Source organism: Actinomadura graeca (genome assembly GCF_019175365.1).
Classification (GTDB): Bacteria; Actinomycetota; Actinomycetes; order Streptosporangiales; family Streptosporangiaceae; genus Spirillospora; species Spirillospora graeca.
Genome location: NZ_CP059572.1, coordinates 5,749,131 through 5,864,473, shown reverse-complemented (window position 1 = coordinate 5,864,473; position 115,343 = coordinate 5,749,131). Strand labels below are relative to the sequence as shown.

The following is a 115,343-nucleotide window of genomic DNA, read 5'->3' as shown; positions in this document are numbered from 1 at the left end:
ACAGCCGCTTCGTCGCGCCCGCGCCCATGATCGCCGAGGTGATCGTGTGGGTGGTGGAGATTGGAGCGTGCCAGAAATAGGCGGTGACGTACAGGACGACGGACGCCGTCGCCTCCGCGGCGAAGCCCTTCGGCGGATCGACCTCGATCACCTTGCGGCCGAGCGTCCGCATGATCCGCCAGCCGCCCGCGTACGTACCAAGGGACAGTGCGCCCGCACATGCCACGATCACCCAGGTCGGCACCGAGTCGCCGTTCGAGTGGCCGGTGGTGACCAGCGCGAGGACGATGATCCCCATCGTCTTCTGGGCGTCCTGCAGACCGTGACCGAGGGCGAGGGAGGCGGCCGAGAGCGTCTGCGCGATGCGGAAGCGGCGGCCGATCCGGCCCGGGTGGGACCGCCGGAAGATCCACAGGATCGCGATCATCACCGAGTAGGCGAGGAGGAACCCGACGACCGGGGAGACCACCATCGGCACCGCGACCTTGTCGACGACGCTCGACCAGTTCACCGTCGAGGAGGACGCGATGCCCGCGCCGACCACGCCGCCGATCAGCGCGTGCGAGGAGGAGGACGGCAGCCCGAAGTACCAGGTGATGAGGTTCCAGGTGATCGCACCGAGGACGCCCGCGGCGATCACGGTGAGGCCGTGCAGTCCGGACGGCGGGGTGATGACGTCGCTGATGGTCTTGGCGACCTCGACGCCGAGCAGCGCGCCCAGCATGTTCATCACCGCGGCCATCAGCAGCGCGACGCGCGGCGTCAGCGCCCGCGTCGACACCGCCGTGGCGATGGCGTTGGCCGCGTCGTGGAACCCGTTGGTGTAGTCGAAGACGAGGGAGATCACGACGACCAGGACGAGCACCGCCGCCTGCGCGTCGGAGCGGAGGCCGACCGCGCCCAGCGCCATGACCAGCAGGACGCCGGCGAGCAGCAGCAGCCACGCCCGCCCGGTGACCCGCCGGGTGGCCTGCTCCCCCAGGCTCTCCCCGGCGTCGGCCGGCGGTTCCCGCAGCAGGGTCGCGCCCGGGTCCCCCGGCGTGCTCATGATTCCTTGACCGCGATGGTCTCGACCGTGTTGGCGACGTGCTCGAACGCGTCGGCCGCCTCCTCCAGCCGGTCGACGACCTGCTTGATCTTCATCACGGTCAGCGGGTCGTACTCGCCGCTGAACAGGTGCGCGAGCAGCTTGCGGTAGACCTGGTCGCCCTGGTTCTCCAGCCGGTTGATCTCGATCCAGTACTCGTTGAGCTCCTTCATCGAGCGCAGCCTCGGCATCGCCTCGGCGGTGAGCTCGGCGGCCCGCTCCAGCACCTCCACCATGTGGACGATGCCCTTGGGGAATTCGTCGATCTTGTAGAGGACGACGAGGTCGGCCGCCTCCTCCATCTCGTCCATCACGTCGTCGATCGTCGAGGCCAGCCGGTAGATGTCCTCGCGGTCGAAGGGCGTGATGAACGTCTCGTTCAGCCTGCGCATGATCGCATGGGTGCATTCGTCGCCCGCGTGCTCGCACGCGCGCATCTTCTCGGCGATGGCGGGCCGGTCGGCGCCGTCGCTGATGAGCTCCACGAGCAGCCTGGCGCCGGTGACCAGGTTGTTCGCCGAGTCGGCGAACATGTCGTAGAAGCTGTCCTCACGCGGCGTGAGACGCAAGCGCACGTCGTTCTCCTGATGTGCCGGAACAGTCCGCAGAGGATCGTAGGCGCAACCAGTCGTAAAAAGAACCTTTGCCCTAGCTTCCGCTGGTGTCCGCCATCCTCTCACCTACAAGATTGCCCGGGATCACTCGGTGCCTACCCTGGCCAGAGCCCCCTATCTGCGGCGATTGACCGTGCTGGCGGCGTGGGGAGACGTGCCTACGGAGAGTAATCTCGATCACGAGTGAGATTCGTTACAGCATCGCCCCGGACGGCCGCGGACGGCACGCGAGCACCCTCGCGCAGGAGGTCGGGCATGCCGCGAGACCGGGCGGGCGCCGGCGGAAGACGACGTAGAGAGCGGTCACCGTCCGTGGTGTTGGCCCGGACGGCGCGCCACCGAGGACCGGGGCCGGGGAGACCGCTGACGATGCGGAGAGCCCGGACCGTCCATCCGCGCGCCATGGAACGGACCATCCGATCGTTCCGGAACCTGCACGGGGGCCGGAGTCGGCCTGTCCCCGATGCATCTACGGCGGGCCTCTAACGCGAACCGGGGACGCCCGTAAGTCGGCGTCCCCGGTGCCTGCTGCGGGCCTCGGCTAGTCCTGTGGCGTCAGCTCGCGACGACCGGCGTCGTCGGATCGCACTCCGAGCACCGAATCGATCTCCGCGACGGTCAGCGGCCGCTCGGCCGCCGCCACCGCGCTGAGCATCTCGGCATAGAGTTCGATCTCGTCCAGCGCAACGCGGTCGTGGACGCGCAGGTCGAGATACTGGCGCACCGCGTCCACCTCCGTTCGTTCCCCACACCCAAGTCGAGGCTAACCTTCCTTCCCCGGCCGGCACATGACCCAAGAGGGCCATTCATGGGCCACTCTCCTCCCTGGTCTTCCCGGGTCAGGAGGACATGATGCGGCCGCCGGGCCTGCGTGAACGATCTCCATGGAGAGCCGGGGCGCCGCGCCGCGCACGGCTCAGGCGCCCGCCCGGAAGTCGCCCAGCATCTGCTCCAGCGGGGTCTCCGGCAGGTCACGGGGCGTGAGGCGCGCCACCGTCGCCGCGTTGACGTCGGCGCCCGCGAGCCGCGCCGCCTGCCGCGCGACGGTCTGCTCGAACAGCGCGCGGACGGTGCGGGCGTAGGCGAACGCGGGGTCCTCGCGCATCCGCGCGAAGCGGCCGAGCAGCTCGACGCGCAGTTCCTCGTCCAGCATGTAGAGGTCGCGTTCGGCGTAGCTCTGGAACAGCCCCACCATGTCGCGGTCGCCCATCCCGGTGAACTCCAGGACCCGGCCGAACTCGCCGCGGAAGCCGGGGTTGCCCGCGAGGAAGCCCTCCATCTCGGCCGCCGGGCTGGAACAGACCACCACGAACCGCGTGCCGCGGTCGTGCATCGCCCGCCGCAGCTCGCTCACCACCGCCGGGCTCCGGTCGAGCCGGTACGCCTCCTGGATCAGCAGCACCCCGCCGAGCGCCTGCTCGATCATGCTCGCCACCCGGTTCTCGGTGTCGACCGCGTCGCGGCCCGCCAGGTGCACCGGGCGGCACGCCACGACGTGCCCCGACTCCAGCAGCCCGAGCGCCGCGTAGATGCCGCCGACGAGCCCGGCCACGGTGGTCTTGCCCGTCCCCGGCGGCCCGGTGAAGATCAGATGCCGGCCGTCGTCCGCGGACATCCCGTACCGCGCGCGGTCGGCGGCGAGACCCGCCTCCTCGGCCAGCCCGCGGACGGCCGCCTTCACCTCCTCCAGCCCCGAGAGCTGGTCGAGGCGCCGCAGGTAGCCGCCGATGTCGCCGGGCGGGCGCAGCGCGGGCTCGATGCCCTCGGCGACGCCCGCGAGGTCGTCGGGGGTCAGCACGAGCCGGTCGCGGGACGCCCCGGCGCGCTCCAGGTGCCGCTGGCACGCCTGGTCGAGGTAGGTCTCGACCAGCCGGGCGTTGACGAGGTCGCCGGGGCCGCGCAGCCGCTCCAGGTCCTCGCGGGCGACCTCCAGCGCGGACGCGCCGATCGTGACGCGCCGCTCCTCGGCCAGCAGGTGCAGCAGCGTCATCCGGTTGTCGAGGTCGCTCAGGTCGGGCATCCGGTGGACACGGAACACCTGCACGAGCTTCGGGTGGTCCTGGAGCAGCCGCTTGTAGGCGCGCGGCCCGCACGTCGCGATCACGGGGGTCGCGTTGACGGGGTCGCGGCGGGCCCGGCGGACCGCGCCCGCGGCGGCGACCGGGTCGAGCGCCGAGGCGATCGCGACGTCCAGCCGCTCGAACAGGATCGCCGGACCCTCCTGCGCGAACACCTGCGCCAGCCGCTCGGCGGGCGCGTCGCGCACGTCCTCGGCGTCATGCGCGCGGATCGCACCGTCGCCGACGCCCGCGTCGGCCAGCATCAGCGCGATCATGCGGGCCAGCCGCCGCTGCCCCGAGTGAGGATCGCCGACCAGCAGCACGCCGGGCACCCCGGCGCGGATCGAGCTGGGCGCCCCGTCCACGCGCGTCTGCTCGGCGGCCCCGCCCGCCGGGGCGTTCCACGCCTCGACCTGCGCGCGCAGGTCGTCCAGCAGCGCGGCCGCGTCGTGCTCGCCGCAGACGTAGCCGATGCCGTACCGCTCCAGCGTGCGGCGCCGGTTGAGGTCCTCCGGCGGCGGGATCTCGGAGACGGGCCGCTCAGGCGACGGCGTGTCGTCAAGGAAGTCGAAGTCGCCGACCATCGTCTCGGACATGACGCGCGTGCCGGGGCCGGGCGTCGCGCCCCGGCCGCCGCCGGCGCCGCCGCCCGCGCCGCCGCCCGAACCGGCACCCGGGTCATCGCTTGCGATGTCGTCCGGGCTCAGGACGCGCGTGCCCGGCGGGCCCGGCTGCGGCGGTTGCTGCATGGGCGCACCGCCCTGCGGCGAACGCACCGGGTCCTCCACGCGGGTGGCGTATGCGTCGAACGCCTGAGGCTGGGGTTGGGGCACCTCGGGTTGAGGCGGCTGCTGGAGTGGCTGGTTCTGTGGTGACGGACCACTCTGCATGGACGCCGCGACGGGATTCGGCGGGACGTTCGCCCCGGGAGGAAGCCCCTGGACGGGTGGCCCCGCCCCCGGGCGCTGGTAACCCAGCTGGGTGTAGGGCGGCACAAAGGGCTCGTTCTGCTGGTTCTCCTCCTCCGCAGGGGAGAAGCCACCGTGCTGGGGTTCGGGCGCCGAATACGCAGGCTGCGGCGGTTGCGGAGGGTGTGGTGGCTCGTAGGCGGGTTGCGGGGCTTCGTAGACGGGCTTGGGTGGTTCCGGCGCCGCGTACTGGGGCTGCGGTGGTTCGGGGGCGCCGTAAGGCGGCTGACCAGGGTTCGGCGCCCCGTGCGGGGGTTGCCCTTGGACGCCGGGCATGCCGAATGCGGCCTGCTGCTGGGCGTGCTGCGGCAGACCGGAAGAACCGGGGCGCTGGAAGCCCAGTTCCGTGTACGGCGGCGCCGCGCTTCCCTCGTCCTTCTCCTCCGCCTGCGCGGATGGGGCCATCAGCGGGTCCGGGGAAGCGAAGGCGGCCTGCTGCCCTGCGTGAGGGATCTGGCCCGCCGGACCTGGCGCGTTCTCCCATCCCGGCTGCGCAGGTGGCTGGACGAAGGGCCGGTCCGGCTGGGCGGGCATGCCGGGGGTCTGCGGGGACGCTCCGGGCGCGAGACCGGGCTGGCTCTGCATACCGAAAGGGGATGGCTGGGACGGCACCGGATTCGGCGGCGGGGCCTGTGTCGGCACGGCGGCGGTGGCGCGCGCGCGGTTCCGTCCGATGATCCCCGCGATGATGGCGGTCGGAACGGGGAAGCCGCGGGGGCGCGCGGGCATTCCGCCAAGGCGGCACCAGGCCAGATCCACCTCGTACATGGCGGCCAGCAGCGTCTCGGCTCCGGGCCCGGATCCCGCCGCGGAGCGTAGGGGCTCGGGTAGGCGCATGTCGTCGGGCCAGAGCCGCCGCAGCGGATGGCCCTTCTGTTCCGACACGGCCTGCACCGTGTAGCGGATCTCAGGGTCCAGCCACGGGACGATGGAACCGGCCACGTCCTTGCGGACGACGCCCAGGTCGGCGGCGAGCAGGGCGGCCGCCACCAGGCGCGGTTCCACGTACGCGGGGTCGGCCGGGTCGCCGGACAGGTCGGCGATGGCCTCGCTGAGCGTGTAGAAGGCGTGCCGGAAGTTGTCGCCGGGCGAGCTCTCGTTCCGCAGCGCGGGCACCAGGTTGGGCGGGCAGCGGGTGAGCCACTGCTGGACGAGCGCCTGGTCACCGTACGGGAGCGCCCCATAGTCGACGGTCGGGTTGCTGAGGGTGGTGCCGAGGATCGCGAGCAGCGCGTCGGCCCGGATCTGGAACCGGGGGTCCTCGCGGAGCGCGCTGGCCACCGCCCACATCGTCCGCAGGACGACCACGGCGGCGTCGACGCGGCTGGCGCGCAGGCGCTCGGAGTAGAGCCCGACGAGCGTCTCCAGAGCGGGCGGGGTGAGCCAGCGCGGGCCGTCCACGTCCGGCAGCGGCTTGGCGCGGTAGGGCTTCCAGAGGTCGAGCATCTGCGGGTCCAGCCGCGCGTCGAACGCGGGCGCGGACGCGCACCACAGCATCACGCCCCAGGCGACCGCCACCGTGGAGGGCGTCTCCTGCGTGAACTGCGACCACCAGTGCGGGTACTCCGGAGCGGGCAGCGCCGCGGCGGACTCCACCGTCGCGCGGACCCGCGAGGTCAGCTCGGTCGCGAAACCGTGCCCGACGAACGGGAGCCCGGCGGGCGGGTCGAAGGAGAAGTCGGGCCCGGCGGGCACCACGTGCGGCGGCAGCGTGGGCACCTGCGCCGCGCCCTGCGCGGGACGGGCGGCCATCCGGACGGCGGGCGTGCGGGGCGGCGGGCAGAGGTACCACTGGCCGTCGGACGGATGCAGCCGGTACCAGCGCGCCCACGCTCCGAACAGCCACCACGTGCCGTCGGGAAGGACGAGCATCCGTCCCCCGATGGCGTGCTGGCGCTGCTGCGGAGGCGCCGACGGCCACCACGCGGCGGCCACCATCGCCCTCGTGTCCCGCTCCGCCTCCGCGAACGGATCCTGGCCCATCCGGGGGCTGGGCGGCTGAGCACTGCCATAGCCCGGTCCCCACACCACGCAGGTCATGGTAGTCAGCCGAGCGGCCCCCGGGCTCCCCCCGGCACCACCGAAGACCCGTCTCCGCTGGTCAGAGGGCCATCATTCGCTGTCCCCCGGACGCTCCCAGGACGCCTCGCGGTGCCGCCGGGCCTTCTCCGCGTAGATGGGCGGGGTGTTGTCCAGGACGAGACGGTCGTCGTCGGTCAGCTCCCGGACGATCTTCCCCGGTGTCCCGGCGACCAGCACCCCGGACGGGATCTTCTTCCCCGGCGGCACCAGCGCACCGGCCGCGATCAGGGTCCCGGCGCCGATGCGGGCGCCGTTCAGCACGATCGCGCCGATCCCGATGAGCGAGCCCGTCTCCACGTGGGCGCCGTGCACCATCGCCTTGTGGCCGAGGCTGACGCGGTCCTCCAGGACGGCGGGCAGGCCCGGGTCGCAGTGCAGGCAGCACAGGTCCTGGATGTTGCACTCGTCGCCGACGACGACGTCCTCGTCCTCGCCGCGCAGCACCGAGCCGTACCAGACGCTCGATCCGCGGCCCAGCGTCACCCGTCCGACGACGACGGCGCCGGGCGCGACCCACGCGTCCGGATGGATTGTCGGTCGATCCTCACCCAGCGAACCCACGTAGTTCATGGGCCCGATGCTAGGCGCGCGCGACACCCAGGTCGCGGCCGGGGCGTGACCGGGGCGTGACCGGGGCGCGGGAGGCTGCGCCGGAGGACGCCGGGGCCGCGGGGCCGCGGGCGTGACCGGTCCGGCTCCGGGCCGCATCCGGTCTCCGCGACACGGGTCCGAGTTAGCGCGAATTCTCCTGAAATTAGATAGTTTGTCAGCCCTCCCCAGATGAAGAAACGGCAGCGAGAAGAGTGTTCCGGTTGCGCGAAAGGGGTGGACCGGACAAGAGTCGATCCTGACGTTTCTAATGTGGGCCCGCTCACAGGCGGGTGAGAGTCGCAGCCGACCCTGACGGGGTGATGACCCCCGCCAACGACCCCCCAAGGCACCATGAGCAACGAAGCCGAAATCCTGCCGAACCTCCTCCAAGAAGAGTCCTTCGAGATCGTCATGCGCGGCTACAACCGCCGCCAGGTCGACGATTTCATCGCGCGCGCCCAGCAGAAGCACCGCGAGCTCGAGTCGCGGCTCGCCCGCGCCCAGGACGACGCCGAGCGCATCCGCCGCGAGATGGCCGAGCTCCGGGAGGCCCGCAAGCCGACCGGGGACGACCTGAGCGACCGGCTCCGTCAGATCATCAACCTCGCCGAGGACGAGGCCAGCGACAAGGTCGCCGAGGCCGAGTCCAAGGGCGCCGAGATCCGCGCCGACGCCGAGCAGGAGTCCAAGCGCATCATCGACGACGCCCGCGCGCACGCCGAGAAGAACCTGGCGCAGGCGCAGGACAAGGCCGAGCACGTGCTCGCGTCCGCGAAGAAGGAGTCCGAGAGCGTCCTGTCGGCCGCCAAGCAGGAGGCCGAGCAGACGGTGACCAGCGCGCGGCTGGAGGCCGAGCGCACCCTCACCGCGTCCGAGCGCCGCGCGAGCGTGATCAACGAGGGCGCGACGCAGCGGCTGACCTCGCTCACCAAGAACCACACGCAGGCCCTGCAGCGCCTCACCGAGATCAGCGAGACCCTGCACCGCCTGCTGACCGCCGAGAACGAGGCGGGCCCGCTGGAGAAGATGGTCGAGGACGCCGTCCGGTCGACCGCGCCGCGCAAGCAGGCGCCGCCCGCGCAGCCCGCCCCGGCCACCGCCACCCAGGCCAAGCCCGCCCCGGCCAAGCCCGCCCCGGCCACCGCGGTGGGCGGCGCCACCCCGGCCAAGCCCGCCCCGGCGGTCAAGCCGTCCACGGCGACCCCGCTGCCGGCGGGCAGCACCCCGTCCATCAAGAAGCCCGAGCCGGAGCCGGCCGCGGCCGAGTCCCCGTCCACGCACGTCCCGCAGCAGGCCCGGGTGCCGCGCCCGCTGGAGGACACCGACGGCCCCGTCCCGCCGCAGCCGCCCCGCGGCCCGGCGGACGCCGGCTGACCGACCGCGCGCGGCGGCGCGTCCCGGCCTTCCCGCCGGGACGCGCCGCCGTCGTTTACTACGATCTTGGAGTGAGCAAGAAGACCACCGCGCGCCCCGGCCGCAGAGGACGGCGCCGCGGCACCGCCCGGCCGATCAGGCTCCTCGGCGACCCCGTCCTGCGCACCCCGTGCGATCCCGTCCGGACGTTCGGCACGTCGCTGGAACGCCTGATCGACGACATGTTCATCACGATGTACGACGAGGACGGCGCCGGCGTGGCCGCCAACCAGGTCGGCGTCCCGCTGCGCGCGTTCGTCTACGACTGCGACGACGCGCGCGGCCGCCGGCACGTCGGCCATGTGGTCAACCCCGTGCTGGTGGCCGCCGACGGCGAGCCGCTCGTGGAGCCGGAGGGCTGCCTGTCCCTGCCGGGCCTGCGCTTCGCCACCCCCCGTTTCCCCCGCGCGGTCGTCGAGGGCGTGGACGCCGGGGGCGCGCCCGTCCGCGTGGAGGGCACCGGGTACCTCGCCCGCTGCCTCCAGCACGAGTGCGGCCACCTGGACGGCGGGGTCTACATCGACACCCTGTCCGGCGACACGCGCCGCGAGGCCATGCGCGCCATCCGGGCCCTCGGCCGCTGACCGTTTTCCGGGGGACCATCGGCGGGCGTTCAGGGGACGTTCAGGTTCGGGTGAGACGCTCGGCGATGATTGTGGAGGGGGACCACGTGTCATTGGGTGAACGGACGGCGGGCGGCGGGCGGGCCGCCGAGGCGATGCTGCTCGTGGTCGAGGACGAGCCGAACATCCTGGAGCTGCTCTCCGGCAGCCTGCGCTTCACCGGCTTCGAGGTGGTCACCGCGACGAACGGCGCCGACGCCGTCCAGGCCGCGCGGCGGCACCGGCCGGACCTGATCGTCCTGGACGTGATGCTGCCCGACATCGACGGGTTCGACGTCGCGCGGCGGCTGCGCTCGGGCGGCGACCACACGCCCGTGCTGTTCCTCACCGCCCGCGACTCCGTGCAGGACCGGATCAAGGGCCTGACGATCGGCGGCGACGACTACGTCACCAAGCCGTTCAGCCTGGAGGAGGTCATCGCCCGCATCCGCGCCGTCCTGCGCCGGTTCCGCGGCGGCGCCGCCGAGCCTCCGGCGCGGATGGTGTTCGCCGACATCGAGCTGGACGAGGACAGCCACGAGGTGTGGCGGCACGGTAAGGCCGTCCAGCTGTCTCCCACCGAGTTCAAGCTGCTGCGCTACTTCATGGCCAACGCGGGACGCGTCCTGTCGAAGGCCCAGATCCTCGACCACGTGTGGAACTACGACTTCCGGGGCGACGCGGGGATCGTCGAGTCGTACGTGTCCGCGCTGCGCCGCAAGGTCGACAACGTCGAGCCGCGGCTCATCCACACCCTGCGGGGCGTGGGATACGTGCTGCGCGAGCCCCCCGCCCCGGGCTGATGGCCTCGCCGTCCCCGGCGCCCTCCGCGCCGGCGTGGCGCCTCGGATCGTTCTGGGGCCGGACGCCGCTGCGCGTGAAGCTGATCGCCGGGATGCTCGTCCTGGTCATGCTCGGGCTGACGGTGATGAGCGCCGCGAGCACCTCCGTCCTGCGCGACTACCTGGTGGACCGGGCGGACACGCAGCTGGAGGGCTGGGTCAAGCGCGCGGTGACGCAGGTCGTGCCGCAGCTCCAGACCGGGCAGCCGCAGATCGACGTGCGCATCCCGAGCGAGATGAACGTGCAGATCCGCGACGCCGCCGGGCGCCCCGTCGACCAGGACTCGCCGTGGGGCGAGGAGGGCTACCCGAAGCTCCCCGGGAATCTGAAGGACCACCTGTACAAGCCGTTCACCGTGACGGGCAGCGGGGCGGGCTCGCCGTGGCGCGTCCTCGCCCAGCCGATACCGGGCGGCGGCGTGCTGATCCTCGGGCTCAGCATGGACGAGATCGAACGCACCGTCGGGCGGCTCGTCGCGATCGACGTGATCGTGGGTCTGCTGGTGCTCGCCGTCCTGGCCGTCCTCGGGGTCTGGGTGGTGCGGGCCTCGCTGCGCCCGCTCGCCGCCGTCGAGGAGACCGCCGGCGCCATCGCCGCCGGTGACCTGGCCAGACGCGTGCCGGAGGCGGATCCGTCGACGGAGATGGGACGGCTCGGCCGCTCGCTGAACGCGATGCTCGCCCAGATCGAGGCGGCGTTCGGCGCCCGCGCCCAGTCCGAGGCGGCGGCGCGCCGCTCGGAGGAGACCGCGCGCCGCTCCGAGGAGCGCATGCGCCGGTTCGTCGCGGACGCGGGCCACGAGCTGCGCACGCCGCTCACCGCGATCCGCGGGTTCGCCGAGCTGTACCGCCAGGGCGCCGCCCGCGACCCGGCCGAGATCGCGCGGCTCATCGGCCGGATCGAGGAGACCGCCGCCCGGATGGGCCTGCTCGTCGAGGACCTCCTGCTGCTCGCCCGGCTCGACCGCGAGCGCCCCATCGAGCGGCGCCCGGTGGACCTGCTCGCGGTCGCCGCCGACTCCGTCCAGGAGGCCAGAGTCCTCTCACCTGAGCGAGCGATCGACCTGACTGTCGAGGGCGGCACGGCCTACCAGGTGCGTGGGGACGAGCCGCGCCTGCGGCAGGTGCTCGGCAACCTGCTGTCCAATGCCAGGGCGCACACCCCGGAGGGCACACCGGTGCAGGTCACACTGTCCCCGGGCACCCTCCACGGCAGCCCCGCGGCGGTCGTCGAGGTCGCGGACGAGGGACCCGGCCTCTCCCCGGAGCAGGCCGAGCGCGTCTTCGAGCGGTTCTACCGCGCCGACCCGTCCCGCTCCCGCGAGGACGGCGGCACCGGCCTCGGCCTCGCCATCGTCGCCGCGCTGGTCGCGGCCCACAGCGGCCTCGTGGAGGCCGGCTCCGCGCCGGGCGGCGGCGCCGCCTTCCGCGTCGTCCTGCCCCTCGACCCCGACTGACCGGGACCCCAGAGCGATCATTCAGGCTCCGTTCAGGAAAGTGCGCTTGGGTGGACGCACAGGGCGCGGCCCGGCCCCGACGGGGGCCGGGGATACGCGCCCTGGCCAACTTCCGCGGCCGCCGTGGCCGAGGGGGCGCGACGCCGCACGCCCCCTCGACCACGGCTTTTCTCTTGCCGGCACGGCGTTCAGCACACTTTCAGGTTCGCTCCAGGCGGGGTCCAGCCCCGGGACGCAGGCTCATGGGTGACATCACAAGGGGGTAGGACATGACCGCCCAGCAACCGTGGGAGCCACACCGTCCGGACTTCGCGCCGCACGGGCACACCTGGCCCGCTCCGCCCGCACCGCCCGGACCACCCGCGGCCCCGTTCGCCGCTCCCGCCGGCCCGCGCGGGCCGCTGTGGACGACGCGCCGCAAGCTCGCCGCCGCGGGAGCCGCCCTGGCACTCGCGGTGGGCGCCGGAAGCACGGGCGCGGCCGTCGCGGTGGCCCTCGCGGGCGACCGCACCGTCTACTCCGGCCCCACCGCCGTCTCCGGCGCCTCCGCCAAGGCGGGCACGGTCGCGCAGGTCGCGGCGGCCGTCCAGCCGAGCGTCGTGTCGATCCAGGCGCAGACCCGGCAGGGCACCTCCGGCGGCTCCGGCGTCGTCCTGCGCCCGGACGGTGTGATCATGACGAACGCGCACGTCGTCTCCGGCTCCCAGCAGGTGACGGTGAAGTTCAGCGACGGCAAGACCGCACCCGCCCGCGTGCTCGGCGCCGACACCCGCGACGACATCGCCGTGATCAAGGCCGAGGGCGTTTCCGGCCTCCGGGCCGCGACGCTCGGCAACAGCTCCGCCCTCGCCGTCGGGGACCAGGTCCTCGCCGTCGGCAGCCCCCTCGGGCTGGACGGCTCGGTGACCTCGGGCATCGTCAGCGCGCTCGGCCGGCAGATCAAGGAGGGCGACTCCGGCGGCGGCGAGGAGAACCTCCCGCCCGGCCTGCGCGGGCAGCTCTCCCAGCAGCAGCAGACGGTGATCGAGAACGCGATCCAGACCGACGCCGCCATCAACCCCGGCAACTCCGGCGGGGCGCTGGTCAACGCCGCCGGCCAGGTGATCGGCGTGAACACCGCCATCGCCACCTCCGGCGGCGGCTCGGGCAACATCGGCGTCGGCTTCGCGATCCCGGTCAACAGCGCCAAGAAGGTCGCCGACCAGATCATCGCCGGGGCCCAGACCTGACCGTGGCGCCGTCCGCCCGGGCTCTGGGGGGAGCGGGCGGGCGGACGGCGCCCCGGTCCGAGGGGCCTTCCCGGGCCGGGGAAGGCCCCGCGAGCGGCCGCGTGACCCCGCGGGGGCCACGCGGCCGCTCCACGTCCCGCCACGCGCGATAATCCAGGCGACACGTCTCCGGCCGACCGGAGATAATCACTGACATGTCCGACCAGCTCCCGATCCGCGGCTCGGTCTCCATCCCGGAGTCCGAGCTGAGCTGGCGTTTCTCGCGCTCCTCGGGTCCGGGCGGGCAGCACGTCAACACCAGCGCGACCGCCGCCGAACTCTCCTTCGACGTCGCCGCGTCGTCCCTCCCGGAGCCCTACAAGACACGCGCCCTGGACCGCCTGGCCGGACGCCTCGTCCGCGGCGTCCTCACCATCCGCGCAGAAGAGTTCCGCTCCCAACTCCGCAACAGGGACGCCGCCCGCGCGCGCTTGGCAGCGCTTCTCGCCGAAGCCATCGCCCCTCCCCCGAAGAAGCGCGTCCCGAAGAAGATCCCACGCGGCATCAACGAGCGCCGCCTGGAGAACAAGAAGCGCCGCTCCGACGTCAAACGCTCCCGCTCCCGCCGCTGGGACTGACCGTCATCCCCGTTCCGGCGTCGGACGAGCATCGGTCTCACCCTGAGCACCGTGGGGATCGGGGTTTGGGGGGCCGTGGACGATCGCGTGGAACGGCTGGCGCAGGAGCGCGGTGATCTGCTCCGGTGATGCGTCGCGCAGGCCGTCGAGGTCCAGCATGTAGCGCCCGATGACGGTGCCCAGCGTGAGCGCGCCGATCAACGCCGTACGCAGGGCCGCGTCTTCTCCTGGGGTCGCCGCTTCGGCTTGGCGCTGCTCGGCGAGCATCGCCTCGCGCACCTCTCTGGCGGCCTCAGGGTGGGTGAACATTGAGCGGAGGGCCGCCAGCGCGCCGACCGGCTCCGCCGCGAGCTTCGCGTCCAGCGCCGCGAGCAGCGTCTCGGCGACCTGCTCGGGGCTTCCGCCGAGGGGTTCGGGCCGGTCCACCACGGCGACCCTGGCGAAGAGCCTCTCCTTGGACCCGAAGTACCTCATGACCAAGCCGGGATCGGTGTCCGCCTCCGCGGCGATCGCGCGGATCGTCGTCCGGTCATAGCCGTGCTCGGCGAACAGCGTCCGCGCCGCCACCAGGATCCGCTCTTCGGTGCGGCGACGCTGCTCAGCCCGGGACACAGGACCCACGTGTTGAGTCTACATCCGTTGACTGAGGGTCGGGGCGGGGCTAGATTTCAGTCAACACCCGTAGACTGAGATGGGGAACCATGTTCCAGACGATCGCGCTCTCCTTTCTGGCGGGCCTGATGGGGACCAACGCGCTGCCACACCTGCTCAAGGGCATGGCCGGCGAGGAGTTCCCCACGGTCTTAGGGAACTCACCGCTGCGCAACGCGCTCGCCGGCGTTACCGGAGTCGTGTTGACCGGCCTTCTCGCCTTCTGGGCCGATATGTCCAGCGCTCCCTGGGCCGCCGCCGTCTCCATCGCCATCGGCGCCTATGTCATGGCCGCCTTCCATGGCCTTCGCGGCGCCTTCTGGCTGAACACCGCCACCGGCCGCTCGAATCCGCCCTCGTCGGCGAGCCAGGGCGTCCGCCACACTTCCTGAGCTTGCGATATCGGCAAAATGGCCATGCGTTCCGCGGCGGCGCGCGCAAGGGTGGTGTCCGACCGAACCAACCGCCCGTTTCTGGGACGAGCATGGGGAGAGACGATGACGAGCGCGAACCGCAAGCGCGACACAGGACCGCCGCGGACCGGAACCGCCGAGAAGGACGTCCTCACCGGCTTCCTCGACTACCTGCGCGACGCCGTCGCCGCCAAAGCCGAGGGCCTCCCCGAAGTCCAAGCCCGCGCCCAGGGTGTGCCGTCCGGGACGAACCTGCTCGGACTGGTCAAACACCTTACCTATGTGGAGCGGCAATGGCTGCTCGGCCACACCGTCACGGACTGGCAGGCCACGTTCCACCTCACGCAGGACGAGACGGCCGAGACGATCCTCGCCGCCTACCGGGCCACCAGCGCCGAGGCGAACGCGCGGATCGCCACCTGGGACGATCTCACCGAGACCGGTCCCGCCCCGGCCAAGCCCGGCAGGCCGGTGCCGTCCCGGCGCTGGACGCTGACCCACCTGATCGAGGAGACCGCACGCCACGCCGGACACGCCGACATCCTGCGGGAACTCATCGACGGCGCGACCGGGCGCTGACCTGCGGGGCGTCGGCGCCCGCTCACCAGGGGACGACGTCGTCCAGCGAGTCCGGGCCGCGGAACACGCCGGTGGGGCCGTCGGCGGGGATCGTCGCGAGCAGGGACGGGACGACGGCGCCGTCGGCCGCGGTGCGGTCACCGCGCGGGAAGGGCGCGGCGGCGTTCTGGTCGGTCGGCACGAGGCCCGGGCCCGCGGCGTTGACCTTGATCCCGTCGGCGCGGAGGGCATCGGCGTAGATCAGCGTCAGGGCGTTGAGCGCGGCCTTGGACGAGCTGTACGCGAGCGACGCGCGTGCCGTAAGAGGGTGGTCCGGGTCGCTCAGGAAGGTGAGCGACCCGGGCCCGCCGGACACGTTGACGATCCGCGGATTGCCCGACCGCCGGAGCAGCGGCACACAGGCCGATGTCACCGTGACGACGCCGAAGACGTTGACCTCGTACACCTCGCGGAGATGCGCGGCCGTGACGTCGGCCGCCCCGACGTCCCACCCGGCCGCGATCCCCGCGTTGTTGACGAGGACGTCCAGCCGTCCCGTGTCGGCCTCGATCGCCTTAACGGCCGTTTCGACGGTTCTCGGATCGGTCACATCGAGGTGCGCGAACCGAACGTCCAGGCCCGGTTCCCTCCTCAGTTCTTCGACGGCCGAACGGCCGCGCTCGGGACTCCGCGCGCCGAGATAGACGACGAGGCCCCGCCGGGCGAGGGCGTGGACGATCGCCCGGCCGATGCCCTTGTTGCCGCCGGTGACCAGGGCCGTCTCATTCGCGTTCATGCCTTTGATCCCAGCAGCCGCGGCTCCGGGAGGGAAAGACCGAAAGGGTTCCTCCCCATACCCTGGCGGTATGCCGGAGCCGGAAATCCGCGAGCTGCGCTATTTTCGCGCCGTCGCCGAGGAACTGAACATCACCCGCGCGGCCGAGCGGCTCGGCATCGCCCAGCCCCCGCTTTCCCGGGCCATGCGCCAGCTGGAACGCAGACTGGGCGTCGCCCTGTTCGACCGCTCCGGGAAACGGCTGGCGCTGACCCCGGCGGGCGAGACCCTGGCCGGTGAGGCGGCCGTCGTCCTGAAGGCCGTGGACGCCGCCGTCCGCCGGACGCGGCGCGCGGGCCTGCCCGGACGCGGCATCGTGGTCACCGCGAAACCGGGGGTGGCCACGGAGTTGCTGAGCCGGGTCCGCGAACGGGCCCGCGCCGAGCCGGACGCACCGGACCTGCGGGTCGTGGTGAGCGGATTCGGCGAGCAGGCCGACATGGTGCGCGACGGCCGCGCGGACGTGGCGATCGCGGCGTGCTTCCACGGCCACGGCCTCGACACCCGGCTGCTGGCGACCGAACCGCGCGTCGCGGCGCTCGCCTCCGGACACGAGCTGGCCGCGCGCGACGTCCTCGGCGCCGCCGACCTGAAGACCGAACCGGCACCCCGATGGGACGACACCACCGTCGACCGCGGCTACTGGCTGGGCCACCCGGATCGTCCGTCCGACGGGCCGGTCGTGCGGGACACCGCGCAGTTGCTGGAAGTGGTCGCCCTGGGCCAGGCGGTCGCGCTGATACCCGCTTCACTGGCCACGAGGAACGTCCGTCCCGACGTGACCTACCGCCCGGTGCACGACGCCGAGCCGTACCGGACCATGGCACTTTGGCCGACGGGGACCCGGTCGCCCTGGATCGCCTGGTTCGTCGAGACGGCCCTGGAGTGCGCCTGCTGACAGGCGTGCGTACTTGTCCACACGTCCGCGTTCCGGGGAAGCCGCCGTCACCACCCGACTACTCTGAGAGACGACCGTTCGCAGAGGGTCTGCGGACGTCCAGGGAGGGTGATCCTCTTGGGGAAGCACAGCAAACCGCCATCGGAGAACCCAAAACCGCCGCCGCCTCCGAATCCCGACAAGGACACTCCGCCCGGGGGCGGGCCGCGGGGCAAGTGAGTGCGCGAACACCCGGATGGGCGGTGCCCCTCCTGCAGGAAGGGCTGCTGCCGGACGGCTGGGAGCAGGTGCTGGGGATACTGCCCCGGCACCTGTTCCTGCCCGACCTGATCCGGCCCCTGGACGCGGGGACCGGCCGCTACCTGCGCGGTCACGGCATCGACGGGCGTCGTGTCGCCGCGAGCGGCTCGACCGCCGGTTGAGGATTTCGCCGGGCAGGTCGCCGTCCTCGCGAGGCTCCTCGGGCTCGACCCGCCCGGCGCCTCCTGGCGGGACCGGTTCCCGGCACGGTGGCGTGGGGCGGGGAAGGTGGCGGTCCCGTCCTCGGCAGGGCCGGGGAGAGCCTCGGAGCTCCGGACGGGACGCGCCGGTTCGGCGTCGCGCTCGTCCACCGCCGCCCACCCCGATCCTGGCCGCCTCCCCGAGGAGGCGGCAGGCTTTGGGCGGCGGTGGACGAGGCGTCTCAGGGCCGCGGGGCCCGGTGGGGGTGCCGCGGCGCCGGGCGGTGGATCAGGCGGCTTCCCAGAGGGCCGGGACGTTCGGCGGCGTCCAGCCCGGCTGGGACGTGTGGGGCTGGAGGCAGCGGTAGGTCACGCCGTCGTAGACCACGGTGTCACCGATGTTGTAGGACTTGCCCTCGGCCCAGGAGGTGTTGCCCGGGTCGCCGGGACCGGGGTCACCGGGGCCGGGGTCGCCCGGGTCCTGGGCGCGGCTGCCGACCTTGACGCCCGCCCAGGCGTTCGCCACCGCGGTGTACTCGGGGCTGGTCTGGCCGTAGAGGGCGGCGGCGGCCTTCAAGGTGCCGTCCCTGGCGCCCTTGTAGTCGGTGTTCGCCCTGAACTCGGAGGTGAGGGCCTTGTACCAGATGGCCGCGGCCTTGTCCCGGCCGATGCCCGTGACCGCCTTGCCGTCGGCCGTCGGCGAGTTGTAGGTGGTGCCGTTGATGACCTTCGAGCCGCTGCCCTCGGACAGCAGGTAGAAGAAGTGGTTGGCGATGCCCGAGGAGTAGTGGACGTCCACGCCGCCGGCGTTCGGCGACCAGTTGTCCAGCGAGTTGCCGTCCTTGCTGGGCTTGTCCATGTACCGCAGCGGCTGGCCGTTGCCGAAGATGTCGATCTTCTCGCCGATGAAGTAGTCGCCCACGTCGGAGGGGTTGTTGGACCAGAACTCCATCGCGGTGCCGAAGATGTCGGAGGTGGCCTCGTTCAGGCCGCCGGACTCGCCCTCGTAGATCAGGCCCGCCGTGTTGGACGTGACGCCGTGGGTCATCTCGTGACCGGCCACGTCCAGCTCGGTCAGCGGCTTGCTGTTGCCGGAGCCGTCGCCGTAGGTCATGCAGAAGCAGCTGTCTTCCCAGAACGCGTTCACGTAGCTGTTGCCGTAGTGGACGCGCGAGTAGGCACCGACACCGTCGCCGCGGATGCCCGAGCGGCCGTGGACGGTCTTGTAGTAGTCCCAGGTCTCGGCGGCGCCGTAGGCGGCGTCGACGCCGGCGGTCTGGGTGTTGCTCGCCGTGCCGTCGCCCCAGGTGTCGTCGGCGTCGGTGAACAGGGTGCCCCGGCCCGACTGGGCGCGGTTCAGGTTCGTGGTGTCGTGGCCGCCGCGCCCGGCGTCGCGAAGGGAGTAGCTGCCGCCGGAGTTGGTGGTGCCCAGCTGGACGGTGCCGGAGTACATGCTCTTGCCCGTGCCGGTGTGGACACCCTGCCACTGGGTGATCTTCTTGCCGGTGACGGCGTCGGTGACGACGTGCAGCCGGTTCGGCGTGCCGTCCTTCTGCATCCCGCCGACGACCGTCTCCCAGGCCAGGACCGACGAGCCGTCGCGTCCCATCCAGACGATCTTGCGGGGGGCCACGCTGCCCTCGCCCTTCGGCGTCGCGGGCTTGGTGGACGCCAGCGTCTTCGGCGCGGTGTCGACCGTGAGCGGGCGGACCTCCGCCCGGGACACCCGCTGGAGCTCGCCGGACTTGGCGCGGTGGACGATGATGTCGCCGCCGACGACGGGCAGCCCGTCATAGGACTGCAGGTAGCGGGTGTGGGTGGTCCCGTCCCTGTCCTTGACGACGCTCTTGACCTTCAGCTCGACCTTGTCTCCGAGTCGCAGCTCGGAAGCGGTCTTGTCCTCCTGCGCCTTGGCCTGGCCGACGAGCGCCTTGTACTCCTTGGCGCTCAGCTGCGCGGGCAGCTGCCCGGGATTCCCCTTGGGCGCCTGGGCGGGGGCGGCGGAGGACGGTGCCGCCTGCATGCCGATCGCCGCCATGGCGGCGACGGCGACCAGCGCGGTGCTCATGGTGACGCGCCGGTTGACGCGTCCGGGGGTGGTGGATCTCACGCGGACTCCTTGTCTGACGGCCGCCTCGGGGGGACGGCCGATGGGGAGCGCTCCAACGGCGCGGTGGCGCCCCGGAACTCTGGAGTGTCGGAGGGGTCGTTGACTGAGAAACGATCGCACGTGGTTCGCACGCATGTCACCGGTTGGCCCGCGGCCGGACGCATCCGTAGGGACACCGGTTCCGCCGCAAGGGGAATCCCTACACCGCATAGGGGTGGACGAGGGTGCCCCAGGGTGATCGGGACCCCGGGCGCGGATGTCCGGCGGGAGCGACTCTGGGACACCGGCGGGAGCGGTCCTTCCGGCCCTTGCGGCACAGCGGCCGGGCGTGGTCGCGGCGGTCAGGAGGGCAGGGAGGCCCCCGGTCCGTCCAGGCCGCCGTGCAGCAGCGAGCCGAGCTGCACGCGAGAGCGGATGCCCAGCTTGCGGTAGATGCGGGTGAGGGACGCCTCGACGGTCTTCACGCTGAGGAACAACCGGTTCGCCACCTGCTGGTTCGTGGCGCCCTGCCCGACGAGGACGGCGATCCGCTGCTCGCCCTCCGTCAGCGTCGCGTGGGCGGCGGCGCCGAGCGGCGCGGGACCGTCCTGCAGGCCCATGTCCAGGCGTGCGAGCCGGTGCCGCGCGTGCTCGACCCAAGGGCGGGCGCCGCAGCGCAGGAAGATCTCCAGGGCCTCCGCCGCCGCCTTCCGGGCGGGCCCGCCGCGCCGGCGCCGCCGCTCGATCCGGGCCTGTTCGAGGAGGCAGTGCCCGACCTCGAGGGGCTGGCCGAGCCGTCCGAACAGCATCGCCGCCTGCCGCAGGAGCGCCACCGCCGCGTCGTGCTCGCCGCGCGCCGCGAGGACGGCGGCCTCCGCACGGTCCAGCCGCCCGGTGACGCCGACGCCGCGGACGCGGTCGCCGACCGCGGCGCGGGTCCCGCGGATCACCTCCTCGGCGAGACCGGTGTCGCCGAGCATCGCCAGGCCGTGGGCGAGGTCGCCGCGCCACCGCAGGACCATCGGGGAGCGCAGCCCATGCCCCTCCCCCACGCCCTCGATGCGCCACAGCGTGTCGACGCCCGCGCGGACGTCGCCGCCGCGCATCCGCGCGATGCCCAGCACGTGCAGCAGGCGGCTCTGGAAGATGAGGTCGTTCTCCTGCTCGGACGCCCGCAGCCCCCGCTCGGCGAGCGCGATGGCGCGGCGGACGCTCCCGCCGGACAGCTCCGCCAGCGCGCCGTGGTACCAGGCGGGCCCGGGGCTGAGCGCGGCCTCCTCGGTGATGCGCATGGCACGGTCCGCGAAGTCGAGCGCCTCGCGGCACCGGCCCGTCCGGGCGGACACCTCCGACAGGTTCCGCAGGACGTGCACGACCTCCTCACCGGACCCGCGCTCCACCAGCGCCAGCAGCCGCAACAGCTCCTCGCGGGCCTCGGTCAGCCGGTCCTCGAAGATGGCGCAGTAGGCGGCGAGGTACCGGGGCGTGGTGTGGATCTGGCCGTCCAGCGGAGGTTCCGGCAGGCGCCGGGCACGCCGGAGGTCGGTGCCGTAGTCGTCGCGTCCCTCGATCAGCGCGATGTTCGCGCGGACGGTCAGGGCCTTGGCCTCCACCGCCGTGTCGCCGGCCTCCCGCGCGTGCGCGAGCGCGCCGTTCGCCTCGTGCTCCGCGCGCTCGGGCGCGCCGTTCAGCAGCGCGCCGAGCGCCATCCGCAGCCGCAGCGGGCCGAGCAGCGCCGGGTCGCCGTCCGCGTCCACCAGGGCCGCGGCGAACACCTCGCCCATCTCGGCGAGGCCCTGGCCCGACAGGTCCAGGACGGCGAGCCTGACCCGCACCCGCTGCGCGCGGGTGGCGTCCGAGGCGAGGACGGCCTCGGCGGCGCGGTGCACCAGGTCGGGCTGCCCGCCGTTCGCGCCCGTCTCGGCCGCGGCGACCAGCCACTCCAGCCGCTCGGCGGCGGGCTCGGCGGGGGAACGGTCCGCGGCGAGCAGGTACAGCTCGGCGGCCATCCGGTGCGAGCCCTGCCGGACGGCCTGCTCCGCCGCGGTGACCAGCGAGTGCGCCAGCTCGGCGTTCGGGCCCGAGTCGGCGAGCGCGCGGTGCCTGGCCCGTCCCGCCGCGTCCGGCACCACGGTGGCCAGCGCCCGGTGGGCGCGCGCCAGATGCTCGGCTCCGGCGGCCTCGGCGAGCACGGTGCCGACGGCGGGCGGTGTGAACCGCACACCGCCGCCCTCGGTGATCAGCAGCCCCAGGTCGGCGGCCTGCCCGATCTCCCGCGCGGCCTCGGTGCGTCCCGCGCGGCGCAGCAGGTCGGCCGTCGGGCGGATCGCCAGCGCCGCCATCAGCAGCGTCTCGCGCGCCTGCTCCGGCAGCCGCGCCAGCCGCTCCACGATCACGGCGTGCACCCGCTGCGGCACCGGCGCGGGCCGGCAGTGCCTCGGGATGCGGTCGGTGAACGCCCCGGCCAGCGCGAGCGCGAGGTAGGGGTTGCCGCCGGAGTCGGAGTGCAGGGTGTTCACCACGCGGACGGGCAGCCCGTAGCTGTCGAACATCTCCGCCAGCTCGTCCGGCCCCAGGGGCGGGACGGGAAGGTGGAGGGCGTCGGGGACGGGCGTCCAGGGCGCGCCGTTCCCGTCGCCCGCGGCGAGGCCGTCCGGCCACCCCCCGGCGACGACGGCGCGCACGCCCCGGGCGGCGAGCCGCCGGAGCGCGTAGCGGATGGCGTGGACCGACTCGGTGTCCAGCCAGTGCGCGTCGTCGATGAGCAGCAGCACCGGGCGTTCCTCGGCGCACCGGGCGAGCAGCCCGCGGAACGCCAGGCGGCACGCGGCGTGGTCCAGGGGCGACCGGTCGGGCGGCCGCTCGCCGGAAGGCGCCGGATGCGGCGCGGGCAGGCCGGACAGCTCCTCCCGCGGCAACTGCGCGGTGAGTGTTCCGGGAAGCTGGTCGAGCAGCTCGGCGAGGCCCGAGCAGGGCACCCACCGTTCGGTCTCCGTCCCGGCGACCCGCAGCACGAGCTCACCGCGCGCGGCGGCCGCGGTCCCGACGGCTTCGAGCAGCGCGGTCTTACCGATGCCACTCGGACCCGTCAGGATGGCACTGCCGTTCGCGGCGATACAGGTCTCCACGGACGCGACCGGCGCGGAGCGCCCCACCAACGAGGGCGGCGTCCCCTTCAGGGCTACCGACGGCGCCGCACCGACGTCCATAACTCGCTCCCTTCCGGAGGAATCGGACGCCGCTTCGACAATAACCACCGGCAGGACCGTTCACAATGCCCGGAGGTCATCATCCGAAATACGCGATGAAGGAGACCGTCTTGGGGGACAAACCCCTGACCTGCGTCGACGCGTCATCGTGTGACCATTCCCGAATCATGTGCGCCGACTTCGTCACAAACTGCGGGTACTCGCACCGTCACGAAACCGGAGGCCCGCCCCGCCGGCGCCCGCCCGCCGATGTCCCGGTGGCGGCGGGCGGGGCCGTCGGCCGACTCGGCCGCGGGCGCCTCAGACGGCGCCGTGCCGCCAGGGGCCGGCCTTCACCGGGCGGGCCTCCCCCTTCCGCGAGCCGGAGTTGCCGTTGGGCTGCTTGAGCTGCTGCTGCGGGTCGTAGCCGACGAAAGGACGGCCGAAGACCCAGTTGTAGATCATCTCCCGGGCGATCCGCGGCTGGTACGCCGGGACCACGTGCCCGGCGTCGGGCAGGGCCACCTGCGTCAGGTTCTTGTGCCTGCGGACGAACCCCTTCGGGTCTCCCTGCGCCTGCGTCCAGACGAGCCTCGGGGCGTTGAGCCACGCCTCATTCTCGTGCGGGTCGCTCCATTTCTCGAGATCCGCCAGCATTTCCTCCGTGGCCAGATACCCGCAGGCGGTGTCGAAGTTCCCCGTGTAGAGCAGGGTCTTGTAACCCTCCTCAAGGAGTTCGGCGTACTGCTCGGAGCAGTCCGCCATGATGTCCTCGGCCAGGTTCTCGGCCACCGGGCCCTCGTTGTCGGCGAACTGCCAGGTGACGTCGGCGGGGACGTGCAGCGCCTTCTTGACGTCCTTGTTGTTGAGGTAGGCGCGCATGGCCCCGAACGGCAGACCGTCCCAGCGCCGCACGTCGTAGACGTCGAAGTTCCCCCCGAGCTTCAAGATCTTGGCGACCAGCTCGTCACCGAGTTTGCTCGCCTCCTTCATCTTGCCCGCCTTGATCGCCTCCTCGATCTTGGTGAGGCAGTCGTTGAGGGGCTTCGTCTGGTTGATCCCGAGGAAGCCGGTCGCGTAGCAGAAGTCGATCATGACGCGCAGCGACAGCTCGGGCTTGATCCAGCCGTTGCCGACCGCGATCCCCTTGAGCTCGATGCGCCGTCCCGCCTTCTCCCCGTTCTTCTGATGGATCTTGAGCGCGATCGCCGGCACGTACTTCCCGGCATAGCTCTGACCGCTGATGTACAGCGGGCACTTCGCGTATTCCGGGTGCGCCCCGTAGAACTGCTGCAGGGCCTCCCAGAACATCTCGCTGAGGGCTTCCTCGTCCTTGACGTATTCCCCGGCGTCGGAATAGCTGTATCCGCTGCCGATGGGCTGGTCCCAGTAGACGACGTGCGCCTCCTCGTTCCAGCTGTTCGGGGACACCGAGATCGTCCCGGCGCCGTCGGCGGCGATGCTCAGCGGCCCGTGCTCCAGGAAGAGACCCGCCAGCGAGGACGCGCCGGGTCCGCCGTTCAGCCAGATCAGCAGGGGTGTCTTGCTGATCTCGTCCTGCTGGTCGTGGACCGCGACGTTCGGGCTGCACGTCTGGCTTTCGAAGAGCCAGTAGAACAGGTGGTTCTTCTTGCCCTTCGAGGTCTTGCTGTCGACGTGCGCGTAGCCCGCGTAGGAGCGGGCCTTCTTGGTGTCCTTGGTGTAGAGGTCGATGCGGAGCGTGTTGAAGATGTTCGCCGGGATCGAGTCCACGATGGCGGCGGGCGCGTTCTGCGCCTTTCCGGTGGCCGCCATGATCAGGGAGCCACGGGGCGAAGGTGCTGGGACGAGGTGTGGTAGGGCCCCGTGAACAGCCCGGCCGTGCGCGCCGGCTGCTCCAGGATCCCGATGCGCTGCCCTTGGAGAAGCTGAAGGGCGGGGAACCGGTCCTTCTCGAAGAGAAGGATGTTCAGCGACCCGCCGTACTGGATGTTCCCGATCTTCTCCCCCTTCTCGATCGGGACCGACGGGGTGAGCATCTTGAACTTGGGAAGGAACGTGACGGAGGCGATCGAGTTGAGGCCCACGGGCACCAGGCCCACATAGCCGTCCTCGGTCGGCTTCCCGTTCCTGTCCAGGTACTTCGTCTTGATGATGACGTAGCCCCGGCGGAAGTTGCCGAACATCTGGTAGTCGTACCCGTAGCCGACGTTCCCCTTGTTGAGCAGTTCGGGGAAGTTGCGCATCCCGTAGTAGACGCCGCCGATGTCGTCGCGGGCCTCCACCACCTCGCCCCCTACCGGGGCGTGGTACCAGTGGTAGGTGTCCGGCATCAGGATGCAGGAGACCGCGGTGCCGCCGACGAACCTCTTGTGGTGCCTGGAGCCGTCGAGGAGCTGCTTGACGTTCATCGTCACCGTCTTGACCGGGATCGGCGTCGTCTCGGTCAGATCGTCGACGATCATGTTGATGACGCAGTCGGTCGGCGCGACCACCACGCTATCGTCGTCCTTCGCGTCGATCGGCCGCTTGCCCGGCTTGAGCTCCTTGATGAAGAAGTGGTTGAAGTTCTTCCAACCCCCCGCGGGGCGCTCGTAGTCGCTCATCCGCTTCGGCCCGAGCTGCTTGACCCACTTCTCGACGAGCTTCTTCGAATCCGGCGCGTCCATCTGCAGGCCCTGGAGGTTCGTGAAGTCCGCGGTCATCTTGAGCCCCGGGCCGCAGGTCACGAAGACCATGCCGTAGTCGTTCTCGTAGTTGATCCAGCTGAACTTCTCGATGTAGTCCAGCCCGCTGTTGACGTCGGGCTGCCACTTGTACCACGCCTTGAAGAAGTCGCACAGGTCCTTGATCTTGCGATTCTCCCAGTTGTAGTAGACGTTCGCCGGAGTTCCCTTGGGAGGCGGGACGACGTGTTTGATCGCCGCGTCGAACAGCGTCCGGAAGCCTTCGTGATCGTCCTTGTACCAGGTCTGGATCTTCTTGATGAACTCATCGATGGTCTTGGAGTACTCGACGTCCGGAAGGCCCTTGTCCGCCTGGGCCCGCTTGGCGGTCCCGGCCTGCCCGCTCCCCCTGGCCTGCCGTGTGGCCTTGGCCTGCCGCGTTCCTTTGGACTGCCGGGCCGGCTTCGCCCGGCCGGTGGATTTGGTCTGCCTTTCTTCGACCAGCGTCACTTTCCGTTCCCCCGTTCTCGCCTGACATGGAAAGGACCACCGCTGGCCGGACGAGCCGGCACCGCGGCGGTCACTAGGCGGCCCATCCCCGCGCCCCCGCGGCCCAAGCACGCGTCCTGCCCATATCTCCCCCATGTCCGGACCACCCTCGCGGCAACAGCCGCAAGAACCCGTCAAGCGGGAACACGCCTGCCCGGACGTGGCGGACGGCGGGCTCCGTTCCGGCGGACACGGCCCGCAGACGCGAGGACGCCCGGGACCCGCGTGGGTCCCGGGCGTCCTGGTGCAGGGGCCGGCTATTCGCCCGTCCAGTTCGGCTTGCGCTTCTCGGCGAAGGCGGCCGAGCCCTCCTGGGCGTCCTTGGAGGTGAAGACGGGCAGGGTGATCTCGCCCTGCCTCCGCCACGCCTCCTCGGGCGTCCAGTCGGCGGACTCGACGATGATCTTCTTGGTGGCGGCGAGCGCCAGCGGGGCGTTCTCGGCGACCCGGAGGGCCAGCTCCTTCGCGGCGGCGAGGGCACCGCCCGCGTCGGTCAGCCGGTTGACGAACCCGAGCTCGGCCATCCGCTCCGCCGGATATCTGTCACCGGTGAGGGCGATCTCCATCGCGATGTGGAACGGGATGCGCCGCGGCAGCCGGAGCAGGCCGCCGCCCGCGGCGACGAGGCCGCGCGTCGGCTCGGGCAGCCCGAACTGCGCGTCCCGCGAGGCGACGACCATGTCGCAGGACAGCGCGACCTCGCAGCCGCCCGCCAGGGCGTAGCCCTCCACCGCGGCGATCAGCGGCTTCTCGGACGGTCGCTCCACGATCCCCGCGAACCCGCGGCCGTCGACGACGGGGTTGTCGCCGGTCAGGAAGCCCTTGAGGTCCATGCCCGCGCAGAACGTGCCGCCCGCGCCGGTGAGGACGCCGATCGAGAGGTCCCTGCGGGCGTCCAGCTCGTCCAGCGCGGCCGCGATCCCCTGGGCGACCGCGCCGTTGATGGCGTTGCGGGACTTCGGGCGGTTGATCGTGATGACGAGGACGGCGCCGTCCTCCTCGGTGAGAACATCGTCGCTCATTCGTGCCTCACTTCGGCTGGAAGCGGATACCGCCGTCAAAGCGGATGGTCTCGCCGTTCATGTAGTCGTTCTCGATGAGGGCCGTGACGAGGTGCGCGAACTCCGACGCCTTGCCCATCCGCTTCGGGAACGGGACGGGTGCGGCGAGCTTGGCCTTGAACGCCTCGGCGGCCTCGCCCTCACCGTAGATGGGGGTGTCGATGATTCCGGGGCAGATGGTGTTGACCCGGACGCCGATCGCGGCGAGGTCGCGGGCGGCGGGCAGCGTCATGCCGATGATGCCGCCCTTGGAGGCGGAGTAGGCGATCTGCCCGGTCTGTCCCTCGATGCCGGCGATGGACGCGGTGTTGATCACCACGCCGCGCGCGCCGTCCTCGTCGACGGGCTCGGTCTTGGCGATCTCCGCCGCGCCGATGCGCATCAGGTTGAAGGTGCCGATCAGGTTGACCCGGATGACGGTCTCGTAGGAGGCCAGGTCGTGCGGGGTGCCGTCGCGGTTGACGGTGCGGGTCGCCCAGCCGATGCCGGCGCTGTTGACGATGACGCGCAGCGGGGCGCCGGAGGCGGCGGCGGTCCGGACGGCCTCGCCCACCTGCGCCTCGTCCGACACGTCGGTCTTGACGAAGATGCCGCCGACCTCGTCGGCGAGGGCCTTGCCCCTGTCCTCGTTCAGGTCGGCGACGACCACCGTGGCGCCGTGGGCGGCCAGCGCTCGGACGGTGGCCTCTCCGAGACCGCTCGCGCCGCCGGATACGACGGCGGAAACTCCGTTCAGGTCCATAAGCAGCACCTTACGTGAGGGACCGAATGTGGTTCGGGATGATGGTACTCAGTCTCCATCGCGCGCTCCGCGCACACCCCGGCGATCACGGAGGCACGATGTTACCCGCCGGTCACGATACGGGGATGTTTGTCCCGCGAGCAGCCGGGCACCCGCCGGACATGGTGGAACCTCCAGCACAAAGCCAGTCCTACCCGGGACGCACCTCGGACATGGCACCCGAGCCGCACGACGAGATGCGCGGCTACACCGGCAGCGGCCTGCTGGACGGCAGGCGGGCGCTGATCACCGGCGGTGACTCCGGGATCGGCCGCGCGACCGCGGTCGCGTTCGCCAAGGAGGGCGCCGACGTCGCGATCACCTATCTGGAGGAGGACGACGACGCCCGGCACACCGCAGGACTCGTCGAGGCCGAGGGCCGCCGGTGCGTCACCTTCGGCGGCGACCTGGCCGAGGAGCGCCACAGCCGCGAGATCGTCCGGCACGCCGTCCGCGACCTCGGCGGCCTGGACGTGCTCGTCCTGCACCACGGCACGCAGAAGCCGGTGCAGGACGTCCGCGAGATCGACGGTCCCCAGCTCCGCCGGACGTTCGAGGTCAACGTGTACTCGCTGTTCTGGACGGTCCAGGAGGCCCTCGGCCATCTGGGATCCGGCGCGTCCGTGATCATCACCGGCTCCATCAACGGGCTGCGCGGCAACAAGACCCTGATCGACTACTCCGCGAGCAAGGCCGCGGCGATGGCCCTCACCACCTCGCTCGCCCAGAACCTCATGGAACGCGGCATCCGCGTCAACTGCGTCGCGCCCGGCCCGGTCTGGACGCCGCTGATCCCCGCCACCTTCGACGCGGAGCGGGTCGAGGACTTCGGCAAGCAGGCGCCGATGGGACGCGCCGCCGAACCCGACGAGATCGCGCCGTCCTATGTCTTCTTCGCCGCGAACCGGCTCTCGTCCTACTACACCGGCCAGACGCTGGTGCCCGCCGGAGGCGAGATCCACCCGGGATGACCCTGCGGCGCAGTGACCCTGCCGAGCCCGGCCTCGGCCGCCGCCGCCACGGCCGCGGCTTCGTCTACCTGGGGCTGGACGGCCGTCCCCTGGACGACCCGGCCGAGAAGGAGCGGATCAGGGCCCTCGTCATCCCGCCCGCGTGGCGGGACGTGTGGATCTGCCCGGACGCCGACGGGCACATCCAGGCGATGGGGACCGACGCGGCGGGACGCCGCCAGTACCTGTACCACGACGCCTGGCGCGAGCAGCGCGACCGGGAGAAGCACGAGCACGTGCTGGAGCTCGCCGAGCGGCTGCCGGCCGTCCGCGCGACCCTCTCCCGTTATCTGGAGGGCCGCGGGTACGGACGCGAGCGCGTGCTGGCCGCCGCCGTCCGGCTGATCGACCTCGGCTTCTTCCGCATCGGCGGCGAGGCGTACGCGGCGGACAACGGCACGTACGGGCTGGCCACCGTCCTGCGCGAGCACGTCACGTGCCGGCGCGGCGAGGTGGCGTTCGAGTACCCGGCGAAAGGGTCGAAGGAGCGCTATCAGGCGGTCGCCGAGGAGGGCGTCTGCAAGGTCGTCTCCGGCCTCAAGCGCCGCCGCGACGAGGGTCCCGAGCTGCTCGCCTACCGGACGCGGTCCGGCTGGCACGACGTCACCACGTCCGACATCAACGAGTTCATCCGTGAGGTCACGGACGGCGACTTCAGCGCCAAGGACTTCCGGACCTGGCACGCCACCGTCCTCGCAGCCGTGGGCCTGGCGGTGTCCGTGCGCGCGGGGAAGGCGGAGACCGCGCGGAAGCGGGCCATCGTCCGGGTCGTCAAGGAGGTCGCCGCGTACCTGGGCAACACCCCGGCCGTGGCCCGCGCGTCCTACATCGACCCGCGGATCATCGAGCTGTACGAGGAGGGCCGCACGATCGCCCCCGCGCTCACGGCCCTCGGCAAGGAGACCGGGGAGGGCGAGCTGGCCACCCAGGGCCCGGCCGAGCAGGCCGTCCTCGACCTCCTCCGCGACGCCGACGGCCGGTGAGCACGCCGGCGCCCGGGATCAGGCGGCCGCTGCGGATCAGCGGGCCGGGGCGGGGTGCGGGTCGAGCGTGTAGAGGGCGTAGGCGTGCTGGATCACCGGGAGCGCCACGTTCCGGACGCGGACGCCGCCCTGCGTGAGGCCCTTCTCCGTGCCCTTGTGCGCGTGCCCGTGGATCGCCAGCTCCACGCCCGCCGCGTCGATCGCCTCGCCCAGCAGGTAGCTGCCGAGGAACGGATAGATCTCCGGCGGCTCGCCCTCCAGGGTGTCGTCCACGGGCGCATAGTGGGTCAGGCTGACGCGGACGTCGGCGTCCAGCCCCAGCAGCGCGCCGCCGAACCGCGCCGCGACGTCCTTGGCGTGCCGGACGAACGCCTTCATCTCCGGCTCGCCGAAGTCGCTGGCGCACTTCCCCTGGAACCCGCCGCCGAAGCCCTTGCCGCCCGCGACGCCGAGCCGCGTCCCGCCGCAGTCCAGGACCGTCCCCTCGTTCTCCAGGACGGTGACGCCCGCGTCGCGCAGCACGTCCGCGATCTCCTCCTCGGCGTCGGAGTGGTAGTCGTGGTTGCCGAGCACCGTGATCACCGGCACGCCCAAGTCGCGCAGCTCACCCGCCGCGACCCGGCCCTCCTCGACCGTCCCGTGCCTGGTCAGATCGCCTGCGACGAGGAACACGTCCGCCTGGTCGGCCAGCCCGTGCAGCCGCGCCCGGTAGGCGCCGGCCACCTCCGGGCCCACGTGCAGGTCGCCCGCCGCCGCGACGCGGATCATGAGAGCCGCTCCTCGCCGTCCGGCTCGCCCACCGGCACCACCGACACCTCGTTGCAGATCCGGTGGCCCTCGGCGGCGGCGCGGGCGGCCTCCTCGACCTCCCGCCGCCGCTCCTCGCTCACCACCTCGCCGCGCAGGTGCACCACGTCCCCGCGGACGTCGACGCGGATGCCGAGTTCGTGCGCCTGCGCCGCCAGCCTCTCCTGGATGTGGGCGGACAGGTATTCGGGCATGTCGGTCACAGGACGCCCCCTTCGATGACGCCGAGCCTGGTCAGCAGGGTCAGGAACGCGTAGGCGTACGGGGACTCCGCGGTCTCGGACGCGACGCGCGGCCAGTCCACCTGCTCCCGCAGAGCGCGGCTCACGTGCAGGAACCCGCTGAAGTCGCAGGCGGTCTCGGTGAACGCCAGCAGCCGCATGACCACCAGGTCGGTGGCGGGCAGGACGGGCATGAACACCGCCCCGACGGTCATCTCCTCCGCGCGCCCGAGCAGGTCGTCGTCCACCGGCCGCCCGGACGGCGTGTGGATGAGGTCGATCAGGTGGTCCCCGTCGTAGGCCTTCGCGAGCCAGTTCTCGGGGCACTCCGCGTGCCGCATGCCCACCGCGCCGAGCGCGTCCAGCGCCGCGGGGACATCACGCTCCCGCAGCGCGAAGTCCACGTCGTGCGTGGACACGGCCGCGCCGCGCGCGTAGGCGGCGAACCCGCCCACGAGCGCGAACTCGATGCCCGCGTCCTGCAACGCCGCCGCGGCCCGTTTCAGGCTCGCCAGCAGCCCGTCCGGACCCGTGCGCACGCCGTTTCCAGCCTGCGGTCCCGTTTGCACATCCCCCACGCGATCTCCCGGTTCTAGCCGCACGCCGTGGCGGTACCCGGGGATCCCGGGCTCATTCCGCGTTCGCGGCGTCTCGGCCATGGCCCCGCCTCCGCCCGGTGCCGCCGGACGTCCGGCACCGGGCGGAGGCGGGGGTCGGGATGACCCCCGTCAGGGACGGGTCGGGTCCGTGACGGGGTTCGGCACGGGGACGGTTCAGGTCGGGGACGGTTCAGGTCGGGGACGGGTTGGAGATGGGTCCAGGTCGGGGATGGGACCGGGGACGGGTCAGCAGTCGACCAGTTCCGGGGACTGGTTCAGGAGCTGGGCGCGGGGCGAGATGAAGCGCTCGTGCCGCTCGGCGTTGCCCTCGACGGCGAAGTCGAAGGCCGCGACGCGGTGACAGTTCTGGAACGCCAGGCGCACACCGAAGTGGCGCTCCAGTGCCCCGCGCATCGAGTCGCTCGCGAGGACGCGGAGCAACTGCCCGCGGGCCTGCTCGTCGGGCGGCGGGGTCTGGTTGTCGGCGAAGCCGGTGTCACCGTCGCGCATCCGGGCGATGACACCGCTGATGACCTCCCACGCGTACGGCAGCGAGTCACGGACGCACGCCACGAAGGACGCGTCGTCCACCTCGCCCTGGCGGGCCTTCTCGAGCAGGCGATCGTCGACAGTCAGGGACATGATCGTTCTCCCCTCTCACCGGGTCTGGGACAGGGAACAGCGTCGCATGAAAACGATATTCGTTCCAGGGGTCAAAGGTGGGAGAGTTCTGCCATTTCGGACATCGAGCACGTTCTCCCATGTCGCGAGCCGCTTCCGGGCGTTCGCGGGCGGCGGGTCCGCCGCCGGCGTGCGCCTGTCGCGGGCTCGGGCGCCGGGCCTTCGCGGTTCGCCCGGAGCGCGCCCGGCCGGCGCCCTGCGGGTGGTTCCGGTGGTCGGGTGTGTTCATCGGGCCGCGCCCCTTGCGGCCCGAAAACGGCGGACAGGTCGTCCCTCAAGAGCGGACAGGTCGTCCCTCAAGAAGTGTGCGACGGACGGGCCGCGATGGCCCGCCTATGACCGGATCCGGCAATCCGGCGGCCTCCCGACCACGAGGAATCCACCGCGGGCGAGAAGCGGAGACACGGTCGTGATAGGCGCCTCACCGACATGGAGCCAAGCCCTGTCCGGGCGGTTATGGCGTCGGGCGGCTTCTGTGTCGCATATCACGCCCACATAACGTCGCGAGGTCCGGGCAGCAGTCCAAGATCCATTTTCCTGGTATGCCTCGCGTCTCCTCCAGGACACCTCCAGAGCACTTCCAGGGACCTTCAAAACCGGGTCCGAACCGCGTTCGATCCAGCCCGCCGAGCCCGTGATCTGGGCACGCAGTTCCAAGAATGGCCATCACGGGACGCACAGAATCACTCACCGTGCGTCCGGAGAGACGGCACCGATTTCACCTCTCCAAGGAACTGTGACCCACTTCACAATTACTCGAATTCGGTCATCATCGGCGCAGGCAGCACCGTGATCGTCACTGCGCGTCAGGAACTCATGGCACCTGAGAATCGGCTTCACATTTGCCAGCCGAGCCGGACCCTGGCTACGTTCCTGCCCGGTTCGTGCGGCACACCACGCCGCCCCAGATAACAGAACACGCAATCCGACGCGCGGTTGCGGTGCGTCTCGGACTTCGCCCCTCTCAGGTCCGGGATCGTCCCTTCCGGACGGCACGGGTCCCCGGTGCGGGCCCGGCACGCCGTCCCCCGGACGGCGCCACCGCCGAAGAACCGCCGTCGATCGCCGAATCCGTGCAGCCATGAGGCACGGAGCCGAGACGCGGCCGTGTCCGCGGCGTCCCCCCGCGACGCCCCGGAGAACGGCGGCCGCTGCATCCCGAAACGCCAGAGCGGTAGTCCCGCCTGCGGTGAGGGCTGCCCGGCAGGCACCATCCGCGAAATCTGGAGTCATCCTGCATACCCCCAGAAACCCCCTGAAGACCCGTATCGCCCGCACGTCGCTCGCCGGCGGCACCGTCCTCACCACCGCGACCGCGCTCGGCGTGTCGCTGCTGGTGGCGGCGCCCGCCCAGGCGACCCCGGCGCGGGCCACGGCCCCGGCCCAGGCGGTGACGGCCACGAACCTGGCCGCCACCAAGATCTCCGCGTCCAGGAAGGCGCGTCAGAAGAAGCGCGCCGCCATCGCCGTCAAGTTCGCCTACAAGCAGATCGGCGACCCGTACCGCTACGGCGGCAACGGGCCCGGCTCGTGGGACTGCTCGGGACTGGCCGGCACGGCGTGGCGCAAGGCCGGGGTGAAACTTCCCCGCACGACACAGCAGATCTACCGTGCGGTCAAGTACAAGGTCTCGTGGAAGGGCGCGGTCAAGGGCGACCTGCTCTTCTTCTATGGCGGCAAGACCCACATGGGCATCTACGTCGGGAAGGGCTACATGATCCACGCGCCCAGCTCGGGCAAGCGGGTCAAGAAGGTCAAGCTGGCGGGTTACTACAAGCGCCACTTCAGCGGCGCTGTCCGCCCCGGCTACTGAGCCGGGCATAGATCACGCGAGGGCCCCGTGCCGGACGTCCGGTACGGGGCCTCGCCTTGCTCAGGCGGTGAGCGCCGGATAGTCGGTGTAGCCGCGGTGGTCGCCGCCGTAGAAGCTCGCCGGGTCGGCCTCGTTGTACGGGCCTCCGGCCCGGATCCGCTCCGGGAGATCGGGGTTGGCGAGCCACAGGCGCGCGAACGAGACCGCGTCGGCCAGGCCCTCGCGCAGCGCCTCGGCGCCGTGTTCGGGAGTGGCCTGGTCGGTGTCCGGCGTCGGGTGCGGGTTGAGGATCAGCGTTCCCGGCCAGGCGGCACGGAGCGTGCGGGTCAGGTCCCGGAGACCCGTCTCCATGACGTGGAGGTAAGCAATTCCTAGCGGCGCCAAGGCCGCGACCAGCGCCGTGTACAACGCGGGTGTGTCGCTCTCGGTGACGCCGTTGGCGTTGTTACCCGGGGACACTCGGAGGCCCACGTGCTCTGGTCCGATCGCTTCGGCGACGGCCTGCGTGACCTCCACGGCGAACCTGATGCGGTTCTGGACGGTCCCGCCATAGCCGTCCGTCCGCGTGTTGCTCCCGTCCCCGAGGAACTGGTGGATCAGGTAGCCGTTCGCGCCGTGCAGTTCCACTCCGTCGAACCCGGCGTCCATGGCGTTGCGGGCGGCGTCCGCGAACTCCCGGACGGCCTGGGCGATGTCGTCCGTGGTCATCTCGCGGGGCTCGGGGTGGTCGAGCATCCCCTCCGGCGTGAACAGCTGCTCGCCGCTGGCGATAGCGGACGGGCCCAGCGGCGGCGCGCCGTCCGGGTACAGCACCGGGTGGCCCACGCGGCCCGTGTGCATCAGCTGGGCGAAGATCCGCCCGCCCGCGGCGTGCACGGCGCCGGTGACCGCCCGCCACGCCTCCACCTGCCCGCCGGAGTGCAGGCCGGGCGTCCAGACGTAGCCCTGTCCCCGGACGCTCGGCTGCGTGCCCTCCGAGATGATCAACCCGGCCGTGGCGCGCTGCGCGTAGTACTCGGCGGTCAGCCCGGTCACCTCGCCGTCCTCGAACGCCCGGCTGCGGGTCATCGGCGCCATCACCAGGCGGTTGGGCAACTCCAGCTTCCCGACCGGCAGCGGCTCGAACAGTTCCTTCATGACGTCCTCCTCATGGCGTGCGCATCGGCCATGAAGGTACGGAGAGCCGGCCCCGCAGCGAATCCGTAAAGTTTCGGTAGTCGGCCCCGTAGTTTGGAGACGTGCTCTACGGGCGTGAAACCGAACAGGCGCGGATCTCCTCGCTGCTCGCGGAGGCGCGCGACGGCGGGCGCAGCGGCGCCCTCGTGCTGCGCGGCGAGGCCGGCATCGGCAAGTCCGCGCTGCTGGAGAGTGCCGCGGACGGCGTGCCGCGCGTCCTGCGCGCGGTCGGGATCGAGGCGGAGTCGGGCATCGCGTTCGCCGGGCTCAACCAGCTCCTGTGGCCCGTCCGCGACCGCCTCGGCGCCCTCCCGGACGCGCAGGCCGCGGCGCTGCGGTCGGTGCTCGCCGATCCCGGCGCCACCGGCGCGGGACCGCGGGACCGCTTCACCACCGGGCTCGCCGTGCTGACGCTGCTCGCCGACCTCGCCGACGACGACCGTCCCGGTCTCGTGTGGGAGGGCGACCCCCCGCACCCCCCGGGACGGCCCGTGCTGTGCCTCGCCGACGACGCCCAGTGGCTGGACACCGCGACCGCCGAGGCGCTGCTGTTCGCGGCGCGGCGGCTGGCGGCCGAGGGCGTGGTGATGCTGTTCGCCGCGCGGGACGAGGCGTTCACCGGCACGGGCCTGCCCGAACTGCGCCTCGACCGGCTGGACCGCGATGCCGCCGCAAGCCTGGCCGCCGCGCGGCGCGTGCCGCCCGCCGTCCGCGACCGGGTCGTCCGGGAGTCGAAGGGCAACCCGCTCGCCCTGCTGGAGTTCGGCGCGGCCGGGCTCTCGATGCCGGACGGCTCGCGTCCGCTCCCGGTCACCGACCAGGTCGTCGCGTCGTTCCGGAACCAGATCGGCGGCCTCCCGGACGAGGCCCGGCTGATGCTCCTGATAGCCGCGGCCGAGGGACGCGGTTACATGCCGAGCCTGCTGGGCGCGGCGCGCGCGCTGGGCGTGGGCCTGTCCGACCTAGAGGCGGCGGAGCGAGCACGCCTGGTGGAAGTGACGGGCCGGAGGATCGCCTTCCGGCATCCGTTGATCCGGGCCGCCTCCTACCAGGGGGCTGTCACGGCGCAGCGCGTCGCCGTCCACCAGGCCCTGGCCGATTCGTCGGACGATCTGAACTGCCGCGCGCGGCACCGCGCGTCAGCCGCCATGGCACCGGACGAGGACGTCGCCGCCGACCTAGAGGCCGCGGCAGAGCGCGCGCGGGACCTCACCGGCTACGCGACCGCCGCAGCGCTCTTCCGCCAGGCGGCGGAACTGACCCCAGCCGCAGGCGCGCGCGCAGCCCGCCTCGGTGCGGCGGCAGAGACGATCCTCCAGGCCGGGCAGCCCGCAGAAGCGGAGGAGCTGGCCGCCAGCGCCGCGAAGCTCACCGGCGACCCGGTGGAGCACGCGCGCCTGGGCCGCGTCCGCGCCGCGGTCGAGTACGAACGCGGCGACCCGCGGGCCGCCGCGCGCCTCATGGTCGAGCACGCCGCCCACGCCGCGCCGGACGACCGGGCCGCCATGCTGCGGGCCGGCGCCACCTACGCCTGGACGTCCGGCGAGTCCTCCGCCGTCCTGCGCGCGGCCGGGCTGCTCCCCGGCGACCGGACGGTCCAGGGCCTCGCCCACCTGGCCGGCGGCGACTACGAACGCGGCCTGCCGCTCCTGTCCGCGCTGGTCGGCGAGGCACGCGCCGGCCTGGGCACATCGGAGACCACCGGGGGCCATGACGAGGACGACTGCGTCGCGGGAGAGATCGCGTCCCGCCGCGACGCGCCGGACCCCGCCGGGCACGTCCGGGCCGCCTGGCTCGCGCTGATCATCGGCGACGACGAGGCCGCGTCGGCGCTCGCCGCCGCCGACGCGGCGCACTGCCGGCGGCACGGCCTGATCGGCGCGCTGCCGACCGTCCTGCAGACGCAGGCGCAGACGCGGATCGCCGCGGGCCTGCACGCCGACGCCGAGTCCATCGTGGCCGAGGCCATCGCGCTCGCCCGCGACACCGGCCTGTCCCGCCGCGAGGGACGGCTCGGCGCCGTGCTGGCGCGGATCCCCGCGATCGAGGGGGACGAGACGCGCCTCCACGAGCTGATCGAGAAGGCGCCGCCCCCGCACTGCGGACTCGCCGCCAACGCGCTCGCCCTGCTCGACCTGGGCCTCGGCCGTTACGACGACGCGCTGCGCCGCCTGGACGACATCGCGCAGGGTCCGCGCCGGTACAGCGCCGAGGTGATGCTGTCCGCCGCAGACCGGATCGAGGCGGCGGTCCGTTCCGGACGTCCCGCCCAGGCGCGTCCTGTTCTCGACCAGTTCCGCGCATGGGCCGAGGCGGGAAAGCAGCCGTGGGCGCTCGCCGTGGCCTCACGCTGCGAAGCTCTTCTGGACGACACCGAGGAGCCCTACACGCGCGCGGTCCACCTGCATGAGCGGTCAACGCGACCGTTCGAACGGGCCCGCACCGAGCTCCTCTACGGCGAATGGCTGCGCCGCAACCGCCGCCGCTCGGACGCCCGCATCCCGCTCCGTTCCGCAGCGGACATCTTCGAGCAGCTCCGGGCCGTCCCCTGGCTCGACCGCGCGCGCGCCGAACTCCGAGCGACCGGCGAGCCGGGCACCGGCACCCCGACGGTGTCCGTCCCCACCGCGCCGGACCTCCTCGACCGTCTCACCCCGCAGGAACTCCAGGTCGTCCGGCTCGCCGCCGCCGGAACCAGCAGCCGCGAGATCGCCGCGCAGCTCTTCCTCAGCCCGCGGACGGTCGAATACCACCTCTACAAGGCGTACCCGAAGCTCGGCGTCTCGTCCCGTAGGCAACTGTCCCGGCTCGCCTTGGAGTCCGCTACATGACGAGGGTCATGTGCCAGGAGGAAGGGTCCGGGCCAGGAAGTCCTCCGTGAGCCTCCAAGCCCGGTCCGCCGGTCCGGGCTGGTAGAACATCGGGGCCTTGCGGTTGTGGAACGCATGTCCGCCGTCCTCCTGGACGTGGATTTCGACGTTCTCCCTCCCTTCGACCGCCTGCTCCACCGCCGCGACATCCTCACGCGAGATGTAAGGGTCGGACCCACCAAAGTGGAGCTGCAACGGTGCCCGGACACTTTCGAGCATCCCGAGCGCACCCGGAACCCCCGAACCGTAGAACGACACTGCGGCGTCCACCTCGGCCCGCGCCGCCAGCTGGTACGCGAGCGTCCCGCCGAAGCAGAACCCGAGCACCCCGGCGCGTCCGTCCACCTCCGGGAGGCCGCGTAGGGAGGCAAGCGCCGCCTCAAGGTCCTCCGGGCCCTTCTCCCAGTCGAACTGCGACACCATCGACATCGCCTTGGGCAGGGCCTGCTCATCGTGCGCGACGGCCCATCCCGGCTCGATCCGCCAGAACATGTCGGGCGCCGCCACGACGTATCCCAGCGCGACGAGATCCTCCGCCACCGCCTCCATGTAGTCGCCGACCCCGAAGATCTCCTGCACCAGCAGGATCCCCGGGCCCCGCTTCCGCGGCGCCCACACATGGAGGGCGAACTCCCCGTCCGCCACACGCACTCTCTCGATACGCATCACCCCATGATCGCGTAGACGGCGCTCGCGCGGGCCACCACCGCCGGATCCCCGTCCACGGTCAGCGTCACGTCCGCGAACGCCAGTGTCCGTCCCAGCTTGCCGATTGTCACCGCCACGAGGACGTCCCTTCCCACCACGGGCCGCTGGAAGGACGTGCTGAGCTGCACCGTGGTCATCGGCACGAACCCGCCGCGCGCCCCGGCGACCGCCACCACGACCGCGGTGTCGGCCGCCGCCATCATCGCCTGGCCGGACAGACCGCCACCCTCCCGGGCAAGACGGTCGGACCACGGCAACCGGAGCACCGCCGACCCGTCCCCCACCTCCTCCACCACGAGCCCCAATTCGAGCACCCAGGGCGCGAAGTTCTCGCGCAGGATCTTCTGGCCGTCCGCCGCCTTCAACGTCACACGGCCATGATGCACGCTGGTCACATGCACGAGGAGATCTTCCTGCCCGCCACCTACGCCACCGGGGTCCCCTACGACGCGTTCCGGAGACTGCGCGCCGAATCACCCGTCGCATGGGTTCCCGAACCCGCCGTCGGCCCCTGGCCCCCAGGCACGGGCTACTGGGCGGTCTTCTCCCACGCCGACGTCAAGCACGTCCTGCGCTCCCCCGGCCTGTTCTCCTCCCACCTCGGCGCCACCCAGATCCGCGACCCCGACACCCCCGAGGACCTCGCCTTCGTCCGCGCGATGATGCTCAACCAGGACCCGCCGTCCCACTCGCGGCTCCGCCGCATCGTCGCCTCCGCCTTCACCCCCCGCGCCGTCCGCGCCCTGGAAGAGGCCATCGAGAGCCGGGCCCGCACCCTGATCGCGGCCGCCCTCGGCGAGCCGGCCGACTTCGTCGAACTCGCCGCCGACCTCCCCGTCTGGACGCTCGCCCACATCATGGGCGTCCCCGACGGCGACCGCCGCCTGCTGTACGACTGGGCGTCCCGCGTCATCGGCTACCAGGACGACGAGTACGCGGACCTCTCCACGGCCACGCCCCTGAGCCCGATGGCCCGCGAGGCGATGACGCACAAACCGACATCGGCCGTCCACCCCGACGGCCGTCCGGTCAACCCCCGCTCCCGCGCCGCGCTGGCGGACATGTTCGCCTACGCCCACGCCCTCGCCGCCACCAAGAAGAAGACCCCCTCCGGCGACATCATGTCCCGCATGCTCGAAGGCGGCCTCACCGGCGACGAGTTCGAGAACATGTTCTTCCTCTTCGCCGTGGCCGGGAACGAGACCCTCCGCAACGGCATCCCCGGCGGCCTGCACACCCTCCTCGACCACCCGTCCGAACTGGCCCGGCTCCGTGCCGAACCGTCCCTCCTCCCGTCCGCGGTCGAGGAGATGCTCCGCTTCTGGCCCCCGGTAATGGATTTCCGCCGGACCGCCACCACCGACCTCGAACTCTCCGGACGGACGATCCGCGCGGGCCAGAAGGTCGTCGTGTACCACGCGTCCGCCAACCGCGACGAAACGGTCTTCCCCGACCCCGACCGCTTCGACATCACCCGCACCCCCAACGACCACGTCAGCTTCGGGTTCGGCCCCCACTTCTGCCTGGGCGCCCACCTGGCCCGCACCCAGATGCGCGCCGTCTTCCGCGAACTCCTCCCCCACGACATAGAACGCACCGGCCCGCCCGTCCGCCTGGCGTCGAACTTCCAGAACGGCCTCAAACACCTTCCCGTCCGCCTCACATGAAACGCCCCGCCCTCCAGAGGAGGACGGGGCGCCATGCCGGACGGGCTTCACCACCCGCCGACGATCAAAGACTACCCGCGCGCGCGGTTCCCGAGCGCGCTGGCGACCTGCTCGGCGAACTCGTCCGGGATCGCCGCCGCGATCGAGTCCGGCTTGAGTCCCGCCAGGACGAGCCGCGCGAGCTCCGTCTCGTCCACGCCGGGCGACCGCACCGCGATCTGGGCGACGGCGGCCTTGATCTCCTGCACGCTCGAATAGGTATCGCGCAGCACGTTGATGTGCCGCCACGTCGGATTGCCCTCCGCGGACCCGGCCGGGGCCGGCGCGGTGTCGGTGTTCCAGACGATGTCGCGGATCTTCTTCAGGTCGTCGCTGGACAGGGGCATGTCGTCCTCCTCGCTGTAGGCGGGCCGTCCATAGCCCGCGATCACATTCGCCGCGCGCACCCTGCGCCGGCACGCGTCCCCGGTGTTCGCCTCGATCGTCTGGAGCCGCCCCCCGCCGAGCGCCTTCTCGACCACGCCCACGTGGTCGATGGCGTCGACCGAGTTGCTCGCACCCCAGTCGAAGAACACGATGTCGCCGGGCCTGGCACGGTCGACCTCGGCCGCGCTGCCCTTGCGCCAGCGCCCGGCCCTCTGGAAGTCCTCCGCGTGCCACACGGTGTAGGCGCGGTCACCGCTCAGCAGGACCGCACCCGCGTTGCCGCTGTGCCGTGCCCAGTAGGTGACGGCCATGTCACACCACGAGGCGCGCAGGAACTCGTCCCCATGCCGGGACGCGTACTCCCGCGTGATCTTGTTCGGCCGTCCCGACATCCCGAGGGACTTGCGGGCCTCGGCCAGCATTCCCGTCACCGTCCCCATCAGCGCCCCTCCCCTCGGAAGACGCCGTCGGAATCGGGGTCGCCGTACAGCTCCCTCAGGATCTGCTCTTCGTCGGCCTCGGTGGCCCTATGGACATCGGGGTGGGCATCGACCCGATCCATATAGGCCGCCTCATTCTCATCTTTTCTTGACTGGGGGGTCACTGCTCCTCCGGAGTGTCGGCCGGAATGGACATGTGCAGTTGAGCCAACAGAACCTCCTTACTTGACCACCACGACGACGGGTGCCCCACGCACCCGCAACGACCGCGATCGACCAGGTCAACTCGTGACCGATACCTACAGGCCCGTACGGCCCTCAGGACCCCTGCCGGCCCCGTCCGCCGTTCCGCCCGCCCGCCGCGCCGCGGGCAGTGCCATTTTCACAGAAGAGCCCGCCTCGTCGCCGGACTTCGTCGTTATCAGACCCCATCCACACAGTGAGAACCTGCAATCCCGGCACACGCCGGTGACGACCGCGGTAACAGCCGACCTATTTCCGAAGAACTCCATCGCGATCCGGCCGCTTGTACCCCGTACACCGCACCCCACACCTCCCACCGCCCCCGCACACCCCGCCCGCCCGGCAACCGGGATGCGATGGACCAGGACAGCCCTCTACACTCGTGACATCCCTGACGGGCCGTCTCCCCCGCCTGAGGCACCCATGTACGATCGATCACGTCGGGACCGACTGGAGAACCGCAGGCATCGAGGGTCGCTAGCTCAATTGGCAGAGCTCCGGACTTTTAATCCGTAGGTTGTGGGTTCGAGTCCCACGCGACCCACCACCCCTGACCAGCCCAAACGATGAAGATGTCCGCTTCGCCCGCCGCCAACTTCGCCCCACTACGTTCCCCTGTCGGCTCGCGGACACCACCCGGGCCACCACCACAGCGGTCAGCCATCAGGCCACCGAAACATACGTGTCCCAGGCCGCGCCGCACCCACCGGCACCTGCCTCTTCACCATGGCCTCGCCCAACACCCGGGAAGGAACGTCAGGCCGACGGAGACGCCCCGGTCGTCCGCCTCCGCAAAGATCCGGCTCAATCAGGTCTGCGGGACCACCGCCCGTGCCCCCGGCCGACCACCTCAGCGGCGAACGGTCCCGCCTCCCACCCCAAGCCAAGGTCACCCCCGGTGGCGCCTCCGTCCGGTAGCTGACGCCAGAGCACGCATGCGGCAGAAGAGAAATGACAGTGGATGCCGTCGAACCGGTCAAGCATCCGCGCAGCCCTGGGACAGGACATGCCCGACCTCAAGAAGGCGTCCACCACTCTGACGTCCTCACCACCCGAGAAACCATGCCGACGACGCCGCACGCTCCCAGGTACGCCGAACTCCGCGCAGACATGGTGCGCAGAAGGGCATTCAGACGCACGAAGGCATCGGTCGGGAGCGTACGCGTGCTTTCACAGATCGTGATGACGTCCACGTCGCCGTGACGCGAGCGCGCTACAGCGTGGCCTTCGTCGTAAACCGGCCACCACCGCCCTCTAGGCCGTCCCACAGGTGCAGCAGTGGCATCGCCGCTCTGAGTGACCAGCGGGCTGCGTGGCGTTTGGGAGCCGATCGGGTGGAACGGCGAGCGCAGTGTGCTCCGCTGGCGGCGGCTGAGGCGCCACGGGGAGACCTCAGATCTCCGTTACAGATTGCACGGCACTCTGTGGAATCCAGCGCTTATCGAATGCAGCTAAACACCGGCCGCTGCTCACCCGGGCATTGAAGCAGATACACACCACCGACCCCGCCGACGGCCAAGCTGGTGGGCTCATCGGCGACTCGGCCGCGAGAGCTGCCGTGCCGGTGTGGCGTCGTGCCGTCGTTCCGGTCAGGACAGCACACCGCCACCCCTGTACCCCCGCCCACCACGCAGGTCAGCGGCGCCTGCCCGGGGGCCTACCGGTGTAGAGGGTGCCCGCCTGCCGGGCCCGGTCCGCAGCGGGCCCCGGCCCCACGCCGAGCCGGCGAACCGCCTCGACCATCCGCGCGGCCGCACTCCAGGCCCTCGCCCAGCACCACCACCCCGACCTCACCGAGGACTGACTCCCTCGCCAGCGCCGTCGTCCCGCGTCCTCTTACCTGACCCCATCGGGTGCGATGGCGGCTCTGACCACCCACACCTCTGGCGCTCTCTCATCCGACCGGACCCGCATCGACTCGGCCATGTTGAACGGCCATAGCGTCCCGGAATTCCATCGGACTCCCTCCAGGGTCGCATCGGTTTCCAGCGTCGCGCTGGTCAGGTTCGTGTCGGTCAGATCCGCGCCGGTCAGATCCGCCTCGGTCAAGTTCGTGTCACTCAGGTCCGCGAGGATCAGGCTGGCACGAACCAAGATCGCGCCGTAGAGGTTTGCGCAGGTCAGGATCGCGCCGTTCAGATTCGTGTCGGTCAAGTTCGCGCGGCTCAGGTTCGCGCGGTTCGAGCTTCGGCTCCGATACGTGTTGGACAGCTCGGCTGAGCGCAAGGACCCATCGTCCAGGTCGGTCAAGTGCACGCCGGTCAGGTCTGCGGCGGTCAGATCGGCATCGCGCAGTTGCGCGCCTTTCAGGTTCGCGCCGACCAGGCGCGTGTCTCTCAGATTCGCGCCAGCCAGATTCGCGCGGCTCAGGTCCGTGCGCGTGAGGTCTACTCCACGCAGGTTCGCATAGCTGAGGTCCGCCTGGGTCAGGTTAACGCCATGCAGGTTCACGTCGGTCAGGTCCGCAGTCTTCAGGTTCACGCGGGCCAGGTCCGCGAAGGGGTGGAGGTGGTCCCGGGTGAGGCCGGGCGCGATCTCATCCACCGGCCACCGCCCGCCGCCCCGCTGATGCCTGCACGCATCCGACCATAGAACCGCGCCGTCACCAGGCGCACGGTAAAAGCTGCGCACGGTGGGGCCGGTCTCGGCCGCGCGGGCGACTAGACCGGACACTACGTGTATCTGCAGCCACGCGGACCCCCAATTGCACCCACTCCTCCAACGCGGCCTTCCGCGTCCGGAAACCGCCCCAGTGGACATGGCGCCGACGACCCTCCGCACCGGCACTCAACTCCAAGCGCAGGTACCCATCACCGTCGGTCGTTTTGCCCGGTCGACTCGAGCGGTACTACGGCCGCCTCCGAGGCACACCCGGCACCCATCGGCTTCCCGGGTTCACCGGTCTTGGAGCGAGCCGCCCCGGACGCACCTATCCGCAGGTCACCGGGCGAAAAGGGCCTGCCTTCGTCCATGGCCTTCGCCTCGAATTCGAGAAGCTCGGCACTCCCTCGTCCCACCCACCGGGCAGGTTGAGCAACGACCCCGCAAGCTCCGCTTCATGTCCCAGACCGCGTCATCACTCCCGCTTGCAGGCTTTCGACACTGGGCTTCGAGCCCGCCCGTTTCCAGACGAACTCGCCAGCCTGCTACCGGGCTTGCAGGGATCGTGAACGGACGGGGCCGGGGCTTCCGGAGTGACCGGACGAAGCGTTCTTTCAACGAGAAGGGCGGGAGTATCCCCAGCAGACCTCGCACACGCGCCACGATGCCACGTCATCGTGAGGGCTGTGGCGCGCCCACACGGGCCCGAAGCCTGGATATCGGGGTGTGCCATCCCAGCTCTCTCGGATCATCGCGTCCGGTTGATAATTCCCACCAGGGGTGGAGGAACCCGTCGACCCAATATGTCACGTAGCGTCCGATCAAGTGCTTGAGCAGAGCGTGATCGACGGCCGCGCAGTCCAGCAGGGCGCCGCACTCCTCGAAGAAGTGCAGAACTCGGCTGATGGCGATCCAGTCCTCGGTTCGCCCCTCAGCGCGGCAGGCCGTGGCCAGCTCAAGGAAGCTCTGCGGATGCTGGCTTCGAAGGTTCTCGGTCAGCAGGTAGTACGCCCGCACACGCGCCTCGATGTGCTCGATGGACTGCCAGGTCCGGTAGAGCTCCTGCGCTAGGTCGAACCTCCAGCGACGACGTGACTCCAGCCGCTGCACCACGAATGTACAGGCGGCACCCAGGAGAGCCCCGAGCAGTCCAGCGGTGATCTCAACCATCTTCGCTCCCCGCCCACTAGCGTCTCCGCTGCCTATGAGATGGGACGGCGGTAGAGGTCGTTTAAGGTCCATCCATTCGGCATAGATGATTGCCGCATATGGCCTGCCGGTCTGCGGCGTATGCCATAGCCGAAGCTGCGGTTACGAGGCCGTGGTCGGTGTGCGGGTGCGTCGGCTGGTGTGCCCGATCCGCGGCTGCGTCCAGACCCTCCGTGAACAACTGCCCGGTGTCCTGGAGCGTTACCAGCGCCGTACACCCCGGCTGGCCTCGCACTTCGGCGTGGTCGTACGAGAGCCAGCCGCGCCGGCACACTTCTGTTATCCAGGCTGGGTGTGCTGGTGTCCCGGCACACCGCGCTGCACGTATTGCTGCGGCTGCCGCTGCCGGAGCGGCCGGTGCTGAACAAGGGCGCTGGAATGCTCCCGCCGCCGGGGACCGGCGCTCAACACCGTCAAACGCTACGCGCGTGTCCCCGAGCCCGAGCGGCTGGTGCGCGCTCCCGCAGTACCGGCCCACGCTGGCCGATCTCCCTACCGCGACCATCTGCGCCGACGCCGCGAGCAAGATCCGGCGGTCCGGTGCTGCAACTGCTGGAATAGATCAGACAGCTCGGCTACATCGGCAGCCAGAACCTGCTCTACATCATCCAGGGACGCGTCGAGGCCGACCTCCCGCCGTTTCACCACGCCGCCTTATTCGCGGCCTGCTCACCGCCCCCGACCATCTCAAGGACCACCAGACCGAGCGGCTCGACGCGTGCGTCGCCGACGGCAACGCCGAACACCTGACCGAGTGGATCAGCAGGCCAGAGCGGAAGACCTGCCTCACTTGCACGCTTTCACCCGCGGGCTCGACCTGGTCCGCGACGCCGTGAACGCTGCCCTGACCCTGCCGTTTCACAACGTCGGTACCGAAGGCGTCAACACCAAGACACAAATGATCAAGCGTCAGATGTACGGACGCGCGCCTTCCCGCTCGTTCGACACCGGATCCTGCTCGGCTGACACCACTGTCCGTCACCACTGAATATACGGCAGAGCCGTTAACTGGATAGACCCACCGCAGATGAAGCGCCGCGGGCGGCGACCTGAGCGCCTGGATCTGTTTCTAGGACAAGACCGGTCAAGAGCTCAGGCCGTCCCGCGGACGGTCCTGGAGCCATTGGGGACATCGGCCGTAGGTGAGGGTGACGGCGGTTGGGTGTCGGTGGCTGACTTAACTGTGCGGACGAGGGCTTCGGCGACCATACGGTCCTGCGGCCAATCGTCGAAATTTTGATCGTGTCGTTGCTTGGTGGTCCGCCTTTAAGGCGTTCGGTCCTGCGGCCTGTTTGAGGCCGCAGGACCGTCGTGTGGGTCACGCGGACTATGGGTGGAAGGTGTCGAAGTAGTTGGCCGGGAGTTTGTTGAGCCAGGCGTGGGTGACTCCGGTCCAGCCGATGCGCACGAAGTCGGCCTTGCCGTCTCCGTCGAGGTCGGCGAACTGGATGTCCTTGGGCGGCAGGTCGCCGTCATCGGCGATCTTGCCGATGTCGCGGTAGGTGCCGCCCGAGCCTCTGGGCCCTTCGTTGATCCAGGCCCTGGCGCCGCCCTTGAGGGTGATGAGGATCCGGTCGGCGCGCTTGTCACCGTTGATGTCGGCGTACCTGATCTCTCTGGGGTTTTGCAGAGCGCCGCTGATCTGCTGGGGAGGGGTCCAGTCCAGGAAGTTCAGTTGCCGCTCGGTGGCGAAACCCCGGTTGTACCAGGCGGTCGTCGAGCCGTCCGGCTTGATCAGCAGATAGTCGTCGCGGCCTCCGCCGGTGACGTCGGCGAACCGGATCTTGGTGTTCGGGTCGATGTTCAGCCGCTCTCCCGCGGAACCGTTGGAGTAGACGTGGGTGTTGTCGCGGGGTTCCATGCACATGCGTGAGCCGGACGGGTTGTCGGCCTTCCACGTGTGCAGGTCCACGGTGCCTTTGAGGTCGACGACCATGCAGTCGGGAAAGCCGTCGCCGTCGAGGTCACCGAACCGCAACTGATTGCCGACCGCCCCGGTCCGGGGCTTGTAGGAGTTCTGGCCTTCGACAAAGGGGACCCAGGCCTTACCGGACGGGCCGCCGTTCCACCAGAACCGGAAGTTCTGGTTCTTGTCGACCGCGACGAACTCGGCCTTGCGGTCCTGGTTGATGTCGACCAGCCAGAACTTGTCGCTGGAGGGGAACTGTTTGGCCTGGATGACCCCGCGGTCCTCCCAGTGCGGGCCCAGTTTGGAGCTCTTGTCATCGGTGCCTGTGCCATCGTCGGTTATGCCGCAGGCGTCGGACACCTCTTCGGATTTCTGGTAAACAGGATCGACGAGCCGTCCCTGCCCATTCGCCTCGTTGGCCGCCTTGACGAACGCCGCGCCGATCTTGTCGTAGCCCTGGTCGGTGGGATGGTTGCCGTCCGGGCCGATGTCGGACAGCTGCAGTCCGGTGTCGACCCACATGACGTTCACACCCTCGTCCCCGAGCTTTTCCACCAGGCCGGGGATCTTGGCGTTGAAGGACTTGCCCCGCGCGTCCCAGGCCGGGTCGGGGTAGGGCTGTACTCCGGCCACCAGCACGAGGGTGTTATCGGCGTCTTTGCTGATCTGCCTGATCAGCGATTCCAGCCGTCCGATCGCGCCGTCCATTTGATAGTTCTGGTTGACGTCGTTCCCGCCCGCGATGAGTGTGATGATGTTGGGTTTGTAGAGCTTGACGGAGCAGCTGGCCTTGTCGGCGATCTCATGGATCTTGCGTCCCCGCCAGCCTTCGTTGTCCCTGTCCGCCATCCGGCCGGCCCGGACCGAGCCCACCATGTCCACCTGGGGGGTGTCGTCGGTGTCGTTCATGAGCTTGGCCTTGGTGCCCCCCTCGCCGGTCTCCCCGCCGTTGCGTTCGGCCAGGTCTTGCAAACCCTGGTCGAGGACGTCTCGGTAGCCGTTTCCGTCCGAGCTTTTCTCGCCATAGGTGGTCGATGACCCCAGCGGCATGGCGCGGTAGGCGTACCGCTGCTCGTTACGGGGGCCGACGATCCAGTTCTGGGCCGATGCCATTTCGATGGCGGAGTCGAACGCCTCGGCCATCTTGGTGTACCCGCGGTCATTGAGGTTCAGGCCGTCGCCGGTCAGATCGTCGGTCGTGATCTCGCGCATGTCGACCAGGCCGACGTGCTTGCCGGCTCTCGCCCGCTGCGCGACCACGCTTGGGATCTGCTTGTTGAAGGAAGTGATCCTTTCTTGGACGGCCTCGACCCGTGCGGGCGCCAGCGTGGACACCAGCACCGTGGCCTTGGGGGCGTCCTCAAGAATCTGGTCGATCAACGACCCCAGCTCGGCGGCGGTGCCGGCGATCCCGCCGCGTTCCATGTCGGTGGTCCCGGCGTTGAGAAGGACGACATTGGGCTTGTACTGCGGGACCGCGGTATCGGCCCTGCGCGCGATCTCGCTGATCGTCGCGCCGGGATGGCCCTCGTGGTCGGGGTCGGGCGTCTGCCCGGACCGCTGCGAGCCGACGAAGTCGAAGCTGTGGACCTCGTTGATCGTCCTGCGGCGCAGTTCGTCGCGGAAGCCGGATCCATGCGAGCTGCCGAGGCCCTGGATGCGGACGTCGCCCAGGGGCATGACCCCCAGATCATCTATCCGTTCGGTGGTGTCCGCCGGCCGCACCCCCGTCTGCTGGTAGATCCATCCCTGAATGGCCTGCAGCGCTACCGCGAACTGCTGCGGGCCATGGAGGCCGACGTAAACCCCTTGGAGCCTGCCGTTACGGATCACACCGGCGCCGGAGTCACCTTGGAGGGGGGTGCCACGGACCCCTTGCATCTGCAGCAGCGCCCCGTCGGGGCCCCAATCGCGCATGGGCGGCACAGCGCGGTTCAGCTCCACTTCGAGCCTGGCGGTTCTGAGCTCCAACGCCGGCACACCGCCGGGCTCGGTCGGTCCGAAGCCGTGGATCTCGACCTGCTGATAGATCGGCGGCCTGCGGGTGTCGTCGTAGGCAATGCCCGCGTTCCAACCCACCGCAGTGTCGAGCTGAAGCAGGGTGACATCGGTGTTGGGATGCGGCACATTGCGTCTCACGTCCATGTGCGCTCCGAGGCCACGGACTCTGCCGCCGACCCGAACCGAAATGGTCCCTGTGGCGGGCACGCAGTGCGCTGCTGTGAGGACCCAGTTCGGCGCGATGAGCGTTCCGGTGCATCTGTAGTTTCCATCCAGCAGCACCTCGACCTGCCCCCAGGAGGCCAAGGCCGCTTCACCGTTGATGACGGCGCGTGCGGGCGGCGCGGCCGGGGCGCCCAGGACGGCCAGCACCGCGATCAGCGCTATGGCCAGGCCGCGCGACCACGGTCTCTCGCGGCCGACCCGTCTCATCATGATGTACCCATTCGTGGTTCATTCCGTTCGGAGGTGACGTGAACTCGACAAACACTTTCGTGCCTGCGGAACGGCATACGAGTTCCTCACCGTCCTTTTCGTGGAACGCGCCCACGTGCGGCGAACCGTTCGCGGCGGGCGGTTGCTCAACAGGCATGCCGATACAAGTGAATTTGCCTGTACAGGCCCCGGCACTCAATCCCGCCTACGGGAACCACCCGGTACAGCCAGCGCTACCACCGTCCGCCGGAATGACGTCAGGCCCGCGTGACCGTTGTCGCCACGCCGTGGGACTTCGCGGCACGGCGGGCTTGAGCCGGAGAACTCGGCGTCTACTGCCCACCGCTGGTGCAGATGTTGGACGCGACCGACCGGCAGCCAGGCTTCCTGTCCCCCTGCGCACGCAGCGCCGCAGCGCCGCAGCGGTAGCAGCGGACGGGCGATCTCCTACAGGCCATCGAGGACGATCCATCCCGCTCGTTTCCCTCCCTGCCCCGATCGCGCCCGACTCACCAAGTAGGACTTGGTCTCAATCGGTACGGGATTCGACCGACTGGACCCGGGAGCGATGACTTCCGCACCCCTCGGTGGTCAACACAGTTGCAGGAGATCCATCCGAGAGTGGGAGAAACCGTGACCGAGCAGACCACCAACGCCCTACCCCCGGTCGTCGACCGGCAGACCTGGCAGGCCGCGCTCGACGACCTGCGTCTGCGGGAGAAGGCCGCCACCCGTGAACTCGACGCCATCGCTGCGCAGCGCCGCAGGCTGCCGATGGTCGAGCTCCCGGACTACACACTCATCGGTCCGGACGGCCCGATCCGGCTGGTCGACGTCTTCGACGGGCGCTCCCAGCTCATCGTCTACAACCACATGTGGTCCGACGGCGCGGAGTGGCAGTGCGGCGGCTGTACGGGACTGACGTCGCAGTACGTCCGGCTGGGCTTCCTCGACAACTACGATGCCCGGTTCGTCATCGTCACCAACGGGCCCCTCGAAGAAGCACTGGCCTACAAAGCCAAGGTCGGCAACACGATGGACTGGTACTCGTCGTCGGAAAGCCCGTTCGGTGCTGACGTGGGCGCGCCCCCCGGCGCGGGCTTCGCGGTGAACGTGTTCCTGCGCAACGGCGACAAGGTCTACCGGACCTGGCACACCGACGGCCGCGGTACCGAACAGCTCAGCTACACCTTCGCGTTGATCGACGTCCTGCCGTGGGGCCGCCAAGAGGAATGGCAGGACTCACCTGACGGTTGGCCGAAGTCGCCTACTTATTCCAAGTGGCTCGACTCTCCCGATGTCGCCCGGCTCTACGGCCCGGACGGAGACGCAACGTAGTTGTCCTTGATCAGGAGTGGGAGACCGTAGGGCGACAGTTTCGTGCTGCACGTTGCCCTGCGCGGCCGTGCACGCGGACTCGATCGAGCGCGTATATCGCGAGGATCGAGGGGGCGGGGGTGTCGGTGGAAGTGTTGGTGCGGGCGGCCGTGGCCGATCAGTCCCGTTCGGTGTCCTGGCTGATGCGCTGTTGGAGCTGGGTGTTGATGCGCTGGGCTTCGGCGAGCTGGTCTTCCAGGATGATGATCCGGCAGGCCGCCTCCAGAGCGGTGCCCTGGTCGACAAGGTCGCGGGCGCGTTGGGCCAAGCGCAGCTGGTACCGGGAGTAGCGGCGGTGACCGCCGGGCGAGCGTTGCGGGACGAACAGCTTGGCGACGTCCAGGCCGCGCAGGAACCCCGGGGTGACGCCGAGGATTTCGGCGGCACGGCCCATGCTGTAGGCGGGGTAGTCCTCATCGTCCAGCTTGTCGTCCAGCCTGCTGTCGAGCCCGGTGTCGGGGCCCTCCTGTGCTGGGTGGGTGCCGAACCCAGACGGTTGAGGTGCTCTCACAAAACCTTCCGTAGTGTCATAGGTGTACGTGCCGGATGCGTTCCGGGGAAACGACGGGCCCCGGCGCCAAAGCGGCGCCGGGGCCATGAGGTACAACACCATCTATCCGGCGCTGCGGCCGGTTAGCTTCCACGCCAGCCGCCGGAGGCGGGGGCGCGGGGATCGCGGATGCGTGACCGTAGACCACCGTCCAATCTGTGGGGCTGCGGTACCCGCGCGGCGTGATTCGAGCCTGCGACGGGCGATCCCGATGGTGCCGACGACCTCCTTCCGTATCTTCCCTACCTGCGTTACCACTTGCCTTCACATCGCCGGCGACCTGTCGGCCGCCAGCCGCGCGGCCAGCTGCCGGGGTCCCTTTCACTGCGTTGACCTCGGCACGTCTGGCCCGCGTCATCCATCCGTGCGGGCAGTTCGTCATCTGCCACGTCTCATGGACTTGTTCCTCTTCGATGTCAGGAAGACTACCCCACTCCGCCGCGAATATCTACCTCGGTGGGCACAGATTTTCGGGGAGCGGCTGATGCGGTTATCTGCCGCCGGTGCGGAGACATGTACCGAGCTCGGGTCTGCGCGGCCGTGTGGTGGGTGGTTTCAGCAGGTGAGGCGGGTGACAGCGCGGCCCGGGGTGGCGGTGGTGGCGATGTACTGGTCTGGCGGATGCGGCGCAGAAGACGGCGGCACGTTCCCGGTGGCCGGGCAATGATCAGATGGCGACGATCTCCGAGCTGACCGGGGGTCGGCCGCCCCGCCGCCACGGCGGCAACGCGCCGGAGGTCATCAGCGGCCGGGTCGCCGACCAGCAGACTGCTGGCGGCACGCGGCACGCGGCAGGCGGCCGAGAGGAACGCCACCATTCCGTCTGACGCCACCGTGGACGAGGGCGGCCCCCTGCTGGCGGGACCTGAACAAGGTCGACAGTGATGAGGCCCGCTCCGATGAGTACCCGCGTGCGCTGCATGGGGACGGAGTCGGCGGCATCCGTCTCGATCTGCAACTTCCCCAGGATCATCCGCCGCGCCCCAGAGGACCTGTCTTCGGTATCCCGCCGCATGCGATCGCCCGCCGGGGCCTTGGGTGGTCTCTCACTCCTGATCCACGGTGATGATCAGCACGAACCGGTCTTCAACAGCCTGAGCAGCGCGTCCTGCTGAGTCATGGACGTAGCCGGGTGCCGGGGAACCCGGGAACACAGCCTGGGTGCCCTGCGGTTGTGCTGACCATGAGCGCGTGCTCGCAGGCAGCACGGCGTCGCGTCCGGGAAGAAGCGTGGGGGGCATGGTGACTGATATGGCGACCGCAAAGGAACGCCTGATCGCTGACCGTGCCAGCACGCTGGAGCTTCTGGCGTCCTTGAGCGGGGACTGGGACGGTGTCGTTGAGGCTTCGGCTCAGGCCAATGCGGACGACGAGCACGACCCGGAAGGCGCCACCATCGCATTTGAACGCGCCCAGGTCGAGACATCGTTGGTCCGGGCCCGCGCACGCCTGGCCGACATAGAGGCCGCGCTACTCCGGCTCAGTGAGGGCACCTACGGAACCTGCGAACAGTGCGGCGGCCAGGTCGGGGCGGAACGCCTGGCCGCCCGGCCGTCCACCCGTACCTGCTTCGCCTGCGCGAACACCTGACCCACTCGCAAGAGCGTCGGCCAGCCCCAACCGCAACGACCTCCAACCCTGAAGCCCGGCATCGCCAGCACGACGGCCCGAATCCTCATGCAACGTCAAAGCCGACTCGGCCACCCGACGTCGCAACCCACCGGCTTCGTTCCAAGCGCAGGATTACTGACTCGATCGGTCGAGTACACGAACTCATCGCGGCCAAAAGGATGCACCGTGCGCGAGTCGGCTAGTACGAGTGGAACTGGAGGCCCGCCGACCGCGCTGGCTGGCTGGCAGCCCGCATTTGCCGGAGAAACTCCAGCCGGGGCCAGGAAGCTGACTGAGGACAGCATTGATCCGACCAGACCTGTAGACCAGGTGGGCCTGCCACGATCACCAGCCGCTGCACGGCGGCTTTCCGGAGGGCTTGCAGGTCCCGATCGGGAGCTGGCGGGGTCTGGGCGTTTAGGGTGGCCTGCCACACTGTGATCGGCTTCTTGGAGCGGTATGAGGATCGTCATCGCGGGCGGCCATGGCAAGGTCGCACTCCGGCTGACCCGGCTTCTGGCCGGACGCGGCGACGCCGTTGTGGGCATCGTGCGCAATCCCGGCCATGTCGGCGATGTCAGGCAGGCGGGCGGTGAGGCCGTGGTGCTCGACCTTGAGCGTGCCACCGTCGAGGAGGTGGCCGCCGCCCTCGCCGGTGCCGAAGCCGCCGTCTTCGCGGCTGGGTCGGGCGACGGCGCTGACGCGGCACGTAAGGACGCCGTGAACCGGGCCGCCCCCGTGTTGCTCATGGACGCGGCGGAACAGGCTGGTGTGCGACGGTTCCTGCACGTCAGCTCCATCAATGTGGGCTGTGCCGACAATCCCGACATCGGCGAGGGGTACGCCACCTATCTGCGGGCCAAGCGCGCCGCCGAACGGGAGATCATGACCCGTGACGGGCTCGACTGGACGTTGCTGAGACCCGGCGTGCTCACCGACGACCCCGGGACCGGCACCGTCCTGCTCACCGTCGGGCAAACGGTCGGCAGTGCGGTCCCCAGGTTCGACCCGGTTCCGAGGGACGACGTGGCCGCCGTGCTCGCCGCGCTCCTCGACCGGCCCTACACCGCCGGACGCGCCTACGTTCTGGTCGGCGGACGGACCCCGATCGACCAGGCCCTGACCGCCTAAGCCTGTTTCGGGGTGAGGTAAGCGGTGGGCCGGTGTCGGCGTTCCATGCTTGTGCCGGGTCCTCGGTGTGGGACTCGGCGCCGTTGCATGGGAGTCGTCGGGGCCGGCTGGAGGTGTCGTGCGCCACGGTCGTGGTGAATGGCGTCATGCCGGGTGGTCCGCTCCTAGCCGATGCGGGGATCCGTCGGCTGATCAGGCCGACAGCGCGGACACCGTCCTCGACACGGCTTTGCGCGAGCCCGCACGTGATGCCGGTGGGCGGCGGGCGCCGGCCAGGCGCGCGTTTGAAGGGTTGCGCAAAGTAAAAGGCGGCGGCTTCGGGGGATGCACGTTTTGTCGGCGCCAAGCTGGTGGCGCATATCTGTTGGGTCTGTCTACGAGAGTTTTCTGCGGGTGGGCGCTTGGGGGGACAGACCCGTGACTCTCCGGCACGGTCTCCGCTTCCTGATCGGTCCCGGTGGCGCGGGGTCCTGGGCCGCGGGTGCCCAGCCGGACAACATGACTCTCTCGGATTCCTTCGACGGTTCCCTTCCAGGACGGTGTCGGGCTGATCTTGCGGCGGCCCGGGCGAGTGCCACGCGTCGCAGACCGGGTCCGGGACATGTCCGAAATCCCGTTACGTGATCGACCGAGAACGGGTGGGCGCGACGAGGGAGGTACGGGGACGCCCGCGATGACGTCATCCTTCCGGGGGCTTCGAGTTGACCGGTAACGGCCATCCGCAGGCGTACGGACGACGCGCGCGTGCCGGGATGCGGACGGCGAAAGCCGGGCTTCTGACGAATAACCAGTTCACACGTGCCACTTCCCTGATAAGGCGCGACATAAGACAAAGACCGAGGACGTCACAATGTGCTACTTCCCGGTCACCCGATGCATCGGCGGGCCGGTTCCCTTCCGGGGGCGGCGGACGGCTTGCGCGTAGGATTAACGGTAACGAGCGCCGCTCCGTCACTCTCCCCCGGAAGAAGCCGCCAGAGACGTTGGGACAAGCGTTGTGACGTTCCATCGGCATTGCCGAGAATTGTTGTGCGTGTGCTGCGAAGAAAGAGGGCCCACTCCGACCGCCGGGCGACCCAGGACCGATTTTCCGTGTAAGCGTTGCGGACAAGACCGCGATCATTAACTCCTGCCAGAACCGTGCCGCGGCTCGCACATGGGAGGTCTTTTCATTGATGGGCCGTACACAATCCATAGCGCGATCACGATCGGAAGTCGTCCGGCACGGCGAGACGCGGCGGCTGCACGGCGCGCTCGACGCGCTCGACCAGGGGCAGGGCCAGATCATCGAGCTGGTGGGAGAGCCGGGGATCGGCAAGACCCGGCTGCTCGCCGAGATGATGGGCGAGGCGCATCGCCGCGGTTTCGGGGTGTTCCACACCCGCTGCACCGAGTTCGAGCAGGGCATCCCGTACCAGGTGTTCGCCCATCTGCTGGCGGCGAGGCCGATCACCGAGCGGCTCCTGCGCCTGCCCGCCGACGACCGCAACCTGATCGGCAAGGTCGTGACGCGCCCGCAGACCGGGTGCGCCGAGTCCGAGCGGCCGGCGGCCTGGCACCGCTACCGGCTGTCGTTCTCGATACGCACCCTGCTCGGGGGGCTGTCGGAGAAGGTCGTCCTGGTCATCGAGGACTTCCACTGGGCCGACGCCGAGTCGGTCGAGCTGATCGACTACCTCGTCCGGCGGCCGGTGGACGGCCCGCTGCTGATCATGATCGTGCACCGGCCGCGGCAGGCGTCCCCGCGGCTGCGCGGCACCCTCGCGCACGGTATCGAGCTGGGCTCGGTGACGCGGATCGAACTGGGGCCGCTGTCGCTGGAGCAGTCGGCGCGGCTGCTCGGCATGCCCTGCGGGGAGCCGAGGCTCGCGGAACTGCACATGGCCAGCGGGGGTGTCCCGCTGTACCTGTCGGCGCTGGCCGCCGACGGCCACGCGCTCAACGGCGGCCTGCCGTCCGGCGACCCCCCGGCGCACCTGTCGGGCCTGCTGCTGGGGGAGATCGCCGCGCTGGACACGCGGGAGTCGTTCGTCGCGGCGGCCGCGGCGGTGCTGGGAGAGCACTGCGTGATGGACACCCTGATCGAGGTCGCGGAGATCGGCCCGGGCGAGGTCGAGAAGGCGGTCGACGCGCTCATCGCCCGGGACGTGCTGCGTCCCGCCAACGGCGGCGCGGGCTTCACGTTCCGGCATCCGATCATGCGGTGGGTCGTCTACGCGAACGCCGACCTGACCTGGCGGCTGTGCGCCCACCGCAAGGCGCTCACGGCGCTGGCCAAGCGCGGGGCGTCCACGGCGGAGCAGGCCGTGCACGTCGAGCGCTCGATCGCCCGCGCCGAGACGCCGGACCTGGACATCCTGACGAGGGCCGCCGAAGAAGCCCTGCTCACCGACCCCGAGCGGGCGTCGCACTGGCTGGAGGTCGCGCTCCAGGCGTTCCCCGAGGGACGGATGGAGCCGCGCAAGCGGATCGAGCTGCTGCTGTTGCGCAGCCGGACGCTGGGCCTGGCCGGACGCCTGTCGGAGAGCCGCGACCTGCTCCACCAGGTGCTGCGGGCGGTCGGTGACGATCACCGCGACCTGCGTGCCTCGACGGTGGCGTTCTGCGCGGTGATCGAATGCCTGCTCGGGCATTTCGCGGAGGCGCGGGCGCTGCTCGCGGGCGAGCTGGACACCATCCTCACCTGCGAGAACCCGCCCGCCGAGGCGGCGACCCTGCTGATCGAGCACGGGATCATCGGCGCGTTCGACGGGCAGATGCCGAGCTGCGAGCAGGTGAAGTCCGCCGTGCGGCTGGCGCGGCGGCACGGGGACCGGGTGGCCGAGGCGGGCGCCCTGGTCCTCAACGGGCTCTGCGACGCGTTCAACAGTGTTCCTACGGCCCGCGCCTCGCTCGCCGCGGGGTCGGAGTACATCGACCGGCTGTCGGACGCGGAGCTGGCGACCCGCCCCGAGTACCTGGGGCTGCTCGGGTGGGCCGAGACCCTGGCGGGGCTCTTCCAGGACTCCCAGCGGCACTTCGCCCGCGGCATGGACATCGCGCGCAAGTTCGGACGCAGCTTCATGCTCCCGGCCATGCTCCTCGGCCTGGGCAACGTCCACCGGCACACCGGGCACCTGGCGGACGCGCGGCGGACGGCCGTGGAGGCGCGGGAGCTGGCCGAGCGCTTCAACGCCGAGCACCTGTCCGGCCTGGCGCTGGCGCTGGAGTCGCTCGCCATGGCCGAGGGCACCGGCGAGGGGGTCAGCGAGACGGCGGTGCGCCTGGCGGAGCAGGCGTTCTTCATCCTGCGCTCGCGGGACTTCTTCTGGAGCATGGCGGGGGCGATCGCGGTGGCGGCCGCGGCCTGGTACGACGGCGGCCCGCGGCGGTCCATGATCCTGCTGCTCGACGCCGGGGGCGGCAGCGACCTGCCGCGCATCCCGCCGTTCCAGCGGGTGCAGGCCCTGACGCTGATCCTCGCGGCGTCGCTGGCCGTCGGCGAGCCGCTCCCGAAGTGCGCGGACCTCGCCGAGGAGGAGGCGGCGGGGCTCGACCTGCCGTCGCCGCGCGCCTACGCGCGGGTGGCGCGGGCCATGATGCTGAAGCACGAGGGGCGCTCCGCGGAGGCCGCCGCGGCCTATCAGGAGGCCGCCGACCTCTTCTCCGAGGCCGGGATGATCCACGCGCAGTCGAGGGCGCTCCTGCTGGCCGCGCACGACCTCTCCCGGGACGTCCCACGCCACGAGCCGCGCTCCAACCTCGTCCTGGCCCGGGAGCTGGCACGCCGCTGCGGCGCCGACCGGGCGGCGGAGGCGGCGGAGCGGCTGCTGCGGGATCTCGACACCTGCACCGCCGAGGCGGCGCCACACGCGGACCTGTCCGTCCTCACCGAGCGGGAGCGTGAGATCGCCGGCATCGCGGGGACCGGGCTGCGGACCCGCGAGATCGCCGCCGCGCTCTCCCTGAGCCCGCGGACGGTCGACGTCCATCTGACGCGCATCTACCGCAAGCTCAGCATCAGCTCGCGGGCGGCGCTCGCGCGGCTGATGGCCGAGTCCGGCTGATGGCCGAGTCCGGCTGACGGACGTCCGGCGGAGCCCGGCCGATGGCGGGGTCCGGCTGATCGCCGGGCCCGGCCGGGCGTCCGTCCCGGGGGGCTCTTAGGTCACGTTTAGGCGTGCCGGACAGGATGTGCGGCGATGCGCAAGCCTGTTCGACCCCAGGGGAGGAACCGGGGATGGACGCGTCGGACATCCGTATCCTGTCGGCCGGGACGGCGTTGCCCGGCCCGCCGGTGACCAACGCAGAGCTCGCCGGGCGTTTCGGCATGGACGCGCTGTGGGAGCAGTGGGTCGAGGTCTTCATCGGCACCCGGACCCGGCATCTGTCGGTCGATCTCGGCACCGGCGAGATCCGGTCCACGCTCGCCGATCTGGGCGAGCGGGCGGCGCGGCGGGCGCTGGACGCCGCCGGGCTCCGGGCCGCCGACGTCGACGTGGTGGTGATGGGGACGGCGACGCCCGACACCCTCATGCCGACGACGGTCAACGTCATCGCCGACCGGCTGGGGATCGACGGGATCCCGACCTACCAGTTGCAGAGCGGCTGCTCGGGTGCCGTCCAGGCGCTGGAGGTGGCCCGGCACGCGCTGCTCGCGGGCGGGCACCGCACGGCCCTGGTCATCGCGGGCGACAGCTGCGCCAAGCATTTCGACCTCGGTGCCGACCTGCGCGCCATGGCGCCCGCGGAGCTGGTGAACGTGGTGCTGTTCGGCGACGGCGCCGGGGCGGCGGTGCTCACCGCGGACGCGCCGCCCGGCTCGGTGGCGGTCCGCCGGGTGCTGACCAGGTTCACCGGGCGGGGCCGCGCCGCGGGCCAGACGGTCGAGTGGTTCGGCCTGGCCGAGCGGGAGTCGCGGCGCGCGGCGGTCGCGGAGGACTACAAGGCGATCGAGGAGTCGGTCCCGCGGATGTCGGCGGAGATCCTTGAGGAGCTGCTGGCGGATCTGCGCTGGAAGGCGTCCGACGTCGACTACGTGCTGCCGCCGCAGCTCTCCGGCCGGATGAGCGAACGCATCGGCGCACGGCTGGACCTGCCGCTGGCGGAGGAGATCGCCTGCGTGGAGGAGACCGGGAACTGCGGCAACGGGCTGCTGTTCTTCCAGCTGGAGCCCGCGCTGCGCCTGCTCGACCAGGGCGACCGGGTGGTCGGCATCGCGGTCGAGTCGAGTAAGTGGATCAAGGCGGGTTTCGCGTTGGAGCGGGTTTGATGGGCGCCGTGCCCACGGGCATCGGGCAGATCTCCGCGTGGCTGCGGTCGGGACGGCTGGCGGAACGGTACCCGGAGGTGCCGGGGCTGCTCACCGGCCTCGACGCCGGGGAGCTGGCGCACGCCGGGCGGCTGCTGTCCCGGCTGGACCCCGACGAGGTCGCCCGGTCCCATCCGGGGGTCCCGTCCGTCACGGTGGCGATCACCGGGCACGGGACGCTCGCCCCGCTGGTCCCGGCCCTCACCGCCGAGCTGGCCCGGCACGGGCTGCTGCTGCGGCCGGCCGCGGGCGACTTCGACGGCTACGTCTTCGAGCTGTCCGACCCCGGCAGCGCACTGTACGCGGCGGACCCCGACCTCGCCCTCTGCGTGCTGGACCCGGCGGTGGTGTTCGACGAGGTCGCGGCGCCCTGGCGTCCCGAGGACGTCGAACGCGTGCTGGCGGGCAAGCTCCGCCTGATCGAGGGGCTCGCCGGGCGCTTCACCGGCACCGCGCGCGGCACCCTCGTCCTCAACACGCTCCCGCTGCCGTCGCAGTTCACCGCGCAGCTCACCGACCACCGCTCCCGCGCGCGGCTCGGCGCGGCCTGGCGGGAGGCCGGCGCGGCCCTGCTGCGCCTGTCCGAGGCGCACGAGTCGCTGGTGACGATCGACCTGGACGCGCTGGTCGCCGAGGGCATCCCCGTCACCGACCCGCGGATGGACCTGTACGCCCGGATGCACCTGTCGGCCGAGCTGCTCGGCCGGTACGCGCGCGAGATCGGGCATCTGGCCCGCCACCTCACCGGCCGTACCAAGAAGTGCCTGGTCGTGGACCTGGACGGGACCCTGTGGGGCGGGGTGCTGGGCGACGACGGACCGGAGGGCATCGAGGTCGGGGACGGCCGCAGGGGCGAGGCGTTCAGCGCCTTCCAGCGGACCGTGAAGCAGATCGGGTCCCAAGGGGTGCTGCTGGCCGCGGTGAGCAAGAACGACCCCGAGCCCGTCCGGCAGGTGCTGCGCGAGCATCCCGGGATGGTGCTGCGTGAGGACGACTTCGTGCGGGTCGTCGCGAACTGGCGGCCCAAGCACGACAACCTCGCCGAGCTTGCCCGCGGCCTCAACATCGGCGTGGACTCGCTCGTCTTCGCCGACGACAGCGACTTCGAGCGGGGCCTGGTCCGGCGGGAGCTGCCGGGCGTCGCGGTGATCGACCTGGACGGGGAGCCCGCGCTGCACGCCGGGCGGCTGCTGGCCGACGGCTGGTTCGACTCCCGCGACCTGACCGCCGAGGACCGCGCGCGCCCGGCGCGTTACCGCGAGGACCTCGCCCGCCGCGACTTCCTCGACACCTTCGACTCGCTGGAGGGCTATCTCGCCGAGCTGGACGTGCGGGTCAGGCTGGAGCCGGTGACCGAGGCGCAGGTCCCGCGGGTGTCACAGCTCACGCTGCGGACCAACCAGTTCAACCTGACGACGCGGCGGCTCCAGCCGGCGGACGTGCGCGCCCTCGCCGCCGATCCGGACGCGTCCGTGCTGGCCGTCCACTCCGCCGACCGGTTCGGCGACAACGGCCTGGTCGGCGCGGTGTTCCTGCGCCGGGACGGATCCGTCCTGCGCATCGACAACTTCCTGCTGAGCTGCCGGGTCTTCTCCCGGGGGATCGAGCAGGCGTGCCTGGCAGCCGTCCTGCGGCACGCGGCGGCGACCGACGCGACGGCGGTGCTGGCCGGTTACCGGCCGACCGCCAAGAACGGCAAGGTCCGCGACTTCTACCCGCGGCAGGGCTTCCGCCGCGTGGGCGGTGACGGCGTGGACGACCACGACGAAACCGGGGACGGCGGGAACGGGGACGGTGGAGCGGCGGAGTTCCGGCACGACCTGCGGTCCATCGCCGCGGCGCCCGCGCACCTGCGGCTGATCGACGGCCTGGGAGGAGAGACACGGTGACCACGATCGACGACTTCCTCACCCTCGTCCGGGACGAGCTGGGACTGGAGGTGACATCCGCCGACGCGGAACGGAGCCTGGACGAGGTCGCGGGCTGGGACTCGGTGCACCTGCTGGCCCTCGCCGGGGCGCTGGAGCGGGCGACGGGCCGCGGGCTGGTGCTGCCCGACCTGCTGGAGGCGGGGAGCCTCGCGGCCATCTACCAGGTGGCGGTGGCGGCATGACCGGCCCGTCCGTGACGCCGCTCCCCCGGGAGCGCCGGCACACCCTGTACTTCCTGGACGAGGTGCGCGCGTTCGCGCCGGTCTTCCTCGACACCGAGGTGGAGATGACCGAGCTGGCCGCGCACCGGGCGTCCGCGGACCGGCACTATTCGACGGTGACGTACGCCGTCCACACGGCGGCGCGGGTCCTGGCCCGCCATCCCGACGCCAACGCCGCCGTCCGGGGGCGGCTCAACCCCCGGCTCGCCCGCTATCCCGGCGTCCACGCGAAGATCACGCTGGACAAGACGCTGAACGGGCGGCGGGTGGTGCTCTCGGCCGTCCTGCGGGACGCCGACAAGGCGGGGCTGGACGAGCTGCAACGCCAGGTGGAGCGGTACCGGGACGGCGACCCGGCCGGGATGGAGGAGTTCGCCGGGCTCCGGGCGCTGCACCGGCTGCCGGTGCCGGTGGGCCGTGTGGCCTTCCGGCGGGTGGTCCGGCCGCTGCGGGGCCGGGCGGACCGGCTCGGCACCTTCGCGGTGACGTCGCTGGGGCACCGTCCGGTCGACGGGTTCCATTCGGTGGGCGGCACCACGGTCACGCTGGGCCTGGGCAGGGTCGCCGACCGTCCGGTGGCGCGGGACGGGCGGGTGGTGGTCGCGCCGACGATGCGGCTCGGCCTCGCCTTCGACCACCGTGTCATCGACGGCGCGGAGGCCGCGGACGTGCTGGCGGAGATCAAGGACGGGCTGGAGTCGTTCAAGGCGCCCGCAGAGGACGGCCCCCGGTGAACGACATCGCGGAACTGAAGCGGTTCGTGCTCGTGCACGCCCGCGCGCAGGGCATCCCGGGACGCGAGCACCAGTCGATCCTGCGGCACGTCGAGTCCGACGACGGGGACGAGCCCGGCTCGTGGGTGCGGGCGTGGGTCGGCGCGGGGACGGCGCTGGAGCGGCGCGGCCGGTACCTGGACGCCTGCCGGCGCTACAACATGGCCCGCTTCCCCTACGTCGACGGGCCCGCCCGGCAGGACGCCCTCGAACGGTGCGTCGCCGCGTTCGACCGGTGGCGGGACGGCACGGGGATCGAGCGCCTGGACGTCGACCTCGACGACGGCCCCGGCGGCGCGCGGGTCCGCTGCTGGACGACCGGCCTCGACGCACGTGACCGCCGCCCGTTGCTGCTGGTCATGGGCGGGATCGTCAGCGTCAAGGAGCAGTGGGCGCCCGTGCTGGCGCAGGCGCGCAAGCTCGGCCTGGCCGGTGTCGTCGCGGAGATGCCGGGGGTGGGCGAGAACATGGCCCGGTACGGCCCGGGGAGCCGGGAGCTGCTGCCGCGCATCCTGGACGCCGTGGCGGACCGCGCCGACACCGCCCGGACCTACGCCGTCGCGCTGAGCTTCAGCGGCCACCTCGCGCTCGGGTGCGCCGCCGGCGATCCCCGGATCCGGGGCGTCATCACGGTGGGCGCGCCGGTCGGCGGGTTCTTCACCGACGCCGCCTGGCAGCGGCAGGTGCCCCGCATCACCATCGACACGCTCGCCCACATCAGCGACGTCTCGTCCGGAGACGTCCACGGACATCTGCGCGGCATGGCACTGGACGGCGACCGGCTCGCCGCCCTGGACGTGCCCGTCCACTACATGGCCAGCCGCCGGGACGAGATCATCCCGGCCTCGGAGACGGAGCTGCTGCGCCGTCACGTCCGCGACCTGCGCCTCATCGAGAACGACGACGTCCACGGGTCGCCCCGGCATTTCGTCGAGACCCGGCTGTGGATCGTCCGCTCGCTCCTGGAGCTGGGCGGCACGCACCGTCCGCAGCGCGCCGCGCTCGGCGCGCTGCTCCGTGCGCAGCGGGCGCGCAACCGGCTCACCCCGGCCCGTCCCGCCCTCTGATCCCTGAAGTACCGCTCCCGAAGCATCGTCCCTGAATCACCGCTCCCGAAGCACCGCTCCCGAAGCACGGGCCCCCGAGGGCGTTTTCCGGCCCCGGGGGCGCTGGCGCATGGGCCGGCGCGCCGGCCGCCGTGGTCCCGGATGCCACCGCCTTTTAGGTCTTCTCAAGGGTGATCTTTAGCTCGTCCCAGCAACCTGAGGGCCATGGCAGGACCGCCGTTCACCGCGAGAGGTTCGCACCGATGACGAGTGAGGCCGTTTCCGCAGCCGGGGAGAGCGCGATCGCGATCGCGATCACCGGGATCGCCTGCCGGCTTCCGATGGCCCCGGACCCGGCCGCCTTCTGGCGGCTGCTGAGCGAGGGCCGCACCGCCGTGACGGAGGTGCCCGAGGGCCGCTGGGAGACCGCCGGGGCTCCCCGGTACGGCGCGTTCCTCGACCGGATCGACCACTTCGACCCGGCGTTCTTCGGCATCTCGCCGCGTGAGGCCGCCGGGATGGACCCCCAGCAGAGGCTGATGCTGGAGCTCGGCTGGGAGGCGCTGGAGGACTCCGGTACCGTCCCCGCGACCCTCAGGGGCAGCCGGACAGGTGTCTTCGTGGGGTCGATCTGGGACGACTACGCCGCGCTGCTGCACCGGCGCGGCGCGGACGCCATCACCCCCCACACCATCACCGGGGTCAGCCGGAGCGTCCTCGCCAACCGGCTGTCCTACGTGCTCGGGCTGCGCGGTCCCAGCCTCGCGGTGGACTCCGCCCAGTCGTCGGCGCTGGTCGCGGTGCACATGGCCGTCGAAAGCCTGCGCAGTGGCGAGTCGGACCTCGCGCTGGTCGGCGGCGTCAACCTGAACATCCTCCCCGAGAGCGCCGTCGTCACCGCCCGGTTCGGCGGCCTGTCCCCCGACGGCCGGTGCCATACCTTCGACGCCCGGGCCAACGGGTACGTGCGCGGCGAGGGGGGCGGCGCGGTCGTGCTCAAGCCGCTGGAACGCGCCCTGGCCGACGGCGACCCGGTCTACTGCGTGGTGCGCGGCAGCGCGGTCAACAACGACGGCGTCACCGACGGGCTCACCGTCCCGAGCGCCGAGGCGCAGGAGGATCTGCTGCGCCGCGCGTACGCGCGGGCGGGCGTCCGCCCGGCCGACGTGCAATACGTCGAGCTGCACGGCACCGGCACCCGCCGCGGCGATCCCGTCGAGGCGGCGGCGCTCGGCGCGGCGGTGGGCACGGCCCGCCCGCAGGACCGGCCGCTGCTCGTCGGCTCCGCGAAGACCAACGTGGGCCATCTGGAGGGCGCCGCCGGGATCGTCGGGCTGATCAAGGCGGCGCTCAGCATCGGCCACCGGCGCATCCCGGCGAGCCTGAACTTCGAGACGCCGAATCCCGGAATCCCCCTGGACGAGCTGAACCTGCGGGTCCAGACCGGCCTGACCGGATGGCCCCGGCCGGACGAGCCGCTGGTCGCCGGGGTCAGCTCGTTCGGCATGGGCGGCACCAACTGCCACGTCGTCCTCTCGGGTCCCCCCACGGCGGACCGCTCCGCGTCCGGGACACGGCCCGACGCCCCGGCGGAGCCGTCCACGACACCGTGGCTGCTGTCCGCCCGCACCGAGACGGGGCTGCGGGACCAGGCCGCGCGGCTGCGGGAGTTCGCCGAGGCGAACCCGGACGCCGACCCGGCCGGCATCGCGTCGTCCCTGGCCAGCGGCCGCACGCACTTCACCCACCGCGCGGCGGTCGTCGGCGCCGACCGCGGGCGGCTGCTGCGCGGCCTCACCGCGCTCGCCGAGGGCTCGCCCGCCGCGGGCGTCCTGCGGGACACCGCGCGCGGGGGGACGGTCGCGTTCCTGTTCTCCGGGCAGGGGTCGCAGCGGCCGGGCATGGGCCGCGGGCTGTACGAGACGGTTCCCGCCTTCGCGGCCGCGCTCGACGAGGTGCTGTCGCATCTCGACCCCGGCTTGAAGGACCTGATGTTCGCCGAGCCCGGCTCGCCCGAGGCGGCCCGGCTCGACCAGACGGCGGTGACGCAGACCTCCCTGTTCGCCGTGGAGGTGGCCCTCTTCAGGCTGCTGGAGGGATGGGGCGTCACGCCCGGCCACCTCATCGGCCACTCGATCGGCGAGCTGGTCGCGGCACATGTGGGCGGCGTGCTCACGCTGCCCGACGCGTGCGCCCTGGTGACGGCGCGCGGCAGGCTGATGCAGGCGGCGCCCGCCGGGGGCGCCATGGTCTCCGTCCAGGCCCCGGAGGAGGAGGTCGCCGCGGAGCTGGGCGCGCACGGCGGCAGGGTGTCGATCGCGGCCGTGAACGGCCCGGCCTCGACGGTCATCGCCGGTGACGAGGACGCGGTGCTCGCCCTGGCGGACGCGTGGCGCGAGCGGGGGGTCAAGACCCGGCGGCTGCGCGTCAGCCACGCGTTCCACTCCGCCCACATGGATCCCGTGCTGGAGGACTTCCGCGCGGTCGCCGAGGGGCTGTCCTACCGTCCGGCCGAGATCCCGATCATCTCCAACCTCACGGGACGGCCCGCGACCGCCGAGCAGCTCGGATCCGCCGAGTACTGGACGAGGCACATCCGCGAGGCCGTCCGTTTCCACGACGGCGTGCAGGCGTTGCGCGACGCCGGCGCCACGACGTTCGTCGAACTCGGGCCGGACGCGGTCCTCACGCCGCTCGCCCACGCGTCCCTCGGCACCGGGCACCCCGTCTTCTCCGTGCTGCGCCGCGACCGGCCCGAGCCGGAATCGCTCGTCACCGCGCTGGCGCGGGCGCACACGGCCGGCGTCCCGGTCGGCTGGGACGCGGTGCTCCCCGGCGACGGCGGCGCCCGCCACGTCCGGCTGCCCACCTACGCCTTCGAGCGGCAGCGGTTCTGGCTGGATGGCGAGGACGCGCCCGCGACCACCGCGACTTCCGCAGATCCGGCGGCTCCGGCCGCTCCGGCGGCTCCGGCGGCTCCGGCGGCTCCGGCGGCTGTGACGACGGCCGCTGCCCCGGCGCCGGACGCGTCGTCACCGGCGGGGCGGCTCGCCGCGGCCCCCGAGAGCGAGCGCGAGCGCATCACCCTGGACCTCGTGCGCGCCCATGTCGCCGTCGTGCTCGGGCACGACTCGCCCGACTCCGTCGACACCGAGCGGACGTTCAAGGAACTGGGTTTCGACTCCGTCCTCGGTGTCGAGCTGAGCGGCCAGCTGGCCGAGGCGTCCGGCGTGAGCCTGCCCGACACGCTGGTGTACGACCATCCCACCCCGGTCGCGCTGGCCCGCCGGCTGCGCGCCGAGCTGCTCGGCGAGACGGACGGCGAAGCGGACGGCGGCGTCGGCGGATCGTCCCGGCGGACGGCACCCGGGTCCGGCGACCCGATCGCGATCGTGGCCATCGGCTGCCGCTACCCCGGCGGCGTCACCTCGCCGCAGGAACTGTGGGAGCTCGTCGCCGCGGGCCGCGACGCCGTCGGCGGCTTTCCGTCCGACCGCGGCTGGGACCTCAAGGGCCTCTACGACCCCGACCCCGACCGTGCGGGCACCTCGTACACCCGCCGGGGCGGGTTCCTGTACGACGCCGCGGCCTTCGACCCGGCGTTCTTCGGGATCAGCCCGCGCGAGGCGGCGGCGATGGACCCGCAGCAGCGGCTCCTGCTGGAGATCGCCTGGGAGGCCGTGGAACGCGCGGGCATCGACCCGGCCTCGCTCGCCGGCACCCGCGCGGGGGTCTTCGCGGGCGTGACCGCCCAGGACTACGGCCCGCGGCTGCACGACCCGGCCGGCGGGTCCGACGGCTATCTGCTGACGGGCTCCACACCCAGCGTGGCCTCCGGGCGTGTCGCCTACACCCTCGGGCTGGAGGGCCCGGCGGTGACGGTGGACACCGCCTGCTCGTCCTCGCTGGTCGCGCTGCACCTGGCCGCGCAGGCGCTCCGCAACGGCGAGTGCGACCTGGCGCTCGCGGGCGGCGCCACCGTCATGGCCACTCCCGGGATGTTCGTGGAGTTCAGCAGGCAGCGCGGACTGTCCCCGGACGGCCGCTGCAAGGCGTTCGCGGCGGGCGCGGACGGCACCGGCTGGGCCGAGGGCGCCGGGATGCTGCTCCTGGAGCGGCTCTCGGACGCCCGGCGCAACGGCCATCCCGTCCTCGCCGTCATCCGCGGCTCCGCCGTCAACCAGGACGGCGCCAGCAACGGGCTCGCCGCCCCCAACGGCCCGTCCCAGCAGCGGGTGATCCGCCAGGCCCTCGCCGGGGCGCGGCTCGGGCCCGGTGACGTGGACGCGGTGGAGGCGCACGGGACCGGCACCACCCTCGGCGACCCCATCGAGGCGCAGGCCCTCCTCGCCACCTACGGACAGGACCGCGACCGTCCGCTCTGGCTCGGGTCGATCAAGTCCAATATCGGGCACGCGCAGGCCGCCGCCGGGGTCGCCGGGGTCATCAAGATGGTCATGGCGATGCGGCACGGCACGCTTCCGAAGACCCTGCACGTGGACTCGCCGACACCCCGCGTCGACTGGGATTCCGGGGCCGTGCGGCTGCTCACCCAGCCCGTCCCGTGGAAGGCGGACGGGCGCCCGCGCCGGGCGGCGGTCTCGTCCTTCGGCATCAGCGGCACCAACGCCCACCTCATCATCGAACACGTCCCGGACGCCGACACGGGCGTCCGGGACGAGTCCGACGCGGCAGGGCCGTCCGTCATCGCCTGGCCCCTTCACGCGAAGAGCGAGGCCGCGCTGCGCGCCCAGGCCGGACGGCTCTACGAGCACGTCGCCGCGAGCGCCGGCGCCGAGACCGGGGACATCGGCCACACGCTGACCGCCCGCAGCCGTTTCGATCACCGTGCGGTGGTGGTCGGGGCGGACCGTGGCGAGTTGTTGTCCGGGTTGGACGCCCTGGCGCACGACCAGGAATCACCCCACGTGGTGCGCGGAACCGCCCGCAGCCACCGCAAAACCGTCTTCGTCTTCCCCGGCCAAGGCTCCCAATGGACCGGCATGGCCCTCGACCTCCGAAACACCTCCCCCGTCTTCCGCGAAAGCCTCGACGCCTGCGCCGACGCCCTGGCCCCCTACCTCGACCAGCCCCTCACCGACGCACTGGCCGACCCCGACGCCCTCCAACGCGTCGACATCGTCCAGCCCGCACTGTTCGCCGTCATGATCTCCCTCGCCCGCCTCTGGCGCCACCACGGCATCCACCCCCACGCCGTCACCGGCCACTCCCAAGGCGAAATCGCCGCCGCCTGCATAGCCGGAGCCCTCACCCTCGACGACGCCGCCAAAGTCGTCGCCCTGCGCAGCAAAGCCATCACCGCACTCGCCGGAACCGGCGGCATGGCCTCCCTCTCACTGCCCGCCGAACAAACCCGCGAACACCTGGGCCCCGGACTGTCGATCGCCGCCATCAACGGACCCGCCACCACCATCATCTCCGGCGACACCCACGCCATCGACCACCTCCTCACCACCTGCGAGGCCCAGGGGATCCACGCCCGCCGCATCCCCGTCGACTACGCCTCCCACTCCCCCCACGTCCAGCAACTCCACCAACAGCTCCTGGAAACCCTGGCCGACATCACCCCACGCCAAGCCGACATCCCCTTCTACTCCACCCTCACCGGCCAGCCCATCGACACCACCACGCTCGACGCCGAGTACTGGTACCAGAACCTGCGCAACACCGTTCAATTCCAACCCGCCATCGACACACTCACCGGCGACGGGCACACCCTGTTCATCGAGACCAGCCCCCACCCCGTCCTCATCTCACCCATCCAGGACACCACCACCGACTCCGGCGCCACCGTCATCGGCACACTGCGACGCGACCACGGCGACCTGCACACCTTCACCACCGCCCTGGCCACCGCCCACACCCACGGCGCACCCGTCCACTGGCACACCAACGGCCGCCACCTCGACCTGCCCACCTACCCCTTCCAACGCCAGCGCCACTGGATCGACGCGCCCGCGGGAACCGCGGACGCGGCGGGCCTCGGGCTGACGGCGGACGAGCACCCCTTCCTGGGGGCCGCCGTGCACATGGCGGAGGGCGACACCGCCGTGTTCACCGGGCGGATCTCCCTGCACACCCATCCCTGGCTCGCCGACCACGCCGTCACCGGCACCACCCTCCTCCCGGGAACCGCGTTCATCGACCTCGTCCTGCACGCCGGTGAGCGGGTGGGGACCGGCCGGATCGGTGAGCTGACCTTGGAGAACCCGCTGCCGCTGCCGCAGGACGGGGGCGTGTGGGTCCAGCTCTCCGTCGGTCCCGCGGACGAGGCCGCCCGCCGTCCGGTCACCGTGCATTCCCGTCGCGAGGACGGGCCCGACGACGCCTGGACGCGGCACGCCACCGGCCATCTCACCCCGGAGGGTCAGGTGCCCGATCCCCTGGCCTGGCCGACGGACGCGGAGCCCGTGGACGTCACCGGCCTGTACGAGCGCCTCGCGCGGCAGGGCTACGACTACGGCCCGGCGTTCCAGGGTGTGCGCGCCGCATGGCGTGACGGCGACGACCTCTACGCCGAGATCGCCCTCCCCGACGACACCGCCACCACCGGCTTCGGCCTGCACCCCGCCCTCCTCGACGCGGCACTGCACCTGGCCGTCGTGGCGGATCGGACCGGCGCCGGAGCCGCACCGGCGCCGCGGCTGCCGTTCTCGTGGAGCGGGGTCGGCCGTCACGGCGCGGCGGGCACCCGGCTCCGGGTGCGGGTGCGGCCGACCTCGGCGGACACGGTGGCGTTGTCGGTGTCCGACGCGGAGGGCGGCCCGGTGGCGTCCGTCGACGGGCTGGTCCTGCGGCCGGTCTCGCCCGACCGGCTGGCGCGGGCCGGACACCAGGACTCGCTGTTCACCGTCGAATGGACGGTGCCGTCCGCGCCGCCGGTGCACGCCGCCGACCGGATCGCGGTCTTGGGCGACGCAGGGTCCGGGCTGCCGGGGACGCGCTACGCCGACCTCGCCGAGCTGCTCGCCTCCGTCGGTGAGGGGGCGGCTCCGCCGGAGCTGGTCCTGCTTCCGCTGCCCGCCCACGAGGGCGGCGTCATCGGCAGGTTCCACGCGGTGGCGCGCCATGTGCTCCGGGCCGTCCAGGATTGGCTCGCCGCGAGCGCGCTCGACACCTCCCGGCTCGTGGTGGTGACGCGGCGGGCGGTGGCGGTGCGTCCGGGGGACGACGTGCCGGGGCTGGTGGAGTCGCCGGTGTGGGGGCTGGTCCGCACGGCGCAGTCGGAGAACCTCGGCAGGCTCGTCCTCCTCGACCTGGACGACGCGGGCTCGTCCCACCGGGCGGTCCCCTCGGCGCTGGCCACGGGCGAGCCGCAGCTCGCGCTGCGCGACGGGACCGCGCACGTCCCCCGGCTCGTCCGCGCCGCGACGAACGCGGTGCGGACCACGCGGTGCCTCGACCCGGACGGGACGGTGCTCATCACGGGCGGGGCGGGGACGCTCGGCGGGCTGGTCGCCCGGCATCTGGTGTCGGAGTACGGCGTCCGCCATCTGCTGCTGGCCGGACGGCGCGGGCCCGCCGCCGAGGGCGCCGTCGAGCTGGAGGCCGAGCTGATCACCCATGGCGCCGAGGTGACGCTGGCGGCCTGTGACGTCGGCGACCGGGACGCGCTCGCCGCGCTCCTGGACTCCGTCCCGGCGGAGCACCCGCTCACCGCCGTCGTGCACGCCGCGGGGGTGCTCGACGACGGCGTCATCGGCTCGCTGACGCCGGAGCGGATGGACACCGTCCTGCGTGCGAAGGCCGACGGCGCCTGGCACCTCCACGAGCTCACCCTGGACGCGGACCTGGCGGCGTTCGTCGTGTTCTCCTCGGCGACGGCCACGCTCGGGAGCCCCGGCCAGGGCAACTACACGGCCGCCAACGCCTTCCTGGACGCGCTGGCACAGCACCGGCACGCGCGGGGGCTGCCCGCCGCCTCGATGGCCTGGGGGCTGTGGGCGCAGGCCAGCGGGATGACGGGGCATCTCGGCCGCCGCGACCTCGGCCGTGTGAACCGCACCGGCCTGGTGCCGCTGTCCACCGACCAGGGCCTCGCGCTCTTCGACACGGCACTGGCGCTGAACAGCCCGCTCACCGTGCCCGCCAGGCTGGACCTCGCCGCCGCGCGGGCGCAGGCCGAGGCGATGCCCGCGGTGTTCCGGAGACTGATCCGGGGTCCGGCGCGGACGCCGGCCACCGGCGCGGGGACGGGCGCGCCGTCCTCCTGGGCCGAGCGGCTCGGGGACCTGCCGTCCGCCGAACGCGACCGCGCGGTGGGCGAGATGGTGCGCGCGCAGGTCGCGACGGTGCTGGGGCTGCCCGCCACGGAGCCGATCGAGGCCGGGCGGGCCTTCAAGGAGCTCGGATTCGACTCGCTCACGGCCGTCGAGCTGCGCAACCGGCTGAACACCGCGACCGGGTTGCGGCTGCCCGCGACGCTCATCTTCGACCACCCGACTCCGGAGGCGCTGGCGGAGTACGTCCGGGGCGAGGTGCGGGGCGACGCGCGAGGCGCCGTGCCCGCCCGGCGGGGGGCGTCGCCGGCGCCGAGCCGCGCGTCCGGCGAGCCGATCGCCGTGGTGGCCATGGCCTGCCGCTATCCGGGCGGCGTGGCCTCCCCGGAGGATCTGTGGGACCTGGTGGACGCCGGAGGGGACGCCATCGGCCCCTTCCCCGACGACCGGGGGTGGGACCTCGACCGCCTCTTCCACCCCGATCCCGACCATTCCGGCACCTCGTACGCCCGCGCGGGCGGTTTCCTGCGCGACGCGGCCGACTTCGACCCGGAGTTCTTCGGGATCAGCCCGCGCGAGGCGGCGGCGATGGACCCGCAGCAGCGGCTGCTGCTGGAGACGGCGTGGGAGGCCGTCGAGCGTGCGGGGATCGACCCGTCCGGCCTGCGCGGAAGCCCGACGGGCGTGTTCACCGGGATCATGTACAACGACTACGGGTCACGGTTCCGGCGGGCGCCCGAGAACATGGAGGGCTATCTCGGCAACGGCAGCCGGGGCAGTGTGGCGTCGGGCCGCGTCTCCTATCTCCTCGGCCTTGAGGGCCCCGCCGTGACGGTGGACACGGCCTGCTCGTCGTCGCTGGTCGCGCTGCACCTGGCCGCGCAGGCGCTCCGCAACGGCGAGTGCGGGCTGGCGCTGGCGGGCGGGGCGGCGGTGATGGCCACCCCGGCGACGTTCGTGGAGTTCAGCCGGCAGCGCGGCCTGTCGCCCGACGGCCGGTGCAAGCCGTTCTCGTCGGCGGCGGACGGCACGGGCTGGAGCGAGGGCGTCGGGCTGGTGCTGCTGGAGCGGCTGTCGGACGCGCAGCGCAACGGCCACCCCGTCCTCGCGATCGTCCGCGGATCGGCGGTCAACCAGGACGGCGCCAGCAACGGGCTCACCGCCCCCAACGGACCCTCCCAGCAACGCGTCATCCAGCAGGCACTGGCCAACGCACGGCTCACACCCCACGACATCGACGCCGTCGAAGCCCACGGCACCGGCACCACCCTCGGCGACCCCATCGAAGCCCAAGCACTCCTCACCACCTACGGACACGACCGACCCGAAGACCGCCCGCTGTGGCTCGGGTCCATCAAATCCAACATCGGCCACACCCAAGCCGCCGCAGGCATCGCCGGAATCATCAAGACCGTCATGGCCCTCCACCACGGCAGACTTCCGAAGACCCTGCACGCCGACGAGCCGACACCGCATGTCGACTGGGACACCGGGAACGTCCGCCTCCTCACCGAACCGGTCCCATGGCAGGCAGACGGCAGGCCACGCCGCGCGGGGGTCTCGGCGTTCGGTGTCAGCGGCACCAACGCCCACGTCATCGTCGAAGAGGCACCGGACGGCCCGGAGCCGGCGACCGCGCCGACCGCGCCGGCCACGCCGGGCGCGGTGACCACGGACGGTACGGACGGCGGAGACGGGCCGCCGGTGATCCCGTGGGTCCTGTCCGGCCGGACGGGTGCGGCACTGCGCGCGCAGGCGGCCCGCGTTCGGGACCGGGTCACGGCCGCCCCCGCCCTGCCCGCGGCGGACGTGGCCTTCTCCCTGGCCACCGGGCGGACCTCCTTCGAGCACCGCGCGGTCGTCCTGGGCGGGGACCGGGACGCGCTGCTGCGCGGCCTCGACCAGGTCGTCCTGGGAGAGCCCGGCCCGGTGTCGGGAGTGGTGGGCGGGGCGGGGAACCCGGTGTTCGTGTTCCCGGGGCAGGGGACGCAGTGGCCCGGCATGGCGCTCGGCCTCGCGGCTCGTTCGCCCGTGTTCTCCGAGTACCTGCGTGAATGCGCGGACGCGCTCGCCCCGCATGTGCCGTGGTCGCTGGAGGACGTCCTGCGGGACGCGTCCGCGTTGGAGGCGATCGACGTCGTCCAGCCCGCGCTGTTCGCGGTGATGGTGTCGCTGGCGCGGCTGTGGCGCTCGCACGGGGTGGAACCGGCCGCGGTGGTCGGGCACTCGCAGGGCGAGATCGCCGCCGCGTGCGTGGCCGGCGCACTGTCCCTGGAGGACGCCGCGCTGGTGGTGGCGCTGCGCAGCCGCGCGCTGGCGCGGCTCGCCGGGACCGGGGGCATGGCCTCGGTCGCGCTGCCCGCCGAGCGGGTGACCGGGCTCCTGGCGCGCTGGGCGGGGAGGCTGGACCTCGCCGCCGTCAACGGCCCCGGCTCGGCGGTGGTCGCCGGGGACCCGGCGGCGCTGGAGGAGTTCGGCGCCCTGTGCGCGGCCGAGGACGTCCGCTTCCGCCGGATCCCGGTGGACTACGCCTCCCACTCGCCCCACGTGGAGGCGATCCGCGAGGAACTGCTGGACCGGCTCGCCCCGATCCGTCCCCGCCCGGCGGAGGTGCCGCTCCACTCCACCGTCACCGGCACCGTCGTGGACGGCACCGGGCTCGACGCCGCCTACTGGTACCGGAACCTGCGGGAGACGGTGCGGTTCGCGGACGCCACCCGCGCCCTCCTCGACACGGGGCACGGCGTCTTCATCGAGGTCGGCCCGCACCCGGTGCTCGCGGTGGGCATCCAGGAGAGCGCCGACGCCGCCGGCGCGGACGTGGTCGTCGTGGGTTCGCTCCGCCGCGACGACGGCGGCCCCGACCGGTTCGCGGCGAACCTCGCCGAGGCGTACGCGGCCGGTCTCGGCGTGGACTGGCGTCGCGCGCTGCCCGGCGCCCGCCGCGTGGACCTGCCGACCTACCCGTTCCAGCGGCGGCGGTACTGGCTGGACGTGCCGTCCGGGGCGGCGGACGCCGAGGCCGCCGGGCTGGAGGCGTCCGGGCATCCGCTGCTGGGCGGCGCGCTCGACCGGGCGGGGCACCGGGAGCGGCTGTTCACCGGGCGGCTCTCCGCGCGCACCCGGCCGTGGCTGGCCGACCATGCCGTCCGGGGGACGGTCCTGCTGCCGGGGACCGCCTTCCTGGAGGCGGTGCTGCACGCCGGCCGCGAGGTCGGCTGCGACCGGGTGGAGGAGCTGACGCTGGAGGCGCCGCTGGTGCTCGGCGAGCGCGACGCCCGGCTGTGGCAGCTGGAGGTCGGCGAGCCGGACGGCGGCGGCAGGCGCGAGGTCACCGTCCACTCGCGGCCCGACGGCGCCGAGGCGGACCTGCCCTGGACGCGGCACGCCACCGGCGTCCTCATCCCGGCCGCGTCCGAGGCCCCCGCCGCCTCACCGGGCGCCACCGCGTGGCCGCCGCCCGGGGCCGTCCCCGTCGAGCTGGACGGCGCGTACGAGCGGCTGGCCGCCTCGGGTTACGAGTACGGTCCCGCCTTCCAGGGGCTGCGGGCGGCGTGGCGCGACGGCGACGAGGTCTACGCGGACGTCGCCCTCACGGCGGAGCCGGACGGCTTCGGGCTGCATCCGGCGCTGCTCGACGCCGCGTTGCACCCGATCGTGCTCGGGCTGCTCGGCGACCGCGCCGACGGACTGCTGCCGTTCTCCTGGACGGGGGTGTCGCTGCACGCCGCGGGCGCCACCGCGTTGCGCGTCCGGCTGGCGCCCGCCGGGCCCGACGCCGTGCGGATCACGGTGGACGATCCGTCCGGGCGGCCGGTCGCGACGGTGGACTCGCTCGCCCTCCGCCCGATCGCCGCGGATGCGCTCGCGGGCACGGACGCAGGTGCCGACGGCGCGCTGTACCGGCTCCAGTGGTCCCCCGCGCAGGCGCTGCCGGAGCCGGACGCGGCGGTCGGCGTCCTGGACACCGGTTCGGGCCTGGACGCGCTGCGGCCGTCGGGCGCCGTCCCGGACGTGGTCGTGGCGCCGCTGGAGCGGGGAGCCGCTCCGCGCGACGCCGTCGGACGGGCGCTGGAGCTCGTCCGGGAGTGGCTCGCGGACGAGCGGTTCGCCGACGCGCGGCTGGTGTTCCAGACGCGCGGGGCCGTGGCCGCCGGGCCCGGCGACGAGGTCACCGACCTCGCCCATGCGGCGGTCTGGGGTCTGCTGCGGGTCGCGCAGACCGAGCATCCGGGGCGGTTCGCGGTGGTGGACGCCGATGTCCCTGCCTCGGCACCGGTCGCGCGGGCCGCCTCCGAGCCGCAGTCGGCGCTGCGCGGCGGGGCCGTCCTCGTGCCCCGGCTCGCCCGGGTCCCGGAGGAGCCGCCGGAACCCGGGGTTCCGTTCGACCCGGACGGCACCGTGCTGATCACCGGTGGGACCGGGACGCTCGGGGGGCTCCTCGCCCGCCACCTGGTGACACGGCACGGCGCACGGCACCTGGTGCTCGCGGGCCGCCGGGGGCCGGACGCGCCCGGCGCGGGCGCGCTCGCCGAAGAACTGCGCGGGCTGGGCGCCGAGATCGAGCTGGCCGCATGCGACGCCGCGGACCGCGACGCGCTGGCGCGGCTGCTGGAGCGGATCCCGGCCGCACGCCCGCTGACGGCGGTCGTCCACGCCGCCGGGGTGCTGGACGACGCCCCCGTCGAAGCGCAGACGGCCGGGCGTGCCGACGCCGTCCTGCGGGCGAAGGCGGACGCCGCGTGGAACCTGCACGAGCTGACCGCCGGGTCCGGGCTCGGCGCGTTCGTGCTGTTCTCCTCGGTCGCCGGGACGGTCGGGACCGCGGGCCAGGCCGGATACGCGGCGGCCAACGCCTTCCTCGACGGGCTGGCCGCCCACCGCCGCGCGCTGGGACTGCCCGCCGTCTCGCTGGCGTGGGGCCTGTGGGAGGGGGGCGGCGGGATGACCGGCCACCTCGGCGCGGCGGACCTGGCCCGGCTGGCGCGCACCGGCATCGCACCGATGCCGGCCGTGCGCGGCCTGGCACTGTTCGACGCCGCGCTGGCCCGCGACGAGGCGGCCCTCGTCCCGTTCCGGCTGGATCCGCGGGCCCCGCGCGAGGCCGGGACGGTACCGGCCGTCCTGCGGGGGCTGATCCGGACGCCGGTCAGGCGCGCGTCCGGCGGCCCCACCCCGGCGGAGGACGCGTCGCCGCTGGCGGGACGGCTCGCCCGGCTGCCCGAGGAGGAGCGCGGCGAGGCGCTGCTGGACGCCGTGCGCGCCGAGGTGCGCGCCGTCCTCGGCCACGCGGACGCGGCGGAGGTCGCCGCCCGGCGGCCGTTCAAGGACCTCGGTCTCGACTCGCTCACCGCGGTCGAGCTGCGGAACCGGCTCGGCGCCGCGACCGGGCTGCGGCTGCCCGCGACCCTCGTCTTCGACCACCCCACGCCGGAGTCCCTCGCCGGGTTCCTGCGCACCGCACTCCTCGGCGGCGATCGCGCCGCCGCCCCAGCCGCGGCGTCCGGCCCGGCCGCGACCGGCGAGCCGATCGCGATCGTCGGGATGGGCTGCCGGTTCCCCGGCGGCGTGCGCTCCCCCGAGGCGCTGTGGAAGCTGCTGGTGGACGGCGCCGACGTGACGGGCGACTTCCCCGCCGACCGCGGCTGGGACGTGGACGCCCTCTACGACCCGGATCCCGGCAGCACCGGGAAGACCTACACGCGCCGGGGCGGGTTCCTGACCGGGGCGGCGGACTTCGACGCCGGGTTCTTCGGGATGAGCCCGCGCGAGGCCCTCGCCGCGGACCCGCAGCAGCGGCTGCTGCTGGAGACGGCGTGGGAGGCCGTCGAGCGCGCCGGGATCGACCCGTCCGCCCTGCGCGGCACCTCGACCGGCGTGTTCGCCGGGCTGATGAACAACGACTACGGCGCCCTTCCCGCCGGTGTGCCCGAGGAGCTGGAGGGCTACCTGGCCACCGGGAACACCGGCAGCGTGGCGTCCGGCCGGGTGGCGTACGCGCTCGGGCTGGAGGGCCCCGCGGTGACGATCGACACCGCCTGCTCGTCCTCGCTGGTCGCGCTGCACCTGGCCGCGCAGGCGCTCCGCAACGGCGAGTGCGACCTGGCGCTGGCGGGCGGGGTCACGGTCATGGCGACGCCGGGCTTCTTCGTGGAGTTCAGCAGGCAGCGGGCCCTGTCCCCGGACGGGCGCTGCAAGGCGTTCGCGGCGGGCGCGGACGGCGCCGGCTGGTCGGAGGGCGCCGGGATGCTGCTGGTGGAGCGGCTCTCGGACGCCCGCCGCAACGGGCACCCGGTGCTGGCCGTCATCCGCGCGTCGGCCGTCAACCAGGACGGCGCCAGCAACGGGCTGACCGCGCCCAACGGGCCGGCGCAGCAGCGCGTCATCCGCCAGGCCCTCGCGGCCGCGCGGCTCGCACCGGGCGACGTCGACGCGGTCGAGGCGCACGGCACCGGGACGACGCTCGGCGACCCGATCGAGGCGCAGGCCCTCATCGCCGCCTACGGCCAGGACCGGGAACGGCCCCTCTGGCTCGGTTCGCTGAAGTCCAACTTGGGGCACACTCAGGCCGCCGCCGGGGCCGCGGGCGTCATCAAGATGGTCATGGCGATGCGGCACGGCCTGCTCCCGAAGACCCTGCACGTGGACGAGCCGACCCCGCACGTCGACTGGGACTCGGGCGCGGTGTCCCTGCTCACCGCACCGGCCGGCTGGCCTGAGACCGGCCGCCCGCGCCGCGCGGCCGTCTCGTCGTTCGGCATCAGCGGCACCAACGCCCACCTCGTCCTTGAGCACGTCCCCGACGCCGAGGAGGAGGTGACGGACCGGCCCGCGACGGCCGGGGGCCCGCTGCCGTTCCCGGTCTCCGGCCATGACGAGGCGGCGCTGCGGGCGCAGGCCCGGCGGCTGCTGGACCACCTGGCCGGGGACCCCGGCCCCGCCATGGACGACCTCGGCCTCTCCCTGGCCACGACCCGGCCCTCGCTGCCGGAGCGGGCGGTGCTGGTCGCCTCCGGCCGGGACGGGCTCCGGGAGGGCCTGGCCGCGCTGGCGGCGGGCGAGCCGTCGCCGTCGGTGGCCCGGGGCGGCGGCACCGGCAAGGCCGCGTTCATGTTCACCGGGCAGGGCAGCCAGCGGCCGGGGATGGGCCGCGGGCTGTACGAGGCGTTCCCGGTGTTCGCGGACGCGTTCGACGAGGTGACCGGCCACCTCGACGCCCATCTCGACCGTCCGCTGCGCGAGGTGGTCTTCGGCGCCGATCCCGCGCCGCTGGACCTGACCGGCCGCACCCAGCCCGCGCTGTTCGCCGTCGAGGTCGCGCTGTTCCGGCTGCTGGAGCACCACGGCGCGGTGCCCGGCCTGCTGATCGGCCACTCCGTCGGCGAGATCGCCGCCGCCCACGTCGCGGGCGTCCTCACGCTGCCCGACGCCGCCGCGCTGGTCGCCGCGCGCGGGCGGCTCATGCAGGCGCTCCCGCCGGGCGGGGCGATGGTCTCGTTCCAAGGACCCGAGGAGGCCGTCCGCGCGCTGCTGCCGGACGGGCGCGCCTGCGTCGCCGCGGTCAACGGCCCGGCGTCGACCGTGGTCTCCGGGGACGAGGACGCCGTCCTGGCGGCCGCCGCCGCGTGGGAGGCCCGGGGCGGGAAGGCCCGCCGCCTGCGGGTCAGCCACGCCTTCCACTCCCCGCGCATGGACGCGATGCTCGACGACTTCCGCCGGGTCGCCGAGGGACTGGACTACGGCCCGCCGCGCATCCCGGTGATCTCGAACGTGACCGGCGCGCCGGCGACCGCCGAGCAGCTCGGCTCCCCGTCCTACTGGGTCCGACACGCGCGGGAGGCCGTGCGCTTCCTGGACGGCGTGCGCGCCCTGGCCGACCTGGGCGCCACCACCCTCGTCGAGGTCGGCCCGGACGCGGTCCTCGCCCCCATGGCCGAGGAGTGCCTCGCGGGCACGACGCCGGACGGGACCGTCTCGGCGGTGGCGGCGCTGCGCCGCGACCGTCCCGAACCGGAGACCTACATGCGCGCGCTCGCGCAGGTCGCCGCCGACGCCGGCGGCGTGGACTGGGACGCCGTCTTCCCCGGCGCCCGCCGCGTCACGCTGCCCACCTACGCCTTCCAGCACCGCCGCTACTGGCTGACGCCGTCCGCCGCCGCGACGGACCCGGCACGGCTGGGGATGCGGGACGCCGGGCATCCGCTGCTGGGCGCCGCGATCGACCTGGCGGGCGGCGCGGGCCTGGTCATGACCGGCCGGGTGTCGGTGCGGGCGCACGAGTGGATCGCCGACCACACCGTCCACGGCGCCGTCCTGTTCCCCGGCACGGGGTTCGTGGAGCTGGCGGCGCGCGCGGGCGACCAGGCCGGGGGGCTCCACCTGGAGGAACTCACCCTTGAGGCGCCGCTCGTCCTGCCTCCGGACGGCTCCGCCCAGCTCCAGGTGACCGTCGCCGAGCCGGACGGGGACGGCCGGCGCCACCTCGCCGTGCACGCCCGGCCCGACGACGACGCCCCCTGGTCGCGGTACGCCTCCGGTGTCCTCACCGGCGTACCGGCGGCCGCACCGGCGCCCGCGCCCGCCGCATGGCCTCCGGCCGGGGCCGAGCCCGTGGACGTCGAGGCCCTGTACGACGGGCTCGGCGACCTCGGTCTCGGGTACGGCCCGGCGTTCCGCGGCCTGGAGGCCGCCTGGCGCGCCGGGGACACGCTGTACGCGCAGGTCGGCCTGCCGGAGGGGCAGGACGCGGCCGGATACGTCCTGCATCCCGCTCTCCTGGACGCGGCACTGCACCCGGCGGCGGGCGAAGGCGGGGGCGGGCCCGTCCGGCTGCCGTTCGCGTGGCGGGGGGTGCGCCTGCACGCGAGCGGGGCGACCTCGCTGCGTGTGCGGCTGACGGTGACCGGCGACGGCACGCTGGAGATCTCCGCCGCTGACGACGGCGGGCGTCCCGTGTTCACCGCGGAGTCGCTGGTGACGCGGCCGGTCACCGGCGAGCAGCTCGCCGCGGTCCGCGGGCCCCGGCGCGACGCCCTCTTCACCGTCGAGTGGACGCCACTGCCCGTCCCGCCGGACGCCGCATCCGCGCCCGTGCGCGGTGAGGAATGGGTGGTGCTCGGTGACGACGACCTGGGCCTTCCCGTCCGGCGCGTCCCCGACCTCGGCGCGCTCGACGGCACCGGGCCGGGCGGCACCGGGTTCGGCGGCACCGGGCGGACCGTGCTGCTGCCGCTCACGTCCCCGCCCGGCGATCCCGCCGCCGGTGCGCACCATGTCACCGGCCGCCTGCTCACCGTCCTCCAGGAGTGGCTCGCCGGCGAACGGGACGGCTCGTCCCGGCTGGTGGTCGTCACCCGGGGCGCCGCCGCCGTGGACGGCGAGGCACCGGACCCGGCGGGCGCGGCGGCCTGGGGCCTGGCCCGTTCCGCGCAGGCCGAGCACCCGGGCGGGATCGTGCTCCTCGACGTCGGCGCCGACGGGTTCCCCGCCGAGGCGGTCGCCGCGGCGCTCGCCTCGGACGAGCCGCAGCTCGCGCTGCGCGGCGGACGCGTCCTTGTCCCCCGGCTCATCCGGGCCGACGCCGACGGCGACGCCACCGGCCCGGAACCGGCCGTGCCCGTCCCAGGCGGCACGGTGCCGGTGGACGGGACGGTGCTGATCACCGGCGGCACCGGCGCGCTCGGCTCGGCCCTCGCCCGCCACCTGGTGACCCGCCACGGCGTCCGGCGGCTGCTGCTCACCGGACGCCGGGGCCCCGCCGCCCCGGGCGCCGCCGAGCTGGCCGCCGAGCTGACCGGTCTCGGCGCGTCGGTCGAGATGGCCGCCTGCGACGCCGCCGACCGCGACGCCCTCGCGGGCCTGCTCGCCGCGATCCCGCCGGACCATCCGCTGACCGCGGTGGTGCACGCCGCCGGTGTCCTGGACGACGGCGTCATCGGGGCGCTGACGCCGAAGCGGCTCGGAACCGTCCTGCGGCCCAAGGCCGACGCGGCCTGGAACCTGCACGAACTCACCCGCGACCTGGACCTGTCGGCGTTCGTGCTCTACTCGTCCCTCGCCGGGACGCTCGGCACCGCCGGGCAGGGCAACTACGCCGCCGCCAACGCCTTCCTCGACGCGCTGGCCGTGCGCCGGCACGCCGCCGGGCTCCCCGCCGCCTCGCTCGGCTGGGGACTGTGGGAACAGGACGGCGGCATGGCGGGACGCCTCGAAGGCGCCGGCCGCGACCGGCTGGCGCGCGCCGGGATCGGCCCGCTGAGCGCCGAGGAGGGCCTGGAACTGTTCGACGCCGCGCTGGCGCTCGGCCGTCCCGCCGTGGTCCCCGCCCGCTTCGACACCGCGGCCCTGCGCGCACTCGCGGCCCGGGACGCCCTGCCGCCGCCGCTGCGCGGGCTGGTCCGGGCGCCGCGCACGGCGGTCACCGGCCCCGGCCCCGACCTGGCCGGACGGCTGGCGGGACTGTCCGGGGACGAGCGGGACCGGGCGCTGCTGGACCTGGTGCGCGCCGAGGCCGCCGCTGCGCTCGGCCACCCGTCCGCGACCGCGGTCGACTCAGAGCGCGGCTTCATGGACCAGGGGTTCGACTCGCTCACCGCCGTGGAGCTGCGCAACCGGATCGGCACCGCCGTGGGGCGCAGCCTCCCCGCCACGGTTCTGTTCGACCATCCGACCCCGAACGCGCTCGCCGCGCACGTGGGCACGCTGATCGACCCTGGCACCGCCTCCGGCTCCGGCTCCGCCGAGCGGCCGCCGGTGCTCGCCGAACTCGACCGGCTGGAGGAGGGCCTGGAAACGCTGCTCCCGGACGCCGGGGCACGCGACCGGCTGGCCGACCGGCTCCGCTCCTTCCTGACCAGGCTCGACTCCGGTGCCCGGGAGCGGGCGGAGGCCGGTGACCCGATCGAGGAGGCGAGCGACGAAGAGATCTTCACCATCATCGACAACGAGCTCGGGACCGTCTGACACCTCCGCCCCCTTGGAAGGAACCGACACCGCATGGCGAACGAGGAGAAGCTCCGGGACTACCTCAAGCGGGTCACGGCCGACCTCAGGACGACCCGCGGACGGCTCCGCGAGGCCGAGTCGGCCCGGCGTGAGCCCATCGCGATCGTCGCCATGGGCTGCCGCTACCCGGGCGGGGTGACCTCCCCGAGGACCTGTGGGACCTCGTCTCGGCCGGCACGGACGCGATCTCGCCGTTCCCGTCCGACCGCGGCTGGGACGTCGACGCGCTCTATGACCCCGACCCGGAACGCCCGGGCACGTCCTACACCCGTCACGGTGGATTCCTGCACGACGCCGCCGGGTTCGACCCGGGCTTCTTCGGGATCAGCCCGCGCGAGGCACTGGCGATCGACCCGCAGCAGCGGCTGCTGCTGGAGACGGCGTGGGAGGCCGTCGAGCGTGCGGGGATCGACCCGTCGGACCTGCGCGGCAGCCGCACCGGCGTGTTCACCGGCATCATGTACAACGACTACGCCGCCCGCCTGCCGCGGTCCCCCGAGGAGTTCGAGGGGTACCTGACCAGCGGCAGCGCGGGCAGCATCGCCTCCGGCCGGGTCGCCTACACCCTCGGGCTGGAGGGTCCGGCGGTGACCGTCGACACCGCCTGCTCGTCGTCGCTGGTCGCGCTGCACCTGGCCGCGCAGGCACTCCGCAACGGCGAGTGCGAACTCGCGCTGGCGGGCGGGGTGACGGTCATGGCGAGCCCGAGGACCTTCATCGAGTTCAGCCGTCAGCGCGGGCTGTCCCCGGACGGCCGCTGCCGGGCGTTCGGCGCCGGCGCCGACGGCACCGGCTGGGCCGAGGGCGCCGGGCTGCTGCTGGTCGAACGCCTGTCGGACGCCCGGCGCAACGGCCACCCCGTCCTCGCGGTCGTCCGCGGGTCGGCGGTCAACCAGGACGGCGCCAGCGCGCGCCTCACCGCCCCCAACGGCTCCGCCCAGCGGAGGGTGATCGAGCAGGCGCTGACCAGTGCGGGCCTCACACCCGGCGACGTGGACGCGGTGGAGGCGCACGGAACCGGCACCACCCTCGGCGACCCCGTCGAAGCGCAGGCGCTCCTCGCCACCTACGGGCAGGACCGCTCCGGGGACCGTCCGCTGTGGCTGGGGTCGATCAAGTCGAACATCGGCCACACGCAGGCTGCGGCCGGGGTCGCGGGCATCATCAAGGTGGTGTTGGCCCTGCGGCACGGCACCCTGCCCCGGACCCTGCACGCCGACGAACCGACGCCGCACGTGGACTGGGACACCGGCAACGTCCGGCTGTTGCGGGAACCCGTCGACTGGCCCGGCGGCGACCGTCCTCGCCGCGCCGCCGTGTCCTCGTTCGGTGTCAGCGGCACCAACGCCCACGTGATCCTCGAAGACGCCCCCGCCGCCGAACCGGATCCGGAACCCGATCCGGAACCGGAGAGGGCCGACTCCGGCCCTGTGGTCTGGCTGCTCTCCGCCCGCGGCGACGAAGCACTGCGCGCCCAGGCGGACCGCCTGCGGGCCTTCGCCGCGACACGTCCGGACGTGAGCCCGCGGGACGTCGCCCACTCTCTGGCGGTCGGCCGCGCGACCTTCGACCACCGGGCGGCCGTCGTCCTTGAGGCCACCGACGATCCCCTGCCCGGCCTTGAGGCTCTGGCCAGGGGAGAGACGACCTCGAACGCCGTACGCGGAAACCCCATCGAAGGTCGGACGGCGTTCGTGTTCTCAGGCCAGGGCAGCCAGCGCCCCGGTATGGGCCGTGACCTCTACGCCGCCTACCCCGTCTTCGCCGATGCCCTGGACGAGGCCGCCCGACACCTCGACCCCCACCTCGACCACCCCATCAAGCAGGTGATGTTCGACGACGACCCCACCCAGCTCAACCAGACCACCTACACCCAGCCCGCCCTCTTCGCCTTCCACCTCGCCCTCACCCGGCTCCTCCAGCACTGGGGCATCCACCCCGACATCCTCATCGGCCACTCCATCGGCGAACTCACCGCCGCCCACATCACCGGCACCCTCACCCTCCCCGACGCCGCCCACCTCATCACCACCCGCGCACGCCTGATGAACACCGCACCCCCAGACGGCGCCATGGCCTCCATCCAAGCCCCCGCAAGCGACGTCGCCGAAACCCTCAACACACACCACGGCGTCGCCATCGCCGCCATCAACAGCCCCGCCACCACCGTCATCTCCGGCGACACCACCACCGTCACCACCATCACCCAGCACTGGAAAGAACGCGGACACCGCACCAAACACCTGCGCGTCAGCCACGCCTTCCACTCACCCCACATGGACCCCGTCCTCGACCACTTCCACCACACCGCCCAACAGATCACCTACCACCCGCCCACCATCCCCCTCATCTCCAACATCACCGGCACCACCGCCCAACCCGAACAACTCACCGACCCCCACTACTGGACCCGCCACATCCGCGAACCCGTCAACTTCCACAAGGGCGTCACGACACTGGAGGCCGAGGGGGTCTCGCGGTACATCGAGATCGGCCCGACCGCCACACTGACGCCGCTCATTCAGCAGACCCTGGACGAGCGAGCCGGTACCGGCGCCGTGGTGATCCCCTTGCAACGCCGCGACCAGCCCGAGCCGCGCGCCCTCATCGCGGGCGTCGCCACGGCGCACGTCCACGGGGCGAGGGTCGAGTGGTCGACGGTCCTGCCCGGCCGACGGACGGACCTGCCCACTTATCCGTTCCAGCGGCGGCGCTACTGGTTGGACGCACCGCCCGGGGGCGACGTGACCACGGCGGGCCTGAACGCGGCGGAGCATCCGCTCCTGGGCGCCACCGTGGAGTTCGCTGAGGGCGGCGGGCTGCTGCTGACCGGCCGTCTCTCCGTCGAGGGGCACCCGTGGCTGACCGACCATGCCGTCCACGGCACGGTTCTGCTGCCCGGCACCGCGCTGGTGGAGCTGGCCCTGCACGCCGGTGAACAAGTCGGGCTGCGGCGTGTCCACGACCTCACCCTCGAAGCCCCGCTCACGTTCGAGCGCACCGGATCCGTCCAGATCCAGCTCGCCATCGCCGCGCTGGACGATTCGGGACGGCGCCGCGTCACCGTGCACTCCCGGTCCGATGATGGACCCTGGGCGCGCCACGCCACCGGTACCCTCGCGCCGTCCGGGGAAACCGGGACCGTGGCCGCGGAGGAGGGTGCCTGGCCACCGGCCGGGGCCGAAGCCGTCGACCTGGAAGCGCTCTACGTCCGGCTCGCCGGACTCGGCCTCGACTACGGACCCGCCTTCCAGGGCCTCCGCGCGGCCTGGCGGACCGAAGACGCCGTGTTCGCCGAGGTGGAGGCACCGGACGGCGTGGACGCCTCCGGATACGGCCTGCACCCGGCGCTGCTGGACGCGGCGCTGCACGCCGCCGCGCATGACACCGTGGCCGCGCGGGTCCCGTTCGCCTGGACCGGCGTGGATCTGATCGCCGCCGGGGCGACCGGCTTGCGCGTCCGACTGTCCCGTACTAGTGACGACACCGTGTCGGTGCAAGTCACCGACACGGATGGCGGCACCGTCGCCACGGTCGAGTCCCTGGCCGTGCGTACGGTCGCGGCGGAGCAGATCCCGTCCCGTGCTTCGGACGACACCCTGTTCGAGGTGCGCTGGGAGCAGATCGCGGCCGACGGCGCGGTGGCGGCGCCGGACGCGTCCCTCGTCACCTTGGCGTCCGGCGGCGACACCGGGCCCGCCGGGGCGCGCGCCGTGACCGGCGAGGCCCTGCGCGTCCTGAACGACTGGTTCGCCGCCGAACACCCGCCGGAGGCCCGGCTGGTGATCGTCACGAGCGGCGCCGTCGCGGCGGAGGCCGGGGAGGACCCGGACCCGAACGCCGCGGCCGCCTGGGGCCTGGTCCGGAGTGCGCAGGCCGAGAACCCCGGCCGTGTGATCCTCGTCGACGTCGACGACTCCGACGCCTCACGGCCGGCGGTGCAGGCGGCGCTCGCCACGGGGGAACCCCAGCTCGCCGTCCGCGAAGGCCGGACGCTCGTCCCCCGCCTCGTCCGCGCGGCGACCGGCGGCGACCCGGCGGCTCCCGCGTTCCGCGCGGAAGGGACCGTCCTGGTCACGGGCGGTACCGGGGCGCTCGGCCGCATCATCGCCCGCCATCTGGTGACCGGGCATGGGGTGCGGCATCTGCTGCTGGCCGGAAGGCGGGGCCCGGACGCCGAGGGCGCCGGAAACCTCGTGGACGAGCTGGCGGCGCTCGGCGCCACGGTGAGGGTCGCCGCGTGCGACACCGCCGACCGGGACGCGCTGACCGCACTTCTGGGATCCGTGCCGGATGAGCATCCCCTGACCGGCGTCGTGCACACCGCCGGGGTCATCGACGACGGCGTCCTCTCCTCGCTGTCCCCCGAGCGCATCGACGCGGTGTTCCGTCCGAAGGTCGATGCGGCGTGGCACCTGCACGAACTCACCGCCGACCTGGACCTGTCGGCCTTCGTCCTCTACTCCTCCCTCGCCGGAACCCTCGGCAACCCAGGACAAGGCAACTACGCCGCCGCCAACGCCTACCTCGACGCACTCGCCCAGCACCGCCACGCACACGGCCACCCCGCCCTCTCCCTCGCCTGGGGACTCTGGGAACAACCCAGCACCATGACCGGCGGACTGGACGGCCTTGATCTCGCCCGGGTGGGCCGTTCGGGTGTCGCGCCCCTGACCGCACGGGAGGGGACCGCATCGTTCGACGCCGCGCTGACGACGGGCGGGGGCTCTCTCGTCCCGGTCCGCTGGAACATGGCGGCCTTGCGGGCCCAGGCGGGGGCGGCGCGGCTGCCCGCGCTGCTGAGCGGTCTCGTCCCGGCCCCGGCACGCCGCCGGCCGGCCACGTCCGGATGGGCCGAGCGGCTGCGCGGCCTGCCGGAGGCCGAACGGCACACCGCCGCGCTCGAACTCGTGCGGGCCGAGATCGCGCAGGTGCTCGGGCATCAGAGCCCGGAGACGGTGGACACCGCCAAGGCGTTCAACGACCTCGGCTTCGACTCGCTGACCGCCGTGGAGCTCCGCAACCGGCTCGGTGCCGCCATCGGACGGCCACTGCCCGCCACGATCGTCTTCGACCACCCGACACCCGAGGCCCTGGCCCGCCACGTCCGCGACGAGATCGTCGGCGGCGCCGACGTCCTCCACGCGACGGCGGCGGACACGGGGAACACGGCGGACACGGCCGAACCGCTCGCGATCGTCGGCATGGCCTGCCGCTACCCCGGCGGCGTCTCCACCCCCGACGACCTCTGGGAACTGGTCGCAGGCGGTACCGACGCCATCGGCCCCTTCCCCGCCGACCGTGGCTGGGACGTCGACGCGCTCTACGACCCCGACCCGGAACGCCCGGGCACGACCTATGCCCGCCACGGGGGGTTCCTGCGCGACGCCGACCGGTTCGACGCCGCCTTCTTCGGGATCTCACCCCGGGAGGCGGCCGCGATCGACCCGCAGCAGCGGCTGCTGCTGGAGATCGCCTGGGAGGCCGTCGAGCGGGCCCGGATCGATCCGTCCAGCCTGCGCGGCAGCCGCACCGGGGTCTTCACCGGGGTCATGTACAACGACTACGGCGCCCGCCTGTACCTGGGGCGGTCACCCGACGGATTCGAGGGATACCTGGGCAACGGCAGCGCGGGAAGCGTCGCGTCCGGGCGTGTCGCCTACACGCTCGGGCTGGAGGGCCCGGCGGTGACGGTGGACACCGCCTGCTCGTCCTCGCTGGTCGCACTGCACCTGGCCGCGCAGGCGCTCCGCAACGGCGAATGCGACCTGGCTTTGGCCGGAGGCGTGACGGTCATGGCCACCCCGGCGACCTTCATCGAGTTCAGCCGCCAGCGAGGGCTCTCCCCGGACGGCCGTTGCAAGGCGTTCGCGGCGGGCGCGGACGGCACGGGCTGGGGCGAGGGCGCCGGGCTGCTGCTCGTCGAGCGGCTCTCGGACGCGCGGCGCAACGGGCATCCCGTCCTCGCGCTCATCCCGGGCAGTGCGATCAACCAGGACGGGGCGAGCAACGGGCTCACGGCCCCCAACGGGACCGCCCAGCAGCGGGTGATCCGGCAGGCGCTCGCCGGGGCGCGGCTCCGTCCCGGCGATGTGGACGCGGTGGAGGCGCACGGCACCGGCACCTCCCTCGGCGACCCCATCGAGGCCGGCGCCCTGCTCGCCACCTATGGGCAGGACCGTCCCGGCGACCGTCCCCTCTGGCTCGGCTCCGTCAAGTCCAACATCGGGCACACGCAGGCCGCGGCCGGTGTCGCCGGGGTGATCAAACTCGTCCAGGCGATGCGGCACGGCACACTCCCGCGGACGCTGCACGCGGAGGAGCCGAGCCCGCATGTCGATTGGGATTCCGGGGCTGTGCGGCTGCTGCACGAGCCGGTCCCCTGGAAGGCGGACGGCCGTCCGCGCCGCGCGGCGGTCTCGTCCTTCGGCATCAGCGGCACCAACGCCCACGTGATCCTGGAGGAGGCCCCTGCGCTCGCGGACGACGAGGCCACGGAGCCCGTCGCCGCGCCAACGCCGATCCCTTGGGTGATATCGGCCCACGACGAGAGTGCCCTCAGCGCCCGCGCCGCCGACCTGCGTCAGCTCGCGGAGGCCGAGCCGACATCGCTCGCCTTCTCACTGGCGACCACACGAGCATCGTTCGATCACCGTGCGGTGGTGGTGGGATCGTCCCGGGACGAACTGCTGTCCGGGTTGGACGCCCTGGCCCACGACCAGGAATCACCCCACGTGGTACGCGGGATCGCCCGCAGCCACCACAAAACCGTCTTCGTCTTCCCCGGCCAAGGCTCCCAATGGACCGGCATGGCCCTCGACCTCCGGAACACCTCACCGGTGTTCCGCGAAAGCCTCAACGCCTGCGCCGACGCCCTGGCCCCCTACCTCGACCAGCCCCTGACCGACGCACTGGCCGACCCCGACGCCCTGCAACGCGTCGACATCGTCCAGCCCGCACTGTTCGCCGTCATGATCTCCCTCGCCCGCCTCTGGCGCCACCACGGCATCCACCCCCACGCCGTCACCGGCCACTCCCAAGGCGAAATCGCCGCCGCCCACGTAGCCGGAGCCCTCACCCTCGACGACGCCGCCAAAATCGTCGCCCTGCGCAGCAAAGCCATCACCGCACTCGCCGGAACCGGCGCCATGGCCTCCCTCTCACTGCCCGCCGAACAAACCCGCGAACACCTGGGCCCCGGACTGTCGATCGCCGCCATCAACGGACCCGCCACCACCATCATCTCCGGCGACACCCACGCCATCGACCACCTCCTCCACCAGTGCGAAGCCCAAGGCATCCACGCCCGCCGCATCCCCGTCGACTACGCCTCCCACTCCCCCCACGTCCAGCAACTCCACCAACAAATCCTCGAAACCCTGGCCGACATCACCCCACGCCAAGCCGACATCCCCTTCTACTCCACCCTCACCGGCCAACCCATCGACACCACCACGCTCGACGCCGAGTACTGGTACCAGAACCTGCGCAACACCGTCCAATTCCAACCCGCCATCAACACACTCACCCACGACGGCCACACCCTGTTCATCGAGACCAGCCCCCACCCCGTCCTCACCACACCCATCCAGGACACCACCACCGACACCGCCACCGTCATCGGCACACTGCGACGCGACCACGGCGACCTGCACACCTTCACCACCGCACTCGCCACCGCCCACACCCACGGCGCAACCGTCGACTGGGCGCCGCTCCTCACCGGACGTCCCATCGACCTGCCCACCTACCCGTTCCAACGCCAGCGCTACTGGATCGACGCGCCCGCCGATGCCGGGGACGCGACGGCGCTGGGGCTAACGCCGGTCAAGCATCCGTTCCTGGGCGCGGCCGTGCGGGGGGCCGGCGACGACACCGCCGTGTTCACCGGGCGAATCTCGCTGCACACCCATCCCTGGCTCGCCGACCACGCCGTCACCGGCACCACCCTCTTCCCCGGCACCGGGTTCGTGGAGTTGGCGATCCGGGCGGGTGACGAGGTCGGCTGTGCCCGCGTCGACGAACTCGTCCTGGAGAGTCCGCTTCTGCTGCCGACCGGCGGAGGGGTGCAGGTCCAGGTCACGGTGGACGCGCCCGGCGGGGACGGTCGGCGCGCCATCGCCGTCCATGCCCGTCCCGATGGCGCGTCCGAGGAAGCCTGGACCCGGCATGCCGCCGGGGTCCTGTCACCTGCCTCGGCGTCCGGTGGTGAACTGCGGGCGTGGCCGCCGCCGGGCGCCGAGCCCCTCGACGCAGAGGGGCTTTACCCGCGGCTGGCGGAGCTGGGCCTGGAGTACGGTCCCTTCTTCCAGGGCGTGCGCGCCGCGTGGCACGACGGCGACGACCTCTACGCCGAGATCGCGCTCCCCGAGGACACCGACGTCTCCGGTTTCGGCCTGCATCCCGCCCTCTTGGACGCCGCGCTGCACCCGCTCGCGCACGACGCCGCCGCGCCGCGGCTGCCCTTCTCCTGGTCGGGTGTCACCCTGCACGCCACCGGAGCCGAGGTTCTGCGCGCGCGGCTGTCGGGCACCGGCGGAGAGGCGGTGTCGATCACTCTTGCCGATCCCGCCGGGGATCCGGTGGCCACGGTCGAGTCGCTGATCGCCCGGCCCCTGCCCGGCGGTGGCCTCGCGCCACCTCTGGGGCGGGACGCGCTGCTGCGGCTGGAGTGGCTTCCGGTTCCGGCCGACACGGCGCCCGGTGCGGCACTCGCCCTCCTCGGCGGCGACGGCTTCGACCCGTCCGGCCTGCCCGGCGAGACGTATCCCGATCTGGACTCGCTGGCGGACGCGGCGCCGGAGATCGTCATCGCCGCGCCGGACGGCGGTGGAGACGGCGACCCGGCGTCCGCCGCCCACGCGACGGCACGGCGGGTGCTGCGGCTGGTGCGGGACTGGCTCGCCGACGAGCGGTTCAGGGCCGCGCGGCTCGTCGTCCTGACCCGGGGGGCGGTCACCACCCATGCCGGTGAGCATCCGGTGAACCTGGCGCACGCAGCCGCCTGGGGCCTCGTCCGCACCGCGCAGAGCGAGAACCCCGATCGGGTGGTGCTCCTCGACATCGACCACACCGACGCCTCCGCCGATGCGGTCGCCGGGGCCGTGGCCGGGGCGCCGGAGGGCGGGCCGCAACTCGCGCTCCGCGCCGGACGGCTCCACGCGCCGCGCCTGACGCGGCAGGCCGCGCCGGGCGGGCTGGCGATCCCGGCGGACGCGGCGGCGTGGCGGCTGAACCTGACCGGTGACGGCGTGCTGGACGGCATGTCCCTGGACCCGAACCCGGAGGCCGAGGCGCCGCTCGGCCCCGGCCAGGTGCGGATCGCGCTACGCGCCTCGGGGCTGAACTTCCGCGACGTGCTGCTCGCCCTGGGCATGGTCCCCGACGACGCCCGTCCGCTCGGCGGCGAGGCGGCCGGGGTCGTCCTGGAGACCGGTCCCGGGGTGCGGGACCTGGTCCCGGGCGATCGGGTGATGGGGCTGATGTCGGCGGGCATCGGCCCGGTCACGCTGACCGACCGCCGCCTGATCACGCGGATGCCCCGCGGCTGGTCGTTCGCCGAGGCCGCGTCCGCGCCGGTGGTCTTCCTCACCGCCTACTACGGCCTGGTGGACCTGGCGCGCGTCCGTCCCGGCGAGACGCTGCTCGTGCACGCCGCCACCGGCGGGGTGGGCATGGCCGCGGTGCAGCTGGCGCGGCACTGGGGGCTGCGGACGCTCGGGACGGCGAGCCCGGCGAAATGGCCGTCGCTGCGGGCGCAGGGCCTCACCGGCGACCGCATCGCCTCGTCCCGCACCCTGGACTTCGAGGACCGGTTCCGGGCCGCGGCCGCCGCGGAAGGCGGGGTCGACGTCGTCCTGAACTCGCTCGCCGGGGAGTACGTCGACGCGTCCCTGCGGCTGCTGGGACCCGGGGGCCGCTTCCTGGAGATGGGCAAGACCGACGTCCGGGACCCCGGTGAGGTCGCCGCCGCGCATCCCGGAGTGTCGTACCAGGTCTACGACCTGCTGGACGCGGGGCCGGAGCGCATCCAGGAGATGCTCGGCGAACTGCGGGAGCTCTTCGAGAGCGGCGCGGTCCGCCCGCTGCCGGTGACGGCGTGGGACGTGCGCCGCGCTCCCGACGCGGTCAGGTTCCTCAGCCAGGCCCGGCATACCGGCAAGGTCGCGCTGACGGTGCCGCGGGGTCTCGATCCGGAGGGTACCGTCCTCGTCACCGGCGGCACGGGCACCCTCGGGGGCCTGCTCGCCCGGCACCTGGCCGCCCGGCACGGCGTGCGGCACCTGCTGCTGGCCGGACGCGGCGGCCCCGCCGCCCCGGGCGCGGACCGGCTGCGCGCCGACCTCGCCGCGCTGGGCGCCGAGGTCACGATCGCCGCATGCGACGTGGCCGACCGCGACGCCGCGTCCGCGCTCCTGGACTCCGTCCCGGCGGCGCACCCGCTCACCGCCGTCGTGCACGCCGCGGGGGTGCTCGACGACGGCGTCCTGACGTCCCTCACGGCGGAGCGGCTGGCGGCCGTCCTGCGGCCGAAGATCGACGCGGCCTGGAACCTGCACGAGCTCACCCGTGACCTCGACCTGGCCGCGTTCGTCCTGTTCTCGTCGGCGGCGGGCACGCTCGGGACGCCGGGGCAGGGCAACTACGCGGCCGGCAACGCCTTCCTCGACGGGCTCGCGCAGTACCGCAGAGCGCGCGGCCTGCCCGCGCAGTCGCTGGGCTGGGGCCTGTGGACGGAGGCCAGCGGGATGACCGGCCACCTCGACGACGCCGACCGGCAGCGCCTGGCCCGCACCGGTTTCGCGCCCCTCTCCACCGAGCAGGGACTCGCGCTCTTCGACGCCGCCCTCACCCGGGACGAGGCACTGCTGCTCCCCCTGCCGCTGAACACGGCGGCGCTGCGGGACGGGCCGGTCCCCGCGCTGCTGCGCGGCCTCGCCGGGGCCCCGGTTCGCCGCGCCGCCGGGGCCGCCACCGCGGCGAACCGGCAGGACCTGCGCGAACGGCTCGCCGCGCTGCCCGAGCACGAGCGGCGGGACGCGCTCCTGGAGCTGATCCGCGCCGAGAGCGCCGCCGTCCTCGGCTACGCCTCGCCGGAGGCCGTCCGGGAGGACAGGGCGTTCAAGGAGCTGGGCTTCGACTCGCTGTCCGCCGTGGAGTTCCGCAACAGGCTTAACACGGCCACCGGGCTCAGGCTGCCCGCGACGCTCGTGTTCGACCGTCCGACACCCGGCGCGCTCGCGTCCCATCTGCGGGAGGAGCTGTTCCCCGGGGAGACCGCCGCGCCGCCCGTGCTGAGCCGGCTCGACGAACTCGACTCCGCGCTGTCGGCCCTGGACTGGGACGAGGAGGAGCAGGCGCGTGTAGGCGCGCGGCTGCGGGCCTTCCTGTGGAAGTGGGGCGGCGGGAACGCGCCGGATCCCGCCGGCGACGACCTCGTCCCGGCGACCGACGAGGAGCTGTTCGACGCCCTCGAAAGCGAGCTCGGAACGCGCTGAATCCGATGACCGAACGATCCGACGGGGCCGAGTGATGCATTCCCAGATGAACGACCAGGAGAAACTCCGCGACTACCTCAGGCGGGCGATGGCCGACCTGCGGCAGGCCCGGCGGCGGCTGAGCGACATCGAGGCAAGGAGCGCCGAGCCGATCGCGATCGTGGGGATGTCCTGCTCCTACCCCGGAGGGGCGGACTCACCTGAGGCACTGTGGCGGCTGCTCTCCGAGGGCGGGGACGGGATCTCGCCCTTTCCGTCGGACCGGGGCTGGGACGTCGGCGAGCTGTACGACCCGGACCCCGACCGTCCGGGCCGGACGTACACGCGGCACGGCGGTTTCCTGCGCGACGCCGACCATTTCGACGCGGGCCTCTTCGGGATCAGCCCGCGCGAGGCGGCGGCGATGGACCCGCAGCAGCGGCTGCTGCTGGAGACGGCCTGGGAGGTCTTCGAGCGCTCCGGGTTCGACCCGCTCTCCTTGTCCGGCAGCCGGACCGGGGTGTTCGTCGGCGTCATCGCCCAGGAGCACGCGCCGAGGCAGCCGGACGTCCCGGAGGATGTCGAGGGCTACCTGCTGACCGGGAACACCACGAGCGTCGCGTCCGGCCGGTTGTCCTACACGTTCGGGCTGGAGGGCCCGGCGGTGACCGTCGACACGGCCTGCTCGTCGTCGCTGGTCGCGCTGCACCTGGCCGCGCAGGCGCTCCGCAACGGCGAATGCGAACTCGCGTTGACGGGCGGGGTGACGGTCATGGCCTCACCGAGCCTTTTCGTGGAGTTCAGCCGCCAGCGCGGATTGTCGCCCGACGGCCGCTGCCGGTCCTTCTCCGCCGACGCCGACGGCACCGGCTTCGGCGAAGGCGCCGGACTCGTGCTACTCGAACGACTCTCCGACGCACAACGCAACGGCCACCCCGTCCTGGCCGTCATCCGCGGATCGGCCGTCAACCAGGACGGCGCCAGCAACGGACTCACCGCCCCCAACGGACCCTCCCAGCAACGCGTCATCCACCAAGCCCTGGCCAACGCACGCCTCACACCCCACGACATCGACGCCGTCGAAGCCCACGGCACCGGCACCACCCTCGGCGACCCCATCGAAGCCCAAGCACTCCTCACCACCTACGGACACGACCGACCCGAAGACCACCCGCTGTGGCTCGGATCCATCAAATCCAACATCGGCCACACCCAAGCCGCCGCAGGCATCGCCGGAATCATCAAAATGGTCCTGGCCATGCGCCACGGCACCCTGCCCCAGACCCTCCACGCCGACGAACCCACACCGCACGTGGACTGGGACTCCGGGAACGTCCGGCTGCTGCGGGAATCTGTTGACTGGCCCGGCGACGACCGTCCCCGGCGGGCCGCCGTGTCGTCCTTCGGGGTCAGCGGCACCAACGCTCACGTGATCCTCGAAGAGGCCCCCGCCGCCGAGCCCGTTGAGGAGGAGGCCACCGGACCGGCGACTCCTGCCGAGGGTCCGGTGCCCTGGGTGCTCGCGGCTCAGGACGACGAGGCGCTGCGCGCCCAGGCGGCCCGGCTACGGGGCTTCGTGGAGGACAGGTCCGAACTTGAACCCGCCGATGTCGCGTTCTCCCTGGCCACGTCCCGCGCGGCCCTCGACCGGCGAGCGGTCGTCATCGTCGCCGACCGGGCCCAGGGCCTGGCTCGGCTGGCGGCCTTGGCCGATGGAGCGCCGGAGACCGGCACTGTGCTCGGCGGTGTCGTGCCGGGACGGACGGCGTTCGTCTTCTCAGGTCAGGGCAGCCAGCGTCCCGGCATGGGCCGTGACCTCTACACCGCCTATCCCGTCTTCGCCGACGCCCTGGACGAGGCCGCCCGACACCTCGACACCCACCTCGACCACCCCATCAAGCAGGTGATGTTCGACGACGACCCCACCCTGCTCAACCAGACCACCTACACCCAGCCCGCCCTCTTCGCCTTCCACCTCGCCCTCACCCGCCTCCTCCAGCACTGGGGCATCCACCCCGACATCCTCATCGGCCACTCCATCGGCGAACTCACCGCCGCCCACATCACCGGCACCCTCAACCTCCCCGACGCCGCCCACCTCATCACCACCCGCGCACGCCTGATGAACACCGCACCCCCAGACGGCGCCATGGCCTCCATCCAAGCCCCCGCAAGCGACGTCGCCGAAACCCTCAACACACACCACGGCGTCGCCATCGCCGCCATCAACAGCCCCGCCACCACCGTCATCTCCGGCGACACCACCACCGTCACCACCATCACCCAGCACTGGAAAGAACGCGGACACCGCACCAAACACCTGCGCGTCAGCCACGCCTTCCACTCACCCCACATGGACCCCGTCCTCGACCACTTCCACCACACCGCACAACAGATCACCTACCACCCGCCCACCATCCCCCTCATCTCCAACATCACCGGCACCACCGCCCAACCCGAACAACTCACCGACCCCCACTACTGGACCCGCCACATCCGCGAACCCGTCAACTTCGCGGACGGCGTTCGCGCCCTTCAGGACCACGGCACCACCCGCTTCATCGAGATCGGCCCCACCGCCACACTGACCCAGCTCGTGCATGAGTGCCTCGACGACGCGGCCGACACGGCCGTGCTGGTCCCCACGCAGCGTCGTGACCGTCCCGAGGTGGACGAGCTCTTGGGGGCGATGGGCCGCCTCCACGTGTCCGGAGCGGCGCCGACGTGGCCCGTGACGGCGGCGGGGGCGGGGGCGCGGCGGGTGGAGTTGCCCACTTATCCGTTCCAGCGGCAGCAGTACCGCATCAACGCGCGGGCCGCGGCCGCCGATGCGCGGTCGGCGGGGCTGGCCCCCACCGGGCATCCGCTGCTCGGCGCCGCGATCGGGCTGGCCGGGGCCGATGGGCTGCTGCTGACGGGACGTCTCTCCTCGCAGGGGCATCCGTGGCTGGCGGATCACGCCGTCCACGGTGCCGTCCTGCTGCCGGGGACGGGTTTCGTGGAGCTGGCGATCCAGGCGGGCGACCAGGTCGGCTGCGGGCGCGTCGAGGAGCTGACCCTGGAGAGCCCGCTGATCCTGCCGGACGAGGGCGGGGTCCAGGTGCAGGTCCGGGTCGAGGGCCCGGACGGGTCGGGCCGCCGGCCGGTCGGTGTCCATTCGCGGCCGGAGGGCGCCGCGTCCGACGACCCGTGGACCCTGCACGCCACCGGGCTGCTGAGCCCGGACGTCCCGGCCGCGGAAGCCGAGGGCGGCGACGCGGACACCGGCTCGTGGCCGCCGCCCGGTGCGGAGCGTCTCGACACCGGTGACCTGTACGAGCGTTTCGAGGCGATCGGCGTCGGTTACGGCCCGGCGTTCCGCGGGCTGCGGTCCGCCTGGCGGCTCGGGGACGACGTCTACGCCGAGATCGCGCCGCCCGGCGGTCTCGACGGCACCGGCTACGGCCTGCATCCCGCCCTTCTCGACGCCGCCTTGCACGCGCTCGGCGCCGACGCCTTCGCCGGGCGGTCCGACACGTCCGAGGGCTCCGAACCGGAGGTCCTCCTGCCGTTCACCTGGGCCGGTGTCACACTGCACGCCACCGGCGCGGGTGCCCTGCGCGTGCGTCTGTCACCGACGGGGCCGCGCACCCTGTCCCTGAGCGTCGCCGACCCGGCGGGCGCCCCGGTGGCCACGGTCGAGGCCCTCACCGTCCGGCCCGTCTCCGCCGACCGGCTCGCCCCCCGCCCCGCGCACCATGACTCGCTGTTCCATGTCGGCTGGACGCCGGTGCCCGCCGTGGAAGGCACCGCCCCCCGGGCCGCCGTTCTCGACGCCGACGACCCCGATCCGGGCTCGCTCGGAGACGACGTCCCGGACCTGGTCCTCCTGCCGTGCGCGGCGGAGCGGCCCGAGGACGTCCGGCCGCTCGTCGCGCGTGTCCTGGGTCTCGTCCAGGACTGGGTCGCGGACCCGCGGTTCGCCGAGTCCCGCCTGGTGGTCGTGACCCGCGGCGCCGTACAGGCCCTCGACGGCGAGGACGTGCCGGGCCTGCACTCGGCGCCGCTGTGGGGCCTGGTCCGCAGCGCCCAGGCGGAGGAACCCGGACGGCTGCTGCTGGCCGACGTGGACGGCTCCGAGGCGTCATGGGACGGGCTGCCCGCGCTGCTCGGCGCCGCCGTCGCCGCGGGTGAGACGCAGCTCGCCGTCCGGGCGGGGACCGCGTACGCGCCCCGCCTCGCCCGCGCCGCCTCCGACGGCGGGCTCACACCTCCGCCGGAGCCCGGCTGGCGGCTGGAGCCCGGCGGGGCCGGGACCCTCGGTGACCTGGCCGTCGTCCCGACGACGGCGGCCGACGAGCCACTGCGGGCGGGTCAGGTCCGGGTGCGGATGCGCGCGGTCGGCCTGAACTTCCGCGACGTCATGATCACTCTTGGCGTGTACCCGGGAGAGGCGCTGCCCGGCACCGAGGGCTCCGGCGTCGTCCTCGACGTCGGCCCCGACGTCGCCGGGCTGTCACCGGGCGACCGCGTGACGGGCCTGTTCACCGGGGCGATGGGGCCGGTCGCGGTCACCGACCACCGGCTGGTCGCCCGTTTCCCCCGCTCGTGGTCGTACGCGCGGGCGGCGTCCGTGCCCGTGGTCTTCCTCACCGCCTACTACGCGCTGCGCGATCTGGCGGGCCTCGGCGAGGGCGAGTCCGTGCTCGTCCACTCCGCCGCGGGCGGCGTGGGCATGGCGGCCGTCCAGCTCGCCCGGCACCTGGGCGCGGAGGTGTTCGGGACGGCGAGTCCCGGCAAGTGGGACGCGCTGCTCCCGCTCGGCCTCGGCCGCGACCGGCTCGCGTCGTCGAGGACGCTGGAGTTCGAGGAGCACGTCCTCACGGCCACCGGAGGCCGCGGGGTCGATGTGGTGCTGAACTCCCTCGCGGGCGAGTTCATCGACGCCTCGCTGCGGACATTGCCGCGCGGTGGCCGCTTCGCGGAGATGGGCAAGACCGACCTGCGCGACCCGGAGGTCGTGCGGCGCGCGCATCCGGGCGTCGAGTACCGGGCGTTCGACCTGCACGAGGCAGGGCCCGACCGCATCCGCGAGATGCTGGCCGAGGTCCTGTCCCTGTTCGAGGACGGCGTGCTCCGGCCGCCGCCCGTGACCGCCTGGGACCTGCGCCAGGCGCCGGAGGCGTTCCGGCATCTGGGACGGGCACGGCACGTCGGCAAGGTCGTCCTCACCCTCCCGGCACCGCTCGATCCCGACGGCACCGTCCTGATCACCGGAGGCACCGGCGCCCTCGGCGGCCTGCTGGCGCGGCACCTGGTGTCCGGGCACGGCGCGCGGCGGCTGCTGCTGACGAGCCGCCGGGGCGAGGCGGACCCGGCGCTGACCGCCGAGCTCACCGCGCTCGGCGCCGAGGTCACCGTCGCCGCCTGCGACGTGGGCGACCGGGACGCGGTCGCCGGGCTGCTGGAGTCGATTCCGGACGACCATCCCCTGACCGCGGTGGTGCACGCGGCGGGCGTCGTCGACGACGGCACACTCGGGGCCCTGACGCCGGAGCGGTTCGACGCGGTGTTCCGTCCGAAGGTCGATGCGGCGTGGCACCTGCACGAACTCACCGCCGACCTGGACCTGTCGGCCTTCGTCCTCTACTCCTCCCTCGCCGGAACCCTCGGCAACCCAGGACAAGGCAACTACGCCGCCGCCAACGCCTACCTCGACGCACTCGCCCAGCACCGCCACGCACACGGCCACCCCGCCCTCTCCCTCGCCTGGGGACTCTGGGAACAACCCAGCGCCACGACCGGCGGACTGGCCCGGAACCTCGAACGGGCCGACACCGCCCGTATCGCCCGCGCCGGACTGACCGCGCTCTCCGCCGAGGAAGGGCTGGCCCTGTTCGACGCGGCCCTGGCGCGCGGCCGGGCGAGCGTCGTCCCGGCCCGCCTCAGCGGCGCGGCGACCTCCGGAGGCGCGGTACCGCCGATACTGCGCGACGTGACGCGGGCCGCGCCCGCCCGGCGGACCGCCGCGACCGAGGCCGGCGCCTCGTCCTTCGCGCGGCTCCTGGCCGACCTCCCGGAGGCGGAACGGTACGGCGCCGCCCTGGACGTGGTGCGCGCGCAGGCCGCCGCCGTCCTCGGGCACGCCTCGGCGGACGCGATCGGGCCGGACCGTTCGTTCAAGGACCTCGCGTTCGACTCCCTCACCGGCGTGGAGCTGCGCAACCGGCTGGCCACGGCCACCGGCCTGCGGCTGCCCGCCACCCTCGTCTTCGACCACCCCACGCCCGCCGGGCTCGCCGCCCACCTGCTCGCCGAGGCCGCGGGCGCCGGAGCGGCGACGGCCGGACGGAAAACCCGCGCCGCGACGGCCGCGGCCGGGGACGAACCCCTCGCGATCATCGGCATGGCCTGCCGCTATCCCGGCGGGGCCGCGACGCCGGAGGACCTGTGGAGGCTCGTCGCCACCGGCACCGACGCCATCGGCCCCTTCCCCGCCGACCGTGGCTGGGACATCGACGCGCTCTACGACCCCGACCCGGACCACCCCGGAACCACCTACACCACCCAGGGCGGCTTCCTTTACGACGCCGACCTGTTCGACCCGGCGTTCTTCGGGATCAGCCCGCGCGAGGCCGCCGCGATGGACCCGCAGCAGCGGCTTCTCCTGGAGACGGCGTGGGAGGCCGTCGAACGCGCGGGCCTGGACCCGGCCTCACTGCGCGGAAGCGCCACCGGCGTCTACACCGGAGTGGTCTCCCAGGACTACGCCCCGCGCATCCACGAGGCGGCGGAGTCGCTTGAGGGCTACCTGATGACGGGGAACGCCACCAGCGTCGCGTCCGGCCGGTTGTCCTACACGTTCGGGCTGGAGGGCCCGGCGATGACGATCGACACCGCCTGCTCGTCCTCGCTGGTCGCGCTGCACCTGGCCGCGCAGGCGCTCCGCAACGGCGAGTGCGATCTGGCGCTCGCGGGCGGCGCCATGGTGATGCCGACCCCGGCGCTGTTCGTGGAGTTCAGCCGCCAGCGCGGCCTGTCGCCCGACGGTCGCTGCCGGTCCTTCTCCGCCGACGCCGACGGCACCGGCTGGGGCGAGGGCGCGGGGATGCTGCTGGTAGAGCGGCTCTCGGACGCGCAGCGCAACGGCCACCCCGTTCTTGCGATCGTCCGAGGCTCCGCGGTCAACCAGGACGGTGCCAGCAACGGGCTGACCGCCCCCAACGGGCCGTCCCAGCAACGCGTCATCCAGCAAGCCCTGGCCAACGCACGCCTCACACCCCACGACATCGACGCCGTCGAAGCCCACGGAACCGGCACCACCCTCGGCGACCCCATCGAAGCCCAAGCACTCCTCGCCACCTACGGGCAGGACCGCGACCGTCCACTCTGGCTCGGGTCGATCAAATCCAACATCGGCCACTCGGCCGCCGCCGCCGGGGTGGCCGGGATCATCAAGATGGTCATGGCGTTCCATCACGACCTGCTGCCGCCGACCCTGCACGCCGAGGAGGCGACGCCGCACGTCGACTGGGACTCCGGTGCCGTGCGGCTGCTGCACGAGCCGGTCCCGTGGGCGCGGAACGGCCATCCGCGCCGCGCGGCGGTCTCGTCCTTCGGCGTCAGCGGCACCAACGCCCACATCATCCTCGAACAGGCCCCCGCCGCCGACGTCGTCGAGGACACGGCGCCACCGGAGCCGGGTCCCGTGTCCTGGCCGGTCTCCGCCAAGAGCGACGAGGCGCTACGCGCCCAGGCCGAGCGGCTCCACGATCACATCTCCGGGCACCCCGAACTCGCCCTCCCCGACATCGCCCACTCGCTGGTGCACCGGACCCGATTCGATCACCGTGCGGTGGTGGTGGGATCGTCCCGGGACGAACTGCTGTCCGGGCTGGACGCCCTGGCCCATAGCGAGGAGTCGCCTCACGTGGTGCGCGGGATCGCCCGCAGCCACCACAAAACCGTCTTCGTCTTCCCCGGCCAAGGCTCCCAATGGACCGGCATGGCCCTCGACCTGCGGAACACCTCCGCCATGTTCCGCGAAAGCCTCGACGCCTGCGCTGATGCCCTGGCCCCCTACCTCGACCAGCCCCTGACCGACGCACTGGCCGACCCCGACGCCCTCCAACGCGTCGACATCGTCCAACCCGCACTCTTCGCCGTCATGATCTCCCTCGCCCGCCTCTGGCGCCACCACGGCATCCACCCCCACGCCGTCACCGGCCACTCCCAAGGCGAAATCGCCGCCGCCCACGTAGCCGGAGCCCTCACCCTCGACGACGCCGCCAAAGTCGTCGCCCTGCGCAGCAAAGCCATCACCGCACTCGCCGGAACCGGCGCCATGGCCTCCCTCTCACTGCCGATAGAACAAGCCCGCCAGCACCTGGGCCCCGGACTGTCGATCGCCGCCATCAACGGACCCGCCACCACCATCATCTCCGGCGACACCCACGCCATCGACCACCTCCTCACCACCTGCGAGGCCCAGGGGATCCACGCCCGCCGCATCCCCGTCGACTACGCCTCCCACTCCCCCCACGTCCAGCAACTCCACCAACAAATACTCAACGCCCTCGCCGACCTGTCGCCGCGCGCCAGCGACATCCCCTTCTACTCCACCCTCACCGGCCAGCCCATCGACACCACCACGCTCGACGCCGAGTACTGGTACCAGAACCTGCGCAACACCGTCCAATTCCAACCCGCCATCGACAAACTCACCCACGACGGGCACACCCTGTTCATCGAGACCAGCCCGCACCCCGTCCTCATCTCACCTATCCAGGACACCACCACCGACTCCGGCGCCGCCGTCATCGGCACACTGCGACGCGACCACGGCGACCTGCACACCTTCACCACCGCCCTGGCCACCGCCCACACCCACGGCGCACCCGTCCACTGGCACACCAACGGCCGCCACCTCGACCTGCCCACCTACCCCTTCCAACGCCAGCGCCACTGGATCGACGCGCCGGTGCGCACGGGCGACGTCGCTTCGTCCGGTCTGGGAGCCACCACGCATCCTCTGCTGGGGGCGGCGGTCGACCTCGCCGACGGGCGCGGGTCGCTGTTCACCGGACGGATCTCCCTGCACACCCACCCCTGGCTCGCCGACCACGCCGTCGCCGGTACCGTCCTGCTGCCCGGCACCGCGTTCGTCGACCTCGCGCTGCACGCGGGCGGGCACGCCGGACTGAGCCGCCTCGAAGAGCTGACCCTGGCCGCACCGCTGATCGTCCCCAGGACGGGTGGGGTACGGATCCAGCTTTCCCTCGGCGCGGCCGAAGGCGACGGACGGCGAACCGTCGCCTTGCACTCCAGGGCCGAGGACGCCCCTGACGGCCAGTGGACCCACCACGCGGACGGGGTCCTCGCCGAGTCGGCGGAGGACCCGCCCCAGCGGCGGGAGGGTGCGTGGCCACCGCCGGACGCGCTCGCCATTGACGTCACCGACTTGTACGAGCGCCTCACCGACCAGGGCTACGACTACGGCCCGGTCTTCCAGGGAGTGCGGGCGGCGTGGCGCGACGGCGACGACCTCTACGCCGAGATCGCCCTCCCCGACGACACCGCCACCACCGGCTTCGGCCTGCACCCCGCCCTCCTCGACGCCGCGCTGCACGCGGCCGGGCTGGTCTCCGGAGAGGTGACGGAGATCCGGTTGCCGTTCGCGTGGAACGACGTCACGTTCCACGCCGACGTGCCCGCCGGGCCTCTTCGTGTGCGCGTGTCGCCGCCCGACGGAGACGCGGTGTCCCTGTCGATCACCGATGCGGCCGGGGCACCGGTCGCCACGGTGGGTTCCCTGACGACCCGTCCGATCACGACCGGGCAGCTCGCAGCCGTCCGCGGGGGCGGACAGTCCCTGTTCGGCCTGGAGTGGACGCGGGCGGCCGCCGTGTCCGGCGCGCGGCCCGGACGCTGGGCACGGCTCGGAACGCAGGACCCCGCACCGCCGCACGACGCCCACGCCGAGCCCTACGCCGACCTGACGGCGCTGGGCGAGGCCGTCGCCGGCGGGGCGGCCGTGCCCGAGGCGGTCCTCCTTCCCGCGGTCGCCGGTCCGGCGGACGTCCCGGACCGCGCCCGCGATCTCACCCACCGTGTGCTCGCCGTGCTGCGGGAATGGACGGCGGACGACCGCTTCACCGCGTCCCGCCTGGTGGTGGTGACCCGGGGCGCCGTGGCCGCCGACCCTGGAGACGACGTCGGGGATCCGGCCGCCGCGACCGTGTGGGGCCTGGTCCGCTCGGCCCAGGCGGAGGAGCCGGGGCGGATCGTGCTGCTCGACCTCGACACGCCGTCCCCGGAGGCGGTGGCGGCGGCGCTGGCCACCGGCGAGCCGCAGGTCGTGGTGCGCGGCGGCGAGGTCCGGGTGCCACGGCTGGTCGTGCGGACGGCGGCGGACACGACCGGGGCGGACACGACCGGGGCGGGCACGACCGGGGCGGACGCCGCGCGTCCGTCGTTCGGGGACGGGACGGTCCTGATCACCGGCGGGACGGGTGCCCTCGGCGGGCTCGTCGCCGTGCACCTGGCGGCCGAGCACGGTGTCCGGCGGCTGCTGCTGGTCAGCCGGTCCGGTTCCGCCGCTCCAAGCGCGGACGGGCTGGTGGATGTCCTCGCCGGGCTCGGCGCGGAGGCGACCGTCGCCGCCTGCGACGTGGCCGACCCCGCCGCGCTCGCCGCGCTGCTCGCGTCGCCGCCCTCCGGTCACGCGGTCACGGCGGTCGTGCACGTCGCCGGCGTCCTCGACGACGGCACCCTCGGCTCGCTCACCCCGGAGCGCGTCGACGCCGTCCTGCGTCCCAAGGTCGACGCCGCGTGGAACCTGCACACCCTCACCCGCGACCTGGACCTGTCGGCGTTCGTCCTGTTCTCCTCCCTGACCGGCACCCTCGGCACCGCGGGACAGGGCAACTACGCCGCCGCCAACGCCTTCCTCGACGCGCTGGCGGGCCACCGCCGAGCACGCGGGCTGCCCGCCACGTCCCTCGCCTGGGGCCTGTGGCAGCGGGCCGGGGCCATGACCGGCCACCTCGACAAGGGCGACCTCGCCAGGGTGGGCCGGGGCGGGCTGCTGCCGCTGTCCGACGACGAGGGCCTGACGCTCTTCGACGCCGCCCTCGCGCTCGGCGGGGACGTGACGGCCATCGCCCGGCTGGACATTCCCGCGCTGCGTGCGCAGGCGTCCGCCGGGCTGCTGCCCCCGGTACTGCGAAGCCTGGTCCGGACACCGGCACGGAACGCCGGGGGCGGCGCGGAAGCCGCTCCGCTCGCCGAACGGCTCGCCGGGCTCGCGCCCGAGGCGCGGCAACGGGCCGTGCTCGATCTCGTCCGAGGCCAGGTCACGGCCGTCCTCGGGCATCCGACACCGGGCACGATCGACACCGGCGCCGCTTTCAAGGAGCTGGGGTTCGACTCCCTCACCGCGGTCGAGCTCCGCAACCGCCTGGGCGCCGCCGCCGGGCTCCGGCTGCCCGCGACACTCGTGTTCGACCATCCGACGCCCGCCGCCCTGGCCGACCACATCGTCGCCGCCGTCACCGCGGACGCGGTCCCGCCCGTCCTCGCCGAACTCGACCGGCTGGAGGAGGCGCTGGCGGCCGTCGGCGGCGAGGAGGCCGGGCGCCTCGGCGTCGAGTCCCGCCTCCGGGCACTGCTGTCCGGGCTCGGCGGCCGCACCACGCCCACCCCGCAGGACGGCGAGGGGGACACGGACTCGCTGGGCACCGCGACGGCCGACGAGATCTTCGAACTGATCGACAAGGACCTCGGCCGGGCCTCGACGTGACGACCGAGCCGCCGACCACCGGAGGAACAGCGCCCATGGCTGACGAGAAGAAGCTCCTGGACTACCTCAAGTGGGTCACGGCCGATCTGCGGAAGACCCGCAGGCAGCTGGACGAGGCCAAGGCCGGGAGCCGCGAGCCGATCGCCGTCGTGTCGTTGAGCTGCCGCTACCCGGGCGGCGCGGACACGCCGGAGAGACTGTGGGACCTGGTCGCCGAAGGCCGTGACGCCATCGGGGGCTTCCCCGAGGACCGCGGCTGGGACGTCGAGGACCTGTACGACCCCGACCCTGACGCGACCGGGAAGTCGTCCACGCGGCACGGCGCCTTCCTCGACGGGGCCCTGGACTTCGACGCGGGTTTCTTCGGCATGAGCCCGCGTGAGGCCCTGGCGACCGATCCGCAGCAGCGGCTGCTGCTGGAGACGGCGTGGGAGGCCGTCGAGCGTGCCGGGATCGACCCGGCGTCCCTGCGCGGCAGCTCGACCGGCGTGTTCGCCGGGCTGATGTACGGCGACTACGCGCACCGGCTGCACACGCCACCGGAAGGACTGGAAGGTCTTCTCGGCAACGGCAGCGCGGGCAGCGTCGCCTCGGGCCGGGTGGCCTTCACCCTCGGCCTTGAGGGTCCCGCCGTGACGGTGGACACCGCCTGCTCGTCGTCGCTGGTGGCCGTCCATCTGGCCGTGCAGGCGCTCCGCAACGGCGAGTGCGCGCTGGCGCTGGCGGGCGGCGTCACGGTGATGGCGACGTCAGGTCTGTTCGTGGAGTTCAGCCGTCAGCGCGGGCTGTCACCCGACGGGCGCTGCCGGTCCTTCTCCGCCGACGCCGACGGCACCGGCTTCGGCGAAGGCGCCGGACTCGTGCTACTGGAACGACTCTCCGACGCACAACGCAACCGCCACCCCGTCCTGGCCGTCATCCGCGGCTCGGCCGTCAACCAGGACGGCGCCAGCAACGGGCTCACCGCCCCCAACGGACCCTCCCAGCAACGCGTCATCCAGCAGGCACTGGCCAACGCACGCCTCACACCCCACGACATCGACGCCGTCGAAGCCCACGGAACCGGCACCACCCTCGGCGACCCCATCGAAGCCCAAGCACTCCTCACCACCTACGGGCACGACCGACCCGAAGACCACCCGCTGTGGCTCGGATCCATCAAATCCAACATCGGCCACACCCAAGCCGCCGCAGGCATCGCCGGAATCATCAAAATGGTCCTGGCCATGCGCCACGGCACCCTCCCCCGCACCCTCCACGCCGACGAACCGACACCGCACGTGGACTGGGACTCCGGCAACGTCCGGCTGCTGAAGGAACCCGTCGACTGGCCCGGCGACGACCGTCCTCGCCGCGCCGCCGTGTCGTCCTTCGGGATCAGCGGCACCAACGCCCACGTCATCCTCGAACAGGCACCCGCCGCCGAACCCGTGCCGGACGAGACCGCCGGGAGCGCCGCCCCCGCCGTGCTGCCGTGGGTGTTGTCCGGGCGCTCGGAACAAGCGCTCCGGGCGCAGGCCGAGCGGCTCCATGCCCTCGTCACCGCGCATCCGAAGGCGCGCGCGGAAGATATCGCCTACTCCCTGGCCACGACCCGCACCGCGTTCGAGCGTCGCGCCGTCGTGCTGGGTGCGGACCGCGACGACCTGCTACGCGGCCTGGAAGCCCTGATCCGCGGTGAGACCTCGCCCGACCTGGTCCGAGGAGTCGCACGGCCGGGCCGGACGGCGTTCCTGTTCTCTGGTCAGGGCAGCCAGCGTCCCGGTATGGGCCGTGACCTCTACACCGCCTATCCCGTCTTCGCCCAAGCCCTGGACGAAACCGCCCGACACCTCGACACCCACCTCGACCACCCCATCAAGCAGGTGATGTTCGACGACGACCCCACCCTGCTCAACCAGACCACCTACACCCAGCCCGCCCTCTTCGCCTTCCACCTCGCCCTCACCCGCCTCCTGCAGCACTGGGGCATCCACCCCGATCTGCTCATCGGCCACTCCATCGGCGAACTCACCGCCGCCCACATCACCGGCACCCTCAACCTGAGTGACGCCGCCCACCTCATCACCACCCGCGCACGCCTGATGAACACCGCACCCCCAGACGGCGCCATGGCCTCCATCCAAGCCCCCGCCCACGAGGTCGCACCCACCCTCAACGGACACCCCAACGTCGCCATCGCCGCCATCAACAGCCCCGCCACCACCGTCATCTCCGGCGACACCACCACCGTCACCACCATCACCCAGCACTGGAAAGAACGCGGACACCGCACCAAACACCTGCGCGTCTCCCACGCCTTCCACTCACCCCACATGGACCCCGTCCTCGACCACTTCCACCACACCGCACAACAGATCACCTACCACCCGCCCACCATCCCCCTCATCTCCAACATCACCGGCACCACCGCCCAACCCGAACAACTCACCGACCCCCACTACTGGACCCGCCACATCCGCGAACCCGTCGACTTCCACAAGGGCGTCACGACACTGGAGGCCGAGGGGGTCACCACCGCGATCGAGGTGGGCCCGGACGCCGTCCTCACTCCGATGGCCGAGCAGGTCCTCACGTCCCCCCAGGCGTGCGTCCCGGCGCTGCGCCGCGACCGGCCGGGACCGCGGGCGGTCGTGCACGCCGCCGCGTCCGCCTTCGTCCGCGGCGTGACGGTGGACTGGGATGCCATGTTCGCCGGCGCCGGACGGGTCGACCTGCCGACCTACCCGTTCCAGCGCCGCCGCTACTGGATCGACGCGGCGGCGGGGACACCCGCGCGCGGGGCACAGGCCCGTTTCTGGGAGGCGGTCGAGGACGGCGACCACGCGTGGCTCGCCGACGCGCTCCAGACCGGCGACCCCGACCAGGCGAAGGCGCTGGCCGAGGTGCTCCCGGCGCTGTCGGACTGGTGGCGGCGCCATCGTCCGGCTCCACCCACCGGCCTGCCGTTCGAGGACGGCCCGGAGGGCGAACCGGACCCGGAGGCGTTCGAACAGCTGGTCAACCGGCTATCCGGCGAGTCCGAGGAGGGACGGGAGCGTGTGGTGTCCGACCTCGTCCTCGGTCACGCGGCGGCCGTGCTGGGGCACGACTCGGCCGCCGAGATCGACCCCGAGCTTCCCTTCGCCGAGAGCGGCTTCAACTCGCTCACCGCATTGGACCTGCGGAACCGGCTGTGCGCCGCCACCGGGCTGACGCTTCCCGCCGTGGCGGTCTTCGAGCACCCGACCCCCGGCGCGCTCGTCCACTACCTGCTGCGCGAGCTTCTCGGCGACCCGGCGCCCGCCACCCCCTGAGCCGGGAGGGCCTTCAACTGACAAGGCCCTGAAACCGCAGGGCCCCGGAACCACAGGGCCCTGGAACGGCAGAGCCCCTGGTCCGGCCCGTCAGCGAGGTCGGATCAGGGGCCGTCAGATCGCGGCCGTGGCGCCGACGGGATCGCCGAACCAGGTCGCGAGCGCCGAACGCAGCCCCGCGACGTCGCCGGTGTCTTCGGCGGCGCCGGTGCCCCCGGCCCAGGCGGCGTAGCCGTCGGGGCGGACGAGCACGGCCGAGGCCGCGAGTTCGGGGACCGGATCCGCGGAGACCAGATCCACCCGGTCCCGCCATCCCGCGATCCCGGCCCGGTCGAGCCCGCCGCCGGACAGGTCGAGCAGCACGCCGCGCGCGGAGTGCAGGGTGTGCGCGAACGGGATCGGCCCCTCGGGCGTGTTCAGCGTGACGTGCGGGACGCGCCGTCCGATCAGCGGGTGCGCGTCCTGCGCGCCGGGCGCGGGAGGGTAGCGGACGTCCAGCCCGTTCAAGGTCTCGATCAGGTGCCGGCCCGCCTCGGCCTGGCCCGCCCGCATGATCTCGGCGAACAGCTCACGGAGCGGCCCGACGGTGTCGAGCGGGTGCATCAGCGCGGTCTGGGCGCGGCTGTTGCGGCACACGCGCGCGCCGACCGGGTGGCGCTCATCGTGGTAGCTGTCGAGCAGGCCCGGCGGCGCCCAGCCGTTGATCTCGGCGGCGAGCTTCCAGCCGAGGTTGACCGCGTCCTGGACGCCGGTGTTCAGCCCGGGCCCGCCGGACGGGAAGTGGACGTGGGCGGCGTCGCCCGCCAGGAGGACGCGGCCCTTGCGGTAGGTCTCGGCCAGGCGGGTCGCGTTGCCGAACCGCGACAGCCAGCGCACCTCGCCGATCGTCAGGTCGATGCCGCCGACGCGCCGGACGGCGTCGCGCTGCTCGTCGGCGGTCACCGGCGTGTCCCGGCCGGGCGGGCCGGTCTCGAACTGGACGGCCATGACCCGGTGCATGCCCGGTTCGAGGGGCGCGAGCGGGACGATGGAGACGATGCCGCGCTCGAACAGGTCGATGAAGACGCGTCCCGGGAACGGCTCGTCGACGAGGGCCATCTCCCCGGTGATCGCGTACGTGGTCGAGGGGGTCCCCGGGAAGCCGATCCCGGCCGCCTTGCGGACCGTGCTGTGCGCCCCGTCGCAGCCCACGACCCAGGAGCCGCGCAACCGGTACTCGCCCGCCGCGGATCGCACGCGCACCGTGGCGCCCGAGCCGTCCTGGTCGAGGCCGACCGTCTCGTGGCCCCGGCGGACGTCCACGCCCAGCTCGCGGGCGCGCGCCTCCAGAAGCCGCTCCATGCGCCACTGCTGGACGCGGATCGGCAGCGTCTCGGGCGGCACGACCGAGGTGAGGTCGAGCAGCCCGAACTTGAACTCGCGCACCCGCGGGTTGTCCGCGAACCAGTCGAGGCCCCGCTGGGCGAAGCATTCGGCCGGACGCTGCCCGAGGACCAGTGACCGCGAGGTGCGGGTGGGCTCGGTGAGGCGCTCGACGACGACGGCGCCGACCCCGGCCAGGCTCAGCTCGCAGGCGAGCAGCAGGCCGGTGGGGCCGCCGCCGACGATGACGACGTCGTGCTCCGATACCGGTTCCCCGTCACCGGTCCCTCCGTCGGCGCGGCCGTCCGGGCTCATCCGGCCGCGCCGGCGGGGGCGGGTTCACCGAACCAGGTGGCGAGGGCCCAGCGGAGGCCCTTGCCGTCGCCGCCCGTGCGGTCGGCGTAGGCCACGTGGCCGTCCGGCCGCACCAGCAGCACCGCGGCGTCCAGCTCCGGCACGGGCTTCGCGGTGACGATGTCGACCCGCCCGGCCCAGGCGGCGGCCTCGCCGAGATCGGCGGCGCCGCCGGACAGGTCCAGCAGCACCCCCCGGCCGGCGTGCAGGGCCTCGGCGGTGCCGGCGGGCCCCCCGCCGGTGTCCAGCGGCACGTCCGGGACGGGCCGTCCGAGCAGGGGGTGCGGCTCCCCCTCGGTGCCCTCCGCGACGGGCAGGGGATAGCCCGTCGCGGACGGCAGCTCCAGCAGGAACCGGTTGACCGCGCCGATCTCCAGCAGCTCCGCGACGAGCCCGCGCAGCGGCGTGACCCGGTCGAACGGATGCATCAGGGCCATCTGCGCCCGCGCGTGCGAGCAGATCCGCTCACCGACCGGGTGCCGCTCCCCGTGGTAGGTGTCGAGGAGGCCGTCCGGGGCCCGGCCCTGGATCTCGGCGGCCAGCTTCCAGCCGAGGTTGACCGCGTCCTGGATGCCGGCGTTCAGGCCCTGCGTGCCGGAGATGTAGAGGACGTGGGCGGCGTCCCCGGCCAGCAGCACCCGTCCCTCCCTGTACCGCCGGGCGTGACGGGTGGTGCCGCCGAACCGCGCCAGCCACCGCACACCCTCGACCTCGGGGTCGGTGCCGGTCACCCGGCGGATGCTCGCGCGCAGTTCCTCCGCGGTGACGGGCGTTCCGGGGCCCGGGCCCTCCGCGCCGAACTCGATGGTCATCAGCCGCAGCTCGCCGGGCTGGAGCGGCAGCGCCCCGAACATGCCCTGCTGGAACAGCCCGGTCGTGAACTCGGGCGGCGGGCCATCCGAGAGGACGACGTCGCCGAGGACGCCGTGGTAACCGAGGCCGGCCGTCTCGAACTCGATCCCGGCGAGTCGCCGGACCCTGCTGTCCGCGCCGTCGCAGCCCACCAGGAAGGCGCCCCGGAGTCGGTCCGGGCCCGCGGCGGAGCGGGTCTCGACGGTGACCCCGGTGGCGTCCTGTTCGAAGCCCACCAGCTCGTGGCCCCGGCGGATGTCCACCCCCAGCTCGCGGGCGCGGTCCTCCAGGAGCCGTTCCGTCCGCCACTGGGGAAAGGCGTAGGTGTGGTCCTCCTCGCCCACGCCATCGAGGTCGAGCCAGAAGAAGGCGAACGGAGTGCGGGGCCAGGCCCAGATGTCCTCCTTCCGGATGCGGTCGGCCAAGCCGCGCTGCTTGAACACCTCCAGGGAACGCCCGTGGACGGCCATCCCCTGCGAGTTCTCGTCCGGCTCCGGGTCCCGTTCGAGGACGACGGCGTCCACTCCCAGCAACCCGAGCTCGCACGCCAGCATGAGACCGGCCGGTCCCCCGCCGGCGATGACGACCCTGTCTTCCATCTCCCGCTCCCTCCGCGGACATCCGCACGGCCATGACCCGGCGACGACGGCGCCCCGCGCCGCTCAGAGCATGCTGCGGCCGCCGTCGACCCCGACGTAGGCGCCCGTCACGTGCCGCGTCAGGCCGGAGGCGAAGGCGACGACCGTGTCCGCCACGTCGTCGACGTAGGCGACGCGTCCCAGCGGGGTGACCTTGGCCATCTCGCCCATCATCGGTTCCTGGTGCGGGCCCGCGTTGGCGTCGGTGGGCACCATGCCGGGGGCCACGACGTTGACGCGGACGCGGTCCGGGCCGAGCTCGACGGCCAGCGACCGCGCGAGGGCGTCCTGCGCCGCCTTGGCGACGGAGATCTCCGCGATGCCGCGCCCCGGCCTGCCGCGGGACGCGGTCGCGCCGATCAGCACGATGGAGCCGCCACCCCGGCGGCGCATGCCGGGCAGCACCTCACGGGCCGGGAACAGGGTGGTCGCGAGCTGCGTCGCGACGCGCGCCTGCACGTCCTCGGCGTTGTCGAGGGCGAGGGTGAGGCCCTTGCGGACCCGGTCGATCGCGTTCTCGGTGCTGCCGACGGCGTTGCAGACGAGGACGTCGATGTCGCCGAGCGCGTCGGCCGTCTGCCGCACGATCTCGGCGACGTCCCCGGCGTCGGCGGCGTCGCCCGCGACGGCCACCGCGCGGGACCCGCCCGCCTCGATGTCGGAGACGACCTCCTTCGCCGCGTCCGCGCTGCGCAGGTAGTTGACGCCGACGGCGGCGCCGTGCCGGCCGAACGCCCGCGCGACCCCGGCGCCGATCCCGCGGCTGCCGCCGATGACGAGCGCGACCCGTCCCTCCAGCAGCCGTCCCTCCGGCAGCCGTCCCTCCGGCGTGCCCGCCCCGCTCACCGGCGCTCCCCCGCCGCCTCGGCCCCGGTCTCCGACGCGGTGATGAGCCACGCGGTGGGCTCGGCGAAGTGCCGCAGGTTCACGATCCGCCCGTCGCGGGCGCGCAGCACGTCGATGTAGGTGGTGCGGTAGGTGCCGCCCGTCGTGGACACCGAGCCGAGCCCCTCGAACTCGAACACGACGACCTCGGGGTCGGCCGTCTCGTGGACGACCAGGGACTCGATCTTCTCCAGCTTGAGGGGCGTCGCCGCCTGCCCCTTGATCAGGTACTCGCGGATGGTGTCGCGGCCCTGCAGGTGGCGGACGGCCCCGTGCGGCGCGAAGAGCAGGTCGAGGTCGCCGTCGTCGGCCCACAGGTCCCCGAAGCCGGCCATGTCGATGTCCAGCATGTACTGGATGATCTGGTCGACGACCTCCCTGGGAGTGGCGGCCGGGTTCACGGCGGAGTTCGCGGCAGGGGCGGATTCGGTCATCGGTCAGTGCTCCTTCGTCTCGGTTCGTGCCGTGGGGCGGGTCTCGTCGCCGATGAGCGCGATGGCCCGCTCGGGACAGGCGGAGGCCCCCTTGCGGGCCACGGCCCGCAGCGAGTCCGCCACCTCGAACTCGCCCATCTCGTTGAAACCCATCTCGGTGACCTCGTAGACGTCGCCGGCGAGGGCCTCGCACAGCCCGTGGCCCAGGCAGCGTCCCTGGTCGACGCGGACCCTCACGGCCGGTCCCCCGCCCCCAGCGTGAGGTCGAGGTTCAGCACGCCGCGGGCCGGCGAGTAGTGGTGGACGGGTGTCGTGCCCGGCGTCAGCGCGTAGCGGGGGATCCGCGCGTGCCATTCCTCCAGCGCGATCCTGATGATGCGGCGGGCGACGTGCATGCCGAGGCAGCGGTGCGGCCCGGCGCCGAACGCCAGGTGCCGGGTCTGCGTCCGGTCGAAGTCGACCTCGTCGGGACGGTCGAAGACGTCCGGGTCGAGCCCCGACAGGCCCCACGACAGCAGCACCCGGTCGCCCTTGCGCAGCACCACGCCGTGCCGCTCGACGTCCCGCGTGACCAGCCGCCCGGTGGAGGAGACCGGCGAGTGGCGCAGCAGTTCCTCGGCGATGGCCGGCACCTTGTCCGGGGACGCGGGGATCAGCTCCTGGATCTCCGGGTGCGCCGCGAGGTGCAGGAAGATCAGGCTGAGCGCGGCCGTGGTGGTGTCCAGGCTCGCCAGCATGGACACGAACAGCGCGTTGATCATCTCGTCGCGGGTGGGCTCGCGGCCGTCGTAGGTGGTGCGGAGCATCGCGCTGATGACGTCGCGGCGTCCTTCGACGCCCTCGGCGCGCCGCCGGTCGATGGCCTCGCCGAAGAAGTCCCAGAGCGGCTGGTTCGCGGCCCGGATGTCCTCGTCGGTGCGGGCGTTGGGGATGCCCTCGCGGCGCAGCCAGGTCTTGTGGTCCAGGAGGGCCTTCAGGTGCTCGCGCCCGATCCCGAAGGTGATCAGGAACGTCTCGGCGGGCAGCGCGGTGGCGAACTCGGAGACGAACTCGCAGTGCCCCTTCTCGGCGATCGGGCCGATGGAGTCGACCGCCGCCTGCCGGATCTGCGGGGCGAAGTGGTTGACGACGCCGGGGTTGAACAGGTCCGAGAGCGTCTGCCGCCACTTGCGGTGCTCGTCGCCGTCGAGCTGGATCGGGATCTGCTTGGCCGGGAACACCGTGCGGTGCGGGATGCCGACCTGGGCGCTGGAGAAGATCTCGGGGTTCTTGGCCGCCCACTCGATGTCCTCGTAGCGGGTGAGGATCCAGAAGCCCCCGGCCTCCTCCGAGCGCACGATCGGGGCGTGGTCCCGGACCTCGTTCCAGTGGGAGATCGGGTCCTGCTGGAGCCACGGCTGGTACAGGCTCCAGTGCTCGATCCGCTCGTCCAGCGTCTCGGGCGCCTGCGCCGCGGCCGCGCCCGCGCCTACCGGCTTGGTCATGGTCGGCCTCTCGTGAGGTGACGGGAGTCCCAGCATCACGAGCGCGGCTAAGGCGATCCTTTGCATCGCCTATGCGTGACCTATGCCCGACCTAAGGGGTCCGCGGGCCGGACGCGGACACGACGCGGACACGACGCGG

Annotated in this window: 61 protein-coding genes, 1 tRNA gene and 3 pseudogenes (1 of these 65 only partly in view); 33 read left to right on the top strand and 32 right to left on the bottom strand. The window is 72.6% G+C overall.

Translation table 11 applies throughout. The features are described 5' to 3' along the window. The 5 genes from AGRA3207_RS25950 to AGRA3207_RS25930 all read right to left on the bottom strand — a co-directional run. A protein-coding gene (locus tag AGRA3207_RS25950; protein ID WP_476692272.1) for an inorganic phosphate transporter crosses the window boundary here: on the bottom strand, window positions 1-1,048 show its 5' portion. Its footprint begins 116 nt before the window's first position; 1,048 of the gene's 1,164 nt are visible here — the first part of the coding sequence; the start codon lies at window positions 1,046-1,048; the stop codon falls past the left edge of the window. Further along, entirely contained in the window at window positions 1,045-1,662 is a 618-nt protein-coding gene (locus AGRA3207_RS25945) for a DUF47 domain-containing protein (protein ID WP_231329617.1), read from the bottom strand. Before AGRA3207_RS25945 ends, AGRA3207_RS25950 begins: the two co-directional genes overlap by 4 nt. Before the next feature lie 580 nt (window positions 1,663-2,242). Continuing rightward, window positions 2,243-2,434: a hypothetical protein gene (locus AGRA3207_RS25940; protein WP_420830778.1), complete on the bottom strand. Its 192-nt coding sequence runs from the start codon at window positions 2,432-2,434 to the stop codon at window positions 2,243-2,245. A 183-nt stretch (window positions 2,435-2,617) separates the two neighbouring features. Continuing rightward, window positions 2,618-6,760 (bottom strand): AAA family ATPase, encoded by a 4,143-nt coding sequence (locus AGRA3207_RS25935; RefSeq protein WP_231329616.1) that lies wholly within the window; start codon window positions 6,758-6,760, stop codon window positions 2,618-2,620. 81 nt (window positions 6,761-6,841) lie between these two features. Then, on the bottom strand, window positions 6,842-7,381 hold the full coding sequence (locus AGRA3207_RS25930; RefSeq protein WP_231329615.1) for a gamma carbonic anhydrase family protein: 540 nt from the start codon (window positions 7,379-7,381) through the stop codon (window positions 6,842-6,844). 372 nt (window positions 7,382-7,753) lie between these two features. On the opposite strand from AGRA3207_RS25930, the gene AGRA3207_RS25925 reads away from it, so the two are divergent. The 6 genes from AGRA3207_RS25925 (at window position 7,754) to arfB (ending at window position 13,562) form a co-directional block, all read left to right on the top strand. After that, window positions 7,754-8,776: a DivIVA domain-containing protein gene (locus tag AGRA3207_RS25925; RefSeq protein WP_231329614.1), complete on the top strand. Its 1,023-nt coding sequence runs from the start codon at window positions 7,754-7,756 to the stop codon at window positions 8,774-8,776. A gap of 71 nt (window positions 8,777-8,847) precedes the next feature. Continuing rightward, window positions 8,848-9,399, top strand: a complete 552-nt coding sequence (gene def / locus AGRA3207_RS25920) for a peptide deformylase (RefSeq protein ID WP_231329613.1) — start codon at window positions 8,848-8,850, stop codon at window positions 9,397-9,399. Between the two features lie 134 nt (window positions 9,400-9,533). Further along, a complete protein-coding gene (locus tag AGRA3207_RS25915; protein ID WP_231336392.1) occupies window positions 9,534-10,220 on the top strand; it encodes a response regulator transcription factor in 687 nt (228 codons plus the stop codon). Next, window positions 10,220-11,716: a sensor histidine kinase gene (locus AGRA3207_RS25910; RefSeq protein ID WP_231329612.1), complete on the top strand. Its 1,497-nt coding sequence runs from the start codon at window positions 10,220-10,222 to the stop codon at window positions 11,714-11,716. Before AGRA3207_RS25915 ends, AGRA3207_RS25910 begins: the two co-directional genes overlap by 1 nt. A 269-nt stretch (window positions 11,717-11,985) precedes the next feature. Further along, window positions 11,986-12,945: a S1C family serine protease gene (locus tag AGRA3207_RS25905; RefSeq protein WP_231329611.1), complete on the top strand. Its 960-nt coding sequence runs from the start codon at window positions 11,986-11,988 to the stop codon at window positions 12,943-12,945. Between the two features lie 194 nt (window positions 12,946-13,139). Further along, a complete protein-coding gene (gene arfB, locus AGRA3207_RS25900) occupies window positions 13,140-13,562 on the top strand; it encodes an alternative ribosome rescue aminoacyl-tRNA hydrolase ArfB (RefSeq protein ID WP_231329610.1) in 423 nt (140 codons plus the stop codon). Between the two features lie 3 nt (window positions 13,563-13,565). Here arfB and AGRA3207_RS25895 read toward each other — a convergent pair whose 3' ends face one another. Then, window positions 13,566-14,183 (bottom strand): TetR/AcrR family transcriptional regulator, encoded by a 618-nt coding sequence (locus AGRA3207_RS25895; protein ID WP_231329609.1) that lies wholly within the window; start codon window positions 14,181-14,183, stop codon window positions 13,566-13,568. Window positions 14,184-14,263: 80 nt separating this feature from the next. Between AGRA3207_RS25895 and AGRA3207_RS25890 the strand changes: the two genes are divergently transcribed. Beyond that, entirely contained in the window at window positions 14,264-14,605 is a 342-nt protein-coding gene (locus tag AGRA3207_RS25890) for a hypothetical protein (RefSeq protein ID WP_231329608.1), read from the top strand. 105 nt (window positions 14,606-14,710) lie between these two features. Then, window positions 14,711-15,205 carry a DinB family protein gene (locus AGRA3207_RS25885; protein WP_231329607.1) on the top strand — a complete coding sequence of 165 codons (495 nt, stop codon included), beginning with the start codon at window positions 14,711-14,713 and terminating at the stop codon, window positions 15,203-15,205. Between the two features lie 22 nt (window positions 15,206-15,227). Here the strand turns inward: AGRA3207_RS25885 and AGRA3207_RS25880 are convergent, their stop codons facing one another. After that, complete coding sequence (locus tag AGRA3207_RS25880) at window positions 15,228-15,980, bottom strand: SDR family NAD(P)-dependent oxidoreductase (RefSeq protein ID WP_231329606.1); 753 nt, start codon at window positions 15,978-15,980, stop codon at window positions 15,228-15,230. A 70-nt stretch (window positions 15,981-16,050) separates the two neighbouring features. Between AGRA3207_RS25880 and AGRA3207_RS25875 the strand changes: the two genes are divergently transcribed. Together AGRA3207_RS25875 and AGRA3207_RS25870 are read left to right on the top strand one after the other, a co-directional pair. Continuing rightward, entirely contained in the window at window positions 16,051-16,917 is an 867-nt protein-coding gene (locus tag AGRA3207_RS25875) for a LysR family transcriptional regulator (protein ID WP_231329605.1), read from the top strand. A gap of 242 nt (window positions 16,918-17,159) precedes the next feature. After that, window positions 17,160-17,339, top strand: coding sequence for a hypothetical protein (locus AGRA3207_RS25870; protein WP_231329604.1), 180 nt, complete (start codon window positions 17,160-17,162; stop codon window positions 17,337-17,339). Between the two features lie 307 nt (window positions 17,340-17,646). Here AGRA3207_RS25870 and AGRA3207_RS25865 read toward each other — a convergent pair whose 3' ends face one another. The 6 genes from AGRA3207_RS25865 to AGRA3207_RS25840 all read right to left on the bottom strand — a co-directional run bounded on the left by AGRA3207_RS25865 (window position 17,647) and on the right by AGRA3207_RS25840 (window position 27,631). Then, window positions 17,647-19,467 carry a M4 family metallopeptidase gene (locus AGRA3207_RS25865; protein WP_231329603.1) on the bottom strand — a complete coding sequence of 607 codons (1,821 nt, stop codon included), beginning with the start codon at window positions 19,465-19,467 and terminating at the stop codon, window positions 17,647-17,649. Window positions 19,468-19,808: 341 nt separating this feature from the next. After that, on the bottom strand, window positions 19,809-22,655 hold the full coding sequence (locus AGRA3207_RS25860; RefSeq protein WP_231329602.1) for a helix-turn-helix transcriptional regulator: 2,847 nt from the start codon (window positions 22,653-22,655) through the stop codon (window positions 19,809-19,811). A 300-nt stretch (window positions 22,656-22,955) separates the two neighbouring features. Beyond that, window positions 22,956-24,428, bottom strand: a complete 1,473-nt coding sequence (locus AGRA3207_RS25855; protein ID WP_231329601.1) for a S10 family serine carboxypeptidase-like protein — start codon at window positions 24,426-24,428, stop codon at window positions 22,956-22,958. Window positions 24,429-24,430: 2 nt separating this feature from the next. After that, complete coding sequence (locus tag AGRA3207_RS25850) at window positions 24,431-25,789, bottom strand: phosphatidylserine decarboxylase (RefSeq protein WP_231329600.1); 1,359 nt, start codon at window positions 25,787-25,789, stop codon at window positions 24,431-24,433. A 296-nt stretch (window positions 25,790-26,085) separates the two neighbouring features. After that, window positions 26,086-26,850 (bottom strand): crotonase/enoyl-CoA hydratase family protein, encoded by a 765-nt coding sequence (locus AGRA3207_RS25845; protein ID WP_231329599.1) that lies wholly within the window; start codon window positions 26,848-26,850, stop codon window positions 26,086-26,088. A 7-nt stretch (window positions 26,851-26,857) separates the two neighbouring features. Continuing rightward, complete coding sequence (locus tag AGRA3207_RS25840; RefSeq protein ID WP_231329598.1) at window positions 26,858-27,631, bottom strand: SDR family oxidoreductase; 774 nt, start codon at window positions 27,629-27,631, stop codon at window positions 26,858-26,860. Window positions 27,632-27,843: 212 nt separating this feature from the next. On the opposite strand from AGRA3207_RS25840, the gene AGRA3207_RS25835 reads away from it, so the two are divergent. Then, entirely contained in the window at window positions 27,844-28,641 is a 798-nt protein-coding gene (locus tag AGRA3207_RS25835; RefSeq protein WP_420830775.1) for an SDR family oxidoreductase, read from the top strand. Continuing rightward, window positions 28,638-29,663 carry a DNA topoisomerase IB gene (locus AGRA3207_RS25830; RefSeq protein ID WP_231329596.1) on the top strand — a complete coding sequence of 342 codons (1,026 nt, stop codon included), beginning with the start codon at window positions 28,638-28,640 and terminating at the stop codon, window positions 29,661-29,663. The genes AGRA3207_RS25835 and AGRA3207_RS25830 overlap by 4 nt, the downstream gene beginning before the upstream one ends. Before the next feature lie 36 nt (window positions 29,664-29,699). Here AGRA3207_RS25830 and AGRA3207_RS25825 read toward each other — a convergent pair whose 3' ends face one another. From AGRA3207_RS25825 to AGRA3207_RS25810, 4 genes are all read right to left on the bottom strand, one after another. After that, on the bottom strand, window positions 29,700-30,431 hold the full coding sequence (locus AGRA3207_RS25825; protein WP_231329595.1) for a metallophosphoesterase family protein: 732 nt from the start codon (window positions 30,429-30,431) through the stop codon (window positions 29,700-29,702). After that, complete coding sequence (locus tag AGRA3207_RS25820; protein ID WP_231336391.1) at window positions 30,428-30,664, bottom strand: BON domain-containing protein; 237 nt, start codon at window positions 30,662-30,664, stop codon at window positions 30,428-30,430. Before AGRA3207_RS25820 ends, AGRA3207_RS25825 begins: the two co-directional genes overlap by 4 nt. A gap of 5 nt (window positions 30,665-30,669) precedes the next feature. After that, entirely contained in the window at window positions 30,670-31,230 is a 561-nt protein-coding gene (locus AGRA3207_RS25815; RefSeq protein ID WP_231329594.1) for a nucleotidyltransferase, read from the bottom strand. Window positions 31,231-31,536: 306 nt separating this feature from the next. Next, entirely contained in the window at window positions 31,537-31,932 is a 396-nt protein-coding gene (locus AGRA3207_RS25810) for an SCO5389 family protein (protein ID WP_231329593.1), read from the bottom strand. Window positions 31,933-33,160: 1,228 nt separating this feature from the next. On the opposite strand from AGRA3207_RS25810, the gene AGRA3207_RS25805 reads away from it, so the two are divergent. After that, entirely contained in the window at window positions 33,161-33,784 is a 624-nt protein-coding gene (locus AGRA3207_RS25805; RefSeq protein ID WP_231329592.1) for a C40 family peptidase, read from the top strand. 60 nt (window positions 33,785-33,844) lie between these two features. On the opposite strand, the gene AGRA3207_RS25800 is transcribed toward AGRA3207_RS25805, so the two are convergent. After that, window positions 33,845-34,921, bottom strand: a complete 1,077-nt coding sequence (locus tag AGRA3207_RS25800; RefSeq protein ID WP_231329591.1) for an alkene reductase — start codon at window positions 34,919-34,921, stop codon at window positions 33,845-33,847. Window positions 34,922-35,022: 101 nt separating this feature from the next. Here AGRA3207_RS25800 and AGRA3207_RS25795 point away from each other — a divergent pair, with 101 nt between their 5' ends. After that, a complete protein-coding gene (locus AGRA3207_RS25795; RefSeq protein WP_231329590.1) occupies window positions 35,023-37,791 on the top strand; it encodes a helix-turn-helix transcriptional regulator in 2,769 nt (922 codons plus the stop codon). A gap of 6 nt (window positions 37,792-37,797) precedes the next feature. Here the strand turns inward: AGRA3207_RS25795 and AGRA3207_RS25790 are convergent, their stop codons facing one another. Next, window positions 37,798-38,496, bottom strand: a complete 699-nt coding sequence (locus tag AGRA3207_RS25790; RefSeq protein WP_231329589.1) for a dienelactone hydrolase family protein — start codon at window positions 38,494-38,496, stop codon at window positions 37,798-37,800. Then, window positions 38,496-38,909 carry a PaaI family thioesterase gene (locus tag AGRA3207_RS25785; protein WP_231329588.1) on the bottom strand — a complete coding sequence of 138 codons (414 nt, stop codon included), beginning with the start codon at window positions 38,907-38,909 and terminating at the stop codon, window positions 38,496-38,498. Before AGRA3207_RS25785 ends, AGRA3207_RS25790 begins: the two co-directional genes overlap by 1 nt. A 24-nt stretch (window positions 38,910-38,933) precedes the next feature. On the opposite strand from AGRA3207_RS25785, the gene AGRA3207_RS25780 reads away from it, so the two are divergent. Beyond that, complete coding sequence (locus AGRA3207_RS25780; RefSeq protein WP_231329587.1) at window positions 38,934-40,205, top strand: cytochrome P450; 1,272 nt, start codon at window positions 38,934-38,936, stop codon at window positions 40,203-40,205. 71 nt (window positions 40,206-40,276) lie between these two features. Here the strand turns inward: AGRA3207_RS25780 and AGRA3207_RS25775 are convergent, their stop codons facing one another. Continuing rightward, entirely contained in the window at window positions 40,277-41,071 is a 795-nt protein-coding gene (locus AGRA3207_RS25775) for a CHAP domain-containing protein (RefSeq protein ID WP_231329586.1), read from the bottom strand. After that, complete coding sequence (locus AGRA3207_RS39915; protein ID WP_273699940.1) at window positions 41,071-41,193, bottom strand: hypothetical protein; 123 nt, start codon at window positions 41,191-41,193, stop codon at window positions 41,071-41,073. The genes AGRA3207_RS25775 and AGRA3207_RS39915 overlap by 1 nt, the downstream gene beginning before the upstream one ends. 592 nt (window positions 41,194-41,785) lie before the next feature. On the opposite strand from AGRA3207_RS39915, the gene AGRA3207_RS25770 reads away from it, so the two are divergent. After that, window positions 41,786-41,861 (top strand) — tRNA-Lys (locus AGRA3207_RS25770). Between the two features lie 1,289 nt (window positions 41,862-43,150). On the opposite strand, the gene AGRA3207_RS25765 is transcribed toward AGRA3207_RS25770, so the two are convergent. Further along, window positions 43,151-43,858 carry a pentapeptide repeat-containing protein gene (locus AGRA3207_RS25765; protein ID WP_231329585.1) on the bottom strand — a complete coding sequence of 236 codons (708 nt, stop codon included), beginning with the start codon at window positions 43,856-43,858 and terminating at the stop codon, window positions 43,151-43,153. A gap of 729 nt (window positions 43,859-44,587) precedes the next feature. After that, window positions 44,588-45,085, bottom strand: coding sequence for a hypothetical protein (locus tag AGRA3207_RS25760; protein WP_231329584.1), 498 nt, complete (start codon window positions 45,083-45,085; stop codon window positions 44,588-44,590). Between the two features lie 106 nt (window positions 45,086-45,191). Here AGRA3207_RS25760 and AGRA3207_RS40325 point away from each other — a divergent pair. Then, window positions 45,192-45,472, top strand: a pseudogene (locus AGRA3207_RS40325) (ISL3 family transposase); the annotation flags it as partial. A gap of 415 nt (window positions 45,473-45,887) precedes the next feature. Further along, window positions 45,888-46,090: pseudogene (locus AGRA3207_RS40320) on the top strand (ISL3 family transposase); the annotation flags it as partial. A gap of 361 nt (window positions 46,091-46,451) precedes the next feature. Here AGRA3207_RS40320 and AGRA3207_RS25750 read toward each other — a convergent pair. Further along, a complete protein-coding gene (locus AGRA3207_RS25750; protein ID WP_231329583.1) occupies window positions 46,452-49,469 on the bottom strand; it encodes a GDSL-type esterase/lipase family protein in 3,018 nt (1,005 codons plus the stop codon). Between the two features lie 633 nt (window positions 49,470-50,102). Here AGRA3207_RS25750 and AGRA3207_RS25745 point away from each other — a divergent pair. Further along, the gene (locus AGRA3207_RS25745; protein WP_231329582.1) at window positions 50,103-50,807 is read left to right on the top strand and encodes a DUF899 domain-containing protein; all 705 of its coding nucleotides are present in this window, start codon (window positions 50,103-50,105) and stop codon (window positions 50,805-50,807) included. Between the two features lie 157 nt (window positions 50,808-50,964). Here the strand turns inward: AGRA3207_RS25745 and AGRA3207_RS25740 are convergent, their stop codons facing one another. Further along, on the bottom strand, window positions 50,965-51,240 hold the full coding sequence (locus AGRA3207_RS25740) for a MerR family transcriptional regulator (RefSeq protein WP_231336390.1): 276 nt from the start codon (window positions 51,238-51,240) through the stop codon (window positions 50,965-50,967). An 827-nt stretch (window positions 51,241-52,067) separates the two neighbouring features. Here AGRA3207_RS25740 and AGRA3207_RS25735 point away from each other — a divergent pair. The 14 genes and pseudogenes from AGRA3207_RS25735 to AGRA3207_RS25675 all read left to right on the top strand — a co-directional run bounded on the left by AGRA3207_RS25735 (window position 52,068) and on the right by AGRA3207_RS25675 (window position 109,195). Next, window positions 52,068-52,223: a hypothetical protein gene (locus tag AGRA3207_RS25735; RefSeq protein ID WP_231329581.1), complete on the top strand. Its 156-nt coding sequence runs from the start codon at window positions 52,068-52,070 to the stop codon at window positions 52,221-52,223. A 424-nt stretch (window positions 52,224-52,647) separates the two neighbouring features. Next, window positions 52,648-52,986: a TraR/DksA family transcriptional regulator gene (locus tag AGRA3207_RS25730; RefSeq protein WP_231329580.1), complete on the top strand. Its 339-nt coding sequence runs from the start codon at window positions 52,648-52,650 to the stop codon at window positions 52,984-52,986. Between the two features lie 480 nt (window positions 52,987-53,466). Then, the gene (locus AGRA3207_RS25725; RefSeq protein WP_231329579.1) at window positions 53,467-54,138 is read left to right on the top strand and encodes an NAD(P)H-binding protein; all 672 of its coding nucleotides are present in this window, start codon (window positions 53,467-53,469) and stop codon (window positions 54,136-54,138) included. 1,175 nt (window positions 54,139-55,313) lie between these two features. Then, window positions 55,314-58,184 (top strand): helix-turn-helix transcriptional regulator, encoded by a 2,871-nt coding sequence (locus tag AGRA3207_RS25720; RefSeq protein ID WP_231329578.1) that lies wholly within the window; start codon window positions 55,314-55,316, stop codon window positions 58,182-58,184. A gap of 173 nt (window positions 58,185-58,357) precedes the next feature. Then, window positions 58,358-59,389: a 3-oxoacyl-ACP synthase III family protein gene (locus AGRA3207_RS25715; protein ID WP_231329577.1), complete on the top strand. Its 1,032-nt coding sequence runs from the start codon at window positions 58,358-58,360 to the stop codon at window positions 59,387-59,389. Next, complete coding sequence (locus AGRA3207_RS25710; RefSeq protein WP_231329576.1) at window positions 59,389-61,317, top strand: HAD-IIIC family phosphatase; 1,929 nt, start codon at window positions 59,389-59,391, stop codon at window positions 61,315-61,317. Before AGRA3207_RS25715 ends, AGRA3207_RS25710 begins: the two co-directional genes overlap by 1 nt. Beyond that, window positions 61,314-61,541, top strand: a complete 228-nt coding sequence (locus tag AGRA3207_RS25705) for an acyl carrier protein (protein ID WP_231329575.1) — start codon at window positions 61,314-61,316, stop codon at window positions 61,539-61,541. Before AGRA3207_RS25710 ends, AGRA3207_RS25705 begins: the two co-directional genes overlap by 4 nt. Beyond that, window positions 61,538-62,314 carry a 2-oxo acid dehydrogenase subunit E2 gene (locus AGRA3207_RS25700; RefSeq protein WP_231329574.1) on the top strand — a complete coding sequence of 259 codons (777 nt, stop codon included), beginning with the start codon at window positions 61,538-61,540 and terminating at the stop codon, window positions 62,312-62,314. The genes AGRA3207_RS25705 and AGRA3207_RS25700 overlap by 4 nt, the downstream gene beginning before the upstream one ends. After that, window positions 62,311-63,420, top strand: a complete 1,110-nt coding sequence (locus AGRA3207_RS25695; protein ID WP_231329573.1) for an alpha/beta fold hydrolase — start codon at window positions 62,311-62,313, stop codon at window positions 63,418-63,420. Before AGRA3207_RS25700 ends, AGRA3207_RS25695 begins: the two co-directional genes overlap by 4 nt. A gap of 242 nt (window positions 63,421-63,662) precedes the next feature. After that, window positions 63,663-82,601: a type I polyketide synthase gene (locus tag AGRA3207_RS25690; RefSeq protein ID WP_231329572.1), complete on the top strand. Its 18,939-nt coding sequence runs from the start codon at window positions 63,663-63,665 to the stop codon at window positions 82,599-82,601. A 33-nt stretch (window positions 82,602-82,634) separates the two neighbouring features. Beyond that, window positions 82,635-82,685 (top strand): annotated as a pseudogene (locus AGRA3207_RS40315) (polyketide synthase docking domain-containing protein); the annotation flags it as partial. Between the two features lie 74 nt (window positions 82,686-82,759). After that, window positions 82,760-94,141: an SDR family NAD(P)-dependent oxidoreductase gene (locus AGRA3207_RS25685; RefSeq protein ID WP_338028301.1), complete on the top strand. Its 11,382-nt coding sequence runs from the start codon at window positions 82,760-82,762 to the stop codon at window positions 94,139-94,141. A gap of 34 nt (window positions 94,142-94,175) precedes the next feature. Continuing rightward, window positions 94,176-105,899: a type I polyketide synthase gene (locus AGRA3207_RS25680; RefSeq protein ID WP_231329571.1), complete on the top strand. Its 11,724-nt coding sequence runs from the start codon at window positions 94,176-94,178 to the stop codon at window positions 105,897-105,899. A gap of 35 nt (window positions 105,900-105,934) precedes the next feature. After that, complete coding sequence (locus tag AGRA3207_RS25675; protein ID WP_231329570.1) at window positions 105,935-109,195, top strand: type I polyketide synthase; 3,261 nt, start codon at window positions 105,935-105,937, stop codon at window positions 109,193-109,195. A 114-nt stretch (window positions 109,196-109,309) separates the two neighbouring features. On the opposite strand, the gene AGRA3207_RS25670 is transcribed toward AGRA3207_RS25675, so the two are convergent. The 6 genes from AGRA3207_RS25670 to AGRA3207_RS25645 form a co-directional block, all read right to left on the bottom strand. Continuing rightward, complete coding sequence (locus AGRA3207_RS25670; RefSeq protein WP_231329569.1) at window positions 109,310-110,872, bottom strand: FAD-dependent monooxygenase; 1,563 nt, start codon at window positions 110,870-110,872, stop codon at window positions 109,310-109,312. Then, a complete protein-coding gene (locus AGRA3207_RS39910) occupies window positions 110,869-112,362 on the bottom strand; it encodes an FAD-dependent monooxygenase (RefSeq protein ID WP_273699939.1) in 1,494 nt (497 codons plus the stop codon). The genes AGRA3207_RS25670 and AGRA3207_RS39910 overlap by 4 nt, the downstream gene beginning before the upstream one ends. A gap of 63 nt (window positions 112,363-112,425) precedes the next feature. Further along, the gene (locus AGRA3207_RS25660) at window positions 112,426-113,247 is read right to left on the bottom strand and encodes an SDR family NAD(P)-dependent oxidoreductase (protein ID WP_231329568.1); all 822 of its coding nucleotides are present in this window, start codon (window positions 113,245-113,247) and stop codon (window positions 112,426-112,428) included. Next, on the bottom strand, window positions 113,244-113,720 hold the full coding sequence (locus AGRA3207_RS25655) for a nuclear transport factor 2 family protein (RefSeq protein ID WP_231329567.1): 477 nt from the start codon (window positions 113,718-113,720) through the stop codon (window positions 113,244-113,246). Before AGRA3207_RS25655 ends, AGRA3207_RS25660 begins: the two co-directional genes overlap by 4 nt. Before the next feature lie 3 nt (window positions 113,721-113,723). Beyond that, entirely contained in the window at window positions 113,724-113,957 is a 234-nt protein-coding gene (locus AGRA3207_RS25650) for a ferredoxin (RefSeq protein ID WP_231329566.1), read from the bottom strand. After that, complete coding sequence (locus AGRA3207_RS25645; RefSeq protein WP_231329565.1) at window positions 113,954-115,204, bottom strand: cytochrome P450; 1,251 nt, start codon at window positions 115,202-115,204, stop codon at window positions 113,954-113,956. The genes AGRA3207_RS25650 and AGRA3207_RS25645 overlap by 4 nt, the downstream gene beginning before the upstream one ends. Window positions 115,205-115,343 lie beyond the last annotated feature (139 nt).

Coding starts and splice junctions, on each gene's coding strand:
- AGRA3207_RS25915 (WP_231336392.1), top strand. CDS start 9,534: ATGCTGCTCGTGGTCGAGGACGAGCCGAACATCCTGGAGCTGCTCTCC.
- AGRA3207_RS25655 (WP_231329567.1), bottom strand. CDS start 113,720: ATGACCGAATCCGCCCCTGCCGCGAACTCCGCCGTGAACCCGGCCGCC.
- AGRA3207_RS25880 (WP_231329606.1), bottom strand. CDS start 15,980: ATGAACGCGAATGAGACGGCCCTGGTCACCGGCGGCAACAAGGGCATC.
- AGRA3207_RS39910 (WP_273699939.1), bottom strand. CDS start 112,362: ATGGAAGACAGGGTCGTCATCGCCGGCGGGGGACCGGCCGGTCTCATG.
- AGRA3207_RS25715 (WP_231329577.1), top strand. CDS start 58,358: ATGGACGCGTCGGACATCCGTATCCTGTCGGCCGGGACGGCGTTGCCC.
- AGRA3207_RS25690 (WP_231329572.1), top strand. CDS start 63,663: ATGACGAGTGAGGCCGTTTCCGCAGCCGGGGAGAGCGCGATCGCGATC.
- AGRA3207_RS25860 (WP_231329602.1), bottom strand. CDS start 22,655: ATGGACGTCGGTGCGGCGCCGTCGGTAGCCCTGAAGGGGACGCCGCCC.
- AGRA3207_RS25845 (WP_231329599.1), bottom strand. CDS start 26,850: ATGAGCGACGATGTTCTCACCGAGGAGGACGGCGCCGTCCTCGTCATC.
- AGRA3207_RS25855 (WP_231329601.1), bottom strand. CDS start 24,428: ATGGCGGCCACCGGAAAGGCGCAGAACGCGCCCGCCGCCATCGTGGAC.
- AGRA3207_RS25930 (WP_231329615.1), bottom strand. CDS start 7,381: ATGAACTACGTGGGTTCGCTGGGTGAGGATCGACCGACAATCCATCCG.
- AGRA3207_RS25885 (WP_231329607.1), top strand. CDS start 14,711: ATGACGAGCGCGAACCGCAAGCGCGACACAGGACCGCCGCGGACCGGA.
- AGRA3207_RS25725 (WP_231329579.1), top strand. CDS start 53,467: ATGAGGATCGTCATCGCGGGCGGCCATGGCAAGGTCGCACTCCGGCTG.
- AGRA3207_RS25675 (WP_231329570.1), top strand. CDS start 105,935: ATGGCTGACGAGAAGAAGCTCCTGGACTACCTCAAGTGGGTCACGGCC.
- AGRA3207_RS25645 (WP_231329565.1), bottom strand. CDS start 115,204: ATGACCAAGCCGGTAGGCGCGGGCGCGGCCGCGGCGCAGGCGCCCGAG.
- AGRA3207_RS39915 (WP_273699940.1), bottom strand. CDS start 41,193: ATGGATCGGGTCGATGCCCACCCCGATGTCCATAGGGCCACCGAGGCC.
- AGRA3207_RS25780 (WP_231329587.1), top strand. CDS start 38,934: ATGCACGAGGAGATCTTCCTGCCCGCCACCTACGCCACCGGGGTCCCC.
- AGRA3207_RS25680 (WP_231329571.1), top strand. CDS start 94,176: ATGCATTCCCAGATGAACGACCAGGAGAAACTCCGCGACTACCTCAGG.
- AGRA3207_RS25910 (WP_231329612.1), top strand. CDS start 10,220: ATGGCCTCGCCGTCCCCGGCGCCCTCCGCGCCGGCGTGGCGCCTCGGA.
- AGRA3207_RS25730 (WP_231329580.1), top strand. CDS start 52,648: ATGGCGACCGCAAAGGAACGCCTGATCGCTGACCGTGCCAGCACGCTG.
- AGRA3207_RS25670 (WP_231329569.1), bottom strand. CDS start 110,872: ATGAGCCCGGACGGCCGCGCCGACGGAGGGACCGGTGACGGGGAACCG.
- arfB (WP_231329610.1), top strand. CDS start 13,140: ATGTCCGACCAGCTCCCGATCCGCGGCTCGGTCTCCATCCCGGAGTCC.
- AGRA3207_RS25750 (WP_231329583.1), bottom strand. CDS start 49,469: ATGATGAGACGGGTCGGCCGCGAGAGACCGTGGTCGCGCGGCCTGGCC.
- AGRA3207_RS25790 (WP_231329589.1), bottom strand. CDS start 38,496: ATGCGTATCGAGAGAGTGCGTGTGGCGGACGGGGAGTTCGCCCTCCAT.
- AGRA3207_RS25735 (WP_231329581.1), top strand. CDS start 52,068: ATGGCGACGATCTCCGAGCTGACCGGGGGTCGGCCGCCCCGCCGCCAC.
- AGRA3207_RS25820 (WP_231336391.1), bottom strand. CDS start 30,664: ATGCCCGAATACCTGTCCGCCCACATCCAGGAGAGGCTGGCGGCGCAG.
- AGRA3207_RS25760 (WP_231329584.1), bottom strand. CDS start 45,085: ATGGTTGAGATCACCGCTGGACTGCTCGGGGCTCTCCTGGGTGCCGCC.
- AGRA3207_RS25875 (WP_231329605.1), top strand. CDS start 16,051: ATGCCGGAGCCGGAAATCCGCGAGCTGCGCTATTTTCGCGCCGTCGCC.
- AGRA3207_RS25775 (WP_231329586.1), bottom strand. CDS start 41,071: ATGGGGACGGTGACGGGAATGCTGGCCGAGGCCCGCAAGTCCCTCGGG.
- AGRA3207_RS25830 (WP_231329596.1), top strand. CDS start 28,638: ATGACCCTGCGGCGCAGTGACCCTGCCGAGCCCGGCCTCGGCCGCCGC.
- AGRA3207_RS25710 (WP_231329576.1), top strand. CDS start 59,389: ATGGGCGCCGTGCCCACGGGCATCGGGCAGATCTCCGCGTGGCTGCGG.
- AGRA3207_RS25810 (WP_231329593.1), bottom strand. CDS start 31,932: ATGTCCCTGACTGTCGACGATCGCCTGCTCGAGAAGGCCCGCCAGGGC.
- AGRA3207_RS25825 (WP_231329595.1), bottom strand. CDS start 30,431: ATGATCCGCGTCGCGGCGGCGGGCGACCTGCACGTGGGCCCGGAGGTG.
- AGRA3207_RS25840 (WP_231329598.1), bottom strand. CDS start 27,631: ATGGACCTGAACGGAGTTTCCGCCGTCGTATCCGGCGGCGCGAGCGGT.
- AGRA3207_RS25890 (WP_231329608.1), top strand. CDS start 14,264: ATGTTCCAGACGATCGCGCTCTCCTTTCTGGCGGGCCTGATGGGGACC.
- AGRA3207_RS25905 (WP_231329611.1), top strand. CDS start 11,986: ATGACCGCCCAGCAACCGTGGGAGCCACACCGTCCGGACTTCGCGCCG.
- AGRA3207_RS25835 (WP_420830775.1), top strand. CDS start 27,844: ATGGCACCCGAGCCGCACGACGAGATGCGCGGCTACACCGGCAGCGGC.
- AGRA3207_RS25740 (WP_231336390.1), bottom strand. CDS start 51,240: ATGGGCCGTGCCGCCGAAATCCTCGGCGTCACCCCGGGGTTCCTGCGC.
- AGRA3207_RS25925 (WP_231329614.1), top strand. CDS start 7,754: ATGAGCAACGAAGCCGAAATCCTGCCGAACCTCCTCCAAGAAGAGTCC.
- AGRA3207_RS25720 (WP_231329578.1), top strand. CDS start 55,314: ATGGGCCGTACACAATCCATAGCGCGATCACGATCGGAAGTCGTCCGG.
- AGRA3207_RS25700 (WP_231329574.1), top strand. CDS start 61,538: ATGACCGGCCCGTCCGTGACGCCGCTCCCCCGGGAGCGCCGGCACACC.
- AGRA3207_RS25800 (WP_231329591.1), bottom strand. CDS start 34,921: ATGAAGGAACTGTTCGAGCCGCTGCCGGTCGGGAAGCTGGAGTTGCCC.